Annotated in this window: 96 protein-coding genes, 1 tRNA gene and 7 pseudogenes; 54 read left to right on the top strand and 50 right to left on the bottom strand. The window is 70.6% G+C overall.

Annotated elements, in window-relative coordinates:
- Positions 1 to 183 (top strand): annotated as a pseudogene (locus J2X36_RS18685) (glutamine--fructose-6-phosphate aminotransferase); the annotation flags it as partial.
- A 144-nt stretch (positions 184 to 327) separates the two neighbouring features.
- Complete coding sequence (locus tag J2X36_RS18680) at positions 328 to 1,098, top strand: DUF502 domain-containing protein (protein ID WP_245516503.1); 771 nt, start codon at positions 328 to 330, stop codon at positions 1,096 to 1,098.
- Positions 1,099 to 1,105: 7 nt separating this feature from the next.
- On the opposite strand, the gene J2X36_RS18675 is transcribed toward J2X36_RS18680, so the two are convergent.
- Positions 1,106 to 1,402, bottom strand: coding sequence for a hypothetical protein (locus J2X36_RS18675; RefSeq protein ID WP_132252852.1), 297 nt, complete (start codon positions 1,400 to 1,402; stop codon positions 1,106 to 1,108).
- Between the two features lie 200 nt (positions 1,403 to 1,602).
- The gene (recG, locus tag J2X36_RS18670) at positions 1,603 to 3,747 is read right to left on the bottom strand and encodes an ATP-dependent DNA helicase RecG (protein WP_310352532.1); all 2,145 of its coding nucleotides are present in this window, start codon (positions 3,745 to 3,747) and stop codon (positions 1,603 to 1,605) included.
- 235 nt (positions 3,748 to 3,982) lie between these two features.
- On the opposite strand from recG, the gene J2X36_RS18665 reads away from it, so the two are divergent.
- Together J2X36_RS18665 and mfd are read left to right on the top strand one after the other, a co-directional pair.
- Complete coding sequence (locus J2X36_RS18665; RefSeq protein WP_132252847.1) at positions 3,983 to 4,279, top strand: succinate dehydrogenase assembly factor 2; 297 nt, start codon at positions 3,983 to 3,985, stop codon at positions 4,277 to 4,279.
- A gap of 199 nt (positions 4,280 to 4,478) precedes the next feature.
- Complete coding sequence (mfd, locus tag J2X36_RS18660) at positions 4,479 to 8,072, top strand: transcription-repair coupling factor (protein ID WP_132252845.1); 3,594 nt, start codon at positions 4,479 to 4,481, stop codon at positions 8,070 to 8,072.
- A 137-nt stretch (positions 8,073 to 8,209) separates the two neighbouring features.
- Here the strand turns inward: mfd and J2X36_RS18655 are convergent, their stop codons facing one another.
- Positions 8,210 to 8,554 carry a hypothetical protein gene (locus tag J2X36_RS18655; protein WP_310352527.1) on the bottom strand — a complete coding sequence of 115 codons (345 nt, stop codon included), beginning with the start codon at positions 8,552 to 8,554 and terminating at the stop codon, positions 8,210 to 8,212.
- 254 nt (positions 8,555 to 8,808) lie between these two features.
- Positions 8,809 to 10,053 carry an FAD-dependent monooxygenase gene (locus J2X36_RS18650; protein ID WP_310352525.1) on the bottom strand — a complete coding sequence of 415 codons (1,245 nt, stop codon included), beginning with the start codon at positions 10,051 to 10,053 and terminating at the stop codon, positions 8,809 to 8,811.
- A 447-nt stretch (positions 10,054 to 10,500) separates the two neighbouring features.
- On the opposite strand from J2X36_RS18650, the gene J2X36_RS18645 reads away from it, so the two are divergent.
- The 3 genes from J2X36_RS18645 to J2X36_RS18635 all read left to right on the top strand — a co-directional run bounded on the left by J2X36_RS18645 (position 10,501) and on the right by J2X36_RS18635 (position 13,591).
- Positions 10,501 to 11,472, top strand: a complete 972-nt coding sequence (locus J2X36_RS18645; protein ID WP_310352523.1) for a quinone oxidoreductase — start codon at positions 10,501 to 10,503, stop codon at positions 11,470 to 11,472.
- A 114-nt stretch (positions 11,473 to 11,586) separates the two neighbouring features.
- Positions 11,587 to 12,645 (top strand): HD domain-containing protein, encoded by a 1,059-nt coding sequence (locus J2X36_RS18640; protein ID WP_310352521.1) that lies wholly within the window; start codon positions 11,587 to 11,589, stop codon positions 12,643 to 12,645.
- Positions 12,638 to 13,591, top strand: coding sequence for a nucleotidyltransferase domain-containing protein (locus J2X36_RS18635; protein WP_310352519.1), 954 nt, complete (start codon positions 12,638 to 12,640; stop codon positions 13,589 to 13,591). Before J2X36_RS18640 ends, J2X36_RS18635 begins: the two co-directional genes overlap by 8 nt.
- A gap of 151 nt (positions 13,592 to 13,742) precedes the next feature.
- Here J2X36_RS18635 and J2X36_RS18630 read toward each other — a convergent pair whose 3' ends face one another.
- Both J2X36_RS18630 and J2X36_RS18625 read right to left on the bottom strand, forming a co-directional pair.
- Positions 13,743 to 13,982, bottom strand: coding sequence for a hypothetical protein (locus J2X36_RS18630; protein ID WP_310352516.1), 240 nt, complete (start codon positions 13,980 to 13,982; stop codon positions 13,743 to 13,745).
- Between the two features lie 12 nt (positions 13,983 to 13,994).
- Positions 13,995 to 14,420 carry a tautomerase family protein gene (locus J2X36_RS18625; protein ID WP_310352514.1) on the bottom strand — a complete coding sequence of 142 codons (426 nt, stop codon included), beginning with the start codon at positions 14,418 to 14,420 and terminating at the stop codon, positions 13,995 to 13,997.
- A gap of 103 nt (positions 14,421 to 14,523) precedes the next feature.
- Here J2X36_RS18625 and J2X36_RS18620 point away from each other — a divergent pair, with 103 nt between their 5' ends.
- The 3 genes from J2X36_RS18620 to J2X36_RS18610 all read left to right on the top strand — a co-directional run bounded on the left by J2X36_RS18620 (position 14,524) and on the right by J2X36_RS18610 (position 16,456).
- Complete coding sequence (locus J2X36_RS18620) at positions 14,524 to 15,381, top strand: LysR substrate-binding domain-containing protein (RefSeq protein WP_310352512.1); 858 nt, start codon at positions 14,524 to 14,526, stop codon at positions 15,379 to 15,381.
- Positions 15,382 to 15,497: 116 nt separating this feature from the next.
- Positions 15,498 to 16,148: a bifunctional nicotinamidase/pyrazinamidase gene (gene pncA, locus J2X36_RS18615; RefSeq protein ID WP_132252829.1), complete on the top strand. Its 651-nt coding sequence runs from the start codon at positions 15,498 to 15,500 to the stop codon at positions 16,146 to 16,148.
- A 101-nt stretch (positions 16,149 to 16,249) separates the two neighbouring features.
- Positions 16,250 to 16,456 (top strand): hypothetical protein, encoded by a 207-nt coding sequence (locus J2X36_RS18610; RefSeq protein ID WP_132252826.1) that lies wholly within the window; start codon positions 16,250 to 16,252, stop codon positions 16,454 to 16,456.
- Between the two features lie 82 nt (positions 16,457 to 16,538).
- Here J2X36_RS18610 and rimO read toward each other — a convergent pair whose 3' ends face one another.
- Complete coding sequence (gene rimO, locus J2X36_RS18605) at positions 16,539 to 17,888, bottom strand: 30S ribosomal protein S12 methylthiotransferase RimO (protein WP_310352547.1); 1,350 nt, start codon at positions 17,886 to 17,888, stop codon at positions 16,539 to 16,541.
- A 370-nt stretch (positions 17,889 to 18,258) separates the two neighbouring features.
- Between rimO and pabB the strand changes: the two genes are divergently transcribed.
- The 5 genes from pabB to J2X36_RS18580 all read left to right on the top strand — a co-directional run bounded on the left by pabB (position 18,259) and on the right by J2X36_RS18580 (position 21,875).
- Positions 18,259 to 19,641: an aminodeoxychorismate synthase component I gene (gene pabB / locus J2X36_RS18600; RefSeq protein ID WP_310352510.1), complete on the top strand. Its 1,383-nt coding sequence runs from the start codon at positions 18,259 to 18,261 to the stop codon at positions 19,639 to 19,641.
- Positions 19,638 to 20,279 (top strand): aminodeoxychorismate/anthranilate synthase component II, encoded by a 642-nt coding sequence (locus J2X36_RS18595; RefSeq protein ID WP_132252821.1) that lies wholly within the window; start codon positions 19,638 to 19,640, stop codon positions 20,277 to 20,279. Before pabB ends, J2X36_RS18595 begins: the two co-directional genes overlap by 4 nt.
- Positions 20,266 to 21,108 (top strand): aminotransferase class IV, encoded by an 843-nt coding sequence (locus J2X36_RS18590; RefSeq protein WP_310352505.1) that lies wholly within the window; start codon positions 20,266 to 20,268, stop codon positions 21,106 to 21,108. Before J2X36_RS18595 ends, J2X36_RS18590 begins: the two co-directional genes overlap by 14 nt.
- Positions 21,105 to 21,608 (top strand): DoxX family protein, encoded by a 504-nt coding sequence (locus J2X36_RS18585; RefSeq protein WP_405029815.1) that lies wholly within the window; start codon positions 21,105 to 21,107, stop codon positions 21,606 to 21,608. Before J2X36_RS18590 ends, J2X36_RS18585 begins: the two co-directional genes overlap by 4 nt.
- Positions 21,609 to 21,695: 87 nt before the next feature.
- The gene (locus J2X36_RS18580) at positions 21,696 to 21,875 is read left to right on the top strand and encodes a hypothetical protein (protein WP_310352501.1); all 180 of its coding nucleotides are present in this window, start codon (positions 21,696 to 21,698) and stop codon (positions 21,873 to 21,875) included.
- A gap of 84 nt (positions 21,876 to 21,959) precedes the next feature.
- Here J2X36_RS18580 and mazG read toward each other — a convergent pair whose 3' ends face one another.
- Complete coding sequence (gene mazG / locus J2X36_RS18575) at positions 21,960 to 22,802, bottom strand: nucleoside triphosphate pyrophosphohydrolase (RefSeq protein ID WP_310352498.1); 843 nt, start codon at positions 22,800 to 22,802, stop codon at positions 21,960 to 21,962.
- Positions 22,803 to 23,620: 818 nt separating this feature from the next.
- On the opposite strand from mazG, the gene J2X36_RS18570 reads away from it, so the two are divergent.
- Together J2X36_RS18570 and J2X36_RS18565 are read left to right on the top strand one after the other, a co-directional pair.
- Entirely contained in the window at positions 23,621 to 24,703 is a 1,083-nt protein-coding gene (locus J2X36_RS18570; RefSeq protein WP_310352494.1) for a replication protein RepA, read from the top strand.
- A gap of 167 nt (positions 24,704 to 24,870) precedes the next feature.
- Complete coding sequence (locus tag J2X36_RS18565; RefSeq protein WP_310352491.1) at positions 24,871 to 25,446, top strand: HTH domain-containing protein; 576 nt, start codon at positions 24,871 to 24,873, stop codon at positions 25,444 to 25,446.
- A 4-nt stretch (positions 25,447 to 25,450) separates the two neighbouring features.
- Here J2X36_RS18565 and J2X36_RS18560 read toward each other — a convergent pair whose 3' ends face one another.
- The gene (locus J2X36_RS18560) at positions 25,451 to 26,242 is read right to left on the bottom strand and encodes a glycosyltransferase family 2 protein (protein WP_132252802.1); all 792 of its coding nucleotides are present in this window, start codon (positions 26,240 to 26,242) and stop codon (positions 25,451 to 25,453) included.
- A 312-nt stretch (positions 26,243 to 26,554) separates the two neighbouring features.
- Positions 26,555 to 26,866 (bottom strand): hypothetical protein, encoded by a 312-nt coding sequence (locus J2X36_RS18555; protein WP_132252799.1) that lies wholly within the window; start codon positions 26,864 to 26,866, stop codon positions 26,555 to 26,557.
- A 375-nt stretch (positions 26,867 to 27,241) separates the two neighbouring features.
- Here J2X36_RS18555 and J2X36_RS18550 point away from each other — a divergent pair, with 375 nt between their 5' ends.
- Together J2X36_RS18550 and J2X36_RS18545 are read left to right on the top strand one after the other, a co-directional pair.
- A complete protein-coding gene (locus J2X36_RS18550; protein WP_310352487.1) occupies positions 27,242 to 28,516 on the top strand; it encodes an ATP-binding protein in 1,275 nt (424 codons plus the stop codon).
- A 26-nt stretch (positions 28,517 to 28,542) separates the two neighbouring features.
- Positions 28,543 to 28,905, top strand: a complete 363-nt coding sequence (locus J2X36_RS18545; protein ID WP_132252794.1) for a response regulator — start codon at positions 28,543 to 28,545, stop codon at positions 28,903 to 28,905.
- A 15-nt stretch (positions 28,906 to 28,920) separates the two neighbouring features.
- On the opposite strand, the gene J2X36_RS18540 is transcribed toward J2X36_RS18545, so the two are convergent.
- On the bottom strand, positions 28,921 to 30,000 hold the full coding sequence (locus tag J2X36_RS18540; protein WP_310352484.1) for a PAS domain-containing protein: 1,080 nt from the start codon (positions 29,998 to 30,000) through the stop codon (positions 28,921 to 28,923).
- Between the two features lie 309 nt (positions 30,001 to 30,309).
- Between J2X36_RS18540 and J2X36_RS18535 the strand changes: the two genes are divergently transcribed.
- The 5 genes from J2X36_RS18535 to J2X36_RS18515 all read left to right on the top strand — a co-directional run bounded on the left by J2X36_RS18535 (position 30,310) and on the right by J2X36_RS18515 (position 33,289).
- Positions 30,310 to 30,603 (top strand): hypothetical protein, encoded by a 294-nt coding sequence (locus tag J2X36_RS18535; RefSeq protein WP_310352482.1) that lies wholly within the window; start codon positions 30,310 to 30,312, stop codon positions 30,601 to 30,603.
- Between the two features lie 38 nt (positions 30,604 to 30,641).
- Positions 30,642 to 30,941 carry a hypothetical protein gene (locus J2X36_RS18530; protein WP_310352480.1) on the top strand — a complete coding sequence of 100 codons (300 nt, stop codon included), beginning with the start codon at positions 30,642 to 30,644 and terminating at the stop codon, positions 30,939 to 30,941.
- A gap of 258 nt (positions 30,942 to 31,199) precedes the next feature.
- Positions 31,200 to 31,493 carry a hypothetical protein gene (locus J2X36_RS18525; RefSeq protein ID WP_132252784.1) on the top strand — a complete coding sequence of 98 codons (294 nt, stop codon included), beginning with the start codon at positions 31,200 to 31,202 and terminating at the stop codon, positions 31,491 to 31,493.
- A gap of 184 nt (positions 31,494 to 31,677) precedes the next feature.
- Entirely contained in the window at positions 31,678 to 32,949 is a 1,272-nt protein-coding gene (locus J2X36_RS18520) for a hypothetical protein (protein ID WP_310352476.1), read from the top strand.
- A gap of 10 nt (positions 32,950 to 32,959) precedes the next feature.
- Positions 32,960 to 33,289 (top strand): hypothetical protein, encoded by a 330-nt coding sequence (locus tag J2X36_RS18515; RefSeq protein ID WP_310352475.1) that lies wholly within the window; start codon positions 32,960 to 32,962, stop codon positions 33,287 to 33,289.
- Between the two features lie 88 nt (positions 33,290 to 33,377).
- Here J2X36_RS18515 and J2X36_RS18510 read toward each other — a convergent pair whose 3' ends face one another.
- Together J2X36_RS18510 and J2X36_RS18505 are read right to left on the bottom strand one after the other, a co-directional pair.
- On the bottom strand, positions 33,378 to 35,039 hold the full coding sequence (locus J2X36_RS18510) for an acyl-CoA synthetase (RefSeq protein ID WP_310352474.1): 1,662 nt from the start codon (positions 35,037 to 35,039) through the stop codon (positions 33,378 to 33,380).
- A gap of 73 nt (positions 35,040 to 35,112) precedes the next feature.
- On the bottom strand, positions 35,113 to 35,808 hold the full coding sequence (locus tag J2X36_RS18505; protein ID WP_132252774.1) for a DJ-1/PfpI family protein: 696 nt from the start codon (positions 35,806 to 35,808) through the stop codon (positions 35,113 to 35,115).
- Between the two features lie 189 nt (positions 35,809 to 35,997).
- On the opposite strand from J2X36_RS18505, the gene J2X36_RS18500 reads away from it, so the two are divergent.
- Genes J2X36_RS18500 through J2X36_RS18485 form a run of 4 tightly spaced genes read left to right on the top strand, consistent with a single transcriptional unit; the run spans position 35,998 to position 39,437 of the window.
- Complete coding sequence (locus J2X36_RS18500) at positions 35,998 to 37,716, top strand: glycosyltransferase family 39 protein (protein WP_310352472.1); 1,719 nt, start codon at positions 35,998 to 36,000, stop codon at positions 37,714 to 37,716.
- A 14-nt stretch (positions 37,717 to 37,730) separates the two neighbouring features.
- Positions 37,731 to 38,498, top strand: a complete 768-nt coding sequence (locus J2X36_RS18495) for a glycosyltransferase family 2 protein (protein WP_405029814.1) — start codon at positions 37,731 to 37,733, stop codon at positions 38,496 to 38,498.
- Positions 38,492 to 38,830 (top strand): lipid-A-disaccharide synthase N-terminal domain-containing protein, encoded by a 339-nt coding sequence (locus J2X36_RS18490; protein ID WP_132252767.1) that lies wholly within the window; start codon positions 38,492 to 38,494, stop codon positions 38,828 to 38,830. The genes J2X36_RS18495 and J2X36_RS18490 overlap by 7 nt, the downstream gene beginning before the upstream one ends.
- A gap of 1 nt (position 38,831) precedes the next feature.
- On the top strand, positions 38,832 to 39,437 hold the full coding sequence (locus J2X36_RS18485; RefSeq protein ID WP_310352463.1) for a pyridoxamine 5'-phosphate oxidase family protein: 606 nt from the start codon (positions 38,832 to 38,834) through the stop codon (positions 39,435 to 39,437).
- A gap of 7 nt (positions 39,438 to 39,444) precedes the next feature.
- Here J2X36_RS18485 and metC read toward each other — a convergent pair whose 3' ends face one another.
- A complete protein-coding gene (gene metC / locus J2X36_RS18480; RefSeq protein ID WP_310352460.1) occupies positions 39,445 to 40,650 on the bottom strand; it encodes a cystathionine beta-lyase in 1,206 nt (401 codons plus the stop codon).
- A gap of 326 nt (positions 40,651 to 40,976) precedes the next feature.
- Between metC and J2X36_RS18475 the strand changes: the two genes are divergently transcribed.
- From J2X36_RS18475 to J2X36_RS18440, 8 genes are all read left to right on the top strand, one after another.
- A complete protein-coding gene (locus J2X36_RS18475; protein WP_310352458.1) occupies positions 40,977 to 41,993 on the top strand; it encodes a PAS domain-containing protein in 1,017 nt (338 codons plus the stop codon).
- A 136-nt stretch (positions 41,994 to 42,129) separates the two neighbouring features.
- On the top strand, positions 42,130 to 42,420 hold the full coding sequence (locus J2X36_RS18470; protein ID WP_132252759.1) for a hypothetical protein: 291 nt from the start codon (positions 42,130 to 42,132) through the stop codon (positions 42,418 to 42,420).
- An 82-nt stretch (positions 42,421 to 42,502) separates the two neighbouring features.
- Positions 42,503 to 43,375, top strand: coding sequence for an EamA family transporter RarD (gene rarD, locus J2X36_RS18465; protein WP_310352453.1), 873 nt, complete (start codon positions 42,503 to 42,505; stop codon positions 43,373 to 43,375).
- Positions 43,376 to 43,460: 85 nt separating this feature from the next.
- The gene (locus J2X36_RS18460) at positions 43,461 to 45,836 is read left to right on the top strand and encodes a response regulator (RefSeq protein WP_310352451.1); all 2,376 of its coding nucleotides are present in this window, start codon (positions 43,461 to 43,463) and stop codon (positions 45,834 to 45,836) included.
- A gap of 81 nt (positions 45,837 to 45,917) precedes the next feature.
- Positions 45,918 to 46,259: a hypothetical protein gene (locus J2X36_RS18455; RefSeq protein ID WP_310352448.1), complete on the top strand. Its 342-nt coding sequence runs from the start codon at positions 45,918 to 45,920 to the stop codon at positions 46,257 to 46,259.
- Positions 46,260 to 46,320: 61 nt separating this feature from the next.
- Entirely contained in the window at positions 46,321 to 46,659 is a 339-nt protein-coding gene (locus tag J2X36_RS18450; protein ID WP_207919175.1) for a DNA-binding transcriptional regulator, read from the top strand.
- A gap of 114 nt (positions 46,660 to 46,773) precedes the next feature.
- On the top strand, positions 46,774 to 46,980 hold the full coding sequence (locus J2X36_RS18445) for a hypothetical protein (protein WP_132252751.1): 207 nt from the start codon (positions 46,774 to 46,776) through the stop codon (positions 46,978 to 46,980).
- A gap of 51 nt (positions 46,981 to 47,031) precedes the next feature.
- Positions 47,032 to 47,325, top strand: a complete 294-nt coding sequence (locus J2X36_RS18440; protein ID WP_132252749.1) for a hypothetical protein — start codon at positions 47,032 to 47,034, stop codon at positions 47,323 to 47,325.
- 4 nt (positions 47,326 to 47,329) lie between these two features.
- Here J2X36_RS18440 and J2X36_RS18435 read toward each other — a convergent pair whose 3' ends face one another.
- On the bottom strand, positions 47,330 to 48,364 hold the full coding sequence (locus J2X36_RS18435) for a P1 family peptidase (protein ID WP_310352441.1): 1,035 nt from the start codon (positions 48,362 to 48,364) through the stop codon (positions 47,330 to 47,332).
- Positions 48,365 to 48,648: 284 nt separating this feature from the next.
- Here J2X36_RS18435 and J2X36_RS18430 point away from each other — a divergent pair, with 284 nt between their 5' ends.
- Complete coding sequence (locus tag J2X36_RS18430) at positions 48,649 to 50,205, top strand: ATP-binding protein (RefSeq protein ID WP_310352438.1); 1,557 nt, start codon at positions 48,649 to 48,651, stop codon at positions 50,203 to 50,205.
- 42 nt (positions 50,206 to 50,247) lie between these two features.
- Here the strand turns inward: J2X36_RS18430 and cysC are convergent, their stop codons facing one another.
- From cysC to J2X36_RS18400, 6 genes are all read right to left on the bottom strand, one after another.
- Positions 50,248 to 50,835 carry an adenylyl-sulfate kinase gene (gene cysC / locus J2X36_RS18425; RefSeq protein ID WP_310352544.1) on the bottom strand — a complete coding sequence of 196 codons (588 nt, stop codon included), beginning with the start codon at positions 50,833 to 50,835 and terminating at the stop codon, positions 50,248 to 50,250.
- Between the two features lie 305 nt (positions 50,836 to 51,140).
- Entirely contained in the window at positions 51,141 to 51,593 is a 453-nt protein-coding gene (locus J2X36_RS18420) for an acyl-CoA thioesterase (protein WP_310352435.1), read from the bottom strand.
- Between the two features lie 37 nt (positions 51,594 to 51,630).
- Positions 51,631 to 51,816: a hypothetical protein gene (locus J2X36_RS18415; RefSeq protein WP_132252738.1), complete on the bottom strand. Its 186-nt coding sequence runs from the start codon at positions 51,814 to 51,816 to the stop codon at positions 51,631 to 51,633.
- Positions 51,817 to 51,981: 165 nt separating this feature from the next.
- Complete coding sequence (locus tag J2X36_RS18410; protein ID WP_132252736.1) at positions 51,982 to 52,269, bottom strand: hypothetical protein; 288 nt, start codon at positions 52,267 to 52,269, stop codon at positions 51,982 to 51,984.
- 175 nt (positions 52,270 to 52,444) lie between these two features.
- Positions 52,445 to 52,630 (bottom strand): DUF1508 domain-containing protein, encoded by a 186-nt coding sequence (locus tag J2X36_RS18405; protein ID WP_310352430.1) that lies wholly within the window; start codon positions 52,628 to 52,630, stop codon positions 52,445 to 52,447.
- Between the two features lie 136 nt (positions 52,631 to 52,766).
- The gene (locus tag J2X36_RS18400) at positions 52,767 to 54,284 is read right to left on the bottom strand and encodes a DEAD/DEAH box helicase (RefSeq protein WP_310352426.1); all 1,518 of its coding nucleotides are present in this window, start codon (positions 54,282 to 54,284) and stop codon (positions 52,767 to 52,769) included.
- Between the two features lie 527 nt (positions 54,285 to 54,811).
- Here J2X36_RS18400 and J2X36_RS18395 point away from each other — a divergent pair.
- From J2X36_RS18395 to J2X36_RS18385, 3 genes are all read left to right on the top strand, one after another.
- On the top strand, positions 54,812 to 56,236 hold the full coding sequence (locus J2X36_RS18395) for a polysaccharide biosynthesis protein (protein WP_310352424.1): 1,425 nt from the start codon (positions 54,812 to 54,814) through the stop codon (positions 56,234 to 56,236).
- Positions 56,233 to 57,414 carry a GNAT family N-acetyltransferase gene (locus J2X36_RS18390; protein WP_310352423.1) on the top strand — a complete coding sequence of 394 codons (1,182 nt, stop codon included), beginning with the start codon at positions 56,233 to 56,235 and terminating at the stop codon, positions 57,412 to 57,414. The genes J2X36_RS18395 and J2X36_RS18390 overlap by 4 nt, the downstream gene beginning before the upstream one ends.
- Before the next feature lie 138 nt (positions 57,415 to 57,552).
- Complete coding sequence (locus J2X36_RS18385) at positions 57,553 to 57,693, top strand: hypothetical protein (protein WP_165937889.1); 141 nt, start codon at positions 57,553 to 57,555, stop codon at positions 57,691 to 57,693.
- A gap of 204 nt (positions 57,694 to 57,897) precedes the next feature.
- Here the strand turns inward: J2X36_RS18385 and J2X36_RS18380 are convergent, their stop codons facing one another.
- The 4 genes from J2X36_RS18380 to J2X36_RS18365 form a co-directional block, all read right to left on the bottom strand.
- Positions 57,898 to 58,254, bottom strand: coding sequence for a hypothetical protein (locus tag J2X36_RS18380; RefSeq protein WP_310352421.1), 357 nt, complete (start codon positions 58,252 to 58,254; stop codon positions 57,898 to 57,900).
- A gap of 119 nt (positions 58,255 to 58,373) precedes the next feature.
- Positions 58,374 to 58,730, bottom strand: coding sequence for a hypothetical protein (locus J2X36_RS18375; protein ID WP_310352418.1), 357 nt, complete (start codon positions 58,728 to 58,730; stop codon positions 58,374 to 58,376).
- Between the two features lie 112 nt (positions 58,731 to 58,842).
- Positions 58,843 to 59,217 carry a hypothetical protein gene (locus J2X36_RS18370; RefSeq protein WP_310352416.1) on the bottom strand — a complete coding sequence of 125 codons (375 nt, stop codon included), beginning with the start codon at positions 59,215 to 59,217 and terminating at the stop codon, positions 58,843 to 58,845.
- 223 nt (positions 59,218 to 59,440) lie between these two features.
- Positions 59,441 to 59,674, bottom strand: a complete 234-nt coding sequence (locus J2X36_RS18365; RefSeq protein ID WP_310352414.1) for a hypothetical protein — start codon at positions 59,672 to 59,674, stop codon at positions 59,441 to 59,443.
- A 177-nt stretch (positions 59,675 to 59,851) separates the two neighbouring features.
- Here J2X36_RS18365 and J2X36_RS18360 point away from each other — a divergent pair, with 177 nt between their 5' ends.
- A complete protein-coding gene (locus J2X36_RS18360) occupies positions 59,852 to 60,943 on the top strand; it encodes a phytanoyl-CoA dioxygenase family protein (protein WP_310352411.1) in 1,092 nt (363 codons plus the stop codon).
- Positions 60,944 to 60,999: 56 nt separating this feature from the next.
- On the top strand, positions 61,000 to 61,299 hold the full coding sequence (locus J2X36_RS18355) for a hypothetical protein (RefSeq protein ID WP_245516609.1): 300 nt from the start codon (positions 61,000 to 61,002) through the stop codon (positions 61,297 to 61,299).
- A gap of 25 nt (positions 61,300 to 61,324) precedes the next feature.
- On the opposite strand, the gene J2X36_RS18350 is transcribed toward J2X36_RS18355, so the two are convergent.
- Positions 61,325 to 62,440, bottom strand: coding sequence for a glycosyltransferase (locus J2X36_RS18350; RefSeq protein WP_132254952.1), 1,116 nt, complete (start codon positions 62,438 to 62,440; stop codon positions 61,325 to 61,327).
- A gap of 630 nt (positions 62,441 to 63,070) precedes the next feature.
- On the opposite strand from J2X36_RS18350, the gene J2X36_RS18345 reads away from it, so the two are divergent.
- Complete coding sequence (locus J2X36_RS18345) at positions 63,071 to 63,292, top strand: hypothetical protein (protein ID WP_310352405.1); 222 nt, start codon at positions 63,071 to 63,073, stop codon at positions 63,290 to 63,292.
- Here the strand turns inward: J2X36_RS18345 and J2X36_RS18340 are convergent.
- The 5 genes and pseudogenes from J2X36_RS18340 to J2X36_RS18320 form a co-directional block, all read right to left on the bottom strand.
- Positions 63,256 to 64,731 (bottom strand): protein adenylyltransferase SelO family protein, encoded by a 1,476-nt coding sequence (locus J2X36_RS18340; RefSeq protein ID WP_310352403.1) that lies wholly within the window; start codon positions 64,729 to 64,731, stop codon positions 63,256 to 63,258. The genes J2X36_RS18345 and J2X36_RS18340 overlap by 37 nt on opposite strands.
- A gap of 216 nt (positions 64,732 to 64,947) precedes the next feature.
- Complete coding sequence (locus tag J2X36_RS18335) at positions 64,948 to 66,396, bottom strand: sodium:solute symporter (RefSeq protein ID WP_310352401.1); 1,449 nt, start codon at positions 66,394 to 66,396, stop codon at positions 64,948 to 64,950.
- Positions 66,393 to 66,608, bottom strand: coding sequence for a DUF3311 domain-containing protein (locus tag J2X36_RS18330; RefSeq protein WP_132254956.1), 216 nt, complete (start codon positions 66,606 to 66,608; stop codon positions 66,393 to 66,395). Before J2X36_RS18330 ends, J2X36_RS18335 begins: the two co-directional genes overlap by 4 nt.
- 212 nt (positions 66,609 to 66,820) lie before the next feature.
- Complete coding sequence (locus J2X36_RS18325; protein WP_310352398.1) at positions 66,821 to 73,843, bottom strand: peroxidase family protein; 7,023 nt, start codon at positions 73,841 to 73,843, stop codon at positions 66,821 to 66,823.
- Between the two features lie 471 nt (positions 73,844 to 74,314).
- A pseudogene (locus tag J2X36_RS18320) lies at positions 74,315 to 76,708 on the bottom strand (hypothetical protein).
- Positions 76,709 to 76,860: 152 nt separating this feature from the next.
- Here J2X36_RS18320 and J2X36_RS18310 point away from each other — a divergent pair.
- The 4 genes and pseudogenes from J2X36_RS18310 (at position 76,861) to J2X36_RS18295 (ending at position 81,102) form a co-directional block, all read left to right on the top strand.
- Positions 76,861 to 77,887 (top strand): annotated as a pseudogene (locus J2X36_RS18310) (ABC transporter substrate-binding protein).
- 12 nt (positions 77,888 to 77,899) lie between these two features.
- Positions 77,900 to 79,120 (top strand): sulfite dehydrogenase, encoded by a 1,221-nt coding sequence (gene soxC / locus J2X36_RS18305; protein ID WP_132254960.1) that lies wholly within the window; start codon positions 77,900 to 77,902, stop codon positions 79,118 to 79,120.
- Complete coding sequence (locus tag J2X36_RS18300) at positions 79,110 to 79,661, top strand: c-type cytochrome (protein WP_310352387.1); 552 nt, start codon at positions 79,110 to 79,112, stop codon at positions 79,659 to 79,661. Before soxC ends, J2X36_RS18300 begins: the two co-directional genes overlap by 11 nt.
- Before the next feature lie 28 nt (positions 79,662 to 79,689).
- Complete coding sequence (locus J2X36_RS18295; protein WP_310352385.1) at positions 79,690 to 81,102, top strand: nucleobase:cation symporter-2 family protein; 1,413 nt, start codon at positions 79,690 to 79,692, stop codon at positions 81,100 to 81,102.
- Here J2X36_RS18295 and J2X36_RS18290 read toward each other — a convergent pair.
- The 6 genes and pseudogenes from J2X36_RS18290 to J2X36_RS18265 form a co-directional block, all read right to left on the bottom strand.
- A complete protein-coding gene (locus J2X36_RS18290; protein ID WP_310352382.1) occupies positions 81,018 to 81,671 on the bottom strand; it encodes a 2-hydroxychromene-2-carboxylate isomerase in 654 nt (217 codons plus the stop codon). The genes J2X36_RS18295 and J2X36_RS18290 overlap by 85 nt on opposite strands.
- 29 nt (positions 81,672 to 81,700) lie before the next feature.
- Complete coding sequence (locus J2X36_RS18285; protein WP_310352380.1) at positions 81,701 to 82,777, bottom strand: acyl-CoA dehydrogenase family protein; 1,077 nt, start codon at positions 82,775 to 82,777, stop codon at positions 81,701 to 81,703.
- 7 nt (positions 82,778 to 82,784) lie between these two features.
- Positions 82,785 to 83,342, bottom strand: coding sequence for an OsmC family protein (locus J2X36_RS18280; protein WP_310352377.1), 558 nt, complete (start codon positions 83,340 to 83,342; stop codon positions 82,785 to 82,787).
- Between the two features lie 11 nt (positions 83,343 to 83,353).
- The gene (locus J2X36_RS18275) at positions 83,354 to 84,184 is read right to left on the bottom strand and encodes an ABC transporter permease (RefSeq protein ID WP_310352374.1); all 831 of its coding nucleotides are present in this window, start codon (positions 84,182 to 84,184) and stop codon (positions 83,354 to 83,356) included.
- Positions 84,181 to 85,406 (bottom strand): annotated as a pseudogene (locus tag J2X36_RS18270) (ABC transporter substrate-binding protein). The gene J2X36_RS18275 and the pseudogene J2X36_RS18270 overlap by 4 nt, the downstream one beginning before the upstream one ends.
- 16 nt (positions 85,407 to 85,422) lie before the next feature.
- Positions 85,423 to 86,169 carry an ABC transporter ATP-binding protein gene (locus tag J2X36_RS18265; protein WP_310352371.1) on the bottom strand — a complete coding sequence of 249 codons (747 nt, stop codon included), beginning with the start codon at positions 86,167 to 86,169 and terminating at the stop codon, positions 85,423 to 85,425.
- Between the two features lie 410 nt (positions 86,170 to 86,579).
- Between J2X36_RS18265 and J2X36_RS18260 the strand changes: the two are divergent.
- The 4 genes and pseudogenes from J2X36_RS18260 to J2X36_RS18245 all read left to right on the top strand — a co-directional run bounded on the left by J2X36_RS18260 (position 86,580) and on the right by J2X36_RS18245 (position 89,049).
- Positions 86,580 to 87,684, top strand: a pseudogene (locus tag J2X36_RS18260) (MBL fold metallo-hydrolase).
- The gene (locus tag J2X36_RS18255) at positions 87,677 to 88,288 is read left to right on the top strand and encodes an SCO family protein (protein WP_405029813.1); all 612 of its coding nucleotides are present in this window, start codon (positions 87,677 to 87,679) and stop codon (positions 88,286 to 88,288) included. Before J2X36_RS18260 ends, J2X36_RS18255 begins: the two are co-directional and overlap by 8 nt.
- A 270-nt stretch (positions 88,289 to 88,558) precedes the next feature.
- Positions 88,559 to 88,687 (top strand): annotated as a pseudogene (locus J2X36_RS18250) (co-chaperone GroES); the annotation flags it as partial.
- Between the two features lie 146 nt (positions 88,688 to 88,833).
- The gene (locus J2X36_RS18245) at positions 88,834 to 89,049 is read left to right on the top strand and encodes a hypothetical protein (protein ID WP_310352369.1); all 216 of its coding nucleotides are present in this window, start codon (positions 88,834 to 88,836) and stop codon (positions 89,047 to 89,049) included.
- Positions 89,050 to 89,230: 181 nt separating this feature from the next.
- Here the strand turns inward: J2X36_RS18245 and J2X36_RS18240 are convergent, their stop codons facing one another.
- Together J2X36_RS18240 and J2X36_RS18235 are read right to left on the bottom strand one after the other, a co-directional pair.
- On the bottom strand, positions 89,231 to 89,437 hold the full coding sequence (locus tag J2X36_RS18240; RefSeq protein WP_132256849.1) for a hypothetical protein: 207 nt from the start codon (positions 89,435 to 89,437) through the stop codon (positions 89,231 to 89,233).
- A 320-nt stretch (positions 89,438 to 89,757) separates the two neighbouring features.
- A tRNA-Gln gene (locus J2X36_RS18235) sits at positions 89,758 to 89,831 on the bottom strand.
- A gap of 235 nt (positions 89,832 to 90,066) precedes the next feature.
- Between J2X36_RS18235 and J2X36_RS18230 the strand changes: the two genes are divergently transcribed.
- Positions 90,067 to 91,512 carry a hypothetical protein gene (locus tag J2X36_RS18230; RefSeq protein ID WP_310352366.1) on the top strand — a complete coding sequence of 482 codons (1,446 nt, stop codon included), beginning with the start codon at positions 90,067 to 90,069 and terminating at the stop codon, positions 91,510 to 91,512.
- Positions 91,513 to 91,887: 375 nt separating this feature from the next.
- On the opposite strand, the gene J2X36_RS18225 is transcribed toward J2X36_RS18230, so the two are convergent.
- The 8 genes from J2X36_RS18225 to J2X36_RS18190 form a co-directional block, all read right to left on the bottom strand.
- Positions 91,888 to 92,202, bottom strand: coding sequence for a PRC-barrel domain containing protein (locus J2X36_RS18225; RefSeq protein ID WP_310352364.1), 315 nt, complete (start codon positions 92,200 to 92,202; stop codon positions 91,888 to 91,890).
- Positions 92,163 to 93,347, bottom strand: a complete 1,185-nt coding sequence (locus tag J2X36_RS18220) for an AraC family transcriptional regulator (RefSeq protein ID WP_310352361.1) — start codon at positions 93,345 to 93,347, stop codon at positions 92,163 to 92,165. The genes J2X36_RS18225 and J2X36_RS18220 overlap by 40 nt, the downstream gene beginning before the upstream one ends.
- Positions 93,348 to 93,530: 183 nt before the next feature.
- Complete coding sequence (locus J2X36_RS18215) at positions 93,531 to 93,878, bottom strand: hypothetical protein (RefSeq protein WP_310352358.1); 348 nt, start codon at positions 93,876 to 93,878, stop codon at positions 93,531 to 93,533.
- Positions 93,879 to 94,609: 731 nt separating this feature from the next.
- Positions 94,610 to 94,906 (bottom strand): hypothetical protein, encoded by a 297-nt coding sequence (locus J2X36_RS18210; protein WP_310352356.1) that lies wholly within the window; start codon positions 94,904 to 94,906, stop codon positions 94,610 to 94,612.
- Complete coding sequence (locus J2X36_RS18205; RefSeq protein ID WP_310352354.1) at positions 94,882 to 95,874, bottom strand: hypothetical protein; 993 nt, start codon at positions 95,872 to 95,874, stop codon at positions 94,882 to 94,884. The genes J2X36_RS18210 and J2X36_RS18205 overlap by 25 nt, the downstream gene beginning before the upstream one ends.
- Before the next feature lie 41 nt (positions 95,875 to 95,915).
- Positions 95,916 to 96,353 carry a hypothetical protein gene (locus tag J2X36_RS18200; protein WP_310352352.1) on the bottom strand — a complete coding sequence of 146 codons (438 nt, stop codon included), beginning with the start codon at positions 96,351 to 96,353 and terminating at the stop codon, positions 95,916 to 95,918.
- A gap of 73 nt (positions 96,354 to 96,426) precedes the next feature.
- Complete coding sequence (locus tag J2X36_RS18195) at positions 96,427 to 96,642, bottom strand: hypothetical protein (RefSeq protein ID WP_310352350.1); 216 nt, start codon at positions 96,640 to 96,642, stop codon at positions 96,427 to 96,429.
- Positions 96,643 to 96,652: 10 nt separating this feature from the next.
- The gene (locus J2X36_RS18190) at positions 96,653 to 97,003 is read right to left on the bottom strand and encodes a hypothetical protein (protein WP_310352347.1); all 351 of its coding nucleotides are present in this window, start codon (positions 97,001 to 97,003) and stop codon (positions 96,653 to 96,655) included.
- A gap of 191 nt (positions 97,004 to 97,194) precedes the next feature.
- On the opposite strand from J2X36_RS18190, the gene J2X36_RS18185 reads away from it, so the two are divergent.
- The gene (locus J2X36_RS18185) at positions 97,195 to 97,356 is read left to right on the top strand and encodes a hypothetical protein (RefSeq protein ID WP_310352344.1); all 162 of its coding nucleotides are present in this window, start codon (positions 97,195 to 97,197) and stop codon (positions 97,354 to 97,356) included.
- A gap of 187 nt (positions 97,357 to 97,543) precedes the next feature.
- Here the strand turns inward: J2X36_RS18185 and J2X36_RS18180 are convergent, their stop codons facing one another.
- Positions 97,544 to 98,989, bottom strand: a complete 1,446-nt coding sequence (locus J2X36_RS18180; RefSeq protein ID WP_310352538.1) for an ATP-binding protein — start codon at positions 98,987 to 98,989, stop codon at positions 97,544 to 97,546.
- Between the two features lie 420 nt (positions 98,990 to 99,409).
- Here J2X36_RS18180 and J2X36_RS18175 point away from each other — a divergent pair, with 420 nt between their 5' ends.
- A complete protein-coding gene (locus tag J2X36_RS18175) occupies positions 99,410 to 99,583 on the top strand; it encodes a hypothetical protein (protein WP_310352342.1) in 174 nt (57 codons plus the stop codon).
- Here J2X36_RS18175 and J2X36_RS18170 read toward each other — a convergent pair.
- On the bottom strand, positions 99,580 to 103,026 hold the full coding sequence (locus J2X36_RS18170) for a hypothetical protein (protein WP_310352340.1): 3,447 nt from the start codon (positions 103,024 to 103,026) through the stop codon (positions 99,580 to 99,582). The genes J2X36_RS18175 and J2X36_RS18170 overlap by 4 nt on opposite strands.
- A pseudogene (locus tag J2X36_RS18165) lies at positions 103,027 to 104,727 on the bottom strand (hypothetical protein); the annotation flags it as partial.

Here is a 104,727-nt window from a genome sequence, read left to right as displayed (position 1 = left end):
AAGGGGGCGGCGGAGGCGGGCCTCGAGACGCTGGCGACGCTGACGATGCCGGCTCTCGACCCGGTGATCGCGCCGATCGTCTACGCGGTGCCGATCCAGTTGATCGCCTACCACACGGCGGTGGTCATGGGCAAAGACGTCGACCAGCCGCGGAACCTCGCCAAGTCCGTCACGGTCGAATAGGCCCGTCGCGGCGGAGGGACGGCGGGGCGGCGCCGCCCTTGAGCGGATCGGCGCCAGCCGCTACCTCTCTGCCCCGGGGCGGTCCCGGCGGAGGCCGGGGCCTTCGGAACCCGGGCCCGCCGGCCCGCTCGCGAAAGTGAACCCGTGGCGCCACCCGTCCCGCCGATCCAGCCGCCGCTCCCGGAGATGGATCCCGCCCGCCAGCGCCGCCGCGTCAGCGTCCGCGGCCGGCTGCGGACCTACTTCCTCACGGGCATCATCGTGGCGGGGCCGCTCGCCATCACGATCTACATCACGTGGTGGTTCATCACCCTCATCGACGGCTGGGTGAAGCCGCTCGTGCCGGCGAGCTACCTGCCGGACCATTACCTGCCCTTCTCGATCCCGGGCCTCGGCCTCGTCATCGCCTTCGTGGCGGTGACGCTGCTCGGCTTCCTCACGGCCAACCTCGTCGGGCGCAGCGTCATCGAGTTCGGCGAGGTGCTGCTCGCGCGCACCCCCGTGATCTCGGGGCTCTACAAGGGGCTGCGGCAGATCTTCGAGACCCTGTTCTCGGCGAACGGCACCTCGTTCCGCACGGTCGGGCTCGTGGAATTCCCCGTGAAGGGGACGTGGTCGGTGGTGTTCCTGTCGGCCCCGGCCGCCACCGACATCCAGGGGGCGCTGCCGCCCGGCCACGACTACGTCGGCGTGTTCCTGCCCTGCGCACCGAACCCGACGACGGGGTTCTTCTTCTACCTGCCGCGCACGGAGATCATCGAGGTGGGGATCAGCGTCGACGACGCCGCCAAGCTCGTCATGTCGGCCGGCGTGATCCAGCCCGAGGATCCGCAGACGCGCCTGCAGGCGATGGCGGCGGGGCTGCGGGCCGCTCAGGTCGGCGCGGCGGCCGCGCCCGAGCGGCAGGACGCCTGAAGGGGCCTTAGGAGGCGCTGGCGGTGGCGACGACGGGCGCCTTGACGGCGCTCGGCTGCGGGGCGCCGGGGCTCATCCAGCCCGTGGCGGTCTCGACGGCGAGGAGCAGGCCCAGCGCGAGGCAGAGGCCGTGGGCCGCGATCCATAGGGGGCGGGAGGCCTGACGGACGGCCTGCGCGATCGCATCCGCGCCCGAATCGGCCGGCACGTCGTTCGTGTCGGAGATCGGCAGGAGCCACGGTTCGCCTGAATGGGCGTCCCAGCCCTCCGCAGAGCCCGGCAGGCGCAGGAACGGTCCGGTCATCGGCTTAGCCTCCACATCTCCGACGGTTGGGCTGAACGAATCAACCCTTCGTTCATGTTCAGTTAAGAATGGGACACGAACGCGGCAAGGGATGATGCCGTTCCGCAGCCTCGGCCGCAACCCCGGATCTGTATGGCAGATGAACGAGGCTCGCGGGTTCACCCGGAGGCCACAGGACGCACGGAAATCGTGAACGAACCTTAACCGGCTCCGAGCAGGCGGATCGCGGCCTCCCGCTCGAACAGGTAGAGGAGCACGCGCAGGGCCTGCCCCCGCTCGCTCCGGAGGCCGGGGTCGCGCTCGACCACGAGCCGGGCATCGTCGCGGGCGGCCTCCAGCAGGCCGCCGTCGCTCTCCAGGCTCGCGAGGCGGAAGGCGGCGAGGCCCGACTGGCGGGTGCCCAGCACCTCGCCCTCGCCGCGCAGGCGCAGATCCTCCTCGGCGATCCGGAAGCCGTCCTCGCTGTCGCGCATCATCTCGAGCCGGGCCCGGGCGACCTGGCCGAGCGGCCCCCGGTAGAGCAGCAGGCAGGAGGAGGCGGCCGAGCCGCGGCCCACCCGCCCGCGCAGCTGGTGGAGCTGGGCGAGGCCGAAGCGCTCCGCATGCTCGATCACCATGATGGTCGCCTCCGGCACGTCGACGCCGACCTCGACCACGGTGGTGGAGACGAGGATCCGGGTCGTGCCGGCCGCGAAGCGCTCCATCGCCGCGTCCTTGTCCGGCCCCGGCATCTTGCCGTGGATCAGGCCGACCGCCGCCCCGAAATGGCCCGCCAGATCCTCGAACCGCTCCTGCGCGGCGGCGAGGTCGACGAACTCGGATTCGGCGACGAGCGGGCAGATCCAGTAGACCCGCTCGCCCCGCGCCAGCGCCCGCTCCAGCCCCGCCACCACCTCGTCGATGCGCTCCACGGGGATCGTGATCGTCCGGATCGGCTGGCGGCCGGCGGGCTTCTCGTCGAGGACCGAGACGTCCATGTCGCCGAAGAAGGTGAGCGCCAGGGTCCGCGGGATCGGCGTCGCGGTCATCACGAGGAAGTCGACCGCCTCGCCCTTGGCGCCGAGCGCGAGGCGCTGGTGCACGCCGAAGCGGTGCTGCTCGTCCACCACCGCGAGGCCGAGATCGCGGAACACCACGCTCTCCTGGAACAGGGCGTGGGTACCGACGAGGATGTCGATCTGGCCCTCGGCGAGGTCGGCGAGCGTCGCGCGCCGCTCCGCCGTCCGGTCGCGCCCCGTCATCAGGCGCAGGCGCAAGGGGCCGGCGAGCGGGCGCAGCCGCTCGTGATGCTGGCGGGCCAGGATCTCGGTCGGCGCCATCAGGGCCGCCTGCCGCCCCGCCTCGACGGCATGCGCCATGGCGAGCAGCGCCACCGCCGTCTTGCCGGAGCCGACATCGCCCTGGAGGAGGCGCAGCATGCGCCGGTCGCTGGCGAGGTCCGCCCGGATCTCGGCCACCGCGCGGGCCTGCGCGCCCGTCAGCCCGAAGGGGAGGCCGGCCTCGATCCGGCCGGCGAGGTGCCCGTCGCCGGCATTGACCCGGCCGGGCTTGCGGCGCTGGCGGGCCCGCAGCAGGGCGAGCGCCAGTTGCGAGGCGAGCAATTCGTCGTAGGCGAGGCGCTGGCGGGCGGGCGGCCGGGGCGGGGCCTCCGCGCCCTCCCGCCGGGGTGGGGGCGCCTCCTCGGGCCGGTGCTCGGCCCGCAGGGCGTCGGCGAAGGCGGGCCATCCCTGGCGGGCGAGCCAGGCCGGGTCCTGCCATTCGGGCAGCACCGGCAGCCGGTCGAGGGCGGCGTGGGCGAGCTTCGAGATCGCCCGCGAGGTCAGCCCCTCCGTCGCCCCGTAGATCGGCTCGACGGCGGGGAGGGCGGCGAGCCCGGCCTCGTCGGTGACGCGGGAGGGGTGCACCATCTGCCGGTGCCCGTCCCAGAGGTCGATCCGGCCCGAGACGTAGCGGTGGCTGCCGAGCGGCAGCATCTTCTCGATCCGCGCCCGCGGCATGCCGAAGAAGACGAGGGAGATGTCGCCGGTGGCATCCTCCACCAGCACCCGGTGCGGGCGCCTCCCGGCCCCGGGCTGCGGCGGCCGGTGGGCCACGACCGTGACGCCGAGGGTGACGGGCTCGCCCGGCGGCGCCTCGGCGATCGAGCCCTTCATCTGGCGCGCCACGCCCCCCTGCGGCAGGTGGAACAGCAGGTCGACGATGCGGGCCGCCTGCTCGGGGCTGCCGAGAAGCCGCTCGATCAGGGGCGCGACCTTCGGGCCGATTCCGGGCAGGGTCCGGGCGGGGGCGAAGAGCGGGTCGAGGATGGTCGGCCGGAGCGGCGTCGGGGCAGGGGCGTCGGTCATGCGGAAGCGGCGGGGGCGGGGACGCGGCCTTCGAGGATGGTGCCGCGGGCGGTCGACCTTATATACTGGATCCGGCCCGGCTCCCGCTGCGGCACAGCTTCCAGAATCGCGGCGAGGCGGCGCAAGCCGTCCTTGCAATCCGTCGCTCCAGGGATCAGGGGATTCAGGGATCCGTGGATCCCCGGATCACGGCATCACGGGTTTGGCTCCCAAGATTGGCTCCAAGGTTCGCTCCATGTCCGGCACCACCCGCACCAGCGCGGATCTCGATCCGCGCCGCCGCCGCACCCTCTACCGGGCCTGGCACCGCGGCATCCGCGAGATGGACCTGATCATGGGCCGCTTCGCCGATGCCGAGATCGGCCGCTTGAGCGAGGCGGAGCTCGCGGAGTTCGAGGCGCTGATCGAGGTGCCCGACCGCGACCTGTTCCGCTGGCTCACCGGCGAGGCGGAGGTGCCGGGAAACTACGACACGCCGGTCTACCGGCGGCTGCGATCGTTCCACCGGCACGACGCGCCGATCCATAGCTGACGCGGCTCGGTCTCCCGCCTCTCCCGTCCGGGAGAGGTCGCATGCGCGCCAGCGCACCGGGTGAGGGATGCGCGTCAGCCGGAGCGCGCCCCCTCACCCCAGCCCTCTCCCGCACGGGAGAGGGAGCGCGTCGGCGCCGATCGCGCCGGCGCCGAGTTATTCACGCTGCCAGCAGAACGAAGCGACCCCCATCCCCTTCATGTCGAAACCCGCCCCGAAACCCTCCGCCCCGAAGCCGCAGGCCGCCCGCTTCGCCCTGCCGAAATCCGGCCCCCTCGCGAAGGCGCTGGAGGCGCTCAAGCGCGGCGACAGCCCGACGCTCTCCCGCGTGCCGGAAGGCTTCGACGCCCTCGTCGTGGCCGATCTCGCGCGCGCGCTCGGCCAGGGCTTCGAGGGGCCGGCGGTGCTGGTCCACGTGGCGCGCGATTCCGGGCGCTCGAACGCCTTCCAGACGGCGCTCCGCTTCGTGGCGCCCGAGATCGAGATCATGAGCGTGCCGGCCTGGGACTGCCAGCCCTACGACCGGGTCTCGCCCAATTCCGCCATCGCCGCGCAGCGGATGACGGCGCTCTCGCGGCTGACCCGCTCGCGCTCCTCCGAGGAGAACCCCCGCATCCTCTGCACCACCGTCAACGCCCTCGTGCAGCGGGTGCCGCCGCGGGAGCGCATCGCGGTCGAGACCTTCTCGGCGGCGATCGGCAACGTCGTGTCGATGGACAAGGTCACGGCCTGGGTCGAGGCGAACGGCTTCCTGCGCACCGGCACCGTGCGCGACACCGGCGAGTACGCCGTGCGCGGCGGCATCCTCGACCTGTCGCCGCCGGGCCTGCCGAACCCGATCCGCCTCGACTTCTTCGGCGACACGCTCGAATCGATCCGCGCCTTCGATCCGGAGACCCAGCGCACGATCGGGCAATTGCGCTCCCTCGACCTCGTGCCGATGAGCGAGGTGCAGCTCACCACCGAGACGATCCGGCGCTTCCGCCAGGGCTACATCCAGAATTTCGGCGCCGCGACCCGGGACGACCGCCTCTACGAGACGGTGAGCGAGGGCCGCCGCTACGCCGGGCTCGAGCACTGGATGCCGCTCTTCTACGACCATCTCGACACGCTGTTCGACTACGTCGCGGGCGTGCCGCTGGTGTTCGACGCGCAGGTCGAGGAGGCGGTGGCCGAGCGCCTCGCCCTCGTCCAGGATTACTTCCAGGCCCGCGAGGGCGCGCTCAAGACGCCCCAGGCCGGCGTCGCGCCCTACAAGCCGCTGCCGCCGCGCGCCCTCTACCTCACCCCGAACGAGTGGAAGGAGCGCGTCGCCGGCGCGAGCGTGGCCCGGCTCACGCCCTTCGCCCTGCCCGAGAGCGCGGATCGCGCCGTCATCGATTGCGAGGGCCAGCCGGGGCGCAGCTTCGCGCCCGAGCGCGCCGAGGAATCGGCGAGCGTCTTCGACGCCGCGGTGGCGCATGTGCGCGACCTGCAGGGATCCGGTCATCACGTGATCCTCGGATCCTGGTCCGACGGCTCCCGGGACCGGCTCTGCGGCGTGCTGTCGGACCACGGCCTGAAGAAGCCGGTCGCGATCACCCGGCTGTCGGACGTCTACGCCCTGAAGCGCGGCACGGATGTCGCGGTCGCGGTCTGGGGGCTCGAGGCCGGGTTCACGGCGGGCCAGCTCGCGGTCGTGGCCGAGGGCGACATTCTCGGCGACCGGCTGGTGCGCGCCAAGCGCAAGGCCAAGCGCCCGCAGGACGTCATCCTGGAGGTGCAGGCGCTGCAGCCGGGCGACCTCGTGGTACATGCCGACCACGGCATCGGCCGCTTCGTCGGCCTCAAGACCATCACGGCGGCGGGCGCGCCGCACGATTGCCTGGAGCTGCAATATACCGGCGGCCTGCTGCTCCTGCCGGTGGAGAACATCGAGCTTCTGACCCGCTACGGCTCCGAGGATGCCGAGGTGCCCCTCGACCGGCTCGGCGGCGGCGCCTGGCAGGCCCGCAAGGCCAAGATGAAGCGCCGCATCCTCGAGATGGCGGGCGCGCTCATCAAGATCGCGGCCGAGCGCTTCGTGAAGCCCGCCCCCCGCCTCGTCGCGCCGGAGGGGCTCTACGGCGAGTTCGCCGCCCGCTTCCCCTTCGAGGAGACCGAGGACCAGGGCAACGCCATCGAGGCGGTGCTCGACGACCTCAATGCGGGCCGGCCGATGGACCGGCTCGTCTGCGGCGATGTCGGCTTCGGCAAGACCGAGGTGGCGCTCCGCGCCGCCTTCGCGGCGGCGATCTCGGGGCGTCAGGTGGCGGTGGTGGTGCCCACCACGCTGCTGGCCCGCCAGCACTACCGGACCTTCGCCGAGCGCTTCAAGGGATTGCCCGTCCAGGTGGCGCAGGCCTCCCGCTTCGTGTCGAGCGGGGACCTCAAGAAGGTCCGCGAGGGGCTCGCCGACGGCACCGTCGACATCGTGGTCGGCACCCACGCGCTGCTCGCCAAGGCGGTCACCTTCAAGGATCTCGGCCTCATCATCGTGGACGAGGAGCAGCATTTCGGCGTCACCCACAAGGAGCGGCTGAAGGCGCTCAAGAGCGACGTCCACGTGCTGACGCTCTCGGCGACCCCGATCCCGCGCACCCTCCAGCTCGCCATGACGGGCGTGCGCGAACTCTCGATCATCGCGACCCCCCCGGTCGACCGCCTCGCCGTGCGCACCTTCGTGACGCCCTTCGACCCCCTGCTGATCCGCGAGGCGCTCCTGCGCGAGCGCTACCGCGGGGGCCAGGCCTTCTACGTGGTGCCGCGCATCGAGGACCTCGCCGAGGTGAAGCGCTTCCTCGATGCCGAGATGCCCGAGATCAAGGTCGCGGTCGCCCACGGCCAGATGGCGGCGGGCCAGCTCGAGGACGTGATGACGGCCTTCTACGAGGGCAAGTTCGACGTGCTCCTCTCGACCACGATCGTGGAATCGGGCCTCGACATCCCGACCGCCAACACGCTGATCGTCCACCGGGCCGACATGTTCGGGCTGGCCCAGCTCTACCAGCTCCGCGGCCGCGTCGGCCGCTCGAAGGCGCGGGCCTACGCGCTCTTCACCACGCCGGCGAACCGCCAGCTCACGGTCCAGGCCGAGAAGCGGCTGCAGGTGCTCCAGAGCCTCGACACGCTGGGCGCGGGCTTCCAGCTCGCCTCCCACGACCTCGACATCCGCGGCGCCGGCAACCTGCTCGGCGACGAGCAATCCGGCCACATCAAGGAGGTCGGCTACGAGCTCTACCAGCAGATGCTGGAGGATGCGGTCACCGCGCTGAAGGCGGGCATCGACGAGCCGGTGGAGGAGGCGTGGTCGCCCACCATCGCGCTCGGCGCCCCCGTCACCATCCCGGAGGATTACGTCGAGGACCTCACGGTGCGCCTCGGCCTCTACCGGCGCCTCTCGACGATCGAGAACGATGCCGAGATGGAGAGCTTCGGGGCCGAGCTGATCGACCGGTTCGGGCCGCTGCCGCCGGAGGTGGAGCAGCTCCTCAAGATCGTGACGATCAAGATCCTGTGCCGCGACACGAACGTCGAGAAGGTCGAGGCCGGCCCGAAGGGCGTCGTCATCCACTTCCGCGACCGGGCCTTCGCCAACCCGCCGGGGCTCGTGGCCTTCGTCGCCGAGCAGGGCTCCTTCGCCAAGGTCCGGCCCGACATGAGCATCGTCTTCATCCGCGAGCTCGACACGGTGCCGGAGCGCCTGAAGATCACGACGCAGATCCTGCGGAGCTTGGCCAAGATCGCGGGGCGCAAGGGCAGGAAGGCGGCCTGACCGGGGCCGCCTCGCGACGTGTCGATGAGGGAGAACAGGGAGCGGGGCGAGGGCCTTACGGCCCGATCCTCGCGCGGAACCTGAGCACGTTCTCCGCCCCCGAGGCGGGCTCGCGGGACGCGCGCGGCGGCGGTGCGCTAGAGGTCCGGCTCGTTGAGGACGTAGGGGCCGATGCGGCTCTTCAGGTCGACGGGTGCGCCGCTGCGGGCGCCCGCGGCCTCGTCCACGACGAGGACGGGGATGCCGGCATCGCGCATCTGGGCGCGCAGGGCGGCGGCGCGCTCGGCGAAGGCGGAGCCGCCGCGGGCCGGGGTCTGGAGCAGGATGGCGGCGGGGCGGGCGATCACCGCGAGCACGTCCTCGGCCGCTTCGAGCGAGGCCGTGACGCTCGCGTAGCCGAGCTCGGCGAGCTCCGCAGCAAGGGAATGATCGACGGCGCGGTGGCCGTCGTCGACAACAAGGACTTGTTGCAGCGCACCCATAAGCTTCAGCGTTATCTCATCGCGCGTCCCTTGGGAAGGGACCCTAGCAATAACACGCTGGGGCGGGATTGGTTCGCCGGCGAGATTGCAGTGCGAAAGATGCCGACCTCACCTGAGCGCGAGATGAACCACCGCCCCGGGCGGGGGCGAGGCGGCGCCGTTCCTGTTCATTGCGGGGGGCGGGGACCGGGGCGGCAGGCCCCGGGCCGGCGCGCCCGTGCCGACGAGGGCGGCCGATCGCGCGGTCCCGCCGCTCAGGGCCGTGCCGGCCCGCGCATCAGCTCCGGCGCGTTGAGGCGGGGCAGGACCCCCTCGCGCATGACCGCCCGGCGCAAGGGGCCGATCGTCGTCATGGCGAGGAGCCCGGCGCCGCGCAGGGCGTCGAGGGGCAGGAAGGGAGTGAGCAGGCTCCGGTTGAGGGCGTCGACCGCGGCCGTGCGCAGGGCCGCATCGAGGCTGCGCGCCCGCGCGAAGCCGGACAGCGCGCTCCGGGCGCCGGGATCGCGCCCGTCCCGGGCCGCGGCGACGACGGCGTCGCGCAGGGCCGCCGCGTCGCGCAGGCCGAGGTTGAGGCCCTGCGCGCCGATCGGGGGGAAGACGTGGGCCGCCTCGCCGATCAGGGCGAGGCGGTGCGCCACGGGGGTGCCCACCGAGAGCCCCCGCATCGGCACGAGGCCGCGCGGCCCGTCGATCCGCATCCGCCCGAGCAGCCCTTGCGCCTGCCGCTCGGCGGCCAGCGCGAGGGCGGCATCGTCGAGGTCCGACAGGCGGCGCGCCGCGCCCTCGCCCGTGACCCAGACGAGGCTGGAGCGGTGGCCGCCCGGCAGCGGCACCAGGGTGAAGGGGCCGGCCCGGGTGTGGAACTCGGTGGAGACGTCCCGGTGCGGGCGCGCATGGGCCAGCAGCGTCGTCACCGCGCCCTGCGGATAGGACCAGTCCCGCACCCGGATGCCGGAGGCCGCCCGCAGGCGCGAGCGCCCGCCATCGGCGGCGACCACGAGCCGCGCGTCGAGGCCGGCCCCGTCCTCCAGGGTCAGCCGGGCCGCCGCCTCGCCGGCCGCGAAGCCCGCCACGTCGCGCTCGATCAGGGTGAGGTTCGCGGCCCCGCGGGCCGCCTCCCGCAGGCCCTCGACGAGGCGGGCGCTCTCGACGTTCCAGCCGAAGGCGGCGAGCCCGATCTCGCCGGCCCGGAACCGGGCCGGGGGCGGCCGGAACAGGCTGCCGGTATCGTCGACGATGTGCAGTTCGGCGAGCGGCGCCGCGTGGTCCCGCAGCGCCTCCCAGGCCCCGAGGGCCTCGAGGAAGCGCACCGAGCCGTCGAGGAGGGCGACGGTGCGCCCGTCCGCCACCGGCGCGTGGCGGCCGACGAGCGCCGTGGCGATGCCCGCCCGCGCCAGCGCCAGGGCCGCCGAGAGCCCGGCCGCGCCCGCGCCCACCACCGCGACGGCGTGGGGGCCGGGCTCGGAGCGGGGCAGGGGGGCGGGAGCGGAATCGGGCACGGCGGGGCATCCTCACGCGGCGGAGCGCCGGCTTCGGGATCGGGTCCCGCGGAGATCTAGGGGCCGGGCGCCCGCCTGTCACATCGTCCCGGGGTCGCGGAGCGCGCCCGCGGCCCATCGGATGCGCAGGAGATCGCGCCGAGCGACCGCCCTGGGGGATCGCGCCGGAGAATCGCGCCTTGCCGCGCGGTCGCCGATCTGCGCCCGCCGGCCATCTGAGGGGTTTCGAGGCCGGCGGGCGCAGACGACCGGAACAAGGCGGCCCGGTCCGGGGCATCCTGACCGGAAACTGTCTAAAAATACACAATTGCCCGCGGGGCTCTGCACAGGTTTCGGGTATGCGGGGCGCTTGCCTCGGGTCCGCGCGGCGGGGCAGGGATGCGTCCTTGCCCTGGCCCGCTCCGCCCTATCTCGGAACGGACAGGCCCCCATGGTCAGGAGCTCACGATGAAGGCGATCCGGGTTCACGCATACGGCGGCCCCGAGGTGATGGCGTACGAGGACGTGCCGCTGCCCGAGCCCGGGCCGGGCCAGATCCGGGTACGCCAGGGCGCGATCGGCGTGAACTTCATCGACATCTACTTCCGCACCGGCGCCTACAAGGCGGCGCAGCTCCCCTTCACCCCGGGCAAGGAGGGCGCGGGCACGGTGACGGCGGTGGGCGCGGGCGTGACCGGCTTCCAGGTGGGCGACCGCGTCGCCTACGGCTCGGCCGAGGGCACCTACGCCGAGGAGCCCGTGATCGCCGCGGCGGCGGCCGTGCACGTGCCCGAGGGAATCGACGACGCGACCGCCGCGGCGATGATGCTGAAGGGGCTGACCGCCGAGTACCTGCTGCACCGGGTCTACCGGGTGAAGCCGGGCGACACGATCCTGTTCCACGCCGCGGCCGGGGGCGTCGGCCTCATCGCCTGCCAATGGGCCAAGCACCTCGGCGCCACCGTGATCGGCACGGCGGGCACGCCGGAGAAGGCGGAGCTCGCCAAGGCCCATGGCTGCGACCACGTCATCCTCTATCGCGAGGAGGATTTCGCGGCGCGCGTGCGGGAGATCACCGGCGGCAAGGGCGTGCCGGTCGTCTACGACGGCGTCGGCAAGGCGACCTTCCCCGCCTCCCTCGACTGCCTGTCCCCGCTCGGCACCTTCGTCAGCTTCGGCTCGGCCTCGGGCGCCATCGACGCCTTCGACATCGGCCTCCTCGCCCAGAAGGGCTCGCTCTACGCGATCCGCCCGACGCTCTTCACCTTCTCCAGCCAGCGCCCGGTCCTCGACGCGATGGCCGAGAACCTGTTCGGCGCCGTCCGGAGCGGGGCGGTGAGGATCCCCGTCAACGCCCGCTACAAGCTGGCCGAGGCCCAGCAGGTCCACCGCGACCTCGCCGGCCGCGAGACGACCGGCTCGACCGTGATGGAGCCGTGACATCTGTTCCTGAGACCCCAAGGCGGGAGGTGACAGCCGCCCGCGTTTCACGGAATGATGGAGGCTATCCGCCTCCATCAGCCCGCGTCCTAATCTCACGATGAGGTCAGCCACTTGAAGTCGTCAGGCTGGGCAAAGACTTCGTCCTACGACTATGGCAGTCCCGTCGATCCCGGCCGCTTTCTGCTGGGCGACGCGGTCTTGCAGGACATCATGTCCAGCGTGGCCTTCAAACGGCTTCACGACATCCGGTTTCTCGGAGGCATCGATTTCGTCGTCGTTCGATCTCCGAACGCAAAGCGCATCCGATACACACGCTACCAGCACAGTGTCGGCGTAGCATATCTCGCGACGATATACGCCGACATCAAAGGACTCGATATCAAGGAGCGGCAGACGATCTGCATTGCCGCACTTCTACACGATATCGGGCATGCTCCACTTTCGCACTCACTGGAAAGCGTTTTCCTTGAGTATTTTGGGATCGAACATCATAAGGCGACCGAGGAAATCATCACCGGTACAGCAAAGATCGGGGAGGATTTACGTGCCATCCTGAAATGGAGAAATGTCAATATAGATCGAGTTCTTTCTGTAATAAATGGAGAGGAAAATTCATTTGATGGATTCTTCTCCGGGCCTATCAATTTCGACACCATCGAGGGAATTCTGCGATCTTATTCTTACATCAAGAATGCAGCGACAAACCTGAGACCCGATGCCGTCGTACGCGCTGCCATCGAGCGCTGCGGCGACCGATCGCGCCGAACCGTCGATGCCTTCTGGCTTCATAAGGATCTGGTCTATACGAAGCTGGTCAATTCGCAGGTCGGCGTGCTCGCCGATCGAATATGCAAACAGATCATGGAAGATCATCTGGCGCTGTTTTCCCGAAACGATTTCTTCTCTACGGAAACCGGCCTCTTCGAGAAGCTGCCCGAGCTGCGCAAGCTCCTTACAAGCAAGAACTTCATCCAAACCTGCTCAAACAAAATCCACTTTCCCGTTCCATATGCAGAACGGCGTTTCTATATCGACGACGCAGTTGATTTTTACAGCAAAAATGATCATTCACGATATCGACAGACAAAATCGCCTGCTTTCCTAATCCTGGACGAGTCCGGGCTCCTTGAAAAGGATCAGGAAGGACGAAGAACCTTCTTCGATGGATGATGCACTCTCTCGATGCAAGAATCACTCGGAAACCACGCTGGAACAACTGAGAATTGTATTAAAACCAATCGTGCCTGATGACGAGATCGTCCTCACGTGCGGATCCTACGCCCGGCGCGAAGCGTCCGCTCAGTCGGACATCGATTTTTTCGTCATAACCCGCGCCGGCGGTGGCACCGCCCTCGAAGAACCGGGGATCGCGCCGACCTGGATGGACGATGTCAGGCAGGTGATTCAACGCATCGTGAGCGTCGAGCCGTCACCCGGTGGCGCTTTCGCAAAAGTCGAGAATGACCGGGCGATGCTCGCCAATATCGGTGGGGACCAAGATACAAACCAGAAGCTGACTCGCCGAATGCTCTTTCTCCTTGAAGGCGAGCCTCTGTTCAATGCACAGGGGCTGCGACGATTCAGAGTTGAAATTCTGGAACGCTATATCAATGACAAGATTACGGATCATCAACTTGCACTCTTCTTGCTCAACGATATCATTCGGTATTATCGGACCGTTGCGACAGATTACGAATTCAAAACCTCCGAAGGGTCGAAGCCTTGGGGGATCCGTAATATAAAGCTCGTATTTTCACGCAAGTTGCTTTATGCGAGTGGTCTTTTCAGTGTTGCGGCAACAGCTGACCGGGTTCGTGACCGCAAAGTTCGCTTTCTCGCCGACTTGTTCGAGATTCCTGTGATCGACCGCATGATCGACATCTGCGGAAAGGCCCAGATGAATAATGTCCTGAAGAGCTACAACTACTTCCTTGAACAATTCGAGTCGAACGAGGTGAGAGCCCAGCTGGAGCAGCTGAAGCGAGAAGATCGGTCGACAGACGTCGTCTTCCGCGATCTCAAAAACGAAGGTCATCATTTTACGCGCGAACTGCTGAAATTGTTTGAGAATACATTCGATAGCACTCACCCGATTCGGCGGGCGGTGATATTTTAGACGGGGTGACGCATTTTCGGGGTGGGGTTCTCGACCGCTCCTGATCGCGGCGGATGTCCACGCGTTCCGGGGGCCGATCGGGAGGGCATTCGAGTGCCGCCCGGATCGCTGACCAAGGAGCAAACCGAGCGGCGTTCACGGCATCCCCCTCTCACGCCGTGAGGCAGGCCCAGGCCGCCGGCTCCGCGGGCAGCGGCAAACCCTCGGCCGGGCCCGCCTGGCGCAGCGCTAGGGTGAGGGCGAGGAGTCCTGCGAGCAGGAGGGCCGCGACGAGGCGGACGGCCTCGAAGACCTCGGCTGGCGAAGGGCCAGCGGCCGGGGAGGGCGCCTCGGCCATGATCCGAGCCGAGTCGGGACGCGCCAGCACGGCGGCCGGCAGACGGGGCGGCATCGCCGCCGCCCCTCAGGCGGCCGCGGCCGGCGGGACGCCGAGCCGGCCCGCGATGAAGCGGCGCTCCTGGGTCAGGCCGCCGAAGCCGTAGGCGTCGGCGCTCACCTCCGCCACGTGGACGTAGCTCTCCGGGTGCAGGTCGCCGAGGAGCCGGCCCATCCCGTCGTGGATCGCGGCGAGGAAGGCCTCCTTCTCCTCCTTGGTGTTGGTGCCGTCGACGACCCGGATCTCCAGCCAGTAGCTCGACCGACCCTGATCGGCGAGGCTCGGCCCCCCGGCGAACCAGGCCGCGGGATCGACCCGCTCGACGACGACGGCCGTGAGGTCGGCGCGCTTGCGCAGGCACTCGGTGGAGGCCCGCGCGGCGAGGGTGGCGACCGCCCGCTCCAGGTCGGGCACGGGGCTGCGGGGGGCGACCTTGACGGTGATGATGGGCATGGGACCGGCTCCTGTGCGGTGACGGTCACGACCCTGCGCCCGGCGCGGTGATTTGAGAAACGCGTTGTTGCGCTTTCAGAGATTTGTGTTTGAAATGTTTGGCATGCGCACCCTCGACCTCGACCAGCTCCGCGCCTTCCTCGTGGCGGCCGACCTGAAGAGCTTCACCGCCGCCGGCACCTGCCTCGGCGCGACGCAATCGGCGATCTCGCTGCGCATCGCGCGGCTGGAGGCGGGGGTCGGGCGGCGCCTGCTCGCCCGCACGCCGCGGGCGGTGGGCCTGACGCCGGAGGGCGCACGCCTCCTGCCCCATGCCCGCGCCATCCTCGCCGCGCATGACCGCGCCTGGGCGGAGCTCGCGGACGGGGCGGGGCGGGCGAGCCTGCGGCTCGCGGTGAGCGACCACGCGGTGGGCGGCCATCTCGCGGCGGCGCTCGCCTCGCTGCGGGCGGCCCTGCCCCGGCTCGTGCCCGACGTGACGGTCGGCCTCTCGTCGGCGATGCGCGAGGCCTACGACCGGGGCGAGGCGGAGGTGGCCGTCATCCGCGAGGAGGGGGAGCGGCGCGAGGGCACGCCGCTCTTCACGGACGCGCTGGTCTGGGCCGCGGCGCCCGGCCTCGACTGGAGCCCGGGCGAGCCGGTGCCGCTCGTCAGCCTCAGCGGCCCCTGCGGCGTCAAGGCGGCGGCCATCCAGGCCCTCGAGGCGGCGGGCCTGCCCTGGCGCCACGCCTTTTCCGGCGGCTCGGTGACCGCCCTGCAGGCGGCGGTGCGGGCGGGGCTCGGCCTCGCGCCCTTCGGCGCGCGCCACCTGCCCGCGGGCTGCGTCGCGCGGGAGGCGGGGCTGCCGCCCCTGCCCGGGACCCGGGTCGTGCTGCTGACCCGCCAGGACGGCCGGACCCGCGACATCCTCGCGGCGGCCTTCCGCGCGGCCGGGGCGCCGCGGGAGCGGGAGGCGGCCTGAGATCGCGGGATCCCCGGATCCGGGGAGGACAGGATCACCGGATCCGGGGAGGACGGGATCACCGGATCCGTGTATCCCGTGATCCCGGGCCCGAACCACCGGTCAGGAGGCTTTCCCTGCTCCTCGCGCAGAGCGACGCGCTCCTCGTCATCGACGTCCAGAACGACTTCCTGCCCGGTGGCGCGCTCAACGTCCCGGGGGGTCGAAACGTGATCGCACCGATCAACCGGATGATCGCGATCTTCCCCCACGTCGTCGTCACGCAGGACTGGCACACGCGCGACCACGCCTCCTTCGCGACCCGCCACCCGGGCAAGGCCCCCTACGACACGGTCGAGATGCCCTACGGGCCCCAAGTGCTGTGGCCGGACCATTGCGTGCAGGGTACGCCGGGCGCCGACCTCGCCCCCGACCTCGACGCCCGCCGCGCCGGCCTCCTCATCCGCAAGGGCCACGCCCCGGAGGTCGACAGCTACTCCGCCTTCCTCGAGGCCGACCGCACCACCCGCACGGGGCTCGCCGGCTACCTGCGGGAGCGGGGAATCGAGCGCCTGTTCCTGTGCGGCCTCGCCACCGATTTCTGCGTGCTCTGGAGCGCCCTCGACGCCCGGGCCGACGGGTTCGCGGTGGTTCTCGTCGAGGACGCGGTCGCGGGTCTCGACCGTGACGGCTCGGTCGACCGCGCCCTGGCCACCATGGCGGCGGCGGGCGTTTCCCGCATCGCGAGCCGCGCCCTCACCGGATCCTGCGATCCCGGTCCGCCCTGATCCCGGGATCGCAGGATCCAGGGAGGCGATGCGCCGCATCCTTCCGGGGACCGGTCGCCCGCGGCCGGCGTTGGTCCGGCAGGCCCACGCAAGGAATTCCCATGACGACGAAGCATCCGAAGACGGACCATCCGACCGATGCCGACCTCAAGGGCAACCCGGGCATCGGCACCTCGAAGGGCATGACGATGTCCGGCGGCGACCCGGAGGACCTGGAGGCGGATTCGACCTTCGAGGGCGACGTCGAGAACGAGACGACGCCGGAGGGCGGCGTCGACCCGAACCACCGCCCGCGCAAGAATGCGTGAGGCCGCCGCGCCGGCCTGACGGCGCGGCCGGTCACTACGCCCGCGTTCGGGAGGGCGGCCCATCCCGAGGGCGCGGGCCGCCCTAGACCACGCTCCCGTGCAGGTCGTAGGCGTCCGCCGCCTCGATCTTCACGGTGACGATGTCGCCCGCCCGCACCGGGCGGCGGAAGGCGACGTGGACGCTGCCGTCGATCTCCGGCGCGTCGTACTTGGTGCGGCCGCGGGCGACGCTCGGGCCCGCCTCGTCGATGATCACGGGAAGCCGCTTGCCGACCTTCGCCTTCTGCAGGCGCAGCGACACCCCCTGCTGCGCCTCCATGAAGCGGCGCTTGCGCTCGGCCTGCACCTCCGGGGGCACGGGCGCCGCCACGTCGTTGGCGACCGCCCCCTTCACCGGCTCGTAGGTGAAGCAGCCGACCCGCTCGAGCTTGGCCTCCCGGATCCAGGCGAGCAGTTCCTCGAACTCGGCCTCCGTCTCCCCGGGGAAGCCCACGATGAAGGTCGAGCGGATGGCGAGGTCCGGGCACATCTCCCGCCAGCGGCGGATGCGCTCCAGTTGGCGTTCCTGGTTGCCGGGGCGGCGCATGCGCTTGAGCACGCTCGGGCTCGCGTGCTGGAGCGGCATGTCGAGGTAGGGCAGCACACGCCCCTCGGCCATCAGGGGGATGACCTCGTCCACGTGCGGGTAGGGATAGACGTAGTGCAGCCGCACCCAGGCCCCGAGCGTGCCGAGTTCGGCCGCGAGATCGGCGAAGCGCGCGCGCACCTCCCGGTCCCGCCAGGGGCTCGTCGCGTAGCGGATGTCGACGCCGTAGGCGCTCGTGTCCTGCGAGACGACGAGGAGTTCCTTGACGCCGGCCTTCACGAGCTTCTCGGCCTCGCGGAGCACGTCGCCCGCCGGGCGGCTGACGAGGTCGCCCCGGAGCGAGGGGATGATGCAGAAGGTGCAGCGGTTGTTGCAGCCCTCCGAAATCTTCAGATACGCGTAGTGCCGCGGGGTCAGCTTCACCCCCTGCGGCGGGATCAGGTCGAGGAAGGGGTCGTGGGCGGGAGGCACCGCCTCGTGGACCGCAGCCACCACGGATTCGTAGGCCTGGGGGCCGGTGACGGCCAGGAGGTTCGGATACCGGTCGCGGATCTCCTCGGGCTGCGCGCCCATGCAGCCCGTGACGATGACGCGCCCGTTCTCGGCCATGGCCTGGCCGATCGCGTCGAGGGATTCGGCCTTGGCCGAGTCGAGGAAGCCGCAGGTGTTGACGATGACGACGTCGGCCCCGTCGTGGCGGCGCGACAGCTCGTAGCCCTCCGCCCGCAGATGCGTGAGGATGCGCTCGGAATCGACCAGCGCCTTCGGACAGCCGAGGGAGACGAAGGAGATCCGAGGCGCGCTGGCCTTCGGGGCGCCGGTCTTGGGTGACGAGGAAGCGGTCATCGGCATACGGCAAAGAGGCGTCCGCGCGGGCCCGGCGCTCAGGCCGGACCGGCCGCGACGGATGCCAGGGCACGGGATTCGGACAGCCCCTATACAGGCATCCGGGCGTGAGGGCGAGCCTGCCCCGGGCGGGGCGCCCCCGCCAGCGGCGCGGGGCTGAGGTCAAGCTTTGCCGTTTCGCATCAGGGGTTTGCCGGCGCTTCCGCAAGCACCACCTGAAGGGGAGGGGGCGAGGAGGGATGCGCTGGCGACGCATCCTCCCCGCGCGGGGCGTCATCGCACCCCGCTTCCCCCGCGGCACCGCCTGTGCGAGGCGTGTCGCGAGGCGGCGCGAGAGCCCCGGAACAGGCGGACGAACCGAATTCGACCCATGTGGACCGTCGAGATCCCGTTCATCGATCCCGTCGCGGCGGCCGAGCGCCTCGCGCCGCTGGGCGACCTCGCCTTCCTCGACAGCGCGATGCACCACGACACGCTGGGGCGGAGCTCGACCGTGGCGGCCTCGCCCTTCGCGCGCTTCCGCTACCGGGACGGCGTCGCGCGCCTCGACGGGCGGGCGGTCCCGGGCGGCCCGATCGCGGCCCTGCGGGCCTGTCTCGCCCCCTACCGCCTCTCCGCCCAGGCGGGAGGGAGCCCCTTCCCCGGCGGCGCCATCGGCTATTTCGCCTACGATCTCGGCCAGGCGCTGGAGCGGGTCGAGCGGCCGGCCCGCCGGGCCGGCCTCACCGACGACATCGCGCTCAACCTCTACGACACGGTGCTGACGATCGACCACGAATCCGGCGCCTGCCGCCTCGTCGCCACGGGCTTTCCGGAGAGGGATCCCGCCCGGCGCGAGGCGCGGGCCCGCGCGCGCCTCGACGCCTTCGCGGCAGCGCTCGCGAGCGCGCCGCCGGAGCGGCCGGCGGGGCCCCGGACGCGCCTCGCGTGGCACTCGAACTTTTCCCGGCAAGAGTATGAGTGCGCTGTCGAAACCGTGCGCGACTACATCCGCGCGGGCGACATCTACCAAGCAAACATCGCCCAGCGCTTCTCGGCCGGGCTGCCGCCGGGCTTCGACCCCTTCGCCCTCTACCTGCGCCTGCGCGAGACGAACCCGGCGACCTTCGGCGCCTACCTCGCCTTCGAGGGGCTGACGGTGGCGTCGAGCTCGCCGGAGCGCTTCCTGAAGCTCGAGGGACGCCACGTCGAGACCCGCCCGATCAAGGGCACCGTCCGGCGCGTGGCCGACCCGGAGATGGATCGCCGGCTCGGCGAGGCGCTCCAGGCCAACCCCAAGGAGCGGGCCGAGAACATCATGATCGTCGACCTCCTGAGGAACGATCTCTCGCGGATCTGCGAGCCCCACAGCGTCCGGGTGCCGACGCTCTGCGGCCTGGAATCCTACGCCTCGGTCCACCATCTCGTGTCGGTGGTGACGGGCACCCTGCGGGAGGGGCTGGACGCCCTCGACCTCGTTGCCGCGACCTTCCCCGGCGGCTCCATCACCGGCGCGCCGAAGCTCAGGGCCATGGACATCATCACCGAGATCGAGGGGGATGCCCGCGAGATCTATTGCGGGGCGATCGGCCGGGTCGGCTTCGACGGCTCGCTCGACACCTCGATCGCGATCCGCACCGTGTTCATGGACGCGCAGACCGCCGTGCTGCAGGCGGGCGGCGGCGTCACCCTCCTGTCCGAGCCCGGCCCCGAATACGAGGAGACCCTGACCAAGGCCGCCCGCGTGTTCGAGGCCTTCGAGCCGACCTCATGATCCTCGTCATCGACAATTACGATTCCTTCGTCTTCAACGTGGTCCGCTACCTCGAAGAGCTCGGCGCCACGGTCCGGGTCGCGCGCAACGACGCCCTCGACGTGGCGGGCATCCGGGCGCTGGAGCCGGAGGCCGTCGTGGTCTCGCCCGGACCCTGCACGCCGGCCGAGGCCGGGATCTCGCTGCCGGCGATCCGCGAACTCTCGGGCGAGGTGCCGATCCTCGGGGTCTGCCTCGGCCATCAGGCGATCGGCGCGGCCTTCGGCGGCAGGGTCGAGCGGGCCCTGCGTCCCCTCCACGGGCAGGCGACCCCCGTCTCGCACGCGGGCCGGGCGCTGTTCACGGGCCTGCCCGCGCCGATGCAGGTGGGCCGCTACCACTCCCTGATCGTGACGCCCCAACCCGGCATGGAGCGTCATCTCAGCGTCGATGCGGTCTCGGCCGAGGGCGAGGTGATGGCGCTCTCGCACCGGACCCATCCGACCTGGGGCATCCAGTTCCACCCGGAATCGGTGCTGACCGAGAACGGCCACGCCCTGTTCGACAACTTCCTCGGCCTCGCCCGCGACTGGCGGGCGGGGAAGAAGGCCGGCGGCGACCATCCGGCGGTGCGGGCACCCGGCGATGCTGTGGCTTGACGGGCGGCTCACCGAGGGGCCCACGCCCTTCGACCTCGCCGACCGCGGTCTGACGCTCGGCGACGGAGTGTTCGACACCGCGCTCGCCCTGAACGGGCGCGTCGTCTTCGCCGAGGCCCACCGGTCACGGCTCGCGGCCTCCGCCGCGGCCCTCGGCTTCGGCCTCGATCCGGAGCGGATCGGGCAGGCGATGACGGCCCTTGCCGCCGCCGCGGGGGAGGGCGCCCTCGCGATCCGCACCACGGCGACGCGGGGCTCCGGCCCGCGGGGCCTGAAGCCGCCGGCCGAGCCCCGCCCGACCCTGTTCGCCAGCGCGGCCGTGCTGGGACCGAGCCTGTTCTTCGCGCCTTTGAGGCTCCGCCCGACGGAGATCGCCCGCAACGAGACCTCGCCGGCCTCGAGGCTCAAGACCCTCGGCTATCTCGACGCGGTGCTGGCGGCCGGGGAGGCGGCCGCCCACGGTTTCGACGAGGCCCTGTTCTGCAACACGCGCGGGCGCGTCGCCTGCGCCGGCACCGGCAACCTCTTCGCCCTGTTCGGAGACCGGCTAGTGACGCCGCCGCTCGCCGACGGGGTGCTGGCCGGCATCGTCCGGAGCGAGCTCCAGCAGCTCGCCCCCGGCCTCGGCCTCGTGCCGGAGGAGCGCTCGCTGACCCTGCCGGAGCTCATGGGCGCCGATTCCGTGTTCCTCACGAACTCGCTCCGGCTCGTGGCGCCCGTCGCGGCGATCGGCGAGCGGGCCTTCGCCAGCGCCGCGTGCACCGCCTTCGCCGGCCTTCGCGACGCCGTGCGGCGGCGGATCGCCGACGCGTGCGGGACGAGCCCGTGACGGGGCAGGGGGCTCCGCAGCCGGACCCGCAGCCCGTCCGCGTCGGGCTCCGCCTCGCCCTCGTCCTGCTCTACGGGCTCGTCGGAGCGGTGCATCTCGCCGCCCCCGACCGGCTGATGCCGATCATGCCGGGCTGGGTGCCCGCCCCCCGCCTCGTCATCCTGCTCACGGGGCTGTGCGAGATCGCCGGCGCCCTCGCCCTGATGAGCCCGCGCCTGCGCCGTGCGGCGGGGATCGGGCTCGCCCTCTACGCGATCTGCGTGGTGCCGGCCAACATCAAGCACGCGATCGAGAACGTGCCCGTCGCGGGCCTGCCCCGGAGCTGGTGGTACCACGGGCCCCGTCTCGCCTTTCAGCCGGTGCTGGTCTGGGCAGCGCTCTACGCGGCCTGCGTGCTCGACTGGCCGTTCGGCCGTCGGCTGTCGCGGGGAGGGCGGAACGGGATGCCGGGATCCGGGGATTCCGGGATCCCGGGAGTGAGGGAGCGCAGGATCCCGTGAGACGTGTCCCGGTCCGCAAGAGGGCCTCTTAACCGCGGGATGGGGCCCTCGTCGCGCCGCCGCGCGGCTTCTGGTACGGTACCGCGCATGCCGAAGAGCCGCGCGCCGGACCGGACCACCTTCGAGCCCGCCGCGGACGCCCCTCCCGAGCAGGCGGATGTCGAGCGCGCCATCGAAGCCGCTCTGCAGCGCCTGCGGCCGGCCCCGCACCGGACGGGCAAGGCGGCGGGCAAGGCGGTTGGCAAGACGAAGAAGGGGGGCGGGTAGAGCGCGACGCGCTCTCCTTCCCGCCTTGCGGGAGTGGGTCCGACGGCCTGACGGGGAGGGGAGACGCCCAGCTCGTTTCCGGCCTCAGGCGCCCTTGCCCCCCTCCTCCCGCTTCACGAGGGCCCAGGCCGCCTCCATCGCCGCGAGGTCGCTGTCCGCGATCCCGCGGCCCGCCGCTTCGAGCCGGGCCGCCATGGCGGTGAAGCGGCGCTCGAACTTGACGTTGCCCCGGCGCAGGGCCTCCTCCGGATCGACGCCCGCGTGGCGGGCGAGGTTCGCCACGGCGAAGAGCAGGTCGCCGATCTCCTCGGCCACCGCCTCCGCCTCGCCGGCGGCGAGCGCCTCCGCCACCTCTTCCGTCTCCTCGCGGACCTTGGCGACCACGGAGGCCGCGTCCGGCCAGTCGAAGCCGAACCCGGCCGCCCGCCGCGAGATCTTCTCGGCCCGGGCGAGCGCGGGGAGCGCGTGGGCGATGCCGGAGAGCGGCCCCGCCGGCCGCGCCCCCTCCCCGCGGGCGGCGCGCTCCTCGGCCTTGATCGCGCTCCAGAGCCGCTCGATCTCGGCCGGGTCGCGCGGGCGCTCGGCCTCGGGCAGGAGCCGGCCTTGCGCGTCGAACACGTGCGGGTGCCGCCGTACCAGCTTCTCGGCGATCGTGCGCGCCACGTCGTCGAAGCCGAAGGCGCCCGCCTCCTCGGCCATCCGCGCATGGAAGACGACCTGGAGCAGCAGGTCGCCGAGTTCCTCGCGCAGGTCGTCGAGATCCCCGCGCGCGATCGCGTCGGCCACCTCGTAGGCCTCCTCCAGCGTGTAGGGGACGATGCTGGCGAAGCTCTGCGCCACGTCCCAGGCGCAACCCCGCTCGGGATCCCTCAGCTCGGCCATCAGACGCAGGAGCCGGGTGGTCGGTGTCTCGTCAAGCAGCGGCATCGGCAATGTCCTGGAGGGCGGGTCAATCCTGGGGGCGGGGAGGGCCGGTCGCATCCGGGATGCCGACGCTCCTTAAGGGACCGGCTGCGCCGACGCACCTGACATCCGCGAGGGATCGATCGCAGCCGACCGGCTTCAAGGGGAGGGCGCATGGGGAAAACTCCGGTATATTCCCTTCATTCTCATTGGAAAAGGCGACACTGATCGACCGTTCGCTGAAACGAACGCTGCCCCGACGCCTTAGGAAACCTATCAGGAAGGATTCTCAGAGAGTCAGTTCAGCAAGTTATATGGGAGGGGCGAAACCCTCTTACATTCAAGAGGATAGACCACTTTCCCGTATGGGCCTCTGCGCGGATGCGCATACGAGTCTGCGCGGGCGCGTATGGGATTCTGCGGGTGGTTCGCGGAGGTGCGCATCGGATTCGGCGTGATCGCGTATGCGATTCGGCGTGAATTCCGGGTCGGAGCGGTGGAGAATGGGGACAAGTCCGGAGCCGCCCGGCGTATCGAACTCTGCGCGGCCCGGCCCCCGGGCGGGCGCCCGTATCGAACTCTGCGCGGGCTTCGCGGAGGGCGCCGGATCTCCGCCGGCCGATCCGGGGCCCGTGGAGAAGCGTGAATATCCGGGATAAGCCCGGCGATCCGCCGTCGCGTCCGGGGGCGCTCGGACTCCTGACCCGCGAATCGTGCCATCTCTGCCCGGATCAGGCGGGCCGGGTTCCGGCGTGGACGCCAACCCCTCACGGTTGAGCTGCCGCGCCGCCTCCGGGCCCGCGGGCCTGGAGGAGGCGGGGCTCGGTATCTTCGGGATGACGATGGGCATCGAGGACAGACTGGCCGGCATCCGCGACGCCGATCTCCTGGCGGAGGTCGAGGCGGCGCGCGGCGGCTTCCTGTTCGGCCAGATCGTCGAGCACATCCTGCATCGCCAGCGCGAGCGGGACGCGGCCCATGCGTTGCGCGACGCCGCCGAGAACCGGCGCGCCCGCCTCGGCCGCGACGCGCGCCGCCGCGACGCGATCCGCGAGGTCATCGAGAACGAGCCGACCGCCCCGGAGAACCTGCAGCACATCCACTCGGTGCTGGCGCTCTGCGGCCTGCCCTACCGCGATCCCGGGCCGGTGCGGGAATTCGTCCGCACCTACGGCCGCAACTCGCTGAGCCTCGTGGCCGGGCGCCTCAAGAGCCCCCTGACGGGCGAGATGGAGCCGCAGGGGCTCCCCTACGGCCCCAAGGCCCGCCTCGTGCTCCTGCACCTCTGCACCGAGGCCGTGCGGCAGCGCAGCCCCACGATCGAGGTCGCGCAATCGCTCTCCGCCTTCATGCGCGAGATGGGGTTCGCCGTGACGGGGGGCGAGCGCGGCACGATCCGCCAGTTCAAGGAGCAGCTCAACCGTCTGGCCGCCTGCACCATGCAGATCGGCCTCTGGGACGGGGAGGCGCGGGCCCGCACCCTCAACGTGCCGCCCTTCCGGAGCCTCGACCTCTGGCGCGGCGCGAGCCCCGACGGCCTCGCCTGGTCGAAGACGGTCGAGTTCCACCAGGATTTCTACGACAACCTGATCCAGCACGCCCTGCCGGTCGACATCCGGGCGGCCCGCGCCTTCTCCGGCTCGGCCCGCAAGCTCGACCTGCTGTTCTGGGTCGGCTACCGCCTGCGCGCCCTGCATCGGCCCCTGCGCCTGACCTGGGACAACCTGCACGGTCAGTTCGGGGCGGAGAACGCCAGCATCCGCAGTTTCCGCCAGGCCTTCAAGGCCGACCTCGCCCATCTCTGCGAGGTGTTCCCGCGGCTGCCGATCGCCCTCGACGACAACGGCATGACCCTCCAGCCGGCCGATCCGAGCGCCCTCCTCGTGCCGCCGCGCGCTCCGAAGCCGCAGGCGAAGCGCGCTTAGGGAACGTACAGAATATACGTTTTATTACTGAAGGGGTACCGACCCGTATTCCGGGTGTTGCCGCACGTCGCGCTGCCATCTCGGTTAGACGGAATATAAGGAACGGAACGCTTGCCGGATGATCCGGCGCCGGTTATTCCCTGCGCATGGACGGAATGGAAAGCCGGATGTTCCCTTCGGAGGCGGAGATCGAGGATCGGCTCGCGGCCTTGCGGCGCCGGCGCGAGGCCCTCGACCGGCTGATCGCGGACCACGCGCTCTACCTCGAACTCGGGCGCCGCCTGCGCGGCCCCGGAGGGGTCGGTTCGGAGCCGGTTGATCCGGTCGACGAGCCCGCCCTCGAACAGGGCGAGGCGAGGCCGCGGGCCGCCCCCGCTCGGCCCCCCGAGCCCGATCTCCCCGCCGATGCGGAGCCCGGATTCGGTTGCCCTCACGACGGGCCGATGGCGCCTGCACCCTCGGATGCGGGGCCTCCCGCCCCCCTGCCGGTGGCCTTCGAGGAGGATCCGGTCGCCGCCCGCCGCTACGGGCGCGCCCTGATCGCGGCGGCTCTGGCGGCGCTTGCCGAGGCGGACCGGCCGCTCCACGCGGGCGAGATCCTGGAGCGGATCGGGCGCCGGGGCTTCGTCCTGCCGGGGCAGGACCCGGTCGCGGCCCTCAACACGCGCCTGTGGAAGCGCTCCGGCCCCGGCGGCCCGATCCGGCGCCTCGGCGAGGCCGTCTACGCGCTCGCCGAGGAATGAGGGATCAAGGCTCCCGGCGGCCCTTCAGGAACAGGGCGAGGCGGTAGGTGCGCAGGCCCGCGATGGTCGAGGCGACGAGGAAGCCGTAGACGCCGCCGGTGATGTGCCGCCGCACGAGGTAGTATTTCAGGAACGTGGTGAGCGGCTCGACGCAGATCCTGAGCAGCGTCGGCAGGCGCGCCTTGCGGACCTCCCGCGCCTGCAGGCGGAAATAGGCCGTGTTCTTCTCGATCAAATGGCCGAGCGAGCGGATCGACTGGTGGTAGACCGGCGCCCGGACGCGCCCCCTGTGCTCCGGCGCGAGCTTGATCTCGTCGAAGACGCTGCTCTCGGGGAAGCGGCAGCGGGTCTTGTCGTAGAGCCGGACATAGGTGTGGTAGTCGGCGAGCGGGCGCGGGCGCTCATGCCCGGGATAGACATGGCTGATGGTGAAGGCGAAGCCGTGGATCCCGGGCGGGATCGGCCGCGACAGGAGGTCGATCAGCTCGGCGCGCACGGGCTCGGGCAGCCACTCGTCGGCGTCGAGGTTGAGCACCCAGTCGTGGCGCGCCATCTCCTCTGCGAAGCGCTTCTGCTGGCCGTAGCCGGTCCAGGGATTGAAATGGCAGCGGGCGCCGTGCCGCTCGGCGAGCGCCACCGTCCCGTCCGTGCTGCCCGAATCGATCACGACGATCTCGCGCGCGATGCCCTTCACGCTCTCGATGCAGCGCGCGATCCGGTCGGCCTCGTCGCGGGCGATGATCGTGCAGGAGACGGCGACCGGTAGCGGGCGGTCCGGCTGCGTGGGCGCGTCCATGAGGGGTTCGGCGGTCTCCGCGAGCCCGCGCCGCCCGGAGGAGCGCCCGGGGCGGGGCGTTGTCGGCAGAGGCTTATAGAGGCTCGGGGGCGGCGGGCCTAGGGGCGCGGCCCGCGCCCGGCGCCGGGGCGCCTCGCGGCAGGGAAGGCGGGAAGGCCGGCGGTGCGGGCGTGCCGATCGGCCCCGCCCGCACCGCCGGTCCCGAAAACCGCGCCGGCCGGCGACTCCCGCGCGGGTCCCGGCAGGCAGGAAACACCCGCGCCCCGGCCGAGCGCCAGGGGAATAAAGGCTTAGCTCCCGATGCGCCGTGGGTCAGTGCAGCCGCGCGGGCGCCTCGGCGGCCGGCGGCGCGCCGGCTCCGCCCGCGGCCCCGAAGCCGAGGGCCTCGGCAGCCTGGCAGATGCGCAGCTCCGCCTCGACGGCCCGGGCCTCGGCGGCGGCGCAGGCGCGGGCCTGCGACCCGAGTTCCTCCCGCAGCCGGCGCAGGCTCGCCTCCGTCACGGCGAGCCGCGCCTCGCTCTCCCGCGCGGCGGCCTCCGCCCGCTCGGTTCGGGCATTCGCCGCGCGGACATGATCGACCACGCGGGCGAGGAGGGCGAGCAGCGTGTCCGTTCGGGCGCTCATCGGGCGTGTCGTCTCTCTCTCGCTGGCCGGGCCGCGGGGCCTTCGGAAAGGCCAAGCTTCTGCCACGCGGACGCGGCCAGTGTCACCACCTGCGGTCGCATCCGGGCCGAAGCCGGCCCCGAGCCGGATCGACGGCGCACCATCTCCGAAGGTTCGCGCGGGGAGCCTCGCCGCTTGCCTTGCCCTGCCAGCGTATTCGCGTGCAGGGCGCCCGCAGCCTTTGGGCAGACGTCAGATTCCGTCCGCGCGCGTCAACGAAGAGGGTCGGGTGGTGCGAAGAAAGGATTGCCAATTGCCCGCGGATCAGTCCCAATGAATGCTGCGGCTCGCGAAGGCCGTTCTTCATCAGCGCTTTCTTTGCACATGGGGGGTCTCATGTTCGAGTTCGTGCGCAGCCTCTGGGACGTCGATAGTCTCTCGCCCCACGGCATCTGTCTGCTCTGGCGGCCGGAACTGATCTGGACGCATGTCGTCTCGGACACGCTCATCGCGCTCGCCTATTTCTCGATTCCCGGCGCGCTCGCCACCTTCGTCTCCCGCCGCCCCGACATCGTGTTCGGCTGGATGTTCTGGTCGTTTGCGGTCTTCATCACTGCCTGCGGGGCGACGCACCTCTTCGCGATCTGGACCCTGTGGGTGCCCGATTACGGGGCCGAGGCCCTGGTCAAGGCCGTGACCGCACTCGCCTCGGTTGCAACCGCCATCGCCCTCTGGAAGCTCCTGCCGCAGGCGCTGGCGCTGCCCTCGCCGACGCAGCTTCGCCGCGCCAACGAGGAGCTCAAGGCGCGCATCGCGGAGCGCGACCGGGCGCTCGCCGCGCTGGAACTCGCCACCGCCGAGCAGCGGCGCACCGAGGCGCTGCTGCGCCAGTCGCAGAAGATGGAGGCGATCGGCCAGCTCACGGGGGGCGTCGCGCACGATTTCAACAACCTGCTCAACGTGGTGCTCGCCAATCTCGAGCGGGTGGAGCGGCGCCTGGACCCGGCCAGCCCGCTGCTCGGCCCCGTACGCGACGCGATGACGGGGGCCGAACGGGCGGCGGCGGTGACCCACAAGCTCCTCGCCTTCGCCCGCAAGCAGCCGCTCTCGCCCGTGAGCAGCGACGTGAACGGGCTGATCGGCGCCTTCGCGGAGCTGCTGCGCGGCACGATCGGCCCGCAGATCCGCCTTGAGACGGATCTCGCGCCGGATCTGCCGCGGGTCGAACTCGATCCGAACCAGTTCGAGAACGCGATCCTCAACCTCGCCGTCAATGCCCGCGATGCCATGCCGAAGGGCGGCGTGCTCACCCTGGCGACGCGGGCCCTGCGGCCGGAGGAGGGGTTGGGCCTCGCGGGTGGTCCGGCGGAGGCCGGCCTCGTCGTCGAGGTGCGCGACACCGGCGCCGGCATGCCGCCCGAGGTCGCCGCCCGCGCCTTCGAGCCCTTCTTCACGACGAAGCCCCTCGGCCAGGGCACCGGGCTCGGGCTCAGCCAAGTCTTCGGCTTCGCCCAGCAATCGGGCGGCACCGCCGCGATCGTGATCGGGCCGCAGGGCGGCACGATCGTGCGGCTCCTCTTCCCCGCCCCCGCGCCCCGGACGGCGCCCGCACCCGCAGCGTCGACGGCAGAGCCGCCGGCGCTGCCGGGCCTCTCCCTGGCAGGGGCATGACGAGGGCGGGCATGACGAGGGCGGGCATGACGGACCGGCCGCGGATCCTCGTCGTCGAGGACGAGGCCATGCTGATCGAGGTGGTCGCGGCCGAGCTCGAGGAGGCGGGCTACGAGGTCGTGCAGGCGCTGACGGGCGAGGCGGCGGCGGCGATCCTCGCCGCGCGCACGCCGATCGACCTCCTGTTCACGGATATCCGCCTGCCCGGAGACCTCGACGGCTGGGGCGTGGCCGAGCAGGCCCGCGCCCTGCAGCCGGGCCTGCCGGTGATCTACGTGACGGGCTACAGCGCCGAGGAGCCCCGGCAGGTGCGCGACAGCCTCCTCGTCATGAAGCCCTACCGCCCCTCCGCCATCGTCGCGGCCGTGCGTCGCCTCGGCATCGGCTGAGCGGCGGACCTGCCCTCAGCCCGCCAGGGGCGGCAGGGTGCCGAGCAGGCGCAGGAGGTCGCGCAGGTTCTGCGTGCCGGTGCGGGCGAGGATGCCGAGGAAGTGGGTGCGGGCCGTGCTCACCGCGACGCCGCGGGCGGCGGCGGCCTCCTCGAAGGTGAGGCCTGCCGCGAGCTGCCCGCAGAGGGCGGCCTGGGCCGGGGTCAGGCCGAAGAGCCGCTGCAGCAGGGCCGGGGCGGGGGCGGCCGGCGCGTCGTCCCGGCGCAGGGTGAGGAGCGCGCAGGGAGCGGCGCGCCCCGCCCCCAGCGGCGTGGCCAGCACCGAGAGCCGGATTCCGTCCTTCCCCCGCAGCCGCATCGCCCCGGGCCGCCCGGCGGCCGCGCCCTGCACCAGGGCACGCAGGTCCGCGCTCTCGCCGGGTGAGGCCGCCGCGAGGGCGCCGCGCGGCCCGAGCACGAGGCCGGCGCCCGCCCGCGCGAGATCCTCGGCCGCACGGTTGAGCCGGCGCACCCGCCCGTTCGGCCCGCAGACGACGATTCCGAAGGCGAGGGCATCGAGGGCGTCCGCGGCCTCCCCTCCGCGTGCGCCGACTGCGCGGAAGCGGCGGTGCAGACGCAGGGCCGCCCCGAGATGGAGGCCCAGATCCGCGAGCCGGTCCTTGTCCGCCACGTCGAGGAGGCGGCTGCCCGCCGCGCGGTTGACGGAGACCGTGCCGATGATCCCCGGCTCGAGCGGCATGGCGAGGCCCATCGGCCGGCGCATGCCGTAGTGGCGGGCGAAATCGTTGTAGAACTCGCTGCGCAGGAGCCTGTCCTCGTCGACCTGCTCGGGGCCGAGGAAGACCCGGCCGGGCTGGCGCCGCGCGGCGCTCCAGGGGTCGATCCGGTGATAATAGGCGAGGTAGGGCGCGGTGGAGGCGGCGATATCGTCGGTCACCGTGAGGTCGCAGACCCGGCCCTCCTCCACGAGCCAGATCCCGGCCGTCTCCGTGTCCATCACCGACTGGACGATCGCGGCCATGCGCCGGAGCGCGTCCGGCTCGCCGGCGGCCTCGTAGAGCGCCGCGATCCGCTCGGGACTTAACGGGTCGGGCATCGAGGCATCTTGGTAGAGCAAGACGGATATACAACCGCCAATTGACTTATCGAATAATAATACACGTATCGTCCATATGACCGCCGATTTGTGCTTATGAGATTCCTCTCAGACTTGAAATCCGACATCAAGCATCCGGAAGATCGATGTCAATATTGACCTCGATCCGAGGCGCTCGACGGAACGATTGTGCAATCCTGGCGCAAGCCGCACGCGATAGAGGTTTCGCGTGCCACCTCCTCAGAAGTGAGGAGGCGGCACGCTTCGAGGCCGCATAAGGCTGTGCCGGAGACGAGAAGGAGTGCGCGGATGCGGACCCTGACCATCGCGAGGAGGACGGCCGTCGGCGCCGCGGCGCTTGCGCTGGGCGCGATGGCGCCCGGCCTGGTCGCGGCTCAGGGCTTCGGGCAGCGCCCGTCCTCCAACGCCTCTATCGGGAGCGTGCCGCCCTCGCGTCAGCCCGCTATCCAGCCGCGCCCTGCGGTCGAGCCGAAGGTCCAGCCGAAGCCCGGCGGTCCGGCGGCGTCCAACCCGTTCGCCAATGTCGGCAAGCCGACGCCGATCGTCGGCGGCCCGGCCTGGAGCGACAAGAACCGGCGCTGAGGCGACGGGATCCACGATCTTCGAGGGAGGAGCACACCATGCGCAACGGGGCAGGATCCATCGCTGGGGCCGTCCTCGCGGCCTCTCTCCTGGGAGGGCCTGCGCTCGCGGGCGGTATCGGCGGTGCACGCCCTGCGGCCGCTCCGGCGCCGCTCGTCAAGCCCGCCATGCCCCGGCCGCCCGGCGCGGGTGCAGCGCCGCCCGCCCAGCAGCAACTGAGACCCCCATCCGTCAGCCCCACCTATATCGGCGGCGGCGTCTATCAGATGTCGAACGGCCAGAAGGTCAACGCGGGCGGCCCGCCGCCTGCGCGGGTCGCACCCGGCGGCATTCGCTGAGGCGCCGGACACCGGTTGATCGATCCATCCCGGCTCGACGGTGCCGATGGTTCGGCAAAATCTGCTCTTCGTCCGCTTTGCGGGCGCGGGAAGACCAGAAAGATCGGACGTCCTCCTCACTTCTGGGGAAGCGTCTTGAAAAAAATGAGTGTTCGTTGAGCCGGTGAGAGCGGGACATCTTCGCCTCACCGATCGCATCCAGGCCGCCGGGGCGGACGGGCTGGGTGGGTGCTCCTCCTCCGCCGAAGGGTTCCGACGATGACACGCCGTCCCACGTTCCCGCTGCTCGGCGCGGCGCTCCTCACCTCCGGCTTCCTCGCCGCCTCGTCGGCCCAGGCCTGCACGGGGGCGCTCTGCTACACGCGGCCCGGCGGCGTTGCCGCCCGGCCGGTGGTCGGTACTCCGAGCAAGGTCGTCGTTCCCCAGCCGACAGTGTCGAACAAGGTCAATTATGGCCATGGCGGCATCGTTGCCGCGGGTGCCGGGAACGCGAAGGATCAGCTCAGCAAGGGCGCGGCCGTGCAGGTGAGCCGGCCGCCGAACTTCCGGTAACGCTCGCTCTTCCATCGAACGTCCAGATCGAAGCGTTTCAGCCCGGCCTTGCGGCCGGGATATACTGCTTTATTCGCACGTAATCGGTTGCTTTTCGGCAACAGCTATATCTTATCAAAGCGTAAATATTGAAATGTTCGCCGAATCTTCAGCAATCTGTACCGAATAGACCTGGAGAGATTCGGTGCGAAACCTTTCGATCATCTGCGGATTGCTCGCGACGGGGCCGGCCTGGGCGGCCGACCTCGCCCTGGCACCGGCCGCGCCGCCCGCCTTCGAGCCGGCCTGGACCACGACGTTCAACACCGAGTTCCGGTATTTCAGCTTCAGCGGCACCAAGGGCCAGCCGACCGGCGTCGCGCCGCTCGGCGTGCGCGGCTCCGGCACGCAATTCTACCTGCCCTTCGGCCTCGCCATCTCGGGCCAGCCGAGCCCCGACCTGAAGATCGATCTCACCGCCCGCGGCGGCTACGTCGATTCGCGGCAGGGCACGCCGGGCCTCAGCGGCTCCGTGCGCACCGCCCTCGACACGCAGCTCTCGGCCACCGCCACCTATCTCGGCATCGACGGGGTTCAGCCCTTCGCCTCGATCAACATGAACCTGCCCACCGGCGAGAGCTACCTCGCGGGCACGCGCTTCCTCGCCCGGCTCGATTCGGACCTCGTGGACGTGCCGACCTTCGGGGAGGGGCTGAATTTCGGCCCGAGCGTCGGCGTCAACGTGCCCCTCGGCCAGACGATGCTGTTCAACCTGACCCTCGGCTACACGACCCGCGAGCCCTTCTTCCGCGAGGGTCCGCCGGACCCGTTCACGGGGATCGACGCCTTCGTCGAGACGAAATCCGGCGACACCGCCTCGGTCACCGCCTCGCTCGCCTACGAGGAGGGTCCCTGGAGCGGCAACCTCGCCGTGGTCTACTCGCAGGACGGCACCACCTTCGTCGATCGGGCGCCGCTGATCCGCTCGGGCGAGCGCGTCGGCATCTCGGGGCAGGTGGGCTATGCCTGGGCGGAGGCGTGGCTGACGACGCTGAGCGCCTCCTTCAACAACACGCAACGCAACTTCGTGCCGAACGCCGTGCTGCTGGGTCTCGTGGCCGAGCCGCGCAACTCGAACAGCAACCTCTACCGCGTCGGCCTCGACACCCTGTACCGCCGGGGCAGCTTCGCGCTCGGGCCCACCCTGAGCTACCTCTACCGCGACGTGAATTCCTACGACCCGACCACGTTCCAGTTCCTGCCGGCCCGCGAGCGCTACGGGGCGGGCGGCACCCTGCAATACACGCTCACCGAGACGGTCTCCCTGAGCCTGCGCGGCGAGCGCATCTTCGTGCGCGAGGCCGTGAACCCGGACAAGGAGCCCTTCCCGGGCTTCGGGATCGTGCCCGGCACGGGCCAGCCGCGCCTGTCCTACACGGGCTGGTCGATCGGCGGCGGCGCCACCATCCGGTTCTGAGGAGTCGACGATGCGTCACACATCCCTTTCCCTCCTCGCCCTCGCCCTCGCCCTCCTCGCCGGCCCGCAGGGGGTGCGCGAGGCCGCCGCGCAGCCGCGCGCCGTCGCGGCCCCGCCGCTCCGCCCGGCCGCCTGCCCGGAGGGCCGGCTCAGCGACGGGTCCTGCGTGAACCCGCGCCTCGCCTTCGCGGCCCGCCAGCAGGGCGTCTGCTACACGCAGGTGAAGCTCTCCTACATCGTCTGCCCCGGCGTGCTGCCCGGGCTCGACACCCGCTACAGGTACCCCTTCAACGTCGTCACCGAGCGCCAGCGCGAACTGAACGTCGTGTTCGAGCGCTGAGCGGCTGCGCGGGCCCGGCCGGGCGCTTCCGCGCCGGCACCCCGCGACCCTCTCGACCGTGCGGGCGAGGGCGGGGCGGGGGGCCGCCTCAGCCCTCCTTCGCCCGCTCGCGCAGGACGTATTTCTGCACCTTCCCGGTCGAGGTCTTCGGCAATTCGCCGAACACGATCTGGCGGGGCAGCTTGTAGGGGGCGAGCCGCTCGCGGCACCACGCGATCAGGGCGTCGGGCTCGACCGTCCGGCCCTCCTTCAGCTCCACGAAGGCGACCGGCGTCTCGCCCCACTTCTCGTCGGGCTTGGCGACGACCGCGGCGGCGGCCACCGCTGGGTGCTTGAAGAGCGCATCCTCCACCTCGATCGAGGAGATGTTCTCGCCGCCCGAGATGATGATGTCCTTCGAGCGGTCCTTGAGCTGGATGTAGCCGTCCGGGTGCTTCACCCCGAGGTCGCCGGAGCGGAACCAGCCGCCCGCGAAGGCGGCCTGCGTCGCCTTCGGGTTCTTGAGGTAGCCGCGCATCACCACGTTGCCGCGGAACATCGCCTCGCCCATCGTCTCCCCGTCGGCGGGGACCGAGTCCATCGTGTCGGGGTCGCGCACGTCGAAGCCTTCGAGGACGGGGTAGCGCACGCCCTGGCGCGCCATCCGGGCGGCGCGCTCGTCCGGGGGCAGGTCGTCCCACGCCTCGTGCCACGCGTTCACGACCGCCGGGCCGTAGGTCTCGGTCAGCCCGTAGAGGTGGGTCACGTCGAAGCCCGCCTCACCCATCGCGGCAAGCACGGCCTGCGGCGGGGGTGCGGCCGCCGTCATGAAGGAGACCCGGCGGGGCAGGGGGCGCTTCTCGGAATCCGGCGCGTTGAGGAGGAGCTGCATCACGATCGGCGCGCCGCACAGATGCGTGACGTCGTGCTCGGCGAGCGCCCGGTACATCGCCCCGGCGCGAACCTGACGCAGGCAGACATGCGTGCCGGCCACCACCGAGAGCGTCCAGGGAAAGCACCAGCCGTTGCAGTGGAACATCGGCAGCGTCCAGAGATAGACGGGATGCCCGTACATGCCTCCCGTGATGACGTTGCCGAGGGAGAGGAGCGCCGCGCCGCGGTGGTGGTAGACCACGCCCTTCGGATCGCCCGTGGTGCCGGAGGTGTAGTTGAGCGAGATCGCGTCCCACTCGTCCCCCGGCATCGTCCAGTCGTGCTCGGGATCGCCCTCGGCGAGGAATGCCTCGTAGCCGATCTCGCCGAGAGCCGTGCCCTCGCCCCCGTATTCGGGGTCGTCCACGTCGATCACGAGGGGTTCGACCCCCGCCTTCTCCAGCGCCGGCCCCGCCACCTTCGAGAATTCGCGGTCGGTGATGAAGATCTTGGCCTCCCCGTGGTCGAGGCAGAAGGCCAGCGCCCCCGCATCGAGCCGGGTGTTGAGCGTGTTGAGCACTGCCCCCGTCATCGGCACCCCGTAATGGCACTCGATCATCTCGGGCGTGTTCGAGAGCAGCACCGCCACGGTGTCGCCGCGCCCGATGCCCCGCGCCTTGAGCGCCGAGGCGAGGCGGCGGCTGCGGGCGTAGAGATCGGCGTAGCTGCGCCGGAGCGGCCCGTGGATCACCGCCACGTGGTCGGGGAAGACGCGCGCGGCCCGGTCGAGGTAGCTCAGCGGCGTCAGCGGCTGGAAATTGGCCGGGTTCCGGTCGAGGTCGCGGTCGTAGATCGTGTCGGCGCCCGGCTTGTCGGCGTTCGTCGTGTCGGCGGTCATGGCGTTTCTCTCCTGCCGGCACGATACCGCGCGACCGCGCCCGATCAATCGTGCGTGCGTTCGGGCGCGCCCTTCACCATTCGGCCCGCGGCACCTCCGCGCCCGTGATCTCGGCCACGATCCGCTCCCGTTCCCGCCGGCTCGGGCCGAGGCGGGCGCGGGCCGCCGCGAGCGCGGCGGCCGGGGCCTCGTCCGGATGGCCCGCGGCGAAGGGCGGGGCAGGGGCGTATTCGAGGGCGAGCTGGATTCCGTGCGCCGCCGTCTCGCCCGCGATCTCCGCCGCGAGCGCCAGGGCGAAGTCGATCCCCGCGGTGACGCCGCCGCCCGTCAGGAGCGCGCCGTCGCGCACCACGCGCTTGCGCACGGGGGTCGCCCCGAAGGCCGGCAGGAGGTCGTGCGCCGCCCAATGCGTCGTCGCCCGCCGGCCCCGCAGGAGCCCCGCCGCGCCGAGCACCAGCGCGCCCGTGCAGACGGAGGTGAGGTGGCGCGCGGTCTCCGCCTGACGGCGCAGGAAGGCGTGGAGGGTTGCGTCCCGCATCAGGGTGTTGACGCCGCTGCCGCCCGGCACGCAGACCACGTCGAGGTCGGGGCAATCGGCGAGCCGGGTCGTCGGGGCGAGCACGAGCCCGGTCGTGCTGCGCACGGGCGCGAGATCGGCCGCGACGAGATGCATCTCCGCCCCGGGCAGGGCGGCGAACACCTCGTAGGGGGCGGTGAGGTCGAGTTGCTGCACGCCGGGGAAGACGAGGAGGCCGATGCGAAGCGTCATGGGAACCTGCCGTACGGGGGCCGGCCGGCACTCTCGAACGGGCTCGCCCGGACGGCAAGCCGGGTCATTTGACATTCCGGGCCGGATCACCGACACGGCCGCCGGTCCGGGCGCGGGCGGTCTGCCCGGCCGGCCGATGCCGTTGAGCCCGCCGCGAGCCCGTGACGGGACGCCCACCACGAGACGCGCATGACGAGCCTCTCCGCCGGCCGCGTCGCCCGAAGCGCGCTCTCCGCGCCGCTGCCCGACCGGATCCTCGCCTTCGGGGCGCGCAGCCACGCCCGGGCCTGCGCCCTGCTCCTCGCCCTCTGCCTCGTCTGCTTCCTGCCGGGGCTGACCTCCCTGCAGCCGATGGACCGGGACGAGCCCCGCTTCGCCCAGGCCACGAAGCAGATGCTGGAGACGGGCGACCTCGTCGACATCCGCTTCCAGGCGGAGGCGCGCCACAAGAAGCCGGTCGGCATCTACTGGCTGCAGGCGGCCTCCGTCGCCGCGGGCGAGGCGCTCGGCGTGCCGGAGGCCCGCACCGCGATCGGCCTCTACCGCCTGCCCTCGCTCCTCGGTGCCGCGGCCTCCGTGCTGCTCGCCTATTGGGCGGCGCTCGCCTTCCTCCCGCGCCGGGGCGCCCTCCTCGCCGCCGCGCTCTTCGGCGCCTGCCTGATGCTCGCGGCCGAGGCGCACCTCGCCAAGACCGACGCGGTGCTCACGGCCACCGCGACCGCGGCCTTCGGGGCGCTCGCCCGCGCCTGGCTGCGGCGGGGGCAGGGCCCCCACGGCCCCGCCGTCTTCCTCGCCTTCTGGCTCGGGCTGGCGCTCGGCATCCTCGTCAAGGGGCCGATGGTGCCGATGTTCGTCGGCCTTGCCGCCCTCGTCCTCTCGGTCCGGGCGCGCTCCGGGCGCTGGCTTCTCGCCCTCCGCCCCGGACCCGGCCTCGCCCTCACCCTGGTCCTCGTGGCGCCCTGGTTCCTCGCCATCGCCTGGAAGAGCGGCGGCGCCTTCTTCGGGGAGGCGGTGGGCAAGGACATGCTGGGCAAGGTCGGCACCGCCAAGGAGAAGCATTGGGGGCCGCCGGGCGCCTACGCGATCGCCTTCTTCGCGACCTTCTGGCCCGGTGCGGCCTTCGCGGCGCTGAGCGTGCCCTTCGCGTGGCGCGCGCGAAGCAGCGACGCGGTCGCGCTCCTGCTGGCCTGGATCGTTCCCTCCTGGCTCGTCTTCGAGGCGGTGCCGACGAAGCTGCCGCACTACGTGCTGCCCCTGATGCCGGCGGTCGCGATCCTGACGGCGCTCGCGCTCCAGTCCGGCGCCCTCGACCCCGCCCGGCGCGGCGCGCGCGCGACGGTCGCGTTCCTCCTGCTCCTGATCCCGGTCGGCCTGACCCTCGGCCTCGCCGCCGCCGGCTGGAAGCTCGACCGGAGCCTGCCGCTCGTGGCGCTCCCGTTCCTCCTCGCCGCCTGCGCGCTGGCGGCGCTCGCGGTCGCGGCCTTCGCGCGCGGGGCGGCCGAGCGCGCCTGCGTGATCGCGATCCTCTCGGCCTGCCTCCTCACGCCGTCCGTGCTCGGCCTCGCCCAGCGCGCGCTGCCGGCGCTGAAGGTCTCGGGCCGCCTCGCGGCGATCCGCGACGCGCTGCCCTGCGAGAGGCCGCAGGTCGCGAGCCTCGGCTACCGCGAGCCGAGCCTCGTCTTCCTGATGGGCACAGACCTGATCATGCTCGATTCCGGATCCGACGCTCTCGCTTTCCTGGCCGGCGGCGGCTGCCGCCTCGTCCTCGTCGAGGCGCGCTTCGCGGCCGATCTCGCCGCTGCCGCGCCCGTGGCCGCGCCGCTCCCCGTACCCGTGGGGCAGGTCTCGGGCTTCAACATCAACGGCGGCAAACGGCTCGACCTGACGGCCTACGCGGTGGTGCCGTGATGGAGCGCGCGACCGTGAGCCCGTCCCCCGATCCCCGCCTCACCGTCGTGGTGCCGGTGCGCAACGAGGCCGGCAACATCGCGAGCCTCGTCGCCGAGATCGAGGCGGCCTGCGCGGGGCTGACGCCCTTCGAGGTGATCTACGTCGACGACGGCTCGACCGACGCGACGCCGGAGCGCCTCGCCGAGGCTCGCGCCGCCCGGCCCTGGCTGCGGGTGCTGCAGCACGCGGCGAGCGCCGGCCAGAGCGCGGCGGTGCGCAGCGGCGTCGCCGCGGCGCGCGCGCCCATCGTCGCGACCCTCGACGGAGACGGCCAGAACGACCCCGCCTTCATCCCGGCCCTCGTCGCGGCCCTGGAGGAGGGGGGGCCGGCGGCCGCCCTCGCGCAGGGGCAGCGCACGGGGCGCAAGGACGGACGCTTCAAGATGCTGCAATCGCGCATCGCCAACGGGGTGCGGGGCCGCATCCTGCGCGACGCCACGCGCGACACGGGCTGCGGCCTCAAGGTCTTCCGCCGCTCCGTCTACCTGCGGCTGCCCTATTTCGACGCGCTGCACCGCTTCATGCCGGCCCTCGTCGCCCGCGAGGGCTACGGCGTCGTCCACCGCGACGTGATCGACCGGCCCCGCTTCACCGGCACCTCGAATTACGGCCTGTTCGACCGGCTCTGGGTCGGGCTCCTCGACCTCGCCGGGGTCTGGTGGCTGATCCGCCGCAAGCGCCCGACGCCGGCCGTCGCCGAGGTCGTGGCACCGACAGAGGTGGGGGGGCGGCCGTGCTGATCGAGATCTCCGACCACCTGCGGGGCTATTTCTACGACGTCTTCGTCACCCGCTTCGATTTCTGGCTCGTCTTCGGCATCCTGGCACAGCTCGTCTTCGGCTCGCGCTTCATCCTGCAATGGATCGCGAGCGAGCGGGCGGGCAGGAGCGTGATGCCGCTCTCGTTCTGGTTCCTCTCGATCCTCGGCGGGCTGATGACGCTCGCCTACGGCTTCGTGCGCAAGGAGCCCGTGATCATCATCGGGCAGGGGCTCTCGACGGGGATCTACCTGCGCAACCTCGCCCTGATCTTCCGCGAGCGCGGCCGCGCTCGCGGCAGCGGAGGCGGCTGAGGTGGCGCGCGCGCCGCTCCCGCCCTTCCACGAGGATCTCGCGGCGGCGGAAGCCGAGCTCTGGCGCCTCCTCGCGGCCGGGGTCGAGCGGGGGCGCTCAGCCTTCCACACGCCGAGCCTCGCCACCGTCGATGCGGAGGGCCGGCCGCGGGTGCGCACGGTGGTGCTGCGGGCGGCCGAGCGCGCGGGGGGAACGCTGAGAATCCACTGCGACCGACGCTCGGACAAGGCGGGCGAGCTCGCCGCGCGAAGCGCCTGCGCGCTGCACGCCTACGACCCGGAGACCGCGGTGCAGATCCGCATTGAGGGAACGGCCACCCTGCATACGGATGACGCGGTGGCCGACGACGCGTGGCGCGCGAGCCTGCCGATGAGCCGGGTCTGCTACGGCATCGACCCGGCCCCCGGCACGGCGCTGCCCCGCGGGGGCGCCTACGCCCTGCCGGACGCGGATGATACGATCAACGTCGGGCGGCCCCGATTCTGTGCGCTGCTCGTGCGCGCCGAGCGGCTCGACTTCCTCTATCTCGACCGCCGCGGCCACCGTCGCGCCGGCTGGCGGCGGACGGGGGAGGGCGGCTGGACCGGAACCTGGCTCGCGCCGTGAGCCCCGCTCACCCCGCCGCCTCACCCCCCGCCACCTGCCGCAGCCGCGCGAACCCCGCCTCGAGATCGGCCTTCAGATCCTCGATGTCCTCGAGCCCGATATGGAAGCGCAGGGCGGGGCCCCCCGGCGCCCAGCGGGTCGCGGTGCGGTAGGGCGCGCAGTCGAAGGGGATGACGAGGCTCTCGAATCCGCCCCAGGAGAAGCCCATCCCGAACAGTTCCAACCCGTCGAGCATGGCGGCGACCGCCGCCTCGGGCACTGGCTTCAGGATGACGCCGAACAGGCCCGAGGCCCCGGAGAAGTCCCGCGACCAGATGGCGTGGCCCGGATCCTCGGGGAGGGCCGGGTGGAGCACCCGCAGCACCTCGGGCCGCGCCTGCAGCCAGCGCGCCATCTCCAGCCCCTGGCGGCCGTGCTCCTTGAGCCGCAGGGACATGGTGCGCAGGCCGCGCAGTGCGAGGAAGATGTCCTCCGGCCCCGCGCACATGGCGAAGTGGTCGAAGGTGCGCCGCACGGCCGGGAAGTGCTTCCGGTTCGCGGAGGTCAGCCCGATCAGGAGATCCGAGCCGCCGCTGAGATACTTGGTGCCGGCCTCGACCGCAATGTCGACGCCCCGCTCGTGGGGCGGGAACAGGAGCGGCGTCGCCCAGGTGTTGTCCATGATCACCGTGCCGCCGCGCGCGTGCACGACCTCGGCGATGGCCGGCACGTCCTGCATCTCGAAGCTCTGCGAGCCCGGCGCCTCGACGAGCACGGCCTTCGTGGTGTCCCGCATCAGCGCCTCGATGCCGATGCCGAGCGTCGGGTCGTAATACTCCACCGCGACGCCGAAGCGGGCGAGCACCCCGTCGCAGAACTGGCGGGTCGGGCGGTAGGCGGAATCGGTGACGAGCAGGTGGTCGCCCGCCGAGACGCTCGCCATCAGGGCGACCGTCAGCGCGGCGAGGCCCGAGGGCGTCACCACGGTGCCGGCCGCGCCCGAGAGCTCCGTCCAGGCGTCGGTCAGCGCGTCCATCGTGGGCGTCGCCGAGGTGCCGTAATTGTAGCGGCCGCGTCGGTGCTGGATGTCGTCGTAGGTCGGGTAGAGCACCGTCGAGCCGCGGTAGATCGGCGTGTTGACGAAGCCGTGCTGGGCCGACGGGTCGCGGCCGGCATGGACGAGGCGGGTCGCGGGCCGGAAGCGGGCGGGATCGCGGGGCGGTGTCTTCGACATGCGGGCTCGGGGCGGGATTCGAGGAAGGCTGTTGCGGCGCAACCGAAGCGCGGCGCGGGGGCCGCGGTCAAGCGCGGCGGGCCGGCGAGCGCGTCGCGGCACGCCCCGACCCGCGCGTGAAGTGATCACCTGTCGGCCGCGAAAGTGATCGTCGCGGCGACATCGGCGCGTCTTACCTGATCATCAGGAATGATTGCATCTTCCAGTTGAAATACTGGGAGAAGTTCAAGGTTCCGCCGGATCTGTGCTAGACGCGACATCGTGCCGGACGGGGCCGGACTGGGCTCCGGACCGCCCGTTCCGGCACGCCGGGCGGGACCTCGACGATGACGGCCATCTCCACCCTCACCTCCCGGGAATCCCTGCGGATCATCGAGGCGCAGGGGCTGGCCGGATCCTGGAGCTGGCATTTCGCCTCGGGCGAGCAGCGCTGGTCGGGCGGGCTCTACGCGCTCCTCGGCCTGCCGCGCGGCCTGCGGCCGGATTACGGGCTGCTGCGCGGCCTCGTGCATCCGGATGACCGGGGCCGCCTGCCCGGCGCGGCCGACCTCGCCCGCATCGGCGGCCTCGACGATTCCACCGTCCGGATCCTGCGCCGGGACGGCACGATGCGGGTGGCGGCGAGCCGGGCCGAGGGCATCCGGAGCCCGGAGGGCCGGCCCCTCGGCGTGGCCGGCGTGATGGTCGACATCACCGACACCGACCGTCTCGTCCGGGCGCGGGCCGCCGAGCAGCACCGCCGCCAAGCGCTCGCCCGCCAGGCGCGGATCTTCACCTTCACCGAGGCGGTGGTTCCCTTCGTCGAGTACGGGAGCGACTTCCTCGCCTTCACCGGCCGCAGCCGGGAGGAGCTCGCCGAGAACTGGGCCGCCCCGGCCGTGCCCGAGGAATGGGGGCGCTGGCATGCGGAGGTTCCCGACCTCTACGCGGCCGGCAGGGCCTACACGATCTCGCCGACCCTGCGGATGGCGGAGGGCGGCACGGCGCCCTTCCGCTTCACCATGGTGCCGATCCGCGACGAGGCGGGGATGGTCTGCAGCTGGACGATGATCATCGTCCCCGTCGGGGCGGCAGCCGGCCCGCCGCCGGACGCCGTCCGGCGCGGACTCGAGGAGGGCATCGAGGGGCGCCACCTGCGTGCCGCCCGCGCCCTCCTCGACTGGTCGATGGCCGACCTCGCCCGGGCGAGCGGATTGTCCTTCTCGACGATCCGACGCCTGGAGGAGGACGGGGGCGGGGCGCCCGCCCGCTCCCACCAGCGGGCGGTCGAGACCCTGCGCCAGGCGGGGATCGGCTTCTCGCTCGTTGCCGGCAACGCCATCGCCCTGAGCCGCACCGGCTGAGCGGAGGCCTCGACCCGCACGGGTCGAGGCGGCCGATCGCGCAATTCCCGCGTGCAGAACCGCGCGCGGCGTTCCGCTTCGTTAACGGGCCGCCCCTATCCTGATCTCCTGTCGCGTATCCGGGACCGGTCTTCCCTTGCGTATCCTGCGTCTCCTCTCCGTCGGCACCGCCTTCGCCGCCTGCACGGGCATCATCGGCTTCGCCTGCGCCGACCGTCTCGCCCATCCCCTCGCGGCACCCGCCCCGATCCTCGTCCGCGCGGTCCCGCCCGAGCCGTCCGCCACCGGCTCGATCCTGCCGGCGCCGACGCCGGCGCCGCTCCCGAAGGCCGCCCCGAAACCCGCCCCCAGGATCCCGAACGGCTTCGACACCGAGCGCCTGAACGCCCTGATGCGGGGCGACCCGATCGCGCCGCAGAAGCGCTGAGCGCGCCCGCGCCTCCCGCGCGAAAACCCTGTATGGCTCCCCGCGCCCCGCGCGGCCGGCGCCCGGGGCCAGGGGAGGAACGGTGGGGCTCGTCTACGCGCTCGGCGCCTATCTGAGTTGGGGCCTCGTCGTCCCGCTGCATTTCCGGCTGCTCGGGGCCTCGAGCCCCGGCCTCATCCTCGCCCAGCGCATCGTCTGGTCGAGCCTGTTCGCCCTCGCCCTCGTTCTGCTGTGGCGGGTGCGCAGATCCGCCGCCTCGCCCATCCCCTGGCCGGCTCCCCTGCGGCCCCGCCACGCCCTCCTCGCCCTCTCGGCCGGCCTCATCGCCGTGAACTGGCTGCTCTATCTCCGCGCCGTGAACGGCGGGCACCTCCTCGATGCGAGCCTCGGCTACTACATCAACCCCCTCGTCAGCGTCGGCCTCGGCGCCCTGGTGCTGGGCGAGCGCCTGCGCCCGGTTCAGGTCGTCGCCGTCGGCATCGCCGCCCTCGGGGTGCTGATCGCCGTCGTCATGGCCGGGACGCTGCCCTGGGTGGCGCTGGCGCTCGCCGTCAGCTTCTCCCTCTACGGCCTGATCCGGAAGGTCGTCGGGGTGGACCCCACCCTCGGCTTCCTCGCCGAGACCCTGCTGCTCGTCCCCTTCGCGATCGCCTACTGGATCCTCACCCCGGAGCCGAGCCCGAGCGAGCCGGTCGCGGTCCTGCTCCTCGCGCTGACGGGCGTGACGACGGCGCTGCCGCTGATCTGGTTCGCGGCCGCCGCCGGGCGGCTGCGGCTCGCGACCCTCGGCCTCCTGCAGTACCTCGCGCCGACCTGCCTCCTCGCCCTGAGCGTCCTCGCCTTCGGCGAGCGGATCGCGCCGCATCAGGTGCCCCTGTTCGGTTTCATCTGGATCGCGCTCGCCCTCTACGCCGCCGATTCCTGGCGGGCCGCGCGGCGCGGATCCGCGAAATGAGGCGCGAAGCGGAGAGCGGGTGGCCTATATGCGGTGTTCACGGACGCGTGTGCGAGCGTCCGCCAGCCGCGTGTCGGGACGAGCGATGAGCCGAGAGGACGAGAGACCGGAGGGCGGGATCGGCGAGGCCGATTACCGAAACCTCGCCGAGGCGCTGCCCCAGCTCGCCTGGATGGCCGAGCCCGACGGCACCATCGTCTGGTACAACCGGCGCTGGTACGACTATACCGGCACGACCTTCGACGAGATGCGCGACTGGGGCTGGCGCAAGGTCCATGATCCCGATCACGTCGAGGCGGTGACCGAGCGCTACCGGGCTGCCATCGCCGCGGGCGAGCCCTGGGAGGACACCTTTCCGCTGCAGGGCCGCGACGGACGCTACCGCTGGTTCCTGTCCCAGGCCCTGCCGCACCGGGACGCGCGGGGGCGCATCCTGCGCTGGTACGGCACCAACACCGACGTCACGGGCACCCGCGCCGCGGAAGCGGGCCTGCGCCGCTCCGAGGCGAGGTTCCGGGCCCTCGTGGAGGCCTCGGCGGCGGTGATCTGGAACACGGACGCGGCGGGCGAGCTCCTGCCGCCGCAGCCCCGATGGGCCGCCTATACGGGCCAGAGCGAGGAGGCCTACCGGGGCTGGGGCTGGGTCGACGCCGTCCACCCCGAGGACCGGGCTCACGCCGCCGAGGTCTGGGCCGCCTGCCTGGAGAGCCGCAAGCCCTACCAAGTCGAGTACCGGCTGCGCCGCGCCGACGGGCGCTGGCGCGACACCGAGGTGCGGGGCGTGCCGGTGCTGAACGAGGACGGCAGCATCCGCGAGTGGGTCGGCCTCAACGTCGACATCACCGAGCGTAAGGAGGCCGAGGCCGAGGTGGAGCGCGCCCGCGCCGCGGCGGAGGCCGCCAACCTCGCGAAGAGCCAGTTCATCGCCAACATGAGCCACGAGCTGCGCACGCCGCTCTCGGCCGTGATCGGCTATGCCGAGATGCTCGGCGAGGAACTGGAGGATCTCGGACAATCCGAGTTGCTGCCGGACCTGCGCAAGATCGAGACGGCGGCGCGCCACCTCCTCAGCCTCATCAACGACGTCCTCGACATCTCGAAGATCGAGGCCGGGCGCATGAGCGTCTCGGCCGAGACCTTCGCGGTGGCAGACCTCGTCGCGGACGTGACGGCGGCCACCGAGAGCCTCGTCGCGAAGAAGCGCAACCGCTTCGCGGCCGATCTCGGCCCCGACCTCGGGGAGATGCACCAGGACCAGACCAAGATCCGCCAGTGCCTCCTGAACCTCGTCGGCAACGCCGCCAAGTTCACCGAGGACGGCACCGTCACGCTCACCGTGCGCCGCCACCGGGAGGCGGAGGCCGACTGGCTGAGCTTCGCCGTGACCGATACCGGCATCGGGCTCACCGGGGAGCAGATCGGCCGCCTGTTCGAGCGCTTCGCGCAAGGGGACGAATCGACGACCCGCCAGTTCGGCGGCACCGGGCTCGGCCTCGCCATCACCCGCGCCTTCTGCCGCAAGATGGGCGGCGACATCGCGGTGGAGAGCGAGGCGGGCAGGGGCTCCACCTTCACGGTCCGGCTTCCCGCCACGCTGACGCCCGAGGACGCGGCCGAGGCCGAGGCAGAGGGGGCGCTGGAGCTGCCCGAGATTCCCGAGCACGAGGAGCACGACGCGGTGCTCCTCGTCGACGACGACCCGGCCGCGCGCGAGCTTCTGCAGCGCCACCTCGAGCGGGAGGGGTTCCGCGTGCGCACCGCCAATGACGGGCGCGACGGCCTGACGCTCGCCCGGGCGCTGAAGCCGCGGGCGATCCTCCTCGACATCGAGATGCCGCGCATGGACGGCTGGGCCGTGCTGCACGCGGTCCGCAACGACCCGGAGCTCGCCGGCATCCCGGTCATCATCACCTCGGTCGTGGCCGAGCAGGGGCTCGGCCAGGCGCTCGGCGCCACCGACTATCTCGTCAAGCCGGTCGACCGGGAGCGGTTGAAGACGCTGATGGAGCGCTACCGGCCGACCGGCGTCGAGGGCCGCGTCCTCGTGGTGGACGACGATGCGGATGCCCGCGCCCGCCTGCGCCGGACGCTGGCCCGCGACGGCTGGAGCGTCGCGGAGGCCGAGAACGGAGCGGCGGGGCTGGAGCGGTTCGATGCGGAGCGACCGAACCTCATCCTCCTCGACCTGATGATGCCTGAGATGGACGGGTTCGGCTTCCTGCGGGCGCTGCGGGCGCGCGCCGACGGCAACGTGCCGGTGGTGGTGCTGACCGCCAAGGAGATCACCGAGGCCGAAAAGGCGAGCCTCGCCGCCCAGGCCGACCGGGTCATCCTGAAGGGCTCGCTGAGCCTCGCCGAGATCGGCCGGCAATTGCGCGCCCTCTACGCCCGCGAGCCCGACGCCCCGGTGCCGAGCGGCATGCAGGGGCTGATCGACCGGCTCGCGGAGCGGGAGGGGTGAGAGCGCCCGCACGACGGCACGACTGGACGATGCTACGCAACTTGCGTAGCATCGTTGCCCGTGTCGGTCCGGCGGGTGAGGATGATCGCGATCGAGGTCGTCCGGGACGAGAGCGATGAGTCGATCGTCGTAGCGCTCATCCGCCTGCCGCGCGGCACGCTGAAGGTCATGGCCGAAATCGGCTTCTCCGGGGGTGAGTTGCGGCTCGACGGGCTGCACGTCCACGGCATCGAGCTCGGGGCAAACGATCTCGGCTTTCACGGCCTGCGCCGCATTCTCCGGGAGGTTCTTGATGAACTCGGAATCGAATCCGCCGTCGTCAGCGGCGCCGTACGCACGACGGGTGCCGGTCCTGGACGTCTCCCGCGTCCCCTCCGGGTCACCCGCCACCGTCGCCCTGCGCGGGCGGCCCCACGGCGTTGACGCGCCGGGCCTCGCCCTGCTCCTGGCCGAGCGCGGCCTGTCTCTCCGCGCGGCGCGGATCGTGGCGACGCGGCTCTTCGACGACGGTTTCGCGGTCGCTGTCCTGCCGCGGCTCGACGACTGGGATCGGCTGCGGCGCGACCTGAATCCGCTGGAGGTCACCGTGGCGGCTTACGGACCGCCGGACCGGATCGATGTCCGCCGGCTCCGCGAGTTGCAGGGTCTGACGCAGGAGGAATTTGCCGCCGCATTCGGCCTCGACCTGTCGACGCTCCGGAACTGGGAGCAGGGCCGCTCCGAGCCGGACCGCGCGAGCCGGTCCCTGCTGCGGACCATTGCCGCGAACCCTGGCGCGATTCGGGAGGCGCTGGCGCGCGTCACCGACCAGACCCTGCCCTGAACCCGCCCTGCGACGCTGACGCCCCTTGGTGGGGCGGGAACCTTCGCGCAGCCTGGCCCCTTCCATTTGCCGGCACGCGCGGGTCGCCCCGCCCTGGGGTGCCAGGGAGGTGTCATGAACCAGATCCTCGTCGTCGCCCTCGTCTGCGCCTCCTCGATCCAGGCCCCCGACTGCACCCGCGAGAACGCCCTCGACGTGATCACGGGGCCGGCCCACACCCTGCAGGAATGTCTCGTCCAGGGCCCGGTCCTGGCGGCCAATGCCGGGCACGGCGACGACAAGGGCAGCTACGTCAAGACGCGCTGCGAGCCGCGCCGCTGATCCGTCCGGGGCCTCGTCTCCGGAGCGGACTCGCCAAGAACGGACTGACCCATGAGCGAACTCGAGATCGACCCGGACCGGGCCGTGTCCATCCGCCTGCGGGCGCGCCTCGCCGTGGTGGAGCGCGCCGCGTGGTTCGGCCTCATCCACGCCATGCGCACGCGGCCCGCGGAGACGGAGGCCTACCTCGAATCGGAGCGGGCACGCTGTGCCGAGGGCTTCGGCCAGCGCGGCTGGGCGGGCGACCTGAACGAGGCCGAGCGGCGCCTGCTCGCCGCGGAAGTCGATGCCGGCCTCACCCAGCTGCTGGCCGACGCGAGAGAGGAGGCCGGCGGCGCCGGCTGATGCGTCACGCCCCGCCGAAGCGGTCGCGCCAGGCCGGCGGCAGGCCGAGGACGGACGGGGGCGCCCCCGGATCCGTGACGGCCGAGCCCGGCAGGCACCGCGCCGCGTGCACCCCGATCGCCACCGCCCGTGCAAGGGTCGCCGCGGCCGCATCCCCGAGCCGGGCGAGATCGCCGACCGGGTCCGCGAGCGGCACCCGGCCCGTCGCCGCCGCGAAGACGGTGTCGCCGTCGAGCGGCGTGTGAACGGGGTTGAGGGCCCGGGCGAGGCCGGTCTGGGCGGCCACCGCGAGGCGCCTCGCCTGCGCCTTCGTCAGCACGGCGTCGGTCGCCACCAGCGCCAGCGTCGTGTTGGCGCCGGGCAGCGCGCGCGCCGGAAAGGCGCGGGCCTCGTCCGGCACCCGGGCCGGGAAGCCGAGGCCGCCGAACTCCCCGTCCCGCTCGAAGGGCGCCGCCCAGAAATGCGGGCCGTCCCCCACGGTCGCCCGGCCGAAGGCGTTGACCGCCACCAGTGCTCCCACCGTGAGGTCCGTGCCCGCCACCCGCGCCGAGGCCGAGCCGAGGCCGCCCTTGAGATTCGCCGTCCGCGCGCCGGTGCCGGCGCCGACGGAGCCGAGGGCGAAATCCTCGCCCGCGTCGCGCGCCGCCGCGTAGCCGAACTCCCGGTAGGGCGGGTAGCGCCCCCAATCCTTGTCGCCGCCGTTGAGGAGGTCGAACAGAACCGCCCCCGGCACGATCGGCACCCGCACGGGGCCGACCGGGAAGCCCCGCCCGGTCTCGGCGAGCCACGCGACGACGCCCGCCGCCGCGTCGAGCCCGAAGGCGGAGCCCCCGGAGAGCACGAGGGCGTCGATGCAGGCGACCGTGCGCTCCGGGTCGAGGAGGTCGGTCTCGCGGGTGCCGGGGCCGCCGCCCCGCACGTCGACGGCGGCCACCACTGGGCTCGCGAACAGGATCGCGGTCGTGCCGCTCGCGAGATTCGGATCGCCCGCGTGGCCGACGCGGATGCCGGGGATGTCGGTGATGCGGTTGCGGGTCATGGCGGCCTCCGGTCGGGCGGAGCATCGCATGCGGCCCCCGCCCGGCGCGAGGCCATGCCGACGGTAATTTCGAAGTCCTAGGTATTACGACCTAGGTGAACTGTCATAGGACAGTGTTCATAGGAACGCTTCCGCCCGTCGATTCGGAGGGCGCATAACCCGATCCAACCTGTGGACGCGCTGGCCCCGGCCGGAAACGCCGCCGCCTCGCGCGTGTTAGGGTCCGCCCCCCTGCGGTCGGAGCCGCGGGCGGGTTTTTCGGTCGCGGCGCAGCCGGAGCGGTGATGGCATCGAGCATCGAGATGGGGGTGACCCTCGGGGCGGGGCCGGGTGCTCCGGAGCCGGCGCGGCTCGACCTGGAGGAACTCCTCGCCACCCGCCTCCTCGTCCAGGGCAATTCGGGCTCGGGCAAGTCGCATCTCCTGCGCCGGCTCCTGGAGCAGAGCGCGGGCCAGGTGCAGCAGGTGGTGATCGATCCGGAGGGCGACTTCGTCACCCTGTCCGACGCCTACGGCCACGTGGTGGTGGACGGCGCCCACGCGGAATCCGACCTCCAGTCCATCGCCGCACGCGTGCGTGCGCACCGGGTCTCGGTGGTTCTGAACCTCGAGAGCCTCGACATGGAGGCGCAGATGCGCGCCTGCGCCGCCTTCCTGGGCGGCCTGTTCGAGGCCGAGCGCGAGCATTGGTACCCCGTCCTCGTGGTGGTGGACGAGGCGCAGATCTTCGCGCCCGCCGCGGCTGGCGACGTCTCGGACGAGGCCCGCAAGGTCTCGCTCGGCGCGATGACGAACCTGATGTGCCGCGGGCGCAAGCGGGGCCTGGCCGGCATCGTCGCCACGCAGCGCCTCGCCAAGCTCGCCAAGAACGTCGCGGCCGAGGCCACGAACTTCCTGATGGGCCGCACTTTCCTCGACATCGACATGGCGCGGGCCGCCGACCTCCTCGGCCTCGACCGGCGCGGCGCCGAGCGCTTCCGCGATCTCGCCCGCGGCGAGTTCGTGGCGCTCGGGCCGGCGCTGAGCCGGCGCCCGCTGGCGCTCCGGATCGGCTCCGTGGCGACGGGCTCCCGCGCGGGCTCCCCGAAGCTCGTGCCGCTGCCCCAGCCCGGCGAGGCGGACCTGCGGGCCCTGATCCTGACCCCCGCCGAGGGCGAGGCCGGCCCCGTGCTGCGCGAGCGCGCCCCGCGGCTGGCGCCCCAGCCCCGGGTCAGCCCGGCCGACCTGATGCGGGAATTGAGCGCCTATCGCCCCGAGCCCGCCGCGCCCGCCCCCGCCCTCGACGCGGCCGAGAACAGAGCGGGGTGCGACGCCGTGCTGCGCGGCCTCGTCGCGGATCCGGAGGCGCGGGGCCAGCCCGTCGCGGTCGTCTACCAGGATTTCCTGGTGCGTTGCCGGATGCGCGGGCTCGATGGCGAGAGCGTGGGCCTGCCCGCCTTCCGGCGGGCCCTCAGCGTCGCCCGGGCCGGCCTCGATTCGCCGGAGATCGAGGCCGATGCGGACGAGCGCTGGACGCAGGCGCAATCGGTCGCCGCGACCATGCCCGAGGAGGTCCAGGGCCTGTTCCTGCTCCTGGCCCGCGCCGCGCTGGGGAGCGAGCCCTGCCCGGGCGATGCAGCGCTCGCGCGGGCGATCGGCAGCCGCTCGCCGGGGCGGGCGCGTCGCCTCCTCGGCTACGTCGAGGGCCGCGGCGCCATCGTCTGCCGCAACGATTACCGCGGCAACCGCATCGTCGCCCTGCCTGCGCTCGGCTGCGAGACGGCGCCCGGCGACCCGAAGGCGGCGGATGGGGAGGCCGAGCCCGCGCCGGCCGAGGGGTGGGGTTTGTTCGCGGCCGAGTGAGGCGCCGCCCACCGCCCCGGCCGCGGGGCGGGACCCGCGTCGTCAGGTACCTTCGAGGGCGCTGAGGCGCACGAGTTCGGGAATCAGAAGGGCGGCCGAATCCTCCACCGTGCGATCCTGCGTCGGGATGACGAGGTCGGGCCGCTCCGGCGCCTCGTAGGGGGCGGAGATGCCGGTGAAGTCGGCGATCTTGCCCGCCCGCGCCCGGTCGTAGAGCCCCTTCGGATCGCGCGCCTCGCAGACCGCGAGGGGCGTGTCGATGAAGATCTCGAGGAAGGGCACGTCCCCCGCGATCACCCGGGCCGCGTCGCGCTCGGACCGGAACGGCGAGATCAGGGAGACGATGGTGATCAGGCCGGTCTCCGCCATCAGGCGCGCGGCCTCCGCGGCGCGGCGGATGTTCTCGGCGCGGTCGCGGGCGCTGAAGCCGAGATCGCGGTTGAGGCCGAGCCGCAGGTTGTCGCCGTCGAGCACCATCGTGGAGCGTCCCCGCGCCGTCAGCGCCCGGTCGACGGCGCTCGCGATGCTCGACTTGCCGGCCCCCGACAAGCCGGTGAACCATGCGATCACGGGTTTCTGGCCGAGGCAGGCCCAGCGGTTCTCGCGCGGCTGAAGGGCGTGGCGAGTCAGGTTGCGGCTCGAGGAAACCTCAGTGCTCTCAAGACGTTCGAGCCCATGGTCTTGATCGGCGCGAACAACGGATAGGTCAGGCCGATTGTTTCCGGTTTGTATCCGAAATTTGTCCGCATTGCGAGGTTGGGAAATCTTGCTCGAACTCGGGACGTGCATGAAAAAACGCTCCGGTGAGACGATTCTACCCTCGCCGGATTATGGTGTAGGGGAAATTTTCTATGATTGAAACCGCCGCGTGATAAGGGGTTTCAATACTAACCTGCGCATGTGGCCGCCGAGCCGCAGGGCCCGGCTCCCGGGCGTCAGCGGGGGGCCTCCGCTTCGCGCCCGAGAACGGTCCCGGGGCTCTCCGCGACAATGTGCGGGATCGGGCGTGGGCGGCCCTCCTCGTCGATGGCGACGAAGGTCAGCGTCGCCTCGGTCACCTTCTCGCGCACCTGCGTGCAGAAGCGGCGGGCCCAGGCCTCCACCTCGATCTTCATCGAGGTGCGCCCGACGCTCGCCACCCGGGTATAGACGCAGAGCACGTCCCCGACGCGGACCGGGCGGATGAAGGTCATCGCGTCGAGCGCCACGGTGACGACCCGGCCCTGCGCCCGGTCGACGCCCGCGATGCCGCCCGCCTGGTCCATCTGCGAGAGCACCCAACCCCCGAAGATGTCGCCGTTGGCGTTGGTGTCGGCGGGCATCGCGATGGTGCGCACCGTCAGGTCGCCGCGGGGCTCCGCCACCGTCTCGTTCGTCCGCCCGTCCATGCCTGTCCGTCCTCCCCTATCCGACGCATCCTGGCCCTCAGGGCATCACACCGGCAAGCTTCAGGCCGGCCGCGGCGATCACCGCCAGCGCGCAGACGACGCATTCGAGGGGGATGACCTGCCAGAGCTCGGGCCGGCGCGCCGCGGAGGCATCGGGCGCGAGGCGGTCGAGGAGTGGCGGCGGGGTCTTCGGCGGAACCGCGCGGGTGGCCGTGTCTTTCATCGGGCTTCCTCCCGGGCGGCCCGATCTGACGCCGACCGTCCCGTGCCCGCAGGATACCAAAAAATCGAAGCGCGGGCAGCCGCGGCCGCGGCACCCACGAAAAAACCCGGCGGCTCGGGCGGAGCCGCCGGGTTCGCGAGACGCCGGAAGGGCGCGTCGGTGCGATCAGTAATAGAACCGGCGCGGGCCGTAGAAGCGGCGCGGACCGTAGAAGCGGCGGCCGTAATAGGGGCGGGGGCCGTAGAAGCGGCGGCCGTAATAGGGGCGGGGGCCATAGAAGCGGCGGCCGTAATAGGGGCGGCGGTAGAAGTACTGCGTCTTCTCCGCGATCGCGGGCGCCGCCTCGCTCGGCAGGGCGAGTGCCGGGCCCATGGGCGCGGCGGAGGCTCCCTGAGGTGCCGCGGCGGCGAAGCCGAGGGCCAGCAGGGCGGCCAGGACGAATTTCCTCAGCACGTTCACAACTCCTTGGTGTGTCGGCGGATGGTCAGGCGAGCCGGTTCGAGCCCGGGTCAGCGGCCCGGGAGCCCGGACGCTTCCAACGCACGAACTGCCCGAACCGTTTCGCACGGAACGTCGCGCCGCGCGCGGGTCCGATCCGGTCAGGGTTTCGGGGCGATGAATCGAAGGGTCAGGCGATCTTCGTCGTCATGTCGACGGTCGAGGCGGCGCCGCTCGTCTTCACGAGGGCGATCCCGTGCTCGCAATCCTCGCGGCGGCCGTAGCCTTCCGCCGAGTCCGCGATCACGTTGCCGTTCTGCACCCGCAGGCGCCAGCGCCAGAGGCCCTGCGCGTCCCGGTAGAGTTCGAAGCGCATCCGCTCCTCCCGCATCGATCCGCGGGGGGAGATGGGGCGCCTGACAGGCTCGGCAATACGCCGCGCCCGTTCGGATCGGCCTCACACCCGGATCGGGCAGGCCCGATCCGGATAAGTAGGCGTCGGCGTCACCGCCTCAGGAGCGGGGCGAGCGCTCCAGCCAGCCGATGGCGCGGCCCTCGCCGCCGCCCGTATTGCGGGGCCGGTTGCCGGGACGCTGAGGACGGCCCTCGGGGCCGCGCTCGGGCCGAGCCTGATGCTCGGGGCGGCCCTGGTTCGGCCGGTGCTCGCCGCGACGCTCGTTGCGCGCGTCCGGGTTGCGGCCCTCCTGCGGCCGGCCGCCGAAGGCGGGACGCCCGCCCGGGCGATGGTCGGCCCGCTGGGCTTGCGGGCGCTGGCCCTGGGGCCGCTGCTGCCCCTGCGGACGCTGGCCCTGACGCTGGCCCGGCCGGGTACCGCGCTGGTCGGGACGGCGCTCCTCGGAGGCGGCGATCTCGGCGGCCTCCTGGCGGGTCGGGGGCACGAAGCCCTCGGGGAAGCCCGCGACCGGCACCTTCTGACGGGTCAGGCGCTCGATGTCGCGCAGATACGCCTTCTCCTCGTCGTTGCAGAAGGAGATGGCGAGGCCGTCGGCGCCGGCCCGGGCCGTGCGGCCGATCCGGTGGACGTAGGATTCCGGCACGTTCGGCAGGTCGAAATTGACGACGTGGGTCACGCCCTCGACGTCGATGCCGCGCGCGGCGATGTCGGTCGCGACAAGCACCCGGCAGGAGCCGTCGCGGAAGGCGGCGAGCGCCCGCTCACGCTGGGGCTGGGATTTGTTGCCGTGGATCGCCGCTCCGGCGATGCCGGCCTTGTCGAGGCCGCGCACGACGCGGTCCGCCCCGTGCTTGGTGCGGGTGAAGACGAGCACCCGCTCGATCTTCGGGTCGCGCAGGATGTGGGCGAGCAGCGCCTGCTTGGCGCCGGTGTGGGCGAAGATGACCTGCTGCTCGACGCGCTCGGCCGTGGTGGCGACCGGCGTCACCGCGACCTGGACCGGGTCGGTCAGATACTGCTCGGCCAATCCGGCGATGTTCTTCGGCATGGTGGCCGAGAAGAACAGGCTCTGGCGCTTGCCCGGCAGCATCCGCACGATGCGCTTCAGGGCGTGGATGAAGCCGAGGTCGAGCATCTGGTCGGCCTCGTCGAGGACGAGGATCTCGACGCCCTCCAGCGTCAGGGAGCGGCGTTCGATCAGGTCGATCAGGCGGCCCGGGGTGGCGACGAGGATGTCGACGCCGGGCGCCAGCGCCCGCTCCTGGCGGCTGATGGTGACGCCGCCGAACACCACCGTGTTCGTGTAGGGCAGGTGGCGGCCGTAATCGGAGAAGGATTCGGCGATCTGGTTGGCGAGCTCGCGGGTCGGGGAGAGCACCAGAACCCGGCAGCCGCGGCGCGGGGCGCGGCGATCCGAGAGGGAGAGGCGGTGCAGGATCGGCAGCGCGAAGGCTGCGGTCTTGCCGGTGCCGGTCTGGGCGATGCCGCAGAGGTCGCGGCCCTGCATGGCAGGGGGGATCGCCTGCGCCTGGATCGGCGTGGGGGATTGGTAGCCGGCCTCGTCGAGGGCCCGCAGCACGGGCTGGGCGAGGCCGAAATCGGTGAACTGGGTCAAGGGGAAACTTTCAGGGCAGCGGATCCCGGGCCGTGCGCGCTCGCGCCGGCCCCGGCTGCCGTCAGCGGCAGGTTCGATCCGTTGGCAGGAGGCCGCCCGCGTGATGGGGCAGCCCGGGTGCATGCACGTATGAAGAGAGGGGCCGGACCGTGCGCCCGCGTCGCCGCGGCCGCCCCATCCGTCACGCAGCCCTCTCAAGCGGATCCGATACGGCCGCTGACGCTGCATCTGCGATATGGCTGTGTGCGGGTGCGAAGTCAATTGCCTGCCGGCCGGCGCCTCGCTCGGGGCCAAGGCACGACCTCTGCAGACGCGGCCCTCCCATGCAGCGCGCGCCGGCCCTCCGCACCAGCCTGAGACAGACGCGCCCCGGCCCGGGGCACGGGGCCTCGCGGGGCCGCCCCGGCATGCTACAGAGGCCGGCGCCGCCGTCGGCTCGGCAACCGGATCCGCAACAGGATCCGACCGGGCCCGTCGGCGGCCCCAATCAGCCCGCCGCGGCGGAGGGATCCGATCCCGGTTCGAGGATGATCGCGCGCCACACCTTCATCTACGTCGGCGCGCGCGCCGCGGCGGCCGCCCTCAACATGGGCGCGGTGGCGGTCTTCACCCGACTCGCGCCGGTGGAGACCTACGGCAGCTACCTGTTCGTGCTGTCCTGGGCGCTCGTCCTCTACGGCGCGACCTGCCAATGGCCGAAATTCGCGTTCTTCGCCCGCTACGACGAGGCCCGCGCCCCGGCCCAGGTCGGCACCGTGGGGCGGCTCCTCGCCGCCATGCTGGCGCTCGCGGCGCTGGCGGCCGCGCTCTGCGTGGTCATGGGCCTCGCGAGTCCCGCCGTCGCGGCGGCGACCGTCGCGGCGGTCGTCGGCATGACCCTGTTCGAGGCCTCGACCGAGATCGCCCGCACCCGGCTCGCGGCGGGCTCCGTCGCCCTGGCGATCCTCGCCCGCGCCGTCCTCGTGCTCGCCCTCGGCAGTCTCGCGCTCGTGCGGACGGGCGATCCGCTCGCCCTCGTCCTCGCCGTGGCGCTCGCCAACGGGCTCGCGGCGCTCCCCGCTCTTCGGGCGGTCGCGCCGCTCCTGCGGGGCCGGGCCAGCGCCGTCGAGGCGCGTCGCCTCATCGCCTACGGCTGGCCTCTCGTCCTGTCCTTCGGGCTCGCGGCGCTGGCCCAGACCATCGACCGGATCATCGTCGGCCGCAGCGTCGGCCCGGAAGAACTCGGCGCCTACGGCGCCATCGCCGACTTCCTGCGCCAGGGCTTCGTCGTGTTCGGCGAGAGCATCGCCCTGGCGCTCGTCTCGATCGCCAAGCGCGAGGTGCGGGCCGGGGCGCTCGGCGCGGCCGAGGCGGTGCTCGCGGACGCCGCCCGCGCCATGGCGCTGGTCGGCGCCTTCGGGGCGGTGTTCGTCCTCGCCTTCGACGACGTCCTCGTCGCCGTGCTGCTCGGACCCGGCTACCGGGCGCAGGCCCTGGCGCTCGCGCCGATCCTGCTCGCGGCGAGCATCCTCCTGATGGTCCGCTCCTACTATTTCGGGCAGGTCATCTACTTCACCCGCACGAGCCACCTCGACGCCGTCGCCTCGGCCGCGCTCCTCGTTACTGTCGGCGGCCTCTCGGCGCTGCTGATCCCGCGCATGGGCGCGATGGGCGCGGCGATCGCCTTCGCGGCCGGACAGGCGGTCGCCTGCCTCGTCTTCGTGGCCGGCGGGCGCCGTGGCACCGAATCCTTCCGCATGCCGGTGCCGGGCGGTGACATCGGCGGCATCCTCGCCCTCGCGCTCCTCTCCTGGGGGGCGATCCTCGGGATCGGCCTCCTGCCGGGCGGCCAGGGCGCCCCGGCGCGGCTCGCCGGCCTCGCGATCCTGATCGTGGGCTTCCTCGCCGCCGCGTGGCGCTTCAACGTCGTCGGCCTCGCCGACCTCCTCGCCCGCCGCCGGGCCCTCCGATGATCCGCGACGCCGCCCTGCCCGGCGGCCTCGTCGCCGCGCTCCGCCCGCTCGGGCCGGATGTCGGGTTCCGGCGCGCCTGGCAGGCCCTCGGGGAAAGGCCCTTCCTCGCGAACCCGTTCTACGAGGCGGGCTACGCGCACGCCGCCGCTCCGGCCTACGGCGCGGGCGTGCATCTCCTCCTCGTCGCGGACCGGGTTCCCGAGGCCCCGGGCGCCCGGCTCCTCGCGCTCTGGCCCTTCCGGCGGGTCCGCGCCCGCTGGGGCCTGCCCCTGCCGGTCCTGGCCGGCTGGATGCACGACCACGGCGTGCTCGGCGTGCCGCTCCTCGACGCGGACGAGCCCGCCCGGGCGCTCGCGGCGCTCCTCGCCGCCCCGCGCGCGCTCGCCTTCAGCCCCCGCCTGCTGATGCCCTACCTGCCGACGGAGGGGGCCTTCGCCGACCTCCTCGCCGCCGAGCGTGCGGCGAGCGGCGCCCGACAGGCGCGCGTCTGGGCGCATGCCCGCGCCCTGCTCGATCTCGACGGGCTCGGGTACGAGGCGCGGGGCGCCGCCCTCGCGCCCCTCTCCGCCCGCCGCCGCCGGAAGCTGCGCGCCGCCGCCGAGGCACTGGAGGCGGACGGCGAGGCACTGCGCCTCGACACCGCGGACGAGCCTGCCGCGCTCGCCGCCGCGCTCGAGGACTTCATCGCCCTCGAGGCCGCGGGCTGGAAGGGGCGGAGCGGCACCGCCATCGCCTGCCGGCCGCCGGAGGCCGCCTTCCTGCGCGCGATGACGGCCGCGCTCGGAGCGGAGGGGCGCCTGCGCATCGACCGGCTGCGGCGGGGCGAGCGCACGCTCGCCGCCGCGATCCTGCCCCGGACCGGCGCCGACCTGTGGTTCCTGAAGATCGCCCACGACGAGGGGCAGGCGCGCCACTCGCCGGGCGTCCAGCTCGTCCACCGGCTGAGCCGGGACTGGCTCGCCGACCCGGCGGTCCTGCGGGTCGATTCCTGCGCCGCGCCCGACACCGAGCTCGCCGAGATGTTCTGGGCCGGGCGCCGCCGCCTCGCCCACCACCTCCTCGAGGCGCCGGACGGCGACCCGCTCTTTCCGCTGGCCGCCGCCCTGGAGCGGACCCGCGCCCGCATCGCGGAGGCGCGCGTCAGGATGCGCGCCGCCCGGCACGCCGGCAGGGATTGAGCGGCAGCCGGCTCGAACGCCTCCGCGGGGCCTTCCCCTCTCTCCAGCGCTTGCCCTCTGGCCAGCGTGAGACGCATCACGGAAGGCGCCGGCGGCCCGTGCGAGCCTCGCGGACATGTTGGATGAGAGGAGACCGTCATGGTCCTCACGGTGTTCGATCCCCGCGCCGGCACGCAGATCAGGATCTGGGTCCCCGCCATCCCCGCGACGCCGCAGCCGGTTCCGGCGGCCGTCATTCGCCATCCCCGCTTCGCGCGCGGGGCCGCCCGCCTCCCTTGACCGAAGGATCGCGGCCCCACACCTATCTCCTTGAGATGTCGCCTCTTCTCAGCGCCCGCCGCGGCGCGGGGAGAGAGCGTCCGGAGGCTCCGATGAAGCGCTCCAACGAGCGACGTGCCAAGTGCGCCATCCTGCGCGAGCTCGACCGGCTGCTGGCGAGCCGGTCGCCCGGCGCGCAGGCGCGGACCGGCTGAGCCGGCTGCCCTACCGCAGCAGCCAGAGGGCGAGGCCGATCGCGACGGCCGCGAACACGATGAACCCCGCGAAGGCCGGCAGAACCCAGGGGCGGCTGCCCTGCGGGTCGGCCGCCGCCCGCACGTGGGGCGCGGCGGATTCCTGCTGCCGGGCCGCCGCGATCCGATCCGGCCCGGCCGGACGGCCGGCGGCCTCGTCGTCGGTGCCGAGCTGCGACAATCCGGGATCGTAATGCTCGACCTTGTCGCCGGTGCGCCCGCTGTCGATGTCGGCCTTGAGCTGGGCCGTGGTCGGCCGGTCGGAGGCCGGCGTCGCCGGGGCCTTGAGGTCGGCGGGCGGGGGAGGGGTCTCGGATCGGAGCGCCATCGTCGTCGTTCCCAAGCTCGTCGGTCTCAAGCTCTCCCGGCTCGCGCCGGATCCTCGAACTCAACGCGCCCGCGGGCGGGACCGATCCGGCTCACTCCTCGGGACGGCGGAGTGCCGCCTCACCAGCCGAAGCGGGCGATCTGCGCGAGACGGGCCTCGGCCGCCGCCGCGTCCCGGCCGATCAGGGCGATGCGCTGCGAGAGGTCGTAGCAGGTCGGCGAGAAGCCGAAGCTGAGGAGCGGGATCGCGTCGCTGCGCGCCCGGTTCACCGAGGCGATCAGGCAGGCGATGACGGGCTCGGCCTCCGGCGTGCCGAGGCAGTCGGCTCGCGGGCTTCCGAAGAGCGCCCGGTTCGGCAGGGCGAGGGACACGACGGTGCCGCCCCGGCGGTCGGGCGCGGGCGGCACGGTGTAGCTGCGCACGAACAGGGCACAGAACAGGAGCACGGCTCCGACGAGGGCGATGGCGAGGCGCATGGGAGGACCGGGGCGGGACGCAGCGCGTGAGATAGGGCAGCCGAGGCTTCGCGGCAGCGGGCGCCCCGATCTGGCGAAACGGTGCCGGGAGGCCGGGCGCGCCTTCGGAGCGCTACGACAGGCACATCTTGAAGTAGAGCTGCCGCGTCCGCTCCATGGCCCTGTAATCCTCCGGCCGGCTCGGGCTGAGGAGTTCCGGCCCCTCCGGAACCCGCCCGAAGAAGGCATCGGCAAGATCGGCGACGAAGCCGCGCGGGCCGGTATACAGGCCTATCCGGTTCTTGACGTCGACGGAGCCGCAGACCACGGCGCCCTCGCCCTGGCGAAGGGCGGTGACCCTGGCATCCGGCTCCTTCAGGTGCCGGGCGACCATGTCGAGGATCGTGCGGGTATCCGCCGGCCCGATGACGGCACCGGAGCCGTCCTCCACGGTCTGGGCGCGGGCGCCGGGGAGCGCGGCAAGGAGTAGGATCGGAAGTATCGGCAAGGACAGGATCCGGAACGTCCTTCGAAAAATCTTATTACGATCGAAGATCAAGTCGATCTCTCCTTGCGCTTACCTGCATCGGACGACGATCGACCGATAACGCGGTCTGATCGCGCGGAACAGATCATTTTCGCAAGGGGGCGGCCGTCGATGCCTCTGAGGTGAGGGCGGCCCCGGCGAGACGGGACCGGTGCGGCTCGACGGGCGGGAGGCGGGGAGCGCCCTAATCCCCGCGCTCGAACCGGCTCTGGCGGAACACCTCGCGCCCTGCCCCGTCGATTACCCGCACCGCCTCTGCCGGCTCGCCGCCGCGCTGGGGCACTCGCGCCCGGGCGAACAGGCGCAACGCTCGCTCCCGCGCCCCCGCCATGTCGCTCGTGCGCACGGAGACGCGCGTCTGCACCTCCGCATCGTCGGAGCCGAGGATCTCGATGTGGAAGGTCTCGCGCTGGTTCACAGGGTCGCTCGGGGCTCTCGACGGGTCTCGCGACCCGGGAGATAGGGTCTGGCCGACGTCGGCGCAGCCCGGCCCGGGCGGCCGAGAGGGCCTTCCTTTCCGCACATTTACACGCAAGAGTTGCGTAATCCCGTCGCACGGGACGATCTCCAGGCTATCCGGAGGATGCGCGTTCCGATGAGTGCCACCGCTTCCTCGCGTCCCACCGCCGGTCCCGCGGCCCGCGCCAGGCCCGCTCTCGCTGCCGTCCTGCGGGCCCCGCTCTGGCTCGCCGAGCTCGCCACCGGCGCCAAGTCCTTCGTCGACAATCCCATCCTCGGCTCGGAGCGCCTCAACCGCCTCGGCCTCCACACGGCGCGGGTGCGCCTCGCTCACGCCATGGCGGACCGGCGGCGCCGCAAGCTCGCGCATCTCGCCTCGGCGGAGGACCGGGACGCCTTCGCCCGCGACGGGTTCATCGCCCGGCGCGACTTCATGCCCGCCGATCTCTACGCCGCCGTCTGCGCGGAGGTCGGCAGCATCGCGGTGGAGGCGCGCGAGCAGCTCCAGGGCGACACGGTCACCCGCCGCATCCCTCTCGATCCCGAGACGCTGAAGCGGATGCCGGCGATGGCCCGCCTCCTGGAGCTTCCCGAGTGGCGGGGCCTCCTGCGCTACGTGTCGAGCTTCGATTGCGAGCCGGTCATCACCGTGCAGGCGATCCTCTCGCACGTCGCCGAGGGGCCGCCCGACCCGCAGACGAACTTCCACATCGACACCTTCCATCCGACCATGAAGGCGTGGCTCTTCCTGACCGATGTGGCGGAGGACGAGGGGCCCTTCACCTACGTGCCGGGCTCGCACCGGCCGACCAAGCGCCGCCTCGCCTGGGAGCGGCGCCTCGCCCGAGGCGCCGCCCGCAATCCCGACCGGCTGACCGGGCGCGGCTCCTTCCGGGCGACCCGGGCGCAGCTGAAGCGCCTCGGCTACGGCGAGCCCGTCGCCTTCGCGGTGCCGGGCAACACCCTCGTCGTCGGCGATACGGTGGGCTTCCACGCCCGCGGGCCGTCGCTGCGCCCCTCGGTGCGGATCGAGGTCTGGGCCTACGACCGGCACAACCCCTTCCTGCCGACCCCCGGCCTCGACCTGTGGTCGGCCCTCCGCCTCGCCCGCTGGCGCACGCGCCTCGCGTGGTGGGCCCTCGACCGGGGCGAGCGCCTCGGCCTTGCCCGCAACGTCTGGCGCCCGGTCGGCGCCGTGACGGCCGACGCGCCGCCGAAGCTCGGCTGACGGGCCGGACCTCCCGCCGCCCCGGCGCGTTGAGTCCCGACAAGAGGGAGGCGCGCGTGGATCCAGGCATTCGGGACGAGGTCGAGCGGCTGCGGGTGCTCGTCGGCGCCTTCGAGCTCGCCCTCGGCCACCTGTTCGAGGCGAGCCCCGGCGGGGGCGAGGCTCGCTCCCGGCTCGCGGCGGATCTGCGCGAACTCCTCGACCGCACCAACGAGCGCCAAGCGGGCTCGCCTGCGGCCCAGACCTACGAGGCGCTGCTGCGCCGTCTCGGCGCCACGGCGCCGGACGATCCCTCCGGCCTCGGCGTCGTGCCGACCCCGGAGCAGGGTCTGCCCCCGGTGGGGCCGGGCGCCTGACGAGGCCCCGACAGGCCTGACGCGCTCACGGCTCCGGCGATCGGCGGGCGCGGCGTCCCAGCTCGCTCTCGAATTCCGACAGGAGCCCGAAGCGGCTGAGCTTGTGGTGATAGGCGAACGACCACCGCTCGTCGGTCCGCCGCGCCTCCCGCCCGCGCAACCCGTCGATGAACGTGTTGAAGCGTTCCCGCTCGGCAGCCACGAGCCGCAACGTCGTGGCGCGCACGAAGTCCGGGGGCAGGGCGCGCGCCTTCATCGCGGCGACCCCGTCCTGGACGGATCGGGGATCATCGTCGACCACCAGGGTGGTGTCCGGGTGGAAGAAGGCATCCCGCCCGCCGGTGCTGCGGGTCGACACGACCGGCAGACCCGCCAGCAGGTACTCGATGCTCGCGTACATGGCGCCTTCGACCTTCGACAGGCACAGGCCGACATGGGCCGACGCCATCGCCTCGTTCACCTGCACATGGTTCATCGGCAAGACGTTGTCCGGCGTGACCTCGTTGAGGATGACGTGACGCTGCGGCAGCGAGCGGACGAACCGGCCGAGTTGGGCCCGTCTGAGTTGCGGGGACCAGCGGCCGAACATCTTCGTCACATAGGCGCAGCTCGGGACGAGGCGCGCCAGCTCGTGCCGCTTCATGGGAGCGAGCTGGGCATTGTAGATCGCGTCATAGGATCGTTCGTGGCCGGGAAGCGGATGGTACATGCTCTCGTCGACGAACATGTTCTGAGGAGCCAAGTGCACGTCGACACCGAGCCGATGCAGGAGCCGCTCCTCCGCCGGCGTGTTGGCCATGACGATCAGGCGGGAGCGGGGATGGGCTTGCCGGAAGCGGCGGTGCTGGAACGCCAGGGAGAGGGCGAAGGTCGGCCGCTCAAGGCTCATCGTGATCGGCGTCAGGAAGACGAAGGGCTCATCCGGATAGCGGCTCGCGAAGTGATGCGCGGCTCCGAAGGGCCACGGCTGCGGCTGGCAGCAGAAGATCGGCGGATCGAGATCGAGGACATGCCCCATGATCGGCGTGGTGGGTGAGAAGGTCCGGGGGCTGCGCGCGAACAGGCCGCGCAGGCCGCTTGCCTGGCTCAGGATGGGAATGCTGAAGAGAAACGGATACTGAAGCGTTCGGAAATTCAACATGCGCTCCCCCCTGGCGCGCCTGTCTGCGGCGCCTCATTCTTATCGTGCGGTCTGATTTTCGGCTTTTCGATCGGTTCGGAAGCGGCCGGGTCTGGGGCGCTCGGAGGCGGGGCGGGGCTCTGGGAGCATGGCACGGAGGGTGCCGGTCAGGCGTGCCTCGCCGATGGCGCCCGAGCTCGGCCCGTCCGACGCGGCAGACCCCCTGCTGACCGCGCAGTCACGCTGCCCGTGCGGGTCAATGGAAAAGGCTGCTTCGGCACGTATTCGGCCCGGAAAGATTTTCGATTTCGGAGCCTTGCCACATCCGATTCGTTCCGAACACTGATTTCGATGACGGGATCTCAGCACCCTTCCCGGTGTTGCCGGCAAACAACGCAAAAGGGCGCTGAAGAAATTCCGGCCTGCTCGCTGATGAACGGGATCGATTCTGATCTACGGCCAGCATCCACCGGGGCATCCGGTCCGGTATCCCGCCGGGGCTGCAGGCGAGATACCGGGCGCCGGGCCTCGCCGGCTCGGGCATGCTCGAGCGGAGTGTTTCCGGCTCGCGTGAGGACGACGCGCTGCCTCAAGAATGTGAAGCCTTTCCCATGATCCGCAGATCATGGAGAACGATCCAGGATCCGCCCGATGCACGCCACCAAGATCCTCGCGGCGATTGCCGTCTGCGCGCTCCTGTTCTGGCTCGGCCTGCGGCTCGCGCGGCGGGCCATCGACGCCGGCATCGCGCGGGGGCGCGAGGCCGAGCGCGAGCGGGTCGGGGAGGGCGGTGAGATCTGCGGCCCGTGCGGCGCGGGGGAGCCGTCCGCGAACCCCTACCCGGGTCCCGGACCCTCCAATCCCGTGCCGTAGGCATCCGCCATGCCGGCGATTGCGGCGAGCTTGTCCGCGAAGGCCGACCAATCGTCCCGATCGGCGATCGGTGCCCAGATCGCCTCGACCTCGTCGATGAGCAGGGTGCAGGGTGCTTGGCCCGCGAAATACGGATGGGCGAGGCGGCCCGGCGAGGCGGCCTCGAGGGCTTCCAGGGCGGCGCGCACGGGCGCGAAGCTCTCGGCCCGGTAGAGGGCCGCGACCGGGCTCGCTTGCGCGCGATCCTCGCTCGCCCGTCCGCCGTACCAGTCGAAGAAGACGCGCTCGAACGGCGCCCCGCTCTCGGCGAGGAAGCGCCAGAAGGCGCCGACGAAGCGGTGGGTCGGCTCCTCGGGCGCCGGGGCGAGGCCGAAGCGGGCGAAGAGCGCCGTCGCGAAGGCATCCTGCAGGTGCGGCCCGAAGCCTTTCAGGACGGCCTCCAGCCGCGGCTGCTCGGCGAGCGGCAGCAGGCAGTCGGCGAGCCGGCTCAGGTTCCAGAACAGGGCCTCGGGCTGGCGCCCGAAGCTGTAGAGGCCGTTCGTGTCGAAATAGGCCGCCGTGAAGTCGGGGTCGAAATGCGGCAGGAAGCGCCAGGGGCCGTAATCGAAGCTCTCGCCGGTGACGTTGATGTTGTCGGTGTTGAGCACGCCGTGCACGAACCCCGCCGCCATCCATTGCGCGCCCATGCAGGCGACGCGCCGGCTCACCGCCTCGAGGAAGGCGACGGCCCGGTCGGGAAGGGCATCCTTCCAGATCTCCGGCATGTAGGTGGTGATCGTGTGGTCGAGGAGGCGGGCGAGGGTGTCGGGCTCGCCGAGTGCCAGGAAGCGCTGGAAGCTGCCGATCCGGATATGGGAGTGGCTCAGCCGCACGAGCACGCTCGATCGCGTGGGGGAGGGCTCGTCGCCCCGTTCCAGCGCCTCGCCGGTCTCGATCAGGCTGAAGGATTTCGAGGTCTCGACGCCGAGAGCCTCCAGCATTGCGGTGGCGAGCACCTCGCGCACGCCGCCCTTCAGGGTCAGGCGCCCGTCCGCCCCCCGCGACCACGGGGTCTGGCCGCTGCCCTTGGTGCCGAGATCGAGGAGGCGCCCGTCCACCAGGTCGTGGAGCTGCGCGAACAGGAAGCCGCGCCCGTCCCCGAGGTCCGGGTTGTAGGACCGGAACTGGTGGCCGTGGTAGCGCAGGGCCAGGGGCTCGGGGAAGCTGCCGGGCAGGGGTTCGAAGCGGCCGAAATGCCGGGTCCAGTCCGCGTCCGTGAGGGAGCCGAGGCCGACCCGTTCCGCCCAGGGCCGGTTGCGGTAGCGCAGGATCGCCTGCGGGAAGCGGGCGGGCTCGACGACGTCGTAGAAGGCGGGTCCCAGCTCCGCGTGGCGGCGGGAGGGGCGGGGCGCGGTCTCGGGCAATGCGGCTCTCGGATCGTCGGGCGCGCGCGGGCGCATGCTCCCTCAATGCCGGCCGGGCGCCCTCCGTTTCACGGGCGGCCTCAACCGCCGATCTGGCTGATCAGGGTGACCGCCCCGAACACGAGGACGGAGAAGACGGCGACGGCGAGAAGGATCAGCGCCGCGCGCGACTCGCGAAGTTCCGGCGACATCCCGCGCTCCCCGGTGGTTGGCGCCCGCGCTCGGCCCGGGCGGACAGGATCTCCGATTGTCTCACCCGCGCCGTGGCCTGTCGAGGCGGCTGACGATCACTGCCGCGGCGAGGTTGAGGGCGAGCGCCACGAAGCCGACGTTGATGTCCTGCACCGGCCCCGGCAGGAAGGGGAACAGGCCGGCCAGCGTCAGGCCGCCGAGGCTCGTCGCCGCCACCGCGGCGACCCCGACGAGGATGCCGGCGAGCGCCCCTCGCGCGGTGAGGGGGTTGTCCCGCATCAGGCTCGCGACCAGCGCGGGCAGGAGCTGCGTCACGAAATTGTAGCCCATCAGCAGGAGCTGCACGATCGTCTCGCCGCCATGCAGCGTCACGCCCACGCTGACGAGGGCGATGAGCGGCACCGAGAGCTTGGCGAGCCGCGCGGTTCCGGCCTCGGAGAGGCCGGGGCGCAGGGGCCGGACGAGGTTGTTGGCGACGAGCGTGCCCCCCGACATCAGGATCATCGAGCCCGGCACGAGCGCGGTGAGCACCCCGGTGGCGCCGATCACGCCGACGAACCAGGGCGGGAAGCTCTGCAGCGCCAGCTTGAACAGGGCGAGGTCGACGTCGGCGCCCGCAAGCCCCGGCACCTGCAGCACGGCCGCGAAGCCCACCATCAGCACGAACAGCAGGATGAGCTGGTAGACCGGCAGCAGCACGGCGTTGCGCCGGAAGGAGCGGGGATCGCCCGCCGTGTAGATCGAGACGAAGACGTGCGGCCACATGTAGCCGCCGAGCGCCGTGAGCAGGGTGGTCGAGGCGAACCAGGTCGGCGACTGCCCGCGCTCGGGCAGGGCGAGGAAGCCGGGCTTGGCCGCCTCGATCGCCTCGAACATCGCACCGTAGCCGCCGTAATAGTGCAGCGGCAGGTAGATGCCGAGGAAGGCGACCACGAACAGGATCATCAGGTCCTTGATGACCGCGGTCCAGGCCGAGCCGTGGACGCCGGAGACCGTGACGTAGACCGTCACCGCCGCCGCCCCGATCAGGATCGCCAGCGTCGGCGAGACCGCCCCGTAGGAGGCGGTCGAGACGATGATGCCGAGCCCTTTCAGCTGCAGGACGAGGTAGGGGACGAGGGCGACGATCCCGACGAGGGCCACCACGAGGCCGAGGCCGCGGCTCTGATACTTCGCGGCGAAGAAATCGGGCTGCGAGAACAGCCGGTGCTCCTTGGCGTAGCGCCAGATCGGCGGCAGCAGCCAGTAGGAGACGACGTAGAGGAGCGTCAGGTAGCAGAGAATGTAGTAGGCCGGCCCCCCCTTCCCGTAGGCCCAGCCCGAGCCGCCGAGGAAGGTGAAGGTGGTGTAGATCTCGCCCGCCATCAGCAGGAAGACGAGCATCGTGCCGAAGCCGCGCCCGCCCACGGTCCATTGCTCCAGGCTCATCTCGCGGCCCGAGCGGGCCCGGATGCCGAGCGCCAGAACGCCCGCGAAGGCGCAGGCGATGATGAGGAGGGCGACGCTCATTCGCCGGCTCCCTCGCCCGTCCCGTCCGCGCGGTTCTCAGGATCGCAGAGGTAGATCAGGCCCATGATGACCGAGGTCATCAGCACGCAGAAGACGAGCCAGGCCAGCAGCAGGGGCAGGCCGAGAACGAGGGGCGTGACGCGGTTGAGGAAGAAGGGCCCGCCGAGCATGCCGAGGAAGGGCAGGAGTGCCAGCCATCTGACCCATCTCATCCGCGAACGTCTCCGAGCTTGCCTGCCGGCTTCCGGCCGGCCGGCGCGAGCATGGCCGCGGGAAGGACCGCCGTAAACCGGCTGCGTCTGCGGCATCGGACGTTCAGCGGGCAGGGGCAGGCCGCGGGCCGGCTTCGGCCGGGCGGGAAGGCGCGAACGAAGAGGCCGCGGTCCCGGGGGACCGCGGCCGGCACTTTGGGCGAGGGGCGGGCTCAGACGAGCTGCCAGCCCTCCTCGATCTGCAGGGCGAGGCAGCGCTGGGCCTCCGGGCTCAGGGTGATGCCCACCGCGACCGAGGCGCGCGAGGCGCCCGCCGCCAGGGACCCCGTCCAATAGTCGAGGCCCTCGTCCTCCGCGTGGCGGCCGAGCGCGTTCTTGTAGAGGCGCTCGACGTAATCCGAGTCGGAGAGGTTCGCGTACTTGCCCGTGTACTCCGCGGAGTCGAGGAAGCACTGCGCCGCATCCGTGTCGGATAGGCCGCCCTTCATCATCCCCGTCCAGGCCTCAAGCCCCCCTGCGTCCGGCGCCCGGTCGAGGAGACCGTAGTAGAGCCGCGCCGCGTCGCCCGCGTCCCGGTCCGCCGTGAACACGCCGTGGGCGTAGGCCGGCTGCAGGTCGGCGAGGTTCTCCTCCGAGAAGGCGAAGCCGAGGACCGCCTCGGCCCGCGACATCCCGTTCCCGAGAGCCTGCAGCCAACTCGTGACGCCGCTCTCCTCGCCCTCCCGGCCCAGCGCCGTGCGGTAGAGATCCTCCACGAAGCCGCGGTCGTCGCCCTCCCCGAAATGCCCCCGGCCCTCCTCGGACCGGAGCAGGGCGTCGGCGAGGTCGCGGAGCGAGAGGCCGGAGCCGCGGGCCTCGGTCCAGTATTGCTGTCCGCTCGCGTCGCAGGCCCGGTCGAACACGGCGTCGTAGAGGGCGTAGACCTCGCCCGCGGCGCTGTGCGGATCGTGGGTCACGCTGCCGAAATGCTCGCGGTGGTGGATCAGGGTCGGGTGCTCGTCCTCCCGCCCCTCCGACTCGTGTTCATGCTCGTGCTCGTGCTCGTGCTCGTGTTCATGCTCATGCTCGGTCTCGCCGCGGACGATCGGCCGGCCGGCGCTGGAGTAGGTGACGCTGTGGCCGCCACCCGACACCGTGACGGTGCCGTTCCCGTTCTCCTCGATCTCGCAGGCGTCCGGCGCGAGGCCCGGCGCCAGCTCGATCACGTCCTGCGGGCGCAGGGTGCCGATGAGGGTGTCGTCGCCGCCGTTCGAGCGGAAGACGATCCGGTGCGATGAGGTGAGGCCGGAGATGTCGACCACGTCGTCGTCGGTGCTGCCCTCCAGGGTGATCGTGCTCGCGAGCAGGCTGGTGCCGGCGAATGTGCCGATCGGGATGAAGGTGTCGCCGCCGCCGAAACCGTTGATGACGATCTCCTCGATGTTGTCGAGTTCGGCGATGATCGCGGCGTTGTCCGTGCCGTTGCGGGTGATCACGATCTCCGTGTTGGCGTTGAGGCCGGTGATCCCGGCGGCCAGGGCCGCCGGCCGCGCGTAGATGCGGAAGGTCTCGGCCGAGGCGTCGCCGGCGATGTGGACGGTGTCGGTGCCGGCGCCGTTCTGGGCGGTCGTGTCGCCGTTCAGGACATCGCGGCCGTCGCCGACCCGCCAGAGGAGGAGGTCGCTGCCCGCGTTACCGTTGACCGTGTCGTTGCCGGTCCCGCCCACGAGGACGTCGTTGCCGGCGTTCCCGTTGAGGGTGTCGGCCCCGCCGTGACCGAGGATGATGTCGGCCCCCGCCCCGCCGCCGGGCGTGACGCCGGTATCGCCGCCGTTGACGAGCGCGTAGGTGACCCCGGCGAAGCGCAACTGCTCGATCGTGGAGAGCGTGTCGAGGCCCTCCGCTCCCGTCAGGTCCCTGACCGTGAGCTGCCCCGGAGCGCCGAGCCCGAAGCTGAAATTGCGCGCGCTGCCGCCATAGACCGCCACGTCGGTGCCGGCCCCGCCGTCGAGACGGTCGTCGCCCGCACCGCCGTTGAGGGTGTCGTTGCCTGCCCGTCCGTTCAGGAGGTCGTTGCCGCCGAAACCGTTCAGCGTGTCGTTGCTGAACAGGGCGGCATTCGCTCCATTGGCGACGTCATCACCGGCCGTTCCGTTGAACGTGGTGAGCACGAGGGGCAGTCCGGTCCAATCGTCGCCGACCACACCCGTGGGTGCCGAGAACAGCGTCTCCGAGTGGCCGTCGCCGTCCGTGAAGGTGACGCCGACGCGCAGGATGTTGCCGACCTGGCTGCCGAAGCCGAGGACGCCCTCGTTCGGCGTGAAGGTGGAGCCGGCCGCGCCCGCGCCGGTGATGGCGATCCAGGTGGCGCCGCCGTCGGCGGAGCGCTCCCAGCGATAGGAGAAGGCGCCGAGGCCGTTCTCGTCCTGGATCCCCGCCGTGCTGACGCTCAGCGGCTGCCCCTCGGTCGGCGAGACAAGGCCGTTCGTCGGGGTCGGGTCGATGATCACGGGAGCGCCGGTGGCCGGGAAGTTGACGAGTTCCCGCAGGCTGAACTCTCCGTCGGCGAAGCGCAGCCGCTCGATGTTCCAGAGCTTGTCGATGCCGTCCGAGACGAGGCCCACCGTCACGGTGTCGTGCGTGACCCGGATCGAGCCGTCGGCGTTGCGGCCGAAGCTGTAATTGGCCACGACGTCGCCGTAGACCGCGATGTCGGTGTCGCCGACTCCGTCGTCCCTGACCACCTCGCGCACGATCGAGAGCTGGCCCGGGTTGAGGGTGCGGCTCAGCATCAGCGCGTCGAGGGTGGTGCCGCCGAACTGCGCGACCGCGCCGGCCCGGACGACGCCCTGCACGACGTCGCTCTCCAGGTAGACCTTCCTGGCCATGCCGTCGGCGGTGTAGCGCGTCCCGTCCTTCTCGATGAGGATGCGGACGTTGAGCCAGCGGTCGCCGTCGATGACGTCGTTGCCGCCGCGGCCCTCGATCGTGTCGCTGCCGCCGCCGCCGAGCAGGATGTTGCCGTCGTCGAAGGCGATCTGCGCCTCGCGATCGCCCGCCGCCGGCGCGCTCACCCAGTCGCCGAGGACGCCGCGCAGGCCCGCGATCCGGTCGACGCCCGCCTGGGTCAGCTCGTGCTTGACCATGGTGTTCTCGGCCGCCGCGAGGTTCGGGTTCTCCCCGACCTCCGGCTCGGCGGCCGGGTCCGGATCGCCGCGGTTGTCGCCCTTCAGGAGATCGTTCTGGTCCCACCCCGAGAGCGCCTCCACGGTGTCGAAGCGGTCGCGCAGGATGTCCTGCTGGTCGGTGGTGAAGATCGGCCGCATCAGGTCGTCGTCGGCGCCCTGATTGTGGAACTTGTGGATCGCCCAGTCGAAGCCCCACATGCCCTCGTTGCGCATGACGGACTCGCCCTGGACCATGATGTCGTCGCCGGACTCGGCGTCGAAATCGTGCTCGTTCTCGCCCGCGAACATCACGTCGTGGCCGATGATGCTGGAGTTGAAGAACAGCTCCGAGTTGTCGCCGGCCGTGGTGTCGAAGCCGTTGCCCGCCTCGAGCCAGTCGTCGCCCTCGTTGCCGAGCAGGAAGTCCCCGCCCTCGCCGCCGAGGATGAAGTCGTTGCCGGTGCCGCCGAAGGCCTCCTTGCCGTCCGGGCCGGTGATGATGAAGTCCTGGCCCTGGTTGCCGAAGACGAGGGCCAGACCCGAGCCGGCGTGGATGACGTCGTTGCCCTCCTCGCCGTGGAACATGTCCACTTCGCCGATGTCGGTGCCGCTGTTGGTGATGATGTCGTCACCCTCGCCGCCGTGGATCTTGTCGACGCCGTAGCCCGCCTCGATCCGGTCGTTGCCCTTGCCGCCCCAGACCGAGTCGTCGCCGCCGCCGGCGATGATCGTGTCGTTGCCGTCCGTGCCCTGGATCAGGACGTGGTCGTTCGTGTTGACGCGGATGTAGCTCGCGACGGCGGTCGGGTTGTCGACCGGGTTGATCAGGTTGCCCGCCGCGTCGCGGCGCTCGACCATCGGCGAGAGCGCCTGGAGGAAGGGATCGTCCTGCTGCGGGTCGGCGTAGCCGAACCGGTTCTGCTTGGCGTGATCCATGTAGAGCGTGTGGTCCGGCGTCGAGAAGATGTCGCCGGGCAGCGCGTAGCCGGTCTCGCCGAGATCGGTGTTGTTGAGCACGATCTTGGCGAAGGAGTTGTTCTCCAGCTCGTTGAGGAAGTTCAGGCCCTGGACGCGGGACAGATAGTAGAACCGGTCCGCGTTCTGGAGGTTCTCGAGCTGCAGCTCGAAGATGAACGAGAAGGTCGAGCCCAGCATGCCGCCGAAGGCCATCTTCTTCTCGGCCATGCCGCCGACCCAGAGGTCGACGTCGTTGAGGCCGCCGAGCTTGCCGCCGGCATACTCACCACGCGCGTTGAGGAAGGCGGCACGATCGGCATCGAACGCCACTTTCGCAGGGCCTGTCAGCGTCTCGTCGCCGAAGACGAGCTTCATGGCCGCGTCGCGCTTCTCCTCGGCCGTCTTCTCGCGGGTGTCGTTCGGGTCCGCGGTCGCCGTGTTCGCCACCCGGCCGGTGATCGAGCCGTGCGTGCCGTAGGCCGCGATGAAGTTCACGATCGAGGCCGGGTTCTTGAGATTCAGCGCGAAGTCGGTCCAGCTCGTGTAGGGGTCGAGCTGGCTGTCGCCGTTTGCGGCGTCCCGGAATTGCGCGCGGGCGATGTTGAGCGGCGGGATGCCGGTGTCGCGGCCGCGGGCGAGGTTGAGGGCGGCGAGGTCCAGGGGGATGCCGACGAGCTGGTTGCGCAGCACGTGGGTGACGAACTCGTCGATCTCGTTGCCGATCTGGCTCGTCATGCCGCGCACGATGGCGCCGGCCGCGACCTCGTGGTCGATCGTGTCCGAGCCGAACGCCAACGGGTTCAGGAAGGCGTCGAACAGCTTCATCGGATCCTTGACGCCGTTGACGTCGATCTGATCGACGGTCTCGCGCAGCATCGAGTGGCCGAACCGGTACACGACGTGGGCGAACTCGGCGAAGATCGCCGGGTTGATGTCGATCGACGGGTTGAACACGAAGGCGTCGACGTCGGGCTGGACCTTGCGGGCGAACTCCTCGAACACGAGGTGCTGGTACTGCATCTCGGTGGTGAAGCGCGCCGCCTGGAACAGGCGCTCGCCGTCCCATTGCAGGGCGTCGATGGCGCCCTGGGAGGTCGGGAAGGCGCTCCCCGTCGGCAGGTCGACCCGCAGCCACTCGTTGAGGAAGGCGAGGTCGCCCGAGGCGAGCGCCAGCGTCTTGACCTGCTCGACCATGTGGTTGTGTTCCGAGTGGAACACGTGGTGGACGGCCGAGAGGCCGATATTCTCGTTCCCGCGCCCGTCGCCCGTGATGTAGTGGGCGTCGAGGAGCTCGTCGTCGTAGGAGGTCTGGTTGCCGCGGGTGTCGAAGCCGCCCGCGTAGCCGACCGCGCTGTCGGCGTCCTTCTGGAGCACACCGGCCAGCGAGAGCACCGGCACGGCGGCGTGCGCGATGTCGTCGAGGAAGGCGTGGCCGGTCCGGACCGAGCCTGCGGTCGAGATCGGGGTGGTGAGGTTGCCCTCCTCGAAGGCGTCGTCGCCGCCGCCGAACTTCCCGTCGGAGCCGAGGCTGCGCACGATCTGCGGCAGGCCGTTGGCGCCGCGCACGAACTCGCCGTAGGCGTCCATCTTGAAGAGCGGGATGTTCCCGATGTCGGCGTCGGTGAGCTCGATGCCGAGCATGGTGCGAGCCTGCTCCTTCACGTCCGCCCAGGTGGCGAGGCCGCGTTCGCCCTGCAGCAGCTTGCCGGTGGCCAGCGGCTTGCCGTCGACCATGGCGTACTCGCGCAGGAAGAGCTGGTGCGAGGCGCTCGACGTGTAGGTCTGGTTCTGGTCGACCCAGGGCGTCGTCAGGTTCTCGGCCCCCTCCGGCGCGCGGGTGAGGACCATGAAGTTCGTGGGCGAGCCGGGCTTGTAGAGCGGGTCGTCGGGCTGCAGCGGGATGTAGATCGTGCCGTTGCCGCCCTTGGTCACGAGGTCAAGGCCGTGATCGAAGAACTGGCCGAACAGCGTGAACCAGCTGTTGTAGGGGGCTGACAGGCCCTCGTCCGGCGAGACGTTCGGGATGACGACGGACTGGCCCTCCATCGTGATGGCGTGGTCCGCCAGCAGATCCGCGAGCGCGGCCTCCGCGGCGTCGGCCTCCTCCTTGGCCGTGTCGCGGGCCTCCTGCGCCTGTGCAAGGGCCTGCTGGGCCGCCAGGAGGCTTCCGGCGGTCTGTGAGGCGAGCGCCGCCGCGTCCGCGGCAAGCCCCGCGGAGGTGGCGGCCGCGGTTCCGAGCGGGGCGGCCGTAGCGAGCGCCGCGTCGCGGTCCGATCGCGCCGTGGAGACGGCGTCCAAGGCGGCCTGGATCTCCGCGGACTGATCCGCATCGTCGATGGCGTCGTTGCGCAGCTCCTCGACCGCTCTGCTCGCCGCGATCACTGCCTGTTCGGCCGCAGTGACGACGAGAAGCGCGGCGTCGTGGGCCGCCTTGTCCGCGCCGGCAACCGCCTGAGCCGCGGTGAGGGCGGACTGGGTGGCGTCGTTGGCCTGCTGCGCGGTCGCGAGCGTCGCCTGAAGGGCGGAAATCGGCTGACCCGCCGAGGTGGCCTCCGCGTTTGCCCCGTCGAGGGCCGCCTTCGCCGCGACGATCGCGGTGAGCGCCGTATTGAGGGCGGCGCCCGAGTAGCCCGAATGGATCAGCGCCGCGTAGATGGCGGCCGGGTTGTTCAGCGTCTGGTCGACGATGAGGTTCGAGATGATGCGAGGATCGGCGTCGACCAGGGTGCCGCCGCCGAGGCCGCGGGTGGGGGGCGAGGGCAGGCCCATCTCGCCGTAATTGCCGTCGGTGAGGACGGCGCCGGGCCCGAAGGTGAGGCTGTCGTCGGTCTCGTTGCGCCAGTAGGGATCGGTGATCCGCGGGAACGGGTTGTCGGCCGCGCCCCACTGGTCGCGGCCCGCGATCAGGTTGTTGTAGCTGCCGTCGACCGTGCGCAGGCCGTAGGGCGCGAGCGGGTGGCTGATGGCGAGAGCGGCTTCGGGCGCCGTCGAGGCGACGACGTTGCCGTTCGCGTCCACGTAGATCTGCGTGAGCGCCTTCGCCTGCGTGCCGGAATGCGCCTCCGAATTCGCCTCGGCGATCTTGATCTGCCGCAGGATGAATTCGAGGTCGTGCCTGACCAGAGCAACCATAACAGCCTCCCAGAAGGATGTCCGGGCGGCACGACAGGGCAGGGCACGCGCGCGGGTTGCACGCATGTCTCGCTGACGTGACAGCTGACGGACAGAATTCGCCGGTGTTTCGGCCTGATGATGCTGTTAAAGAACTTTTAACCTGCCGAACAGACACAAATTGTACTTAAGACGACAACTCTATTAATAACTAGATCGTGGAGTTAGTACGAGATTTTCTAACATTTTTCTGGATTATCTGGCCTGCCGGAACGTCGAATGCTCAAGGCCTGCTATGCGCCCTCGTGCGGGAGGGGCATGGGGCCGTCGTGGAGCAGGGCAGGGGCTCGGGTTGAGGCTGGCAGGAACAGCGGCCCGCGAGCGGGGCGACGCTCGGCCCATCGTCCCGGGACGAGGGAAGGCGCGTCGCCGGGGCACGCGCTTGCGCCCCTCAAGGCCGAGGTTGCGGCACGAAGCCGGCCTTGGCCGGCCTCACGCCCGGAAGGCGATGAACTGCGCGGACGACCAGACCCGGCTGCCATCCCTCTGCCGGCCTGAGAAGTAGACCGGTCGGAAGCCGAAATCCGCGTTGCCGGGCTCGACCACGAGCGAGCCCGCCGCGTCGCGGGGCAGCGGCTGGCCGGTGAGGCGTTCGAGCGCCAGGAACAGCCCGGCGCCGCCGAGCTCCGTCCGAAGGCTGCCCCGCTCCAGAAGCTCCCGCCCCGTGCACTCCCAGCGGAAGGCCGGCGCGTGGACGAAGGGGGCGGGGCGGCGCGGGTCGCCGACCTTCACGAAGCCGCCGATCGTGCCCTCCACGAGGACGCGGCACTCGGAGAGATCGCCGATGTCGATCTCGATCGCGTCGCTGTCCCCGTAGGTGTCGGAGCGGAACGCGATGTCGGTGGGCCCCGCGCGCCATGCCGTCTCCTCGGCGTGCTCGAAGCCCTGCGCCTGCACGCGGCGGATCGTGCCGTTGAGGATGCTGATACGCCCCTCCCAGCTCGCCCAGCGGTAGCGGTCGCGGATGCGCGCGCCGCCCCAGCGCAGGCGGACGAGGCGCTTCGAGAACCCGAGTTCCGCGTGCAGGTCGCGCCGCCAGATCTCGCCGGTATGGTCGTAGGCCGCCAGCTCCTCCCAGCCCGCATCCCCGAGGAAGCGGTAATCGAGGCGCGCCGGCCCCTCATGGGTGAAGGCATCGCCCTGGCGGTGCTGGCCGCACCGCACCAGCAGGGCGCTGCGCTCGCCGGTCGTCGCGAAGGTGTGGCGGGCGCGCAGCGCGCGCCCGACCGTGCGGCGGTCGAGCCCGTCGGCCAGGATGCCGGTCAGGCCGCCGCGCACGCCGAAGACCTGGACGCCGGGCACGCCCCCGCCGGGACGCCCGCGATGCTCGTCGCCGTTGGCGCAGACGCCGAGCCGGTAGCCGCGCGCGATGACGTCCCGGTACAGCCAGTCGAAATGCCCCCAGGCCGACGCGATCTCGACGAGGCGCTCGAGCTCCGGGTGGTGCCAGTCCGGGATGTAGCGGCGCCCGCCGACATGCGGGATGACGAGGTGGTTCTCCGGATCGTCCGCGTAGGCGGCCCAGAGATCCTCGACCGGCCAGCGCCCGACCTCGACCCCCGTCCCCTGCATGCTCTCGTTCCAGAGGAAGGTCCGGTTGTGCTCGCCCTTCGCGTTGAAGGGGAAGCCCGGCGGCCCGTCGCCGAGGAACAGCACCTGATGGTCGCCGCCCGCGGTCGAGCTGCCGCACCATTCCTGCACCGCGTAGGCCACGAAGCGTCCGGGCGCGTCGAAATCCTTCACCACCCCGACGCCCTGCTGCCAAGCGGCATCGGTGATCTGGAAATCGTTCGCCGTGTAGCCGTAGACGTCGATTCCGGCGACGTCGCGGGCATAGGCGGCGTTGTAGGCCGGGCTGTTGGTGCCGACCGTGTCGTGGGCGTGGACGTGGAGGTCGCCGTAGAGCGCGCGGGGGACCGGTGCGTCGGCGAGCCCCGTGACGAAGGCCTCGGCCTGTGCCACGTCGCGGGCGCCCGGCCGCGCCACGACGAGACGCATCTCGCCCGAGACGGGCGGCAGATCCTCGACCCGCAGGCGCGCCCAGCCCTCCGCCGGCAGGGCGTGGCTGCGCCCGTAGACCGGCCGCCCCTCGATCTCGGCCGAGATCTCCAGGCTGCCGCCCTGGTCGCGCGCCACGTTGCCCCAGCGGTCGAGGAGGGCGATCGTCGCGGGCGCCGAGGCCGCGCCGGCCGCGCCGGCCGCGACGAAGCGCGGGGCGGCGATCTGCACGCGCTCAGGCGGCCCGGCGACGATGCGCAGCACCGGATCGTCCGGCACCGCCACGTAGCGCGAGGTACCCAGCGGATCGACATAGCAGCGGAAGCGGAAGCTGTCCTCCACGAAGGTCTGGACGCGGGTGCCGGGTCCCCCGGCCCGCCGGTCGCCGAGGCGGATGACGATGCGGTCGCCGGCATTGAGGTAGCCGTCGACGATGTCGACGATGACGGCCTTCTGGAACGGTCGCTCGTGCCCCTTCTGATCGAATCGCACGCTGAGCGACTGGACCGTCGCGGGCGACTGGCCGGGAAGGAGCGGGCCAGCCTCGTACTCCGCGCTGACGTAGTTCGCGCCCTGCGGGTCGACCGTCTGGAACAGGGCCTAGTCCGAGTAGAACTTGAACGTCGCCTTGAAGGTGGCCCCGTCCGCGATCCCGCAGCCGCCGACCTCGTAGGTCAGCACCACCTCGTGCCAGCTTCCGGCGATCACCGTGTCGAGGTTGCAGCGGACCGTGCCGAGGAAGGGCCGCGCCTTGATCGCCGCGTAGAGCCCGGCGGGTGCGACGTGCGGGCCCAGCCGCTTCCGGCGTTCGGTCTCGTCCTGCGTCACGGCCCCTCCCGGTCAGGCAGCGTTGTCCGGCAGTCTTGCGGACTCGCTATAGCGTCTTGAGCGCCGAATGTCTTGCGCGCCGGAATGAGTTGTACATAATGCAAGTAGATCTGAAAAGATCTTATGTCACCACTCCAAAATAAAGAACAAGCATGTCTTCGCGATCGATTCGGTGGGCAATTCTTCTCCTGGGCATCTTCGAGCTGTCCGCCGCGCGGGCCGAGGGAGTGCGGGTGCGGATCGGGGCGATCCCCGTCCTCGGCGCCGCGCCGCTGTTCGTGGCCGAGCGGGAGGGCTGGCTCGGCGCCGGCGGCCTCCAGCCGAGCATCGCTCTGTTCGATTCGGGGCCGAACGCGGTCCAGGCTCGCCGCGAGCGGCACCGTGGACGTCGACGTCGCCGGGATCACGCCCGTCGCGATCGGCCGCGGTCGCGGCGTCGACCTGAGGGTCGTCGCGGCAACGGCCGTCGGCGAGAACGTGCTCGTGGCCGGACCGGCCCTCGCGAAGCTCCTGGCGGACGGTACGGCACCCGCCGCGGCGTTCCGGCGCTTCCGCGAATCCGCGGGCCGCCCGGCGAAGATCGCGACCCAACCCCTCGGCTCGATCCCGCACACGAATCTCAGCTACTGGCTGCGCGAGGTCGGGAAAGTCGACCCGGCCGACGTCCAGATCGTCACCCTCGGGATCGAGGCGGCGCAGCAGGCGATCCTGGCCGGGGGCGTAGACGCCGCGACGGTGCGCGAGCCGGGCCTGACGATCATCCGCGAGCGCAACCCCGAGATCCGCCTGATCGCCGGCGGCAACGACCTGTTCCCGGGCCAGCCCGGCACCGTCGTCGCGGTGCGGGGCGCTTTCCTGGCGCAGAACCCGGCGGCCGTGCGCGGCCTCGTCACCGCGATCGCGCGGGCCGTGGACCTCATCAAGCGCGAGCCGGAGCGCGCCCTGCCGGCGGTCGAGAGCGCGCTCGGCAAGGGCATCGTCGGCGCCGCGACCCTGCGCTCCGCGCTCGCCTCGCCCGCCACGCAATACGTCGCCGATCCCCGCACGATCGCGGACGCGACGCGCGCCATGCTGGCCTTCCAGGCGACCCTCGGCCTCACCGAGACGGCACCCTCCACCGAGGGGCTGTTCGACACGCGCTTCTTCGAGACGCCGCAGGCCGAAGCCGGCGCGCGCTAGGAGGGCGGCCCGATGCGAACCGAGAACCGCCGCGCCTTCCTGCGGCTCGCCGGTGGCACCCTTGCCGGAGCGGGTGCCACCGGAGCGATCGCCCGGGGCGACGAGCCCCTCGACGTGCCGGACTGGACCCGCAGGCAGGGCGCCACGGCCGCGGCCTACGGGCGGCCTGCTCCGGGCGAGGCGCTCGCGCGCTACGCCCGCACGCCGCCGGCCTTCCCGGGCGCCGTTGCCACGGTGACGCCGCTGCAGGGCCTGCACGGAGTGATCACGCCGAACGGGCTGCACTACGAGCGTCACCATGCCGGCATCCCGGCGATCGACCCGGACCGCCACCGCCTCGTCGTGCATGGCCTCGTGGAGAGGCCGCTCGTCCTCACGATGGACGACCTGCTGCGCTTGCCCGCCGTGACGCGCCTGCACTTCCTCGAATGTTCCGGCAACACCCCCTGGCTCGGCGCGAAGCCCGACTGGACCGTCCAGGACAGCCACGGCCTCCTCTCCTGCGCCGAGTGGACGGGCGTGGAGCTCGCGACCCTGCTGGCCGAGGTCGGCGTGAAGCCGCATGCTTCCTGGATCCTGGCCGAGGGCGCGGATGCCTGCGCGATGAGCCGCAGCATTCCCCTCGACGCGGCGCTCGACGGCGCGATCCTCGCCTATGCCCAGAACGGCGAGCGCCTGCGGCCGGAGCAGGGCTACCCGCTGCGGCTGTTCCTGCCGGGTCTCGAGGGGAACTTGAGCATCAAGTGGCTGCGCCGCCTGAAGGTGGGCGACCGGCCGTTCCAGACCCGCGAGGAGACCTCGAAATACACCGACCTGATGCCGGACGGCAGCGCGCGCCAGTTCACCTTCGTGATGGAGGCGAAATCCGTCATCACCGCGCCTTCCGGCGGGCAGCGCCTCCGCGAGCCCGGCCTTCACGAGATCCGCGGCCTCGCCTGGACGGGCCGCGGGCGGATCGCGGGCGTCGACGTCTCGACGGACGGGGGCGCCTCCTGGCGGGCCGCCGTCCTGGAGGGGCCGGTGCTGGCGCGCTGCCTCACCCGTTTCCGCCTGCCCTGGCGCTGGGACGGGGGCCCGGCGAGGCTCCTCAGCCGCGCCCGGGACGAGACCGGCTACGTGCAGCCCGCCCGAGAGGTGCTCGTCGCCGTCCGGGGAACCCGCTCCTACTACCACAACAACGCGGTCTTCGGCTGGAGCGTCGCGGCGGGCGGAGCGGTGACCCATGCGGCCTGATCGCGCCCTGCCCGCCCTCCTGAGTCTCGCCCTTTCCCTGCCCTGCCCGGCCGCCGCGGAGCCCGCCGGCGCGTTCGGCCTCGGCCGCCCGGCGACGCCGGAGGTCATCGCAGCCTGGGACATCGACGCGCGCGCCGACGGGCAGGGCCTGCCCCCCGGCCGCGGCAGCGTGCGCGAGGGGGCGGCGGTCTTCTCCGAGCGTTGCGCCGGCTGCCACGGCGGCCGCGGCGAGGGTGCCGCCGCCGAGGCGCTCGCGGGCGGGCGGGGCAGTCTCGCCACTGCGAAGCCCGTCCGCACCGTCGGCAGCTTCTGGCCCTACGCCACCACCCTGTTCGACTACGTGCGCCGCGCGATGCCCTTCGACGCGCCGCAATCGCTCAGCCCCGACGAGACCTACGCCGTGAGCGCCTACGTGCTGCACCTCAACGGCCTCCTGCCCGAGGAGGCGAGCCTCGACGCGGGCAGCCTGCCGAAGGTCCTCATGCCGAACCGCGACGGCTTCACCGCCGATCCCCGCCCGGACGTCCCGGCGGGCCGCTGATCCTTCTCCCCTGCGAGCCTTGAGACCCATGCCGACGACACAGACCCCGCGCGGCGCCAGCGCGAGCCCGGACAGCGTCGATTCGGTGCTGCCCGCTACGCGCCTCCTGGCGCTCGGCCTTCAGCACGTGCTCGTGATGTACGCCCACGCGATCGCCGTGCCCCTGATCATCGGGGCCGCGCTCAAGTTGCCGAAGGACCAGATCGCGCTCCTCATCAACGCGGACCTGTTCGCCTGCGGCATCGCCACCCTGATCCAGACGGTCGGAATCGGCCCCTTCGGCATCCGCCTGCCGGTCATCATGGGCGTCACCGCGGTGGCGATCCAGCCGATGCTCGCCATGGCGGCGATGCCGGGCGTCGGTCTGACCGGGATCTACGGCGCGGTGATCGTTGGCGGCGTCTACGGTCTCCTCGTCGTGCCCCTCGTCGGCCGCGTCATGCGGTTCTTCCCGCCCGTGGTGACGGGCACGATCCTGACGATGATCGGGATCGCGCTCACCCGCGTCGCGGTCGGCTGGGCGGGCGGCGGCGCGGGCAGCCCCGAATTCGGGGCGCCCGGGACCGTCGCGCTGGCGGCCGCGGTGCTCGCCGCGATCCTGCTGCTCGCCCGCTTCGGCCCGGGCTTCGTCGCCCGCATCGCGGTGCTCCTCGGGATCGGGCTCGGCTACGGCCTCACCCTGGCGCTCGGCTGGACGGACTTCTCCGGCCTCGGCGACGAGCCCTGGCTGCGGATCGTGCCGCCGCTGCAATTCGGGCTGCCGACCTTCCACCTCGTCCCCTGCCTGATCATGTGCCTCGTGATGACGATCGTGTTCATCGAGGCCACCGGCATGTTCTTGGCGCTCGGGGTGATGACCGGCCGCCGGGTCGGGACCGAGGACATCCGCCGGGGGCTGCGCGCCGACGCCCTCGGCACGCTGATCGGGGGCGTGTTCAACACCTTCCCCTATCTGTCCTACTCGCAGAATGTCGGGCTCGTCGGCCTCACGGGCGTGCACAGCCGCTGGGTCTGCGCCGCGGCCGGAGGGATCATGTTGCTCCTCGGCCTTCTCCCGAAGATCGCCTACGTGGCGGCCTCGATCCCGCAGCCGGTGCTCGGGGGCGCGGCCCTCGTCATGTTCGGGATGGTGGCGGCGACCGGGATCCGCATCCTGGCGCAGGTCGATTACGCCCGCCCCGGCAGCCGCGACGCCCTCGTCATCGCGGTCTCCCTCGGGATCGGCCTGATCCCGATCGTGCAGCCGACCTTCTTCCGGGCTGTGCCGGATGCCCTGCAGCCGATCGTGAAGGACCCGATCCTCATCACCGCGATCGCGGCGATCATCCTCAACGCGCTGCTCGGCGAGACTGCCGATCAGCCGGAATCGGCAAGATCCGGCAAGGGAATAGGCTCGCCGGACCCGGTGATCGCGTCCTCCAGCAGCGCGAGCCGGTCCTGACCCCAGAACGGCTCGCCCCGGAAAACGTAGAACGGGGCTCCGAAGACCTGCCGGGCGATCGCCTCGCGGGTCAGCGCGGCCTCGCGGGTCCGGAGCCCCGGCTCCCCGGCGCGGGCGAGAAGCCGGTCCCCGTCGAGCCCGGCAGCGTCGGCGAGGTGCGCGATCGTGGCCGCGTCGGAGATGTCGAGTTCGTCCGCCCAGACCGCCTTCAGGCCGGCATGAACGAAATCGGCGACCGCGCTCCCCTCCTCGATCGCGGCGAGCAGCACGCGGTGGGCGAGCGCCGGATCGGCAGGATAGTGGCGCGGGTGCAGCACGAGGGGGATGTTCCGGATGCGCCGCCAGCGCTGCATCTCGACGAGTCGGTAGGCTTGGCGCTGGAGGGGCCGCTCCTTGACGGGCTTGCCGCCGCCCGCCGCGAAGACGGCGAGGAGGTCCACCGGCTTGTAGACGATGGACGCCCCCGTCCGCTCGGCGAGCGCCCGGAATTCCAGGCTCCCGACATAGGACCAGAGCGAGAGGAAGCTGACATAATACTCGACCTCGGGAGCTGGATCGGACGCGCTCATGCGGTTGAACCCTTGCGGCCGTCGCGTCATCAGGCCCCGCGCGCGAGCTCGGTCGTGATGTGCTTCACGGATGGGGTGACGATCGCGACGAACTGCGCCTCGCGCAAGCGCCGGAACGGCTCGGAGCCTTCCAGGTAGCCGCGCGCGCCGAACTGGAGCATGGCGGCCTGGGCCGCCTCCAACGCCAGAAAGGACACGTCGAGGCGCAGGCGCAAGGTCTCGAGGAAGGCGGCGCGGTCCGTCGCCGCGTGGGCCCGCGCGGCCGCGGCGACCCGTTCGCGCAGGGCTGCGGCCCGCGCCTCGATTCCCTCCGGCCCGAGAGGCAGGAACTGCGCCTTCCCGCGCCCGGCCGCGTCGCTGCGCATCAGCGCGGCGGCGCCGCGGGCGAGCCCGAGGCCCATGCCGGCCTGGAGCAGCACGAATCCGTTACGGATACGCGGCACGAAGGCGCCCGCATCGTGCGCGATCACCTCCGCATCGGGGAGGTACGCGTCGCGCATCATCACCGTGTAGGTGCCGGTGCCTTCGAGCGCCACGAAGCGGGCGTTGGCCGCGATCGACACCCCGGCCTCCCCAGCCACGAACAGGCCCATGACGCGCCGCCCCTCCGGCAGGGAGAAGATGCCGGCGAAGCGGTGGCCAGGACCGAGATTCGAGACCCAGGGCAGGCGCCCGCGCACCCGGTAGCCCGCGCCCTCGCGCACGCCCTGCAGCGCCAGCGGCTCGATGCCGGACAGGGCCTTCATCGGGTTCGACAGACCGGTCCCGCCGAGGTGTTCGCCCGATGCCGCCGCGGCGAGATGGCGGCGCGCGCCCGGCTCGTCCGATCGCGCGAGGTACCAGACCAGCGCGTCCTGGCACCACAGGCAGAAGGCGGTGGAGAGGCAGGACTCCCCCGCCTCGGCCATCGCGTCGACGGCGGCGAGGAGCCCCTCCGGCCCGCCATCGACGTGATGGGCGCAGGCCCCGGCGGCGGCGAGGGCGCGCAGGACGGCCTCAGGATACGCGCCCGCGTCGATGGCGCCGACCTGGGGCCTGAGATCCTCGCGCACGATGTCCGCGACGATGCGCGGCGCATCCCGGAGCGGGAGGGCGGTCGCGGCCATCCCGGCCTCAGGCCCGCGCCAGGCTGACGGGGACGGGGTTCTTCACGGTGTTGAGCACGGGCGACCATTGCGTGGCATGCGCGACGAGGGCGTCGAGTTCATCCTGGCTCGCCCCCTCGATGTCGAGATGGGCCTTCAGCCGCACGGCGGTGAGCCCGACCGCCTTCTCCGAGAGGTCGCCCGTGCCCCAGACCGAGGTGATGTTGATGTCGCCCTCGCTCTCGATCTCGATGCCGCGCACGGTCCAGCCCCGGGCGACCGCGTTGGCCTGGAGGCCGACCGCGACGCAGGTGCCGAGGGCGGCGAGCAGCGCCTCGGTCGGATTCGGGGCGGTATCGTCGCCGAGCAGCCCCGGTGGTTCGTCGACGATATGGGCGTCGAGGTTGCGGACGTAGTTGAGGTGGCGGAAGCGGCGCCCCTCCGCGACGGTGCGGGCGCGCACGGTCTTCACCACGCTCGGATCGGCGCGGCCGCGCTCGGACAGGGCCCTCAAGGCGTCGGCGTCGATGGTCTCGAAGGTCTGGACGATCTCCCGCCCTGTCTCTCTGGCAGCGTGAGCACTCATGGTCTGTCTCCTCAGGTGGCGGGAATCCAGCGAGCCCGGGCCGCGAGGCGGCCGAGGGCGGCGTCGAGGGCGTAGCCGATCAGGCCGATCAGCAGCACGAGCGCCGCGAGGCGGTCGTAGGAGAGGGTGTCGCGGGCGTCGTTGATGGCGTAGCCGAGCCCGCTCGTGACCCCGAGATACTCGGCCGGCACGAGCACGATCCAGGCGACGCCGAGGGCGAGGCGCAAGCCCGTGAGGATGTCCTGCGTGACGGCGGGGACCACGATCGCGCGCAGGGCGCCGAGCCGGCCCGCGCCGAGATTGCGCGCCAGCGTCAGCCAGACGGGATCGACCCGCTTCACCCCGGCGGCGGTGGCGAACAGGATCGGCCAGATCGCGGCCGCAGCGATCAGGAAGACGATGGCCCCGTTCCAGCTCGGGAAGGCGAGCACCGCCACCGGCATCCAGGCGAGCGGGGAGATCATGCGCAGGAGCTGGAACGGCGGCTGCAGGACCCGCTCCAGGAGCGGCGAGGAGCCGACGAGGAGCCCCACCGGCGCACCGAGGAGAAAGGCGAAGGCGAGGCCCTCTCCGACCCGCGCGAGGCTGGGGCCCGCGGCCCGCCACGCCTCGCCGGTCGCGATCAGGTCCCGGAAGGCGGCGAGCGCCGGGCCCGGCGCGAAGCCCGCGAAGGCGGCGTAGGCCGGCACGCTCTCGAGGACGAGCCCGGCCGCGTACCAGAGGGCGAGGAGGCCGGCGAGCCCGGCGAGCGGCGCCAGCCGGCTCAGCACCGGGACGAGGCCGCGCCCCGGGGCGACATCCCTCTCGACGGCGAGCGCCGCCTCGACCGCGCTCCCGCTCACAGGCTCAAAGTCTCCTGGCGGGTGGGCGAGGCGGCATCTCCCGCGCCCGGCCATTCGGGATAGCGCTTGAGCGAGGCTGCCACGAAGCGGTCGTCCACGAGGTCGCGGGCGACGAAATCCGGGTCGAGGCCCTGGAGGAAGGTCGCGTCGCCCTCGACCAATGTCCGTCCCATCGCCTCGACGATGAGCTTCGTGGCGGACGGATAGGGCCAGGGCTGGAAGTCGATGCGGGAGGCCGACCAGTCGGGGTGACGGATCGCCCCGCTCGCCTCATAGGCCGGCCCGTAATCGGTCATGGCCTTCACCACCACCTCGGCCGGCATCGGCAGGTAGCCGCGCCCGTCCTTCGAGATCAGGCGGGCGACCTCCTCGCGGTTCTTCATGCAATGGGCCTGCGCCCGCACGATCGCGTCGACCGCCTTGCCCGTCCATTCCGGATTGGTGGCGACCTGCCGCTCGTGGGCGACGACGACACAGCAGGGATGGTTCTTCCAGATGTCGCCGGTGAAGCGCAGCATCCGCGCCCCGGCCTTGATCTCGCCGAGAGCATTGAAGGGTTCGGCGACGATGTAGCCGTCGATCTTGCCGGCCGCCAACGCCGCCGGCATCTCGGGCGGGGGCAGGATCTGCAGGGCGCACTCGCCCGCGCCCGCCTCGCCCCGGATCACGGGGACGACACCGGATTCCCGAAGCGCGTATTGCAGCACGACGTTGTGCATCGAGTACCAGTAGGGCACCGCGACGCGCTTGCCCCCGAGCCCCCGGAAGTCGGTGATGCCGCTCTTGCCCCGACGACGATGCCGGAGCCGTTGGTGTGGGCCCAGGCCAGGATCTTCACCGGGAACTTGTTGTTGTAGCGCATCCAGACCGGGATGGGCTTCAGCAGGTGGACGAGGTTGAACTTGCCCGCCGCGAATCCCTCGACCAGCGCCGACCACGAGCGCACGGGCGTCGGCTCGGCGACCTTGAGCCCGGCCTCCTCGAAGAAGCCCTTGGCGTGGGCCACCAGAAGCGCGGTCGCATCGGTGATCGGCAGGTAGCCGATGCGCACGGTGCCGTCGTCGGCCGCGTGCACCCGCCCGCCCGACAGGGCGAGGCCCCCGCCGCCGAGGAGCGCGGCGAGGCCGCCGCGGGCCAGGGCGTCGAGGGTGGCGCGGCGCGTCCAGTCGGCGCGCGCCCATTCGTGCGTCCACAGGGCGGAGAGATCGTCGGGGGCGGTCATCGCTCAGGGTCTCGGTTCAGGCCGCGGCGCGGCCCGTCTGGTCGGGGGAGGGGCCGAGGCGTCGGCGCAGCTCGGCCTCGGCATCGACCCCGAGGGGGATGTCGGCGACGACCCGCGCGGGCCGGCCGCCGAGGAGCACCGCCCGCTCGGCGAGCGCCGCGACGTCCGCGAGATCGTGGGTGACGATGGTGAGGGTGAGGCCGCGCTCGCGAGCGAGCCGCAGCACGTCGGCGCGCAGGCTCGCCCGCATCTCCGGGTCGAGCGCCGAGAACGGCTCGTCGAGGAGCAGGATCCGCGGCGCGCTCGCGAGCGCGCGGGCGAGCGCGACCCGCTGCTGCTGGCCGCCCGAGAGCTGATGCGGCTTGGCCGATGCCCGCTCGCCGAGGCCGAGATCGTCGAGGAGATTCTGCGCCTCCGCCGTGCAGCGGGCCCGGTTGCGCCCGAGCCGGCCCGCGAGCCGGGCGGGCAGCAGCACGTTGTCGAGGACGCTCGCCCAGGGCAGAAGGGCGGGGCGCTGAAACATCACCGTGCAACCCGGCACCGGTCCCGTCACGGCCGCGCCGTCGAGCCGCACGCGGCCCGCCGAGGGCGCGGCGAGGCCGGCGAGGATCTGCAGGAGCGTCGACTTGCCGACGCCGGAGCGGCCGAGGATGCCGACGCGCTCGCCCGGCGCGACCGCGAGATCCACGGCATCGAGGATGGGGCTCGCGCCGTACCGGTAGGCGACGCCCTGGAGCGTCAGGAGGGAGCGGGAACTGGGCATCGATCCGCGAACTGGGCGCAGCCCGGCCGCCCCGGCGGACGATGGCCGGGGACCGGCACCGACGGGCCGCGTGGCGCAGAGGATGGCCGAGGCTGGCCAGCCAGATCAATGAAACCGGAATTCAAAGATCGGGCGGTCCCGGGAAGAAAGACCCCGCACGGCGGCGGGCTGGAGAATGTTCTGCGCCGTGTCTGTTCCGGATACGCAGGTCGAGGGGTGCGCGCTGATCTGCGCAAGTCGAAAAGGTCCGGCCGCTGAGAGCAGGGGACGGCATAATCCTTTCCGCGCGATGCGCGCGACGTGAGACTTTGCCTGTCGACGGCAGAAAGAAAGAAATTCGTTCCGGATCAGCTCGGCTAGGATCCAACATCGGACAAGGAATTGTCGAACGAAGAGGGAAACGGATCGACATGGCCGCGAACGTCGATAGGCGCCGCTTCCTGACGATGTCGGCGGCGCTCGCCGCCGGCGCCACGGGCGGGTTCTCCTGTATCGAGATCGCGAGCGCCGCGCCGATCGAGGTGCCGAGCGTCGACACGCTGAGTCTACGGGTCCTCATCGATTCGGCCCACGATCAGTTTCTGAAGCCCAGCACGGTTCAGGGCGTGGTCCATCAGCCGCGGCAGCGATTACCGCAAGGTCCTCCACAATCAGTGGGGATTGTCGCTCTTCCTGGAATCGCAGCGCGCGGACGAAGCCCGCACGATCCTGCTCGATTTCGGCTACAGCCCCGAGGCCCTTCTCAACAATATCGAGATCCTGAAGGTCGATCCGACGAAGGTCGACGCCCTGATCGTCAGCCACGGCCACCACGACCATTACGGCGGCCTGACCGGGTTCCTCGACAGGTATCGGGCCGTGCTGGCGCCCGATCTCAAGCTCTATGCCGGCGGCGAGGACAATTTCTGCCACCGCTTGAGCCCTGCGGGCGTGCAGGGACAATTCACCGATTTCGGCCAGCTCGACCGGCGGGATCTGGCGGCCCAGAAGGTGCGCACCGTGCTGTGCGAGACGCCGACCGTCGTGGCCGGCCATGCCTTCACGACCGGGCAGATCAAGCGCTCCTCCATCGAGCGGATCCTGCCGAACACCTTCGTGGAGCGCGGCATCAAGGACGGCCTCGGCTGCGATGCGAGCCACTACTCGCCTGCCGAACTCCAGGGAAAGGTGATTCCGGACGAGCATGTCCACGAGCACGCCACCTGCTTCAACGTGAAGGGCAGGGGGCTCGTCGTCATCAGTTCCTGCGGGCATGTCGGGATCGTCAACTCGGTCCGCCAAGCGCAGGCGATCTCGGGCGTCGAGAAGGTCCACGCCATCGTCGGAGGCTTCCATCTCGGCCCGGCGCCGAAGGATTACCTCACGCAGGTCGTCGCCGAGATCCGGAATCTCGCGCCCGACGTCGTCATCCCGATGCATTGCAGCGGCCTGAACTTCGCGCTCGAAGCACAGGCGCAGTTGCCGGCCAACATCATCGTCCCGACCACCGGCAGCCGGCTCGTCTTCGGTGCGTAGAGCGGCCGCGCTCGCCTTACTGCTGCTGCTCGGCCACCCCGGCGCGCTTCCAGCCGGGGACGAAGGCGGGCAGCGCCGCTCCGCCGCCGCGTTGATGGATGTGCTGATGTGGAACCGCGAGCCGGTCGGCGGCCGCTTCGCCCTCGTCGACCAGAACGGGCGCACCCGCACCGACGCCGATTTTCGCGGCCGTCTGCTGCTCCTCTATTTCGGCTTCACGTCCTGTCCCGATGTCTGCCCGACCGATCTGCAGGAGATCGCCCGCGCTCTGGACCTACTGGGTGCGGAGGGGGAGGCGCTGCAGCCGGTCTTCATAACCCTCGATCCCGACCGCGACACCACTGCCCTCCTGGCGGAGTACGTTCCGAACTTCCATCCGCGCCTGATCGGGCTGACAGGGTGTTCCGAGTCGATCCGGGAGGCGGCCGACGCCTACAAGGTCTTCTACGAGCGGGTCGCGCGGCCCGACGGCAGCTACACGATCGATCACTCCGCCTTCGTCTACCTGATGGACCGAGCCGGGACCTATCTCGGCTTCTTTCCGCCCGGCACCTCGGCGGAGCGGATGCTGGCGATCATCCGGCCCCACCTCTCGAGCCGGTGAGCCGCCCAACCGCGCGCACCGGAGATCCCGACGGCAGCCGTCGCCGTGGGATAGGGGAGGCGGGCGCCGAGTCGAGGAAGGGTCGCGTCGCGCAAGATATGAATCGTCTCGCCATCAGGCCGCGGCAGACCACGTCACCCTCGCCGAGTGCGTTCTTTAAAAAGAACAATCTTGTTGATTTAACGAACGTTCGTGGAGAGCCTGTGCGAGACGGGCCGCCGCTCGAAACGGTCGGGCCGCAGGCAATCGCGACAGGAGTTTTGGAGACCCATGGCGTTTCGGCCTCTGCACGACCGCGTGCTCCTGCGCCGCATCAAGGGCGAGGAGCGGACCAAAGGCGGCATCATCATCCCGGATACCGCTAAGGAGAAGCCACAGGAGGGCGAGGTCGTCGCCCTCTGACCCGATGGCGGGAGCCTCCGGCATGACGGGCTTCCATGGCGGTCTCCGCGCTCGGATCATCCCGGCCGTTGCGGGCGGGGGAGGGGGCAGAGAGACCGATTCTACGGGGAGCGGAACGCCATCACGAACGGAATGGATGGCCGATGTTCTACAGCCTGTATTTTCTGACCTGCCTGACAGCGAATCCGGCGCATTGCGTCGCCCGCATCCACACCTTCTCGGAGGATGTATGGACACCGCAGCAATGCCTCACGGTCGCCCAGCCGCGGATGGCGCAGTGGCAGCAGACACACGATCGCTGGCGCGTGGAGAAGTTCCGGTGCGGGAAGCGGCCGAGCGATGAGGGCGCGCGGATCTAGGCGCTTCCAGGGGCGATCGCCTCCGTCAGCCTCTCGGGCTGCGCCTCGCGCCCCGCATGTCCGCGCCCTCCCACGCTCTCACGCGCGCGACGATCCCGAGCCGTGATGGAGGGTGCGCAGGCGGGCGGCCCGGGTGCGCCGGAGCGTCACCGGCCGGCGCTCCGCCTCCCCGCGGCGAGCATCAGGAGAAGGAACCGAACCCCTCGAACGGCTCGCTCGCGGATCCGATGCTCGCAGCCTGCGCGCCGGGGCGCTGCCGTCCGGCATCGCGGCATTCCGGGACCCGCGCAATCCGCTTCGTGGCTTGGACGGTATGAGTCCGCCTGGTCTCGTCGGGCACATGCCGCGCCTGGGCCAGCTGATGATCCTGCAGAATCGACATCTTCATCCGCGACTTCCTTCCTGACGCGCCGCCGTGACGGTCGACACCGTTTGGCATGGCCAATCGCGGCATCCGCCCGCTGGTTCCCCGCGGAGGCCGCCGGGTGCGTCGCTCTCCCGCTGGTTCGTTACGCTGACGGCGCGCGGGATGCTCCGACGAGGGGCCGGCCGACGCTCCTGGCCGATCCTCCCCATCAGCCCGGTCCGAAGCCCGATGGTCAGGACAGCCCCTTCGCCATCCTCCGGACAGGCTTTGTAGCAACAGGCTCAGTCCGCAGGGCGGCTTTGCGAGACGCTCAATTGATCGGAAGGGCTTAGGACTTCAGGTGGCTGGGGGACCTGGATTCGAACCAGGACTAGAGGAGTCAGAGTCCACCGTTCTACCGTTAAACTATCCCCCACCGAACCGCTTGAAATCGCTGAGCTTTTCAGCCCGCTTTTTCATTCGTGCGCAAAAGTTTTTCAACTGCGCTCGCCGGAGGCGCTCGCAATAGGATGAAAGGTAGCGCCCGTCAACCGGGTGAGGCGGTTATCTGGCCCATTCCAACCCTGTACCCTTGAACCGAGCGATTGACGCTCACACCGGCCCTGGCAACCCTGCGCGACTGTTCGACCAAGCCGGGCAGGGGGATGCGGATGGGTGTCGCCATCACCAACGGAACGACGTTTCTCGGCGTTCCTCTCACGAAGGTCCGCAATGTCCTGAGAGCGTGGCATCGCGGCGACCGCTCCGACGTCTGGCGAATAGCCGATCTCAAAAACGTCGATCTCGATCCTCGGACGGTGATGGTCCTACTGGAAGAGTTGCGGGACCGCGGGCTGATAGGACCGGAGGAGCAAGAGTACGGCGCACCCGTCGACGGCCTGACAGACGCTGGCTTGGCGCTATCGGGAGCGGACGCTCGCGCACGAACACCCAAGGACAAGGCGCGAAGGATCCTGGATCGCTTCCTTGACGCCTGCGCTGCGGTGAATGCCCGGAACGATCTGCCGTTCGCGATCCGCGAGGTCTGGCTGTTCGGCAGCATGCTGGATCCCGGCAAGGTCGATGTCGGCGACGTGGATCTGGTCGTGGATCGGGGCCGCCCGGCAGCGTTCGAAGGCAGCCTCGTGGAACGCTATCGTGAGCTGGCGCGCGAAATGGGAGCTGGCGATAGCAGGGGGATTTTCTGCGGGTACGGTGATCAGGGTTTTGTGGAGCGTCAGTTGCTGCACGACGGGCGCAGACACCCAATCCTGTCGATAAGCACGACGCTGGACGACCTTCGGGACATGGCGTGCCCCTGTCAGCGTGTCTTTGATGCAAGCCGCGGCGGAAGGGTGACCGAGCCCGTTTTGCCTCGGCACCCGAACTCTGCTGGCCGCTCGAACCGGTTCGGCGAGAAGCGCCGGATGCCTGACCTACGTGCGCTACGTCAGAGCATCCAACCTGTCTCGGCAGGCCTGATAGCGCGCCGCTGGCTATCGTGGCGGCAGGAGACCTCACTCAGCCCCTGGCCCGAGGATCACCCTCGCCGAACGATTTTCGCTCACAATCAGTCCAATGCTCCCGTCATCATAGTGGATGGGACCACACCGAAGCGTCTCAAAGCCAACGTGCTCATGAAGCGCATAAGCTTCGCCCATTGCGACGGGTGCCGCCGCTTTGGCATGATCATGACAGAGCGCGTCTATCCGGATCCTGAGCGGCAGTTTGTCTCGTATGAGCGACCGACCTCCGCTCTCATCGTGGAGAGGGAGATCAAGAAGGAAGGGCCCTCAACGGTCTATCGCCTCCTGATCACGGACGCTGCGCATGTCGGCCGCTACGTGGACTTCAGCGACTTCCTCGTAGCGGAGTGGTGGCTGCACCTCGTCATCAGCACGGACGTTGAGCGTATCCTCCGCCGTGACTTGGAAGCTGGCATCAGCCGGGAGGTGGTGGTCGATACGTTGGTTCAGTCGGATAAGAGCCTCGCAGGGGCTTTGGCGCAGAGTAGCCTGTTTGAGCGCCCCTTCGTGGATGAGGCTCGGGCAAGGTTGGGGCTGTCCATCCAAGCGTGTAGTCAGCCGCCGTTCGAGCTAGTGGTGGCCACTGCCTGAGAAGCAGTAGCTGAAATCTGGCGCTTCGTACCCATTCGCGAGGGGTTGCTTGCGACCCTGAGAAGCTATTCGATGCGTCAACAATGAACGACCGCTGACGAAGGCACGGCGGACCTTCAAGGCCAATCTGCCAGCAACGGCAGGGGGCTCGGCTATTCCATTGAGTTCCGAGACCTCAAGGAGCAAGGCGTTCCAGAACCCTGGGCCATTCGTTTGGAACGGGGTTGGCCGCTGTCTGGAGCGGTCCGTTAGGGCAAGCCCTATTGGAACGTGGGATGTGGCTCCAGCGCCTGCTCAACCGCAGCGGCCTCCTATGTGTGCCTTACGGCTTAAGGGGCGGGATCTGCCGGATGGTTTCGCGTGTGCCCCTGATGGTCAGGTCATTGTCTGCCTAACGCAGGTGTGGGGAACCGGAATGCCGATCTCCCTACCACCGAGCCAGCGCCGGCGGGCCACCACTGCGACGAGCGTGGTGCCGTCCTGCGAGACCTGCACATCCCGCACGCGGCCCACGACGAGCTTGTGATCCGCATAGAGCCAGCGGCCTCGGAGCGTCGGGACCAGCGAGGCGGCGCCCATCTGCATACGCGCGTCCGCCCGGTCCAGAAAAGGCGTGCGGGCTTCCTGCGCGCTCGCCTCGCCGGCCAGCATCACGAGGGCGCAAGTCCAGGCACGAACGGGCTGGCGCATCCTGTGTCCCTCTTCCGGCGCACGCGAGCTTCTTCGTGGGTCTCGTCGCGCTTCGTCTCCGGTCGGTTCGCCCGCCGCCATTCGCTGGGCGTCATGCCCGACCAGCGGCGGAAGGCATGCGTGAACGCGGCGGGCTCGGAGAAGTCGAGGCAGTTGGAGATCTGCGCCAAGCTCATGATGGTGTCGGCGAGCAGTTGCTTCGCCACGCGGAACTGCGCCTCGTTGGCGAGCTGCCTGAAGCTCGTGCCCTCAGCCCTCAGGCGGCGGCTCATGGTACGGCGGTTCACCAGCTTCAGGCGCGCCACGCGCTCGGCTCTGCAGCGCTGCCGGGTCACGCTGGTCTGGAGGTACTCGCGAAGCTTGTCCGCCAGCGTGGAGACCTGATCGGCCTCCAGCCGGCGGATGCGGTCCTCCACCCTTTGGCGCATTGCCGGGTCCGCGCCCGCGATCGGCTGCTCCAGGAGCGCGACCGGGAACACCAGGGCGGCCGCCTCCTGATCGAACCGGACAGGCGCGTGAAAGAAGGCTCCGTAGGGTATCACGTTCGGCGGCGCGGAGCGCGGCAGCAGCACCTCCAGCGGCGCCCACTCAGGCCCGCACAGCCCCCGCAGGATGTTGGTCAGCGTGGCGAGGGCCCGCTCCAGATGCAGGGCAGCGCCCTCGGCCTCGGGCTCGTGCGGGGCATAGCCGAGGACGGCGACATCGTCGTAGACGCCGAGGCCGATCACCGACCCCCGATCGCGCACGCATGCATGCGCTTCCAGGGCCCGCAGGGCGTCCCCTACCGAGGCGCAGTTGCGCAGTAGCCCGCCGAGGAGGCCGAGCGAGGTCAGGGTGGTTCGCTGCCCGACCAGCAGTCCGAGATGGGGGCAGCGCGAGCGGTCGGCCGCAAGCGCGATCAGGCGTCCGATGGCCGTGAACGGAACGGGCTTGCTGCTGCGGCTGACGGGGCGGGGATCGAGGCCTGCTTCAGCAATGAGGCCGTCGCGGTCGGCGCCGAGTTCCAGCAGGACGGCGCGGATCGCCCGCACGACATCGAGGTGGATGAAGCCGACGGACGGCGCCTTCTCAGCCCCATCGGAACTCTCGTCCGCGACCGCCCCGCTCGGGCCACCGTTGGTATGTAGCCCGACAGAGGAGACCATGGCAATTTCCTCTTCCCCCTGCCAGATGATCCTATGTTGACATTCGTGCTTGATCAAACGGGACGGGGGAATTCATTTTTTGGGTACGTCTCGCTCTTAGTTTGTCTGCTGCAATACAGTGTTATCTCTCGCAGCTGGAGAGCGATGCTTCTCGCACTCGGAGAGGACGCCCGGGCTGCGGCGTCAGTGCTCTGCGTCCGTCTGGCCGCCGTTGATGATGGTGAGGTCTGCGCGCGGGGCAGTGGGCGGCTCCCCGTCGAAGATGGTCTTGATGACCTGGGCAACGCTGGCGCCCACCTCCGGCGGCTGGATCGACCGGGCGCGCTGCACCGCCTCCGCCATCACGGCGTCGTGGTCCACAAGGCCGAGACGCTCCAACTCGTGCAAAAGAAGCGCGTTCATCACCAAGCCCGCGATGGCCTGATGTGCCGTCGCCGCCAGGGTTTTTCCTGTTTGCGCGGTACTCTCCGCCTGCATCAGAGCCAGTTCGGTAAGCTGCTCGTTGGTGAAAGGGTCGTCTATGTCGCTCATGCAATGCTCGCGCCGCGGAAGCGCTTGAACCTCAAATGTGCCGACCGGTAGCGGATCAACGCTTGGCCAGCTGAGAAACGGAACCGCCCTCTCGTTCTTGCTGTTCCGCGTGCCCTGCTTGATTGGAAGGCGTGGGCATCGGTCGAGCGGCGTTGGAGGCTCGCAAGTTTGCAGTTCCACGGATCGTATCAGTAGCGCCGGTCCATGCGTCGGTCGTGCCGATCCATCCGCCGTTCCTGCCGATTTACCTGTCGGTCCATCCGGCGGTCGTGTCGATCCATCCTTCGGTTGTGCCGACGCTCCATTCCTAGCGTCTGCGTCTTGATGACCAACCCATCTGCCACGACAGACGCTTCAACCGCGGGCCGAGAGTTGCTGAGTGGGGCAGCCTTTGCTCCGCTCCCCACTCCAAGCGCAAGCGCCGCAGCGATAGGGAGCGCCGCAAGTTTCGGATACGACATAGCCCTCTCCCTCGTCTGATCACGGCCAGCAGAGCCGGCACACCAATTCCATTCTTGCAGTTTCTGCGTGCACTGCTTGATCGGATGAGCCGATCTGAACGGGATGTGAAGCGCTCCATAACGCCCAATCGGCGAAGGTCCGCTCCTGAGTGCGATGCGACCCGTGCGATGGGACCCGTTGCGGCCGCTTGGCTGAATGCCGGCTACCCACCCCGAGCGGACCTCGCGAGTGGGTGCCAAGCGTCAGATTTCGACTATTAGGGCCCTGCATCAGGTTGCAGCCGGAAGCCCGTCCACCTCAAGGTCGCAGTCGTTCCCGCGCATCCAGACGATCTGGCTGTCGTGACCCTCGGGAGCTGCAAGCGACGGCTCGGCGTCAGCGCAGTCCTCTCGGTCGGTGTCGCCATCCATGTCGTCGAGGAGGGCGATCAGGCGATCGGCCGTGTCGAGGGCGGCCTGCGCCGCATCCTCAATGGCAGATCGCACATCGACCTCAACGGCACGGCGCTGCTGAGGCGGGAAGTGGTGAACAGTGCCCATAATCAGGCTCGCGTCGCCTTGGCGCAACGGGCAGCCTCAGACCGCATGAAGGCCCGCTCCATATTGGCCGGCGTCTGTGCGACGATCAGAGCGGCTGCGTCCCAATCACTGCCAGCGAGCGCCTTGCGCATGCGCCACTCGCCTTGCTGGTCAGCTTCGATCTCGTCGGCGGGCTCGCGCCGGGCGATCTCCGCCACGATGGTATCGAACGTCGCGGACAGGCGATCCCCTTCCTCGATCAGAAGATCCTTGCCGGACTGCGGGCCATGCTCGCCGGTCTTCGGCCAGAAGGAGCCGAGGTGGAAATGCCGGGCGCCTCCGTCGTACAGGTCGGCCAGAGCAAACAGGGCATCCAGCGGCACGGTGGACAGATCAGGTGTGGCCGCGGGCGGAGAAGCGTGCTCCGTCTCACTCTCGCTGTCAGCCTGCGCCTGCCTCATCGCCCAGTCCGGAATGCGGCCGACCCGGTTCAGAGCCGCGCACTCCCGCTGCTTGAACCGAAGCTCATCGCCGAAGCCTGTGAAGCCGACAGGCAATCGCGCACCTGTGAGAGACAGGGCAGCGCGCACGAGTGAGACGTGCCGCTTAGTATCATCTTCGCACTGAGGATCGATCGTGCCCTCCAGGAGCAACGCCTGCGCCAGGGCGAGCACGCCGAGCCCTTCAAGGGATTGCGGCGTCGGCAGGCGGATCACCTCGTCTGCAAGGTCCCACATCCGGCTGGTAACGAGGTCGCAGGCCTTCGTCTCGATGCCGAAGGGATCTGCGACGTTCACGATGGGCCGGCAGTCATGATGCTCCGCATGGGCGGCGAGGATGCGCTCCCGGTAGGCGAGATGCGGATCGGCCGTTGAAGCCGTGCCCAGATCTGCGAGCACATCGACGGGCTTGCGCTTGATGATACGGGCAGCCGTCGCCTTCAGAGCATCGGCGCGGTTGCGAAGGGCCGGCTTGGGTCGGTCGGAGCAGGCGAGCCGGGAGAGTGGATTGCGCATCGTTCAAATTCCTGGATGAGGCTGGGTTGGGGGAGGTGAGGTCAGAGGAGGGTGGCCAAGCCGGTCAGCACGGCGCCACCCGCGATCAGCGCGAGGTAGGCGACGAGTTCGCCGGCTCGCGAGAGGGCGCGCAGGACCGGAGCGACACGTCCGCGAGGCGGCCCGGCGGGGCGGAAATCGACGTTGAGGTACAGCGCGGCGTCGGAGGCGCGGGCGAGGACGGCGGCGTCGGTGATCTCGTCGTGCTCGATGTGCCAGCGCAGGTGCCGCAGCAGAGCGACGGCCCCGAACCGGGTGGCGTAAGGGGTCGCCAGAAGGCGAGCCAGCGTCTGATCCATCGCGGCGCGGGCCGACAGCAGGTTCGTCTCAGGCGCCACCTGCCACATGCTCCAAGCCTCGTCGTGGCCGTCGATGGCCATGAGGATCGGATCGGCATGAAAGGGGACGTGCTCGATCACGGAGGGATAGGCATGCGACATGGTTCGGGCTCCTGCATGGGCTCGTGGCGGTAGGCTGGAAGTGAGGGGCGGGTGGGTCCCTTTTGGACGCCGATCAGTTCGGCGACGCGCGGGGCTCGGTCAGGCCCGTGAAGCGGGCGCGAAGGGTGCGGCAGTGGGCGAGAGCCCAAGCGTGCTGCTCGCGAACGGCGGGCTCACCGCGCGAGATGCGGAGGCGGTAGGAGGCGGCGAGGCGCAGGCAGGTCGCGTGATCTTCACGGGCGTCACGCAGGCGCACGGCAGGCGAGCGATGGGGCAGGGCCAGCATCATCCTCCAGCCCTCAGTGTGCAGCGGCGCGGCGCTGGACCTTTGCGGCAGTCCAAGCCTGCTTGAGAGCGTTGCCGATAAGGGCGCGGTAGGAGCGGCCGGCGACGGCAGCCATCTGCTCGCGAACGATCGCAACGGCGAGGTTCATGATGGCGCGGCGATCGTAGCCGGCGGCGGTGGCGAGGGGCTGAGCGGCAGCACGAGCCAGAGCAGCGCGAGCCTCGCGGTAGGCGCGGACGCCCTCCTCGCGAGCCTGCTGACGAGCAATGCGCTCGGCCAGGGTGGCGGGAGCCGAGACGACGGAGCGATCGGAGCGGATGTCGTTGAGGGCGGCGGACCAAGAGAGAGAGCGACGGTAGGACATTGCAAACCCGTTTGACTAGGGCTAATTCCTAGTCAGGTATGGCTGCTTCCGGCTCTGCCGTCAATAGTCTACTATGAAAAAATCCTAGTTAGGCAGGAACGGTTCTGAACATGCTCACAACAGGAAACCAGCTTCGGGCTGCGCGCTCGCTCGTTGGTATGGATCAGGGCACCCTCGCGGAGCGGGCTGGAGTGAACATCAACACCATAGGTGCGATGGAGAAGCGGGGCGCTGCGGGTCTAGTTAGCGGCCTTGATAAGATCCAAGCGGTGATGCGAGCTCTCGAAGCAGAAGGCGTCGAATTCCTGAACCACGGCCGCCCCGGTGTCCGTCTGCGCGAACCGCAATCCTGATCACGAGTAATTACCTTGCAGAAGGTCCACGGGTGAGCCGTAGGGCGCTGCTGATAATAAGGGGATAGAACCGGGACGACCTCCCCTCTTGGCAATCGGCTGATTTTGCTACGCAAATTTCCATCGACTGAACCGGCACCAGCACGCGGAAAAAGCCATCGCTGATAAAACAGGAGGGCATTCCACCTCACACTGCCCAGTAAGGAACGTAGCGTGCGTTGCGCTTGCCCTGCTTCGGGTCCGCCGGAGCAATCCGGTTGGCACGCACAGCTTCGGAGATAACCGACGAAACAGCTTGGTAGTCCTCGTCCGATACGAGAAATCTCTCTCGCAATGAGGCGTTCCCCATAGGATCATGGGTAATCCATCTTATGACGCAGTGGTAGAAGCATGCCCGCTGCTTCTCCTGTCGCGTCATCGCCGAGAATTTCTTCGGGCCAAATAGTACAACTCGCATTGAGTTTTTTGACGAGATAAACTCAGGTGCAGGCAAGTGGGCCTTTTCGATCTCAAGCAACGTTTTGTCTAAGCCGCCACCACGCTCCTCACAGAGGCCAAAATTTCTCATTGTCGAGGCAAGTTTCTCATTTCTCGATCTCCGCTCATCAAGCATGCGATCCGTGTCGATTAGTGAGTTGCCCGGATTGATGATCTCAATTCGATTTGAATAAATTTCGACAATGGGGCCGGCGCCAGATATTGTGAAATCTTGGTGAATTAGAGCGTTTGCGAGTACTTCACGAATAGCTATCTCTGGGTATGCAGATAAATTTCTTCTGACGCCGTCTATGTACACCTCTTCACTAGGTATATTCTTCATAATAAAGCGCATCATTCCTACAAAACCATGCGCATACCCCTTTTGACCCTCCTGCTCAAATTCGGACTTAGATTTATCTTTTCCAGAGTATTTTATAATTCTTACTGACTTGGATGTTATCGAAGGAAATTGATGGACATCCTTGGCCAGCAGAATTGCACCAAGGTTGAGAATATCAAAAGTTCCATCCATATTGTCATTGATGAAACCTTCGGCAATCATTCTTTTTAATACCTCATCGATCTTTTTAGGTTTCGTCTCCGAGGAAAGTTCGTAGTGGACGTCGGTGTCAATTTTTTCAAGGACCTGATCTAAAGTTTGATTTGAAAGCGCCACTGCGTTCTCAAATTTTCTTCTTCCGGTTGCGAGCCATAGAGCGCGTTCGTGCTCAGGAAAATCAATAAGTTTTTTCTTATTTTCGCCAATTCTTATATATTCAACGCCGGAAAACTTGACAGGTCGATCATATGTCGGTTCGATAGTCACTATGGAAAAGGATAAGCCATCACATTTAAAGTCTAAAAATTCTATGAGCAATTTAGGCTCTACCTGGCGGCTTGCCCAATTTTGAAAATCTTCTCCGCCCTTCTTCATTTCTGAAAACTGGACGCTAGTACCAACCTTATTTCGTGTTTTATTGTCAATGCCGAACACAAGGTAGGCCCTATCCCGATCGTTGAGCATCGCACCATTGGCAAGTGCGGAAATATACTCTCCTATCTCATTGGGATCTTTATTGTTATGTTTGAACTCAAGCCAGCCATTTTCACCAGCTTCCTGTAGCAGCCGCTCCAAAAGGGCGCAGGGGTTCATTACGGACAAGCTAAGGGCCTCGCGCGGGTTTTATCCCCCTTATATCAGAATGGGCACTCAGATGGCTATTATTTTTACCGGCCGCACCATAAAACGCTTTAATTACAATGAGTTGTGCGCGCTGGAGCGTTCGGCGTTTTATCAACATTTTGTTCTTGATTGACGCTTGCATCTGAAAATCTGCAGGCCGCTCGGGCGAGACGTGACAGAGCCCGATGGGGCCTCAATAAGCCGGCAGACCGGATTGCCGAACCGCTGCGCTACCGCCATCCTCGGCGCATGAGCGATGATCTATCAACACCGTTCACGCGCTGGCTCGACAGGCGGGCTGGACGCCTACCACCCGGGAAGCCACTCGACTGGCGAGGCGAGGCAAGGTTCTGGTTTAGCCGTGAGCCCTACACAGGCGGCAACCGGGTCGTGCTGTTGCAGCTCGTCGTCACGGTCGCCGTCAGCCTCATGACGATTGCCAACATCATCGCATGGCTGAACACCTGCAGCAGCCTCGCCGGGCTGTCAGCCATCACCCTGTTCGCCGTGACAGTCTATCCGTACCTGCGTCACCGCATCGAGCGCGGGCGCTGGCCGGACTAACGCAGCTCGTCGGCATAGAGGCCGGCGCCGACCGCCAGTCGATCCGATGGCAGCGCAGGGGCAGGCGCCCGGAGGCGCGGTGCCCCAGCCTCAAACGACCGGCGCGCCCGCGAGGCATTGACGCCGCCCGTGATAAGCCGCTGCCCGGCCTTCTGCCCGTAAGCGCCAATGGCAGCGCCGGGACCCGCGATCTTGAACGCCACCGCGCCCGTGAGGACATCGAGCGCCCGCGCCACCGCACCAGCCGCACGCTCGCTGCCGGGCTTCTGCCTACCGTTTGGCAGGATGGTGGAATTCAGCGCCGAGGCAAACTGCCGAAAGACGCCCAACTCGGCCGGGCTGAACATCTCGTTCGCCACGCCTTTACCGGCCCCATCCGTAAAGGCACGGACCCGCTCCACGATCTTCGTCGCGCTCATGGTCGGTTCCGTGAGGCGCTGGACGGCGGCCTGCCGGAGCCCTGCCCATTCCGCGCTCGTCTCCCCGAGGAAGGCTTTCGCTGCCCGTGCTTCGTTCACCGCACCGACGCGAGCGCCCGGCACGCCAGAGCCGAACAGGCTGCCAGCGATGGCGTTCGGGTCGAAGCCGTGCCGTTCTAGGCTCTGGACCCAGGCCGGCGCCGCCGTCTGCGCCTGCTCCGTCTGCGCTACCGCCGCCCGGAGGCGGCCGAGGCCCTGCCGCTGCTCCGGGGACAGGAAGCGGCTGGCGAGATCCCGCCCCTCGCCGCGTAGCAGGTAGTCGAGGCGCTGCCCGAGCCCGCGACCGTCGCCGCCGACGTAGCGCGTGACGATGGCCTGTTGCACGGCCTGCCAGGTGTCGCTGTCCGCGCCCACCGCCGAGCGCAGCCGTTCGAGGGTCTGCAACTGCCCAGTGGCAATGCGCCCTGTGGTTGTACCGAACAGCATCGAGACGGCTTCGTTCGGGCTCGCGTCCCGCTCCACGATCTTCTGCAGGCGCTGCCCAGCCACATCGCCAGGACCGCGAGGAGCGAACGCTTGCTTGTGGTCCCGAAACAGCCCACGAGCCTTGCGCATGGCCTCGGCCGGCGCTGTGTCGCCGATCGGCAGGGACGAGGAGGTAGCCGGCCCGACACCCTCTCCGAGTTCGGGGAAAGGCGCGTCGTCGGCACCTCCCGCCGGCCGGGGTGCTGCCTCCCGACGCATCACGGCCCGGTCATAGGCGCCGATCGCGTCATCAGTTTCGCCACGCACGACAGCCTCAGCGGCATCGCGAAGGGCCTCGCGGTCGAGATCCTGAGCCCGCAGGCCATACCCCTCGAAGTCGATTTCCAGCCGCCGCGCCTGCCGATCAACCATGCCGGCGAAATCCGCATTCTCGTCGGCCACACGCTCCGCAGCACGAGAGGCCCCGACACGGGCTTGGTCCTCGATGCGATACAGCGGGCGACCGGCACCCGTGCGCTCGGCTCGCAGGGCGTCTATGATGAGACCGGACACGTCCCGTTGAGAAGCGCCCCCGGCCTCGTCGGGCGTGAGATAGCCAGCCTCGACGAGCTTCACCCGCCACTGATCAAGCGGCACGCCGTTGTGCCGGGCGAGTGTGCCGCCACCGGGATAGTACGACCGGTTCAGATCCATCGCCCGAGCGTCGTCGGTCAGGGCAAGGCCGCCATTTCGGGCGATGTACCGGCCCATTGTCTCCGGCGACCCCGAGGGTGCCCCCGGCATGACCACGGCATCTGCCGGCACATCGCCCGTCCGAGCACCGAGGGAGCCGCCGATTTCGTCGGCAGCACCAGGTGCACGCACCTGGTCGCCAAACTTCCCGATGCTCAGAAGGTCCTCAATCCGCTGGTCGAAGCTCTCGCGGACGGCGTTAAGGGCTGCGCGGTCAGTCGGGTTCTGCGCCGTCCCTGGGTAGTATCGGCTGAACCGCTTCCGGATCTGCTCTGTCTGCTGAAGGGTCGGTGTCTCGCCCTCACGCAGGCCGAGGATGCGCGGCAGGTTGTCGAGGTCCGCGAGCGCCCGAAAGGCGGCCGGCGTGTTCACGTCGTCAACGGGGATCTCCGGGCCGAGCGAACGTCGGACACGGGCGCCAACATCATCGAGCGCGCCGGGCGAGAAGTTGCCGGGGATCTGGGCCACCTCGCCATAGGCGCCCCGATAGGCCCCACGGCTGCGCTCTGCGGCCTCGCGGGCGCCTTGCACGGCCAACCTCGCCCCGTCGAGCACGTCACCCGCTCCCGGCCCCTGGACGGCTTGTAGCGCCCCCTGCTGCGCCCTCTCGGCGGCAGCGGCACGGGAAGAGGCGGCATCGCCCGCGAGCCGGGCCCGATCGGCAGCGGCTTCAAAGGCCATCTGCGGATTGTCGATCAGGGGCGAGCCCTGTGCGGCCATCGTCTGAAGGCGCCCGCGAGCGGCATCGATCTGGCCCGCCTGCGTCTGCGCAAAATCCTGCCCGATCTCCTGCGCCCGTGCGCCGCGGCCACCGGACAAGGCCGCCTGTTCGAGATCTACCGCGCGAGGATCAAGCGTCGCCTGCGCCCGCGAAAGCGTGATGCCCTGATCGGCGGCCAGTGCCTCACGGGCGGCACCCTCGGAGGGACCCTTCACCGTGAAAGCGGACACGATCCGCTGTTCAAGCTCCGGCGTCATTTGAGCCGGGTCGATGCCAGCCCCTCGTAGGGCTTCGCGCGCCTGCGCCGTCAGTTGGCCCGTCTGATCGCGGAATGGGACGTTCGCCCGGCGAAAGGCGCCGATGACTTTGCTGGCCACTTCCAAGCCGACGCCGGCCGCCCCGCCTACGGCGCCGCCCGCCAGTGCGCCCATCCCGGCATCACCCAGCGTCTTCTTGTCGAGGGCTTCCGCTGCCCCGCCGTACAGGGCGCCGGTCCCGATGTTGCCGACCGTGCGGGCGACTGGCCCCGCGCCTCGCGCCACTGGCAGCGCCGGGAGAGCGAGCGCCCCGCCGAGAGCGCCCCCGATCATGCCCGCAAGAGCGGTCTTCGGAGCCTGTCGAGACAAAGCGCCCTCGACATCCTGAACATAGCGGTAGCTCTCGCCGAACAATTTGCCCGAGCGCAGGGCCTCGGCGCCGGCCATCATGTTCCGGGGCAGGTTCAGGCCGAAGGTGTTGGCGAAGTTGTAGAGCCCGGCCTCAGCCGTGTTCCAGCCGGACGGCTTACCCACCAGGCGCTCGTCGGCCACGCGACGCAGGCCCTGGCCCAAGCCCTCGGACGTGTCGAGGGTGCTCGCCATTGGGCTATCGCCGAACCGCTCATCAAAGGACGGCGCGGCGTCGCGTGAGAACGGATTGGGAGCCGTCGCGGTCTGGCCCTCTCCTCGAGGAGCCGAGCGGCTGGATTTGAATGTGGCGAACTCCGCCGGATCGAAGCCCGAGGAGGCCGGCGCCGCCGGGGCCGAGGACGAGGAGCGCGATTTGAATTCCGCGAACTCAGCAGGATCGAACACGCCGCCGGCCATTCAGTAGCCCTCCTGCTGAAGGCGTTCGTATGCTTGCTGCTTGGACATGCCGGAGCCCGTGAGCTGCCCGAACCGATCGGCCGCGCTGGCAGCGCCAGGACGGTTCGAGGGCGAAGGCGCCGGCAGAGCCCGACCACCGCCACGGCCGCCCGAACCCTGCGGCCCGCCGTCCGGCTTGAAGTAAGTCTGGCCCCGCATGTCGGCCGCGCGCTGGCGGTTCAGTTCGAGCCGCCGTTCCGCCAGGGCAATGCCGCGGTCGTAGATCCGCTGTCGGGCGGCATCGGGCAGCGAGGACGAGCCCTGAATGTCGAGGAGGATCTTGCGCTCGCCCTCGGTCGGCGCCGCGCCGAAGATCGCCTTGAGCTGGCCTAGGGCGTTCGTGGTCACGAGGTTGTCGAGGTCGATGGTCGCGAGACCTTCCTTGCTTCCGAAGTAGCCGGTGACCTGTCCGCGGTAGCCCGCAGTCGGGCCTTCGTAGGCTTGCTTTGACAGCCGCTTGGCCTGTTGCAGGTTGCCGATGACGCTTTCCGCAGTGGTCACGGCGTCGTCGGCCTCAAGGATGGCCTTCTTGTCCGAGGCCGAGAGCGGCTGCTGATCCTCGCGGGGCATCTTCCCCGTGAGGACGTAGGACGAGTATTGCGGCGAGCCGGGCGTGAGGCCGAGCCCTTCCGCCGCCTGCCGCCGCGCCTCCACGTCATCCGAGACGTTGCTGCGGTTTCGCTCCGGCGCCGTGATGCGGATGTCATTCGTCTCGGGATCGTAGACGCTCTCGCCAGGGCTCAGCTTGGTCGGGCCGGACTTCTCGCGAGCGTAGGCCGCCGGGTTCGCTGCCCGCGTCATGCCGTTGGCGCGAGCCCACATGAATTCCTTCACGCCATCGGGGATGCGGCTTTCCTCAAGCGCCTGCTTGAGCATCATCTGCGCGATTTCACGTTGCGGGGCCGGCAGATCCGGGTGCCCGGCTGCCTGCATCAGGAACGGGATGCGCTGCGACAGGGGCGAGGCTGCGATGGCCGAGGCCGGCACGTTCCCCACCATGGGTGCGCCTCCGGCCCCGCCAGCGGCCGAGACGCCCGCGGATGCCCCAATCCCGCCAAGCGAGGCCGGAGGCGCCCCAGCGGCCACGGGAGAGCCCGGCAGTGTCATCGTGCGCGAGGGGACGGGCGCCCCCAGATCGCGCGAAAGCGGCAGCACCTCGCCACGCGGCGCGGTGGTCGCGCCCAAGGCGCTCTGCTGCAAGGGCGGCCCTTGGTGACCGGAACCGCCGAAGGGCGCGGGCTGGCTGGCAGCCGGATCGCTGCCGGGGATGTAGAACGCAGCCTCGCGCCCACCGGCCACCGGCATGTCCGCCTGCGCGCTCTGGGTCGGGTACATGCCCATGCGCTGTTCAAGCGCCTGTGTCTGCGCCTCGTCGTCCGCATAGGCGACCCGAGATCGAGCCGGAGCACCGCCACCGCTGCCGAAGCTCCGAGAGAAGTCCGCGAACACGTCGCGGGCGCTCTTGGGCGAGCCGTCCCGGTTGTAGAACACGTTACGGTTGGCGCGGACCTGATCCGGCTGCACAAAGCTCGCGGCCGGCGCATCAGGGTTCTGCATCGAGCGGGCGATGAAGGCAGGGCCGCCCTGCTGCCCGAGGAAGTGCACGGCGTAGCGCGTGGCGTCGTTCACCGGCAGGTTGGCGCGGGTCAGGATGGCTTCGTT

The organism is Methylobacterium sp. BE186 (genome assembly GCF_031457035.1).
GTDB classification, from domain to species: Bacteria; Pseudomonadota; Alphaproteobacteria; order Rhizobiales; family Beijerinckiaceae; genus Methylobacterium; species Methylobacterium segetis.
This window is presented reverse-complemented; position numbering and strand designations above follow the sequence as displayed.

Excerpts from the sequence above, each read along its gene's own strand:
- J2X36_RS18300 (WP_310352387.1), top strand. The coding sequence starts at position 79,110 with ATGCGGCCTGATCGCGCCCTGCCCGCCCTCCTGAGTCTCGCCCTTTCC.
- J2X36_RS18205 (WP_310352354.1), bottom strand. The coding sequence starts at position 95,874 with ATGCGCAATCCACTCTCCCGGCTCGCCTGCTCCGACCGACCCAAGCCG.
- J2X36_RS18430 (WP_310352438.1), top strand. The coding sequence starts at position 48,649 with ATGGCATCGAGCATCGAGATGGGGGTGACCCTCGGGGCGGGGCCGGGT.
- J2X36_RS18420 (WP_310352435.1), bottom strand. The coding sequence starts at position 51,593 with ATGGACGGGCGGACGAACGAGACGGTGGCGGAGCCCCGCGGCGACCTG.
- J2X36_RS18625 (WP_310352514.1), bottom strand. The coding sequence starts at position 14,420 with ATGCCCATCATCACCGTCAAGGTCGCCCCCCGCAGCCCCGTGCCCGAC.
- J2X36_RS18445 (WP_132252751.1), top strand. The coding sequence starts at position 46,774 with ATGAACCAGATCCTCGTCGTCGCCCTCGTCTGCGCCTCCTCGATCCAG.
- J2X36_RS18540 (WP_310352484.1), bottom strand. The coding sequence starts at position 30,000 with ATGCCCGACCCGTTAAGTCCCGAGCGGATCGCGGCGCTCTACGAGGCC.
- J2X36_RS18345 (WP_310352405.1), top strand. The coding sequence starts at position 63,071 with ATGCACGCCACCAAGATCCTCGCGGCGATTGCCGTCTGCGCGCTCCTG.
- mfd (WP_132252845.1), top strand. The coding sequence starts at position 4,479 with ATGTCGAAACCCGCCCCGAAACCCTCCGCCCCGAAGCCGCAGGCCGCC.
- J2X36_RS18545 (WP_132252794.1), top strand. The coding sequence starts at position 28,543 with ATGACGGACCGGCCGCGGATCCTCGTCGTCGAGGACGAGGCCATGCTG.
- J2X36_RS18390 (WP_310352423.1), top strand. The coding sequence starts at position 56,233 with ATGATCCGCGACGCCGCCCTGCCCGGCGGCCTCGTCGCCGCGCTCCGC.
- J2X36_RS18380 (WP_310352421.1), bottom strand. The coding sequence starts at position 58,254 with ATGGCGCTCCGATCCGAGACCCCTCCCCCGCCCGCCGACCTCAAGGCC.
- J2X36_RS18475 (WP_310352458.1), top strand. The coding sequence starts at position 40,977 with ATGACGGCCATCTCCACCCTCACCTCCCGGGAATCCCTGCGGATCATC.
- J2X36_RS18610 (WP_132252826.1), top strand. The coding sequence starts at position 16,250 with ATGACGACGAAGCATCCGAAGACGGACCATCCGACCGATGCCGACCTC.
- J2X36_RS18630 (WP_310352516.1), bottom strand. The coding sequence starts at position 13,982 with ATGCCGCCCCGTCTGCCGGCCGCCGTGCTGGCGCGTCCCGACTCGGCT.
- J2X36_RS18565 (WP_310352491.1), top strand. The coding sequence starts at position 24,871 with ATGTTCCCTTCGGAGGCGGAGATCGAGGATCGGCTCGCGGCCTTGCGG.
- mazG (WP_310352498.1), bottom strand. The coding sequence starts at position 22,802 with ATGCCGCTGCTTGACGAGACACCGACCACCCGGCTCCTGCGTCTGATG.
- J2X36_RS18290 (WP_310352382.1), bottom strand. The coding sequence starts at position 81,671 with ATGAGCGCGTCCGATCCAGCTCCCGAGGTCGAGTATTATGTCAGCTTC.
- J2X36_RS18240 (WP_132256849.1), bottom strand. The coding sequence starts at position 89,437 with ATGAAGATGTCGATTCTGCAGGATCATCAGCTGGCCCAGGCGCGGCAT.
- J2X36_RS18220 (WP_310352361.1), bottom strand. The coding sequence starts at position 93,347 with ATGGTCTCCTCTGTCGGGCTACATACCAACGGTGGCCCGAGCGGGGCG.
- J2X36_RS18665 (WP_132252847.1), top strand. The coding sequence starts at position 3,983 with ATGTCCGGCACCACCCGCACCAGCGCGGATCTCGATCCGCGCCGCCGC.
- J2X36_RS18590 (WP_310352505.1), top strand. The coding sequence starts at position 20,266 with ATGCTGTGGCTTGACGGGCGGCTCACCGAGGGGCCCACGCCCTTCGAC.
- J2X36_RS18645 (WP_310352523.1), top strand. The coding sequence starts at position 10,501 with ATGAAGGCGATCCGGGTTCACGCATACGGCGGCCCCGAGGTGATGGCG.
- rimO (WP_310352547.1), bottom strand. The coding sequence starts at position 17,888 with ATGACCGCTTCCTCGTCACCCAAGACCGGCGCCCCGAAGGCCAGCGCG.
- J2X36_RS18500 (WP_310352472.1), top strand. The coding sequence starts at position 35,998 with ATGACGAGCCTCTCCGCCGGCCGCGTCGCCCGAAGCGCGCTCTCCGCG.
- J2X36_RS18180 (WP_310352538.1), bottom strand. The coding sequence starts at position 98,989 with ATGAACCCCTGCGCCCTTTTGGAGCGGCTGCTACAGGAAGCTGGTGAA.
- J2X36_RS18360 (WP_310352411.1), top strand. The coding sequence starts at position 59,852 with ATGAGTGCCACCGCTTCCTCGCGTCCCACCGCCGGTCCCGCGGCCCGC.
- J2X36_RS18245 (WP_310352369.1), top strand. The coding sequence starts at position 88,834 with ATGTTCTACAGCCTGTATTTTCTGACCTGCCTGACAGCGAATCCGGCG.
- J2X36_RS18555 (WP_132252799.1), bottom strand. The coding sequence starts at position 26,866 with ATGAGCGCCCGAACGGACACGCTGCTCGCCCTCCTCGCCCGCGTGGTC.
- J2X36_RS18230 (WP_310352366.1), top strand. The coding sequence starts at position 90,067 with ATGGGTGTCGCCATCACCAACGGAACGACGTTTCTCGGCGTTCCTCTC.
- J2X36_RS18550 (WP_310352487.1), top strand. The coding sequence starts at position 27,242 with ATGTTCGAGTTCGTGCGCAGCCTCTGGGACGTCGATAGTCTCTCGCCC.
- J2X36_RS18570 (WP_310352494.1), top strand. The coding sequence starts at position 23,621 with ATGGGCATCGAGGACAGACTGGCCGGCATCCGCGACGCCGATCTCCTG.
- J2X36_RS18580 (WP_310352501.1), top strand. The coding sequence starts at position 21,696 with ATGCCGAAGAGCCGCGCGCCGGACCGGACCACCTTCGAGCCCGCCGCG.
- J2X36_RS18195 (WP_310352350.1), bottom strand. The coding sequence starts at position 96,642 with ATGATGCTGGCCCTGCCCCATCGCTCGCCTGCCGTGCGCCTGCGTGAC.
- J2X36_RS18285 (WP_310352380.1), bottom strand. The coding sequence starts at position 82,777 with ATGGCCGCGACCGCCCTCCCGCTCCGGGATGCGCCGCGCATCGTCGCG.
- J2X36_RS18335 (WP_310352401.1), bottom strand. The coding sequence starts at position 66,396 with ATGAGCGTCGCCCTCCTCATCATCGCCTGCGCCTTCGCGGGCGTTCTG.
- J2X36_RS18510 (WP_310352474.1), bottom strand. The coding sequence starts at position 35,039 with ATGACCGCCGACACGACGAACGCCGACAAGCCGGGCGCCGACACGATC.
- J2X36_RS18280 (WP_310352377.1), bottom strand. The coding sequence starts at position 83,342 with ATGAGTGCTCACGCTGCCAGAGAGACAGGGCGGGAGATCGTCCAGACC.
- J2X36_RS18505 (WP_132252774.1), bottom strand. The coding sequence starts at position 35,808 with ATGACGCTTCGCATCGGCCTCCTCGTCTTCCCCGGCGTGCAGCAACTC.
- soxC (WP_132254960.1), top strand. The coding sequence starts at position 77,900 with ATGCGAACCGAGAACCGCCGCGCCTTCCTGCGGCTCGCCGGTGGCACC.
- recG (WP_310352532.1), bottom strand. The coding sequence starts at position 3,747 with ATGACCGACGCCCCTGCCCCGACGCCGCTCCGGCCGACCATCCTCGAC.
- J2X36_RS18375 (WP_310352418.1), bottom strand. The coding sequence starts at position 58,730 with ATGCGCCTCGCCATCGCCCTCGTCGGAGCCGTGCTCCTGTTCTGTGCC.
- J2X36_RS18295 (WP_310352385.1), top strand. The coding sequence starts at position 79,690 with ATGCCGACGACACAGACCCCGCGCGGCGCCAGCGCGAGCCCGGACAGC.
- J2X36_RS18525 (WP_132252784.1), top strand. The coding sequence starts at position 31,200 with ATGACACGCCGTCCCACGTTCCCGCTGCTCGGCGCGGCGCTCCTCACC.
- J2X36_RS18655 (WP_310352527.1), bottom strand. The coding sequence starts at position 8,554 with ATGGGTGCGCTGCAACAAGTCCTTGTTGTCGACGACGGCCACCGCGCC.
- J2X36_RS18635 (WP_310352519.1), top strand. The coding sequence starts at position 12,638 with ATGGATGATGCACTCTCTCGATGCAAGAATCACTCGGAAACCACGCTG.
- pabB (WP_310352510.1), top strand. The coding sequence starts at position 18,259 with ATGTGGACCGTCGAGATCCCGTTCATCGATCCCGTCGCGGCGGCCGAG.
- metC (WP_310352460.1), bottom strand. The coding sequence starts at position 40,650 with ATGTCGAAGACACCGCCCCGCGATCCCGCCCGCTTCCGGCCCGCGACC.
- J2X36_RS18395 (WP_310352424.1), top strand. The coding sequence starts at position 54,812 with ATGATCGCGCGCCACACCTTCATCTACGTCGGCGCGCGCGCCGCGGCG.
- J2X36_RS18435 (WP_310352441.1), bottom strand. The coding sequence starts at position 48,364 with ATGACCCGCAACCGCATCACCGACATCCCCGGCATCCGCGTCGGCCAC.
- J2X36_RS18620 (WP_310352512.1), top strand. The coding sequence starts at position 14,524 with ATGCGCACCCTCGACCTCGACCAGCTCCGCGCCTTCCTCGTGGCGGCC.
- J2X36_RS18325 (WP_310352398.1), bottom strand. The coding sequence starts at position 73,843 with ATGGTTGCTCTGGTCAGGCACGACCTCGAATTCATCCTGCGGCAGATC.
- J2X36_RS18385 (WP_165937889.1), top strand. The coding sequence starts at position 57,553 with ATGGTCCTCACGGTGTTCGATCCCCGCGCCGGCACGCAGATCAGGATC.
- J2X36_RS18595 (WP_132252821.1), top strand. The coding sequence starts at position 19,638 with ATGATCCTCGTCATCGACAATTACGATTCCTTCGTCTTCAACGTGGTC.
- J2X36_RS18535 (WP_310352482.1), top strand. The coding sequence starts at position 30,310 with ATGCGGACCCTGACCATCGCGAGGAGGACGGCCGTCGGCGCCGCGGCG.
- J2X36_RS18350 (WP_132254952.1), bottom strand. The coding sequence starts at position 62,440 with ATGTTGAATTTCCGAACGCTTCAGTATCCGTTTCTCTTCAGCATTCCC.
- J2X36_RS18515 (WP_310352475.1), top strand. The coding sequence starts at position 32,960 with ATGCGTCACACATCCCTTTCCCTCCTCGCCCTCGCCCTCGCCCTCCTC.
- J2X36_RS18440 (WP_132252749.1), top strand. The coding sequence starts at position 47,032 with ATGAGCGAACTCGAGATCGACCCGGACCGGGCCGTGTCCATCCGCCTG.
- J2X36_RS18460 (WP_310352451.1), top strand. The coding sequence starts at position 43,461 with ATGAGCCGAGAGGACGAGAGACCGGAGGGCGGGATCGGCGAGGCCGAT.
- J2X36_RS18530 (WP_310352480.1), top strand. The coding sequence starts at position 30,642 with ATGCGCAACGGGGCAGGATCCATCGCTGGGGCCGTCCTCGCGGCCTCT.
- J2X36_RS18170 (WP_310352340.1), bottom strand. The coding sequence starts at position 103,026 with ATGGCCGGCGGCGTGTTCGATCCTGCTGAGTTCGCGGAATTCAAATCG.
- J2X36_RS18675 (WP_132252852.1), bottom strand. The coding sequence starts at position 1,402 with ATGACCGGACCGTTCCTGCGCCTGCCGGGCTCTGCGGAGGGCTGGGAC.
- J2X36_RS18405 (WP_310352430.1), bottom strand. The coding sequence starts at position 52,630 with ATGCGCTTCGAACTCTACCGGGACGCGCAGGGCCTCTGGCGCTGGCGC.
- J2X36_RS18190 (WP_310352347.1), bottom strand. The coding sequence starts at position 97,003 with ATGTCCTACCGTCGCTCTCTCTCTTGGTCCGCCGCCCTCAACGACATC.
- J2X36_RS18330 (WP_132254956.1), bottom strand. The coding sequence starts at position 66,608 with ATGAGATGGGTCAGATGGCTGGCACTCCTGCCCTTCCTCGGCATGCTC.
- J2X36_RS18560 (WP_132252802.1), bottom strand. The coding sequence starts at position 26,242 with ATGGACGCGCCCACGCAGCCGGACCGCCCGCTACCGGTCGCCGTCTCC.
- J2X36_RS18225 (WP_310352364.1), bottom strand. The coding sequence starts at position 92,202 with ATGCGCCAGCCCGTTCGTGCCTGGACTTGCGCCCTCGTGATGCTGGCC.
- J2X36_RS18265 (WP_310352371.1), bottom strand. The coding sequence starts at position 86,169 with ATGCCCAGTTCCCGCTCCCTCCTGACGCTCCAGGGCGTCGCCTACCGG.
- J2X36_RS18340 (WP_310352403.1), bottom strand. The coding sequence starts at position 64,731 with ATGCGCCCGCGCGCGCCCGACGATCCGAGAGCCGCATTGCCCGAGACC.
- J2X36_RS18455 (WP_310352448.1), top strand. The coding sequence starts at position 45,918 with ATGATCGCGATCGAGGTCGTCCGGGACGAGAGCGATGAGTCGATCGTC.
- J2X36_RS18200 (WP_310352352.1), bottom strand. The coding sequence starts at position 96,353 with ATGTCGCATGCCTATCCCTCCGTGATCGAGCACGTCCCCTTTCATGCC.
- J2X36_RS18215 (WP_310352358.1), bottom strand. The coding sequence starts at position 93,878 with ATGAGCGACATAGACGACCCTTTCACCAACGAGCAGCTTACCGAACTG.
- J2X36_RS18415 (WP_132252738.1), bottom strand. The coding sequence starts at position 51,816 with ATGAAAGACACGGCCACCCGCGCGGTTCCGCCGAAGACCCCGCCGCCA.